Origin of the sequence: Winogradskyella endarachnes (assembly GCF_009741275.1) — a bacterium.
GTDB lineage: Bacteria > Bacteroidota > Bacteroidia > Flavobacteriales > Flavobacteriaceae > Winogradskyella > Winogradskyella endarachnes.
Genome location: NZ_WOWS01000003.1, coordinates 403,699 through 519,041 on the forward strand (window position 1 = coordinate 403,699; position 115,343 = coordinate 519,041).

At 32.8% G+C, this 115,343-nt stretch carries 90 protein-coding genes, 2 tRNA genes and 1 riboswitch (2 of these 93 only partly in view); of the genes, 45 read left to right on the forward strand and 47 right to left on the reverse strand.

Annotated features, from left to right (window positions below; genetic code table 11):
* From GN138_RS10085 to GN138_RS10135, 11 genes are all read right to left on the reverse strand, one after another.
* Positions 1–665, reverse strand: the 5' portion of a protein-coding gene (locus GN138_RS10085) for a TIGR04282 family arsenosugar biosynthesis glycosyltransferase (protein WP_157363698.1). The gene continues 16 nt to the left of window position 1, outside the view; the window shows 665 of its 681 coding nt (coding positions 1–665); it begins with the start codon at positions 663–665; the stop codon falls past the left edge of the window.
* A gap of 35 nt (positions 666–700) precedes the next feature.
* Positions 701–1,762 (reverse strand): arsenosugar biosynthesis radical SAM (seleno)protein ArsS, encoded by a 1,062-nt coding sequence (arsS, locus tag GN138_RS10090; protein ID WP_157363700.1) that lies wholly within the window; start codon positions 1,760–1,762, stop codon positions 701–703.
* Positions 1,763–1,842: 80 nt separating this feature from the next.
* Positions 1,843–2,178, reverse strand: coding sequence for an arsenosugar biosynthesis-associated peroxidase-like protein (locus GN138_RS10095; RefSeq protein WP_092445017.1), 336 nt, complete (start codon positions 2,176–2,178; stop codon positions 1,843–1,845).
* Positions 2,179–2,263: 85 nt separating this feature from the next.
* A complete protein-coding gene (locus GN138_RS10100) occupies positions 2,264–3,160 on the reverse strand; it encodes an alpha/beta hydrolase (RefSeq protein ID WP_157363702.1) in 897 nt (298 codons plus the stop codon).
* A 104-nt stretch (positions 3,161–3,264) separates the two neighbouring features.
* Complete coding sequence (locus GN138_RS10105; protein WP_157363705.1) at positions 3,265–3,477, reverse strand: hypothetical protein; 213 nt, start codon at positions 3,475–3,477, stop codon at positions 3,265–3,267.
* 43 nt (positions 3,478–3,520) lie between these two features.
* On the reverse strand, positions 3,521–3,994 hold the full coding sequence (locus tag GN138_RS10110; RefSeq protein ID WP_157363706.1) for a nucleoside deaminase: 474 nt from the start codon (positions 3,992–3,994) through the stop codon (positions 3,521–3,523).
* A gap of 80 nt (positions 3,995–4,074) precedes the next feature.
* The gene (gene tamL / locus GN138_RS10115; protein ID WP_157363708.1) at positions 4,075–6,360 is read right to left on the reverse strand and encodes a translocation and assembly module lipoprotein TamL; all 2,286 of its coding nucleotides are present in this window, start codon (positions 6,358–6,360) and stop codon (positions 4,075–4,077) included.
* 2 nt (positions 6,361–6,362) lie between these two features.
* Positions 6,363–11,450, reverse strand: coding sequence for a translocation/assembly module TamB domain-containing protein (locus GN138_RS10120; protein ID WP_231743061.1), 5,088 nt, complete (start codon positions 11,448–11,450; stop codon positions 6,363–6,365).
* Positions 11,451–11,613: 163 nt separating this feature from the next.
* On the reverse strand, positions 11,614–12,621 hold the full coding sequence (locus GN138_RS10125) for an alpha/beta fold hydrolase (RefSeq protein WP_157363710.1): 1,008 nt from the start codon (positions 12,619–12,621) through the stop codon (positions 11,614–11,616).
* A gap of 102 nt (positions 12,622–12,723) precedes the next feature.
* A complete protein-coding gene (locus GN138_RS10130; RefSeq protein WP_157363712.1) occupies positions 12,724–14,022 on the reverse strand; it encodes an O-acetylhomoserine aminocarboxypropyltransferase/cysteine synthase family protein in 1,299 nt (432 codons plus the stop codon).
* A 121-nt stretch (positions 14,023–14,143) separates the two neighbouring features.
* Positions 14,144–14,267, reverse strand: a riboswitch (SAM riboswitch).
* Between the two features lie 103 nt (positions 14,268–14,370).
* On the reverse strand, positions 14,371–15,918 hold the full coding sequence (locus GN138_RS10135; RefSeq protein WP_317162739.1) for a hypothetical protein: 1,548 nt from the start codon (positions 15,916–15,918) through the stop codon (positions 14,371–14,373).
* A gap of 148 nt (positions 15,919–16,066) precedes the next feature.
* Here GN138_RS10135 and GN138_RS10140 point away from each other — a divergent pair, with 148 nt between their 5' ends.
* From GN138_RS10140 to GN138_RS10160, 5 genes are all read left to right on the forward strand, one after another.
* A complete protein-coding gene (locus GN138_RS10140) occupies positions 16,067–17,242 on the forward strand; it encodes a 2-isopropylmalate synthase (RefSeq protein ID WP_157363716.1) in 1,176 nt (391 codons plus the stop codon).
* Between the two features lies 1 nt (position 17,243).
* Positions 17,244–18,629 carry a 3-isopropylmalate dehydratase large subunit gene (leuC, locus tag GN138_RS10145; protein WP_157363718.1) on the forward strand — a complete coding sequence of 462 codons (1,386 nt, stop codon included), beginning with the start codon at positions 17,244–17,246 and terminating at the stop codon, positions 18,627–18,629.
* On the forward strand, positions 18,629–19,216 hold the full coding sequence (gene leuD / locus GN138_RS10150; RefSeq protein WP_157363720.1) for a 3-isopropylmalate dehydratase small subunit: 588 nt from the start codon (positions 18,629–18,631) through the stop codon (positions 19,214–19,216). The genes leuC and leuD overlap by 1 nt, the downstream gene beginning before the upstream one ends.
* A gap of 75 nt (positions 19,217–19,291) precedes the next feature.
* A complete protein-coding gene (leuB, locus tag GN138_RS10155) occupies positions 19,292–20,410 on the forward strand; it encodes a 3-isopropylmalate dehydrogenase (RefSeq protein WP_157363722.1) in 1,119 nt (372 codons plus the stop codon).
* 15 nt (positions 20,411–20,425) lie between these two features.
* Positions 20,426–23,005, forward strand: a complete 2,580-nt coding sequence (locus GN138_RS10160; protein ID WP_157363724.1) for a phosphoenolpyruvate carboxylase — start codon at positions 20,426–20,428, stop codon at positions 23,003–23,005.
* Positions 23,006–23,198: 193 nt separating this feature from the next.
* On the opposite strand, the gene GN138_RS10165 is transcribed toward GN138_RS10160, so the two are convergent.
* Both GN138_RS10165 and GN138_RS10170 read right to left on the reverse strand, forming a co-directional pair.
* Positions 23,199–24,500, reverse strand: a complete 1,302-nt coding sequence (locus GN138_RS10165; RefSeq protein ID WP_157363726.1) for an ammonium transporter — start codon at positions 24,498–24,500, stop codon at positions 23,199–23,201.
* A 27-nt stretch (positions 24,501–24,527) separates the two neighbouring features.
* Complete coding sequence (locus GN138_RS10170; protein WP_157363728.1) at positions 24,528–25,553, reverse strand: outer membrane beta-barrel protein; 1,026 nt, start codon at positions 25,551–25,553, stop codon at positions 24,528–24,530.
* A gap of 440 nt (positions 25,554–25,993) precedes the next feature.
* Here GN138_RS10170 and gltB point away from each other — a divergent pair, with 440 nt between their 5' ends.
* Positions 25,994–30,508 (forward strand): glutamate synthase large subunit, encoded by a 4,515-nt coding sequence (gltB, locus tag GN138_RS10175; RefSeq protein ID WP_157363729.1) that lies wholly within the window; start codon positions 25,994–25,996, stop codon positions 30,506–30,508.
* Positions 30,509–30,512: 4 nt separating this feature from the next.
* A complete protein-coding gene (locus tag GN138_RS10180) occupies positions 30,513–31,976 on the forward strand; it encodes a glutamate synthase subunit beta (protein ID WP_157363731.1) in 1,464 nt (487 codons plus the stop codon).
* A gap of 228 nt (positions 31,977–32,204) precedes the next feature.
* Here GN138_RS10180 and GN138_RS10185 read toward each other — a convergent pair whose 3' ends face one another.
* The 17 genes from GN138_RS10185 to GN138_RS10265 all read right to left on the reverse strand — a co-directional run bounded on the left by GN138_RS10185 (position 32,205) and on the right by GN138_RS10265 (position 51,887).
* Complete coding sequence (locus GN138_RS10185) at positions 32,205–32,843, reverse strand: peroxiredoxin (RefSeq protein WP_157363733.1); 639 nt, start codon at positions 32,841–32,843, stop codon at positions 32,205–32,207.
* A 70-nt stretch (positions 32,844–32,913) separates the two neighbouring features.
* Positions 32,914–34,188, reverse strand: coding sequence for an argininosuccinate lyase (argH, locus tag GN138_RS10190; RefSeq protein WP_157363735.1), 1,275 nt, complete (start codon positions 34,186–34,188; stop codon positions 32,914–32,916).
* A 188-nt stretch (positions 34,189–34,376) separates the two neighbouring features.
* A complete protein-coding gene (locus GN138_RS10195; protein WP_157363736.1) occupies positions 34,377–35,438 on the reverse strand; it encodes a M20 family metallo-hydrolase in 1,062 nt (353 codons plus the stop codon).
* Positions 35,435–36,211 carry an acetylglutamate kinase gene (argB, locus tag GN138_RS10200; protein WP_157363738.1) on the reverse strand — a complete coding sequence of 259 codons (777 nt, stop codon included), beginning with the start codon at positions 36,209–36,211 and terminating at the stop codon, positions 35,435–35,437. Before argB ends, GN138_RS10195 begins: the two co-directional genes overlap by 4 nt.
* 91 nt (positions 36,212–36,302) lie before the next feature.
* The gene (locus tag GN138_RS10205; protein WP_157363740.1) at positions 36,303–37,238 is read right to left on the reverse strand and encodes a Rossmann-fold NAD(P)-binding domain-containing protein; all 936 of its coding nucleotides are present in this window, start codon (positions 37,236–37,238) and stop codon (positions 36,303–36,305) included.
* Between the two features lie 32 nt (positions 37,239–37,270).
* Positions 37,271–38,398 (reverse strand): aspartate aminotransferase family protein, encoded by a 1,128-nt coding sequence (locus GN138_RS10210; RefSeq protein WP_157363742.1) that lies wholly within the window; start codon positions 38,396–38,398, stop codon positions 37,271–37,273.
* Positions 38,395–39,195 (reverse strand): pyrroline-5-carboxylate reductase, encoded by an 801-nt coding sequence (gene proC / locus GN138_RS10215; protein ID WP_157363745.1) that lies wholly within the window; start codon positions 39,193–39,195, stop codon positions 38,395–38,397. The genes GN138_RS10210 and proC overlap by 4 nt, the downstream gene beginning before the upstream one ends.
* A 117-nt stretch (positions 39,196–39,312) precedes the next feature.
* Entirely contained in the window at positions 39,313–40,296 is a 984-nt protein-coding gene (gene argC, locus GN138_RS10220; RefSeq protein ID WP_157363747.1) for an N-acetyl-gamma-glutamyl-phosphate reductase, read from the reverse strand.
* Positions 40,297–40,383: 87 nt separating this feature from the next.
* The gene (locus GN138_RS10225) at positions 40,384–41,565 is read right to left on the reverse strand and encodes an argininosuccinate synthase (protein ID WP_157363749.1); all 1,182 of its coding nucleotides are present in this window, start codon (positions 41,563–41,565) and stop codon (positions 40,384–40,386) included.
* Positions 41,558–42,187 carry a GNAT family N-acetyltransferase gene (locus GN138_RS10230; protein ID WP_157363751.1) on the reverse strand — a complete coding sequence of 210 codons (630 nt, stop codon included), beginning with the start codon at positions 42,185–42,187 and terminating at the stop codon, positions 41,558–41,560. Before GN138_RS10230 ends, GN138_RS10225 begins: the two co-directional genes overlap by 8 nt.
* Positions 42,188–42,608: 421 nt before the next feature.
* On the reverse strand, positions 42,609–44,207 hold the full coding sequence (locus tag GN138_RS10235; RefSeq protein ID WP_157363753.1) for an NADP-dependent glyceraldehyde-3-phosphate dehydrogenase: 1,599 nt from the start codon (positions 44,205–44,207) through the stop codon (positions 42,609–42,611).
* A gap of 67 nt (positions 44,208–44,274) precedes the next feature.
* Positions 44,275–45,543 (reverse strand): threonine ammonia-lyase IlvA, encoded by a 1,269-nt coding sequence (ilvA, locus tag GN138_RS10240; RefSeq protein WP_157363755.1) that lies wholly within the window; start codon positions 45,541–45,543, stop codon positions 44,275–44,277.
* An 80-nt stretch (positions 45,544–45,623) separates the two neighbouring features.
* Positions 45,624–47,126 (reverse strand): ketol-acid reductoisomerase, encoded by a 1,503-nt coding sequence (gene ilvC / locus GN138_RS10245; protein WP_157363757.1) that lies wholly within the window; start codon positions 47,124–47,126, stop codon positions 45,624–45,626.
* A gap of 144 nt (positions 47,127–47,270) precedes the next feature.
* Entirely contained in the window at positions 47,271–47,801 is a 531-nt protein-coding gene (gene ilvN / locus GN138_RS10250) for an acetolactate synthase small subunit (protein ID WP_157363759.1), read from the reverse strand.
* Positions 47,802–47,903: 102 nt separating this feature from the next.
* Positions 47,904–49,640, reverse strand: coding sequence for a biosynthetic-type acetolactate synthase large subunit (ilvB, locus tag GN138_RS10255; RefSeq protein WP_157363761.1), 1,737 nt, complete (start codon positions 49,638–49,640; stop codon positions 47,904–47,906).
* Positions 49,641–49,725: 85 nt separating this feature from the next.
* Entirely contained in the window at positions 49,726–51,405 is a 1,680-nt protein-coding gene (ilvD, locus tag GN138_RS10260) for a dihydroxy-acid dehydratase (RefSeq protein ID WP_157363762.1), read from the reverse strand.
* Positions 51,406–51,811: 406 nt separating this feature from the next.
* Positions 51,812–51,887: transfer RNA gene (locus tag GN138_RS10265), tRNA-Phe, on the reverse strand.
* A 103-nt stretch (positions 51,888–51,990) separates the two neighbouring features.
* Between GN138_RS10265 and GN138_RS10270 the strand changes: the two genes are divergently transcribed.
* From GN138_RS10270 to GN138_RS10300, 7 genes are all read left to right on the forward strand, one after another.
* Positions 51,991–52,719 (forward strand): type III pantothenate kinase, encoded by a 729-nt coding sequence (locus GN138_RS10270; RefSeq protein WP_157363765.1) that lies wholly within the window; start codon positions 51,991–51,993, stop codon positions 52,717–52,719.
* Positions 52,719–54,038, forward strand: a complete 1,320-nt coding sequence (locus tag GN138_RS10275) for a hypothetical protein (protein WP_157363767.1) — start codon at positions 52,719–52,721, stop codon at positions 54,036–54,038. Before GN138_RS10270 ends, GN138_RS10275 begins: the two co-directional genes overlap by 1 nt.
* Before the next feature lie 15 nt (positions 54,039–54,053).
* Entirely contained in the window at positions 54,054–55,424 is a 1,371-nt protein-coding gene (locus tag GN138_RS10280) for a tetratricopeptide repeat protein (RefSeq protein ID WP_157363769.1), read from the forward strand.
* Complete coding sequence (lptC, locus tag GN138_RS10285; RefSeq protein ID WP_157363771.1) at positions 55,424–55,990, forward strand: LPS export ABC transporter periplasmic protein LptC; 567 nt, start codon at positions 55,424–55,426, stop codon at positions 55,988–55,990. Before GN138_RS10280 ends, lptC begins: the two co-directional genes overlap by 1 nt.
* 32 nt (positions 55,991–56,022) lie before the next feature.
* Positions 56,023–56,214, forward strand: coding sequence for a hypothetical protein (locus GN138_RS10290; protein WP_157363773.1), 192 nt, complete (start codon positions 56,023–56,025; stop codon positions 56,212–56,214).
* 3 nt (positions 56,215–56,217) lie between these two features.
* Positions 56,218–57,507, forward strand: a complete 1,290-nt coding sequence (locus GN138_RS10295; protein ID WP_157363776.1) for a hemolysin family protein — start codon at positions 56,218–56,220, stop codon at positions 57,505–57,507.
* Between the two features lie 107 nt (positions 57,508–57,614).
* On the forward strand, positions 57,615–59,762 hold the full coding sequence (locus tag GN138_RS10300; RefSeq protein WP_157363778.1) for a peptidylprolyl isomerase: 2,148 nt from the start codon (positions 57,615–57,617) through the stop codon (positions 59,760–59,762).
* Positions 59,763–59,865: 103 nt separating this feature from the next.
* Here the strand turns inward: GN138_RS10300 and GN138_RS10305 are convergent, their stop codons facing one another.
* Together GN138_RS10305 and GN138_RS10310 are read right to left on the reverse strand one after the other, a co-directional pair.
* Positions 59,866–60,798 (reverse strand): GYDIA family GHMP kinase, encoded by a 933-nt coding sequence (locus tag GN138_RS10305; protein ID WP_157363779.1) that lies wholly within the window; start codon positions 60,796–60,798, stop codon positions 59,866–59,868.
* 8 nt (positions 60,799–60,806) lie between these two features.
* A complete protein-coding gene (locus GN138_RS10310; RefSeq protein WP_157363781.1) occupies positions 60,807–62,123 on the reverse strand; it encodes a hydroxymethylglutaryl-CoA reductase, degradative in 1,317 nt (438 codons plus the stop codon).
* Positions 62,124–62,364: 241 nt separating this feature from the next.
* Here GN138_RS10310 and GN138_RS10315 point away from each other — a divergent pair, with 241 nt between their 5' ends.
* From GN138_RS10315 to GN138_RS10330, 4 genes are all read left to right on the forward strand, one after another.
* Complete coding sequence (locus GN138_RS10315; protein WP_157363783.1) at positions 62,365–64,566, forward strand: S9 family peptidase; 2,202 nt, start codon at positions 62,365–62,367, stop codon at positions 64,564–64,566.
* 48 nt (positions 64,567–64,614) lie between these two features.
* Positions 64,615–66,174, forward strand: a complete 1,560-nt coding sequence (locus GN138_RS10320; RefSeq protein WP_157363784.1) for a peptide MFS transporter — start codon at positions 64,615–64,617, stop codon at positions 66,172–66,174.
* 45 nt (positions 66,175–66,219) lie between these two features.
* A complete protein-coding gene (locus GN138_RS10325; protein ID WP_157363786.1) occupies positions 66,220–68,340 on the forward strand; it encodes a peptide MFS transporter in 2,121 nt (706 codons plus the stop codon).
* An 84-nt stretch (positions 68,341–68,424) separates the two neighbouring features.
* Complete coding sequence (locus GN138_RS10330; protein WP_157363985.1) at positions 68,425–68,973, forward strand: thioredoxin family protein; 549 nt, start codon at positions 68,425–68,427, stop codon at positions 68,971–68,973.
* An 8-nt stretch (positions 68,974–68,981) separates the two neighbouring features.
* Here GN138_RS10330 and GN138_RS10335 read toward each other — a convergent pair whose 3' ends face one another.
* The 4 genes from GN138_RS10335 to surE form a co-directional block, all read right to left on the reverse strand.
* Positions 68,982–70,922 (reverse strand): ComEC/Rec2 family competence protein, encoded by a 1,941-nt coding sequence (locus GN138_RS10335; RefSeq protein WP_317162734.1) that lies wholly within the window; start codon positions 70,920–70,922, stop codon positions 68,982–68,984.
* Positions 70,923–71,046: 124 nt separating this feature from the next.
* Positions 71,047–71,556: a C40 family peptidase gene (locus GN138_RS10340; RefSeq protein ID WP_157363790.1), complete on the reverse strand. Its 510-nt coding sequence runs from the start codon at positions 71,554–71,556 to the stop codon at positions 71,047–71,049.
* Between the two features lie 11 nt (positions 71,557–71,567).
* Positions 71,568–72,689 carry a lipid-A-disaccharide synthase gene (gene lpxB, locus GN138_RS10345; protein WP_157363792.1) on the reverse strand — a complete coding sequence of 374 codons (1,122 nt, stop codon included), beginning with the start codon at positions 72,687–72,689 and terminating at the stop codon, positions 71,568–71,570.
* Positions 72,690–72,705: 16 nt separating this feature from the next.
* Entirely contained in the window at positions 72,706–73,479 is a 774-nt protein-coding gene (gene surE / locus GN138_RS10350) for a 5'/3'-nucleotidase SurE (RefSeq protein ID WP_157363794.1), read from the reverse strand.
* A gap of 251 nt (positions 73,480–73,730) precedes the next feature.
* Between surE and GN138_RS10355 the strand changes: the two genes are divergently transcribed.
* Complete coding sequence (locus GN138_RS10355) at positions 73,731–75,860, forward strand: carboxy terminal-processing peptidase (protein ID WP_157363796.1); 2,130 nt, start codon at positions 73,731–73,733, stop codon at positions 75,858–75,860.
* A 6-nt stretch (positions 75,861–75,866) separates the two neighbouring features.
* A complete protein-coding gene (locus GN138_RS10360; protein WP_157363798.1) occupies positions 75,867–76,961 on the forward strand; it encodes an ABC transporter permease in 1,095 nt (364 codons plus the stop codon).
* Here the strand turns inward: GN138_RS10360 and yihA are convergent.
* Both yihA and GN138_RS10370 read right to left on the reverse strand, forming a co-directional pair.
* A complete protein-coding gene (yihA, locus tag GN138_RS10365; protein WP_157363801.1) occupies positions 76,958–77,572 on the reverse strand; it encodes a ribosome biogenesis GTP-binding protein YihA/YsxC in 615 nt (204 codons plus the stop codon). The genes GN138_RS10360 and yihA overlap by 4 nt on opposite strands.
* 144 nt (positions 77,573–77,716) lie before the next feature.
* Positions 77,717–78,481 carry an alpha/beta fold hydrolase gene (locus GN138_RS10370; RefSeq protein ID WP_157363803.1) on the reverse strand — a complete coding sequence of 255 codons (765 nt, stop codon included), beginning with the start codon at positions 78,479–78,481 and terminating at the stop codon, positions 77,717–77,719.
* 284 nt (positions 78,482–78,765) lie between these two features.
* On the opposite strand from GN138_RS10370, the gene mraZ reads away from it, so the two are divergent.
* The 16 genes from mraZ to GN138_RS10450 all read left to right on the forward strand — a co-directional run bounded on the left by mraZ (position 78,766) and on the right by GN138_RS10450 (position 96,218).
* Positions 78,766–79,236 carry a division/cell wall cluster transcriptional repressor MraZ gene (gene mraZ / locus GN138_RS10375; protein ID WP_157363805.1) on the forward strand — a complete coding sequence of 157 codons (471 nt, stop codon included), beginning with the start codon at positions 78,766–78,768 and terminating at the stop codon, positions 79,234–79,236.
* A complete protein-coding gene (gene rsmH, locus GN138_RS10380; RefSeq protein WP_157363807.1) occupies positions 79,223–80,119 on the forward strand; it encodes a 16S rRNA (cytosine(1402)-N(4))-methyltransferase RsmH in 897 nt (298 codons plus the stop codon). The genes mraZ and rsmH overlap by 14 nt, the downstream gene beginning before the upstream one ends.
* Positions 80,120–80,296: 177 nt before the next feature.
* Entirely contained in the window at positions 80,297–80,623 is a 327-nt protein-coding gene (locus tag GN138_RS10385; protein WP_157363809.1) for an FtsL-like putative cell division protein, read from the forward strand.
* 7 nt (positions 80,624–80,630) lie between these two features.
* The gene (locus tag GN138_RS10390; protein WP_197429340.1) at positions 80,631–82,643 is read left to right on the forward strand and encodes a penicillin-binding protein; all 2,013 of its coding nucleotides are present in this window, start codon (positions 80,631–80,633) and stop codon (positions 82,641–82,643) included.
* A complete protein-coding gene (locus GN138_RS10395; RefSeq protein ID WP_157363811.1) occupies positions 82,640–84,103 on the forward strand; it encodes a UDP-N-acetylmuramoyl-L-alanyl-D-glutamate--2,6-diaminopimelate ligase in 1,464 nt (487 codons plus the stop codon). Before GN138_RS10390 ends, GN138_RS10395 begins: the two co-directional genes overlap by 4 nt.
* Positions 84,104–84,144: 41 nt before the next feature.
* The gene (locus GN138_RS10400; protein ID WP_157363813.1) at positions 84,145–84,504 is read left to right on the forward strand and encodes a four helix bundle protein; all 360 of its coding nucleotides are present in this window, start codon (positions 84,145–84,147) and stop codon (positions 84,502–84,504) included.
* Between the two features lie 23 nt (positions 84,505–84,527).
* Positions 84,528–85,769, forward strand: coding sequence for a phospho-N-acetylmuramoyl-pentapeptide-transferase (gene mraY, locus GN138_RS10405; protein ID WP_157363815.1), 1,242 nt, complete (start codon positions 84,528–84,530; stop codon positions 85,767–85,769).
* Between the two features lie 47 nt (positions 85,770–85,816).
* Positions 85,817–87,214, forward strand: a complete 1,398-nt coding sequence (gene murD / locus GN138_RS10410) for a UDP-N-acetylmuramoyl-L-alanine--D-glutamate ligase (protein ID WP_157363817.1) — start codon at positions 85,817–85,819, stop codon at positions 87,212–87,214.
* A gap of 169 nt (positions 87,215–87,383) precedes the next feature.
* The gene (locus tag GN138_RS10415) at positions 87,384–88,571 is read left to right on the forward strand and encodes an FtsW/RodA/SpoVE family cell cycle protein (protein WP_157363819.1); all 1,188 of its coding nucleotides are present in this window, start codon (positions 87,384–87,386) and stop codon (positions 88,569–88,571) included.
* 231 nt (positions 88,572–88,802) lie between these two features.
* Positions 88,803–89,903: an undecaprenyldiphospho-muramoylpentapeptide beta-N-acetylglucosaminyltransferase gene (murG, locus tag GN138_RS10420; RefSeq protein ID WP_157363821.1), complete on the forward strand. Its 1,101-nt coding sequence runs from the start codon at positions 88,803–88,805 to the stop codon at positions 89,901–89,903.
* Positions 89,904–90,035: 132 nt separating this feature from the next.
* Positions 90,036–91,382, forward strand: a complete 1,347-nt coding sequence (murC, locus tag GN138_RS10425) for a UDP-N-acetylmuramate--L-alanine ligase (protein WP_157363989.1) — start codon at positions 90,036–90,038, stop codon at positions 91,380–91,382.
* Complete coding sequence (locus GN138_RS10430; protein WP_157363823.1) at positions 91,369–92,091, forward strand: cell division protein FtsQ/DivIB; 723 nt, start codon at positions 91,369–91,371, stop codon at positions 92,089–92,091. The genes murC and GN138_RS10430 overlap by 14 nt, the downstream gene beginning before the upstream one ends.
* A 3-nt stretch (positions 92,092–92,094) precedes the next feature.
* A complete protein-coding gene (ftsA, locus tag GN138_RS10435; RefSeq protein ID WP_157363825.1) occupies positions 92,095–93,429 on the forward strand; it encodes a cell division protein FtsA in 1,335 nt (444 codons plus the stop codon).
* A 113-nt stretch (positions 93,430–93,542) separates the two neighbouring features.
* Positions 93,543–95,474: a cell division protein FtsZ gene (ftsZ, locus tag GN138_RS10440; RefSeq protein ID WP_157363827.1), complete on the forward strand. Its 1,932-nt coding sequence runs from the start codon at positions 93,543–93,545 to the stop codon at positions 95,472–95,474.
* Between the two features lie 163 nt (positions 95,475–95,637).
* Positions 95,638–96,087, forward strand: a complete 450-nt coding sequence (locus GN138_RS10445) for a GatB/YqeY domain-containing protein (RefSeq protein WP_157363829.1) — start codon at positions 95,638–95,640, stop codon at positions 96,085–96,087.
* A gap of 57 nt (positions 96,088–96,144) precedes the next feature.
* Positions 96,145–96,218 (forward strand) — tRNA-Arg (locus GN138_RS10450).
* Between the two features lie 107 nt (positions 96,219–96,325).
* On the opposite strand, the gene GN138_RS10455 is transcribed toward GN138_RS10450, so the two are convergent.
* Positions 96,326–97,210, reverse strand: a complete 885-nt coding sequence (locus tag GN138_RS10455) for an SdiA-regulated domain-containing protein (RefSeq protein ID WP_157363831.1) — start codon at positions 97,208–97,210, stop codon at positions 96,326–96,328.
* Between the two features lie 5 nt (positions 97,211–97,215).
* Complete coding sequence (locus tag GN138_RS16310; protein ID WP_317162740.1) at positions 97,216–99,327, reverse strand: FUSC family protein; 2,112 nt, start codon at positions 99,325–99,327, stop codon at positions 97,216–97,218.
* Here GN138_RS16310 and GN138_RS16190 point away from each other — a divergent pair.
* Entirely contained in the window at positions 99,224–99,445 is a 222-nt protein-coding gene (locus tag GN138_RS16190; protein ID WP_231743062.1) for a hypothetical protein, read from the forward strand. The two genes, GN138_RS16310 and GN138_RS16190, sit on opposite strands and share 104 nt — an antisense overlap.
* A gap of 111 nt (positions 99,446–99,556) precedes the next feature.
* Here GN138_RS16190 and GN138_RS10465 read toward each other — a convergent pair whose 3' ends face one another.
* Positions 99,557–101,146, reverse strand: a complete 1,590-nt coding sequence (locus GN138_RS10465) for an FMN-binding glutamate synthase family protein (RefSeq protein ID WP_157363835.1) — start codon at positions 101,144–101,146, stop codon at positions 99,557–99,559.
* A 262-nt stretch (positions 101,147–101,408) separates the two neighbouring features.
* On the opposite strand from GN138_RS10465, the gene GN138_RS10470 reads away from it, so the two are divergent.
* Positions 101,409–102,266 carry a zinc-dependent peptidase gene (locus tag GN138_RS10470; protein ID WP_157363837.1) on the forward strand — a complete coding sequence of 286 codons (858 nt, stop codon included), beginning with the start codon at positions 101,409–101,411 and terminating at the stop codon, positions 102,264–102,266.
* 71 nt (positions 102,267–102,337) lie between these two features.
* Here the strand turns inward: GN138_RS10470 and GN138_RS10475 are convergent, their stop codons facing one another.
* Positions 102,338–103,645 carry a T9SS type A sorting domain-containing protein gene (locus GN138_RS10475; RefSeq protein WP_157363839.1) on the reverse strand — a complete coding sequence of 436 codons (1,308 nt, stop codon included), beginning with the start codon at positions 103,643–103,645 and terminating at the stop codon, positions 102,338–102,340.
* Between the two features lie 138 nt (positions 103,646–103,783).
* On the opposite strand from GN138_RS10475, the gene GN138_RS10480 reads away from it, so the two are divergent.
* From GN138_RS10480 to GN138_RS10495, 4 genes are all read left to right on the forward strand, one after another.
* The gene (locus tag GN138_RS10480) at positions 103,784–104,761 is read left to right on the forward strand and encodes a polyprenyl synthetase family protein (RefSeq protein WP_157363841.1); all 978 of its coding nucleotides are present in this window, start codon (positions 103,784–103,786) and stop codon (positions 104,759–104,761) included.
* A 481-nt stretch (positions 104,762–105,242) separates the two neighbouring features.
* On the forward strand, positions 105,243–105,806 hold the full coding sequence (locus tag GN138_RS10485; protein WP_157363843.1) for an RNA polymerase sigma factor: 564 nt from the start codon (positions 105,243–105,245) through the stop codon (positions 105,804–105,806).
* Positions 105,793–106,578, forward strand: a complete 786-nt coding sequence (locus GN138_RS10490; RefSeq protein ID WP_157363846.1) for a hypothetical protein — start codon at positions 105,793–105,795, stop codon at positions 106,576–106,578. Before GN138_RS10485 ends, GN138_RS10490 begins: the two co-directional genes overlap by 14 nt.
* 64 nt (positions 106,579–106,642) lie before the next feature.
* On the forward strand, positions 106,643–107,743 hold the full coding sequence (locus GN138_RS10495; protein ID WP_157363847.1) for a coiled-coil domain-containing protein: 1,101 nt from the start codon (positions 106,643–106,645) through the stop codon (positions 107,741–107,743).
* A gap of 97 nt (positions 107,744–107,840) precedes the next feature.
* On the opposite strand, the gene GN138_RS10500 is transcribed toward GN138_RS10495, so the two are convergent.
* A complete protein-coding gene (locus tag GN138_RS10500) occupies positions 107,841–108,962 on the reverse strand; it encodes a DUF748 domain-containing protein (RefSeq protein WP_157363849.1) in 1,122 nt (373 codons plus the stop codon).
* Positions 108,963–109,088: 126 nt separating this feature from the next.
* Between GN138_RS10500 and dnaG the strand changes: the two genes are divergently transcribed.
* Positions 109,089–111,053: a DNA primase gene (dnaG, locus tag GN138_RS10505; protein ID WP_157363851.1), complete on the forward strand. Its 1,965-nt coding sequence runs from the start codon at positions 109,089–109,091 to the stop codon at positions 111,051–111,053.
* Positions 111,054–111,125: 72 nt separating this feature from the next.
* On the opposite strand, the gene GN138_RS10510 is transcribed toward dnaG, so the two are convergent.
* Complete coding sequence (locus GN138_RS10510; protein ID WP_157363853.1) at positions 111,126–111,755, reverse strand: response regulator; 630 nt, start codon at positions 111,753–111,755, stop codon at positions 111,126–111,128.
* Between the two features lie 135 nt (positions 111,756–111,890).
* Positions 111,891–112,679 carry an NAD(+) synthase gene (nadE, locus tag GN138_RS10515; protein WP_157363855.1) on the reverse strand — a complete coding sequence of 263 codons (789 nt, stop codon included), beginning with the start codon at positions 112,677–112,679 and terminating at the stop codon, positions 111,891–111,893.
* An 85-nt stretch (positions 112,680–112,764) separates the two neighbouring features.
* Here nadE and gldB point away from each other — a divergent pair, with 85 nt between their 5' ends.
* Together gldB and gldC are read left to right on the forward strand one after the other, a co-directional pair.
* Positions 112,765–113,721, forward strand: a complete 957-nt coding sequence (gldB, locus tag GN138_RS10520) for a gliding motility lipoprotein GldB (protein ID WP_157363857.1) — start codon at positions 112,765–112,767, stop codon at positions 113,719–113,721.
* Positions 113,721–114,059, forward strand: a complete 339-nt coding sequence (gldC, locus tag GN138_RS10525) for a gliding motility protein GldC (RefSeq protein WP_157363859.1) — start codon at positions 113,721–113,723, stop codon at positions 114,057–114,059. Before gldB ends, gldC begins: the two co-directional genes overlap by 1 nt.
* Position 114,060: 1 nt before the next feature.
* On the opposite strand, the gene GN138_RS10530 is transcribed toward gldC, so the two are convergent.
* Both GN138_RS10530 and GN138_RS10535 read right to left on the reverse strand, forming a co-directional pair.
* Positions 114,061–115,023, reverse strand: coding sequence for a hypothetical protein (locus GN138_RS10530; RefSeq protein WP_157363861.1), 963 nt, complete (start codon positions 115,021–115,023; stop codon positions 114,061–114,063).
* Positions 115,024–115,340: 317 nt separating this feature from the next.
* Positions 115,341–115,343, reverse strand: partial view of a hypothetical protein gene (locus GN138_RS10535; protein ID WP_157363863.1) — the final stretch only. The gene runs 750 nt beyond the window's last position; only the last 3 of its 753 coding nucleotides appear in the window; its start codon lies beyond the right edge, outside the window — the gene reads right to left on this strand; its stop codon occupies positions 115,341–115,343.

Sequence of the window (115,343 nt, forward strand, 5' to 3'; positions counted from 1 at the left end):
ATTGGCGAGCCTTTATTATGGTGCTTTTTGAAAATGGTTTTATCATGAAAAACAGCCCTAAAACTTGACCAAATTTGAATGGTATAGCGAAGTTTTAAGAGAAGCTTTTTAATCTTAATAGCTAAAGGTTTGAAAAGTTCTAAGATGATTTCAAAATCGGAAGCATCATCGATATCAGATAAGGTTTCAAGATAACTTGTTTTTATCTGTTGCTGTTGTAATTCAGTATTTAAACAATGACGAAGCTGTTTGGTTTGCCAAGGTAAATTCTGAATTTTAGTGGTATTAAAATGCGTTTTCTTGAAACCCATTAAATAAAAACCGCCATCCGTAGAAGGTCCTAAAACGACATCGGAATGATTGAGTTGGTCCTTTGCCTTTAATATATGATTGGCTGTAAGATGAGGAATATCATTACCAAGCATAATAACTTGGTTGAAACCTTTGTTGAAAATGGTAGTGATAGCATTTGTAAAACGCTCGCCAAAGGTGTTTCCGGTTTGTTCTTTTTCAGAATAATGAAAAAAAGGTAAACCTGTTTTTTTTACCGTTTTAACCGTTTCCGTATTAAGCAATTCAAAAAAATCAGCAGAAGCAACTGACGAAGACATCAATTCTTTTTCTGCAGAATTTGCAAAGATTAATATGGCGGTTTTTTTATTCATATGTCATTCCTGCGAAGGCAGGAATCTATATTTGTTTAAGCAACAACACCTTGGCAGCTGCTTCCTGCGCCAGCTGTACAACCGTAACAGTGTTGTGAAATGACGATGTTACGTCCTTCTAATAACTCTTCATTAAATTCTGAAATATGTTTAGACTTACTATTTACAGGCAATTCTAACATTTGGTTAAAATCGCAATCAAACAAATAACCATCCCAACTGATAGAAATGGTATTGGTACACATTACATTCGCTACAGCAGCAGGATTATAGGCTTCTACCAGTGAATACATATAGTCTTCGTAGTTTTCTGAAGCAATTAGGAAATCTAAAAATCGAGCAATTGGTAAATTAGTAATGGCAAATAAATTGTGAAATTCAATACCAAAATCTTCCATCAAAGCTTTTTTGAAATCTTTTTCCATAGCCGATTGGTCTCCTGGTAAAAATGCACCAGAAGGGTTGTATACTAAGTCGAGACGTAAATCACTGCCTGGCATGCCGTAACCAACCGCATTTAATTCTTGTAAGGCTTTAATGGATTTGTCAAAAACACCATCACCTCGTTGTTTGTCCGTTTTTCCACGCGTCCAGTGTGGCATAGAACTTACCACATGTACATTGTGTTTTTTGAAGAACTCCGGTAAATCGTAATATTTTTTATTGGCTCTAATGATGGTAAGATTAGAGCGTACAATGAAATCTTTAATGCCGGCTTTGGCAGCTTCCTCAACAAACCATCTAAAATCTGGATTCATTTCTGGTGCGCCACCTGTTAAGTCTAGTGTGTGTGCTCCTGTATTTTTTATCACCTCAAGACATTGCTTCATGGTCTCTCTGGTCATAATTTCTTTCCGGTCTGGCCCAGCATCTACGTGGCAATGGTCGCAAACTTGGTTGCACATGTAGCCAACATTGATTTGTAGAATCTCTAGCTTTTTGGCTTTTAAGGGAAATTGATTTGTTTCAGAAATCTTAGCTTTAAACGTTGGTAATTCTCCATTCTTAAAAATACCGTTTGATAAAATTTCTAACTGTTTATTACTTTGTGCTAAATCGCTTCCTTGCTTTTTTAGGGATTTTGTTGCTGTCGCCATTAATCTGTTTCGGGTTTTGTATGCTTGCTAATTAATCGAGTACTGGATTTTCCCTTTTTGGGAAATTAAAAGGGGCTTTTTTATCCGTCTAATTTATTTACTTTATTCATCATTTGTACACCATGGACTAAGGTTGCTCCACTTTTAATAGCAGCACCAACATGTATGGCTTCCATCATTTCTTCTTTTGTTACACCTCTTTGAAGCGAATCTTTTGTGTACGCATCAATGCAATAAGGACATTGTTCTGTATGTGCTACAGCTAAAGCAATCAATGATTTTTCGCGAGCAGTAAGTGCGCCTTCTTCAAAAACTTTTCCGTAATAGTCAAAGAATTTGTTTCCTAGTTCTTCACTCCATTCTGTGATTTTTCCAAATTTGCGTAAATCCGCAGCGTCGTAATATGGTTTAGACATAATATGTTTTTTAAGATTTGAATCAAAAATTGTTTTGTCGAAATGATTTCAAAGACATAACAAAATTTGAAATTAATTTTATCGATTAGTATTTTATTAGTTGTGGTAAGGAATATTCAGTGATTTGAATCACATCATTTTTTCTGACCGTTTTATCTAAAAAGTAAAAAATGTCATCTAAATCATTAATGTTTACTGAGGCGACCTCATGAGCGCCTCCTTTTACAATATTGAAATAATATGGTGTTTCTAAGTCTTCTAGTTTTTTTACGATGGTATTTGGACCATCTAACATCATATAACCAGCTTTGTTGGGTTGGCAATTGTGATGTGATGCTGTGCCAAATGGTACAGTAGTATCGTTTGTACCATGAAAAAGTACAGTAGGTATAGCATTAGAAGTTGTAATGTTTTCAGTATTTAAAATGGCGCCAGAAAAAGAAATCGCTGCAGCATATTTAATGGAATCGTATTCCGTATCCTTAGACAAGAAAAATCGTTTCATAAAAACAGTATGTAGAATAATTTCTGCACCTGCACTGCTTCCTGCTGCAACTATTTTGCTAGTATCTACGTGTAGTGTTTTACTATTATCATATATAAATTGGGTGGCATCTAAAAAATCGAGAACACCTTGGTTAAAGGTAAAGAGTTTATCTTCTTTAGGGCATTTACAGCCAAAACCAGTTTTAGTGCCTTTTCTTAATAACCGATAAGAAATAGAAATGCCAATGTAGTTTTTTGAAGTGGCAAAATTAGCAATGTTTTTCTCGTCTGTACCAGCACGACTTCCACCAGAAAATCCGCCACCATGCATCCAAACTATAACAGGTAAACTGTCTGTGTCTTTTATGTTGTCTGGTGTATAGACATCCATTTTAAGGGTGTCTATTCCTTTAACGGCATACGTGTAGGTTTTTATGTTTTGAGCAGAACTGAAGAAAAAGGATAAAATAAAAATGACTATGAATAGGTGTTTCATAAAATCAAATTTAAGCTAAAAAAACCTAAAATCTTGAACAATTTATTATGTACTTAATAGAAAGGTTAAACTGAACAATTGATTAGGGAATAAGATCTATCAGTTTAATTATCTAAGATAAATTCATCAAACAAGAGTTGCTCTCGTTGCTTATCTTTTGGCATTTCTATTAATTGTAAATCGCTCATACCACGCGGAGAATAGAAATAAGTTTTATAAATGGGTTTGTGTTTTATAAAGATATAAAGTTCTCCAAACTCGTCATCAGAATATATACCGACCCAAAATTTAAAAAGGATTAGAATTGAACTTATCATCAATACTAATCCTAATTTTTTATTCAATTTAGATGTCTTCAAATTAATATTCGGTTTTATCTATTTTTTTTGTCCATTCATTAAATGGTTCTAATGCAATATCTCTAGCTAATTGCACAAATGGAATGCTTCTTTTTTCGTAAGGTAATGGAATTTCTTTATAAATAAATTCATCATCAAAGCCAATATTTGCAGCATCTACTTGGTTGCTTCCATAATATACTTTGTCTGGTCTCGCCCAATAAATAGCACCTAAACACATTGGGCAAGGTTCGCAAGAGGTGTAAATTTCGCAGCCCTCTAATTGAAAAGAATCTAGATTTTTACAAGCATCTCTAATGGCTGTAACCTCAGCATGTGCTGTTGGATCGTTAGTAGAAGTTACTTTATTATTTCCGCGTCCTACAATTTTTCCATCTTTAACAACAACGCAACCAAATGGTCCACCTTCATTGTTATTCATTCCTTTTAAAGCCGCATCTACAGCTTCTTTCATAAATTGTTCGTTCTCTGTCATAAATACTTTTGTATTAAATATATGTAGAGGGCAAAGATAGTAAGGTATTTATTAAAGTAGGATTTTTGAAGGTAATAGCGTTAAAACGGATAGCCTATAGCGAAGTTAAGGACGGAATCATCAACTCTAAAATCCCATCGTTCTCCTTCTTCTAAAGACGGATCGTGGAAAGGCGCAGCTAAGTCAAATCTTATAACAAAGCCTTGCACGTCAACCCTTAGTCCAAAACCTGCTCCCATTCCTAATTCATTTATAAAATTAGAAGAGAATTTATCTTCACCATTATACGATGTATTTGCTTTTGAGTTCCATACATTTCCGGCATCAGCAAAAATAGCACCTTTAAAAAAAGAAAATATAGGGAACCGGTATTCTACATTAGCTTCTAATCTAATATTTCCTGTTTGGTCAAAGTAAGAACCATCGCTATCTGGATAGTCGTCTTCATTGTAGGCTCCTGGTCCTAGAGATCTACTTTTAAAAGCACGAACGCTGTATGGTCCACCAGCAAAATATTGTTTAACAAATGGTATAACTTCAGAATTACCGTAAGCCAATCCGTAACCTGCAAACAAACGCGTTGCAATAGTTTGTTCTCTATTTTTACCAAAATTAAGATGAAATCTAGCATCTACATCGGCTTTAGCGTACTGCGCATATTCTAAACCCAAAAATGTTTTTGAGTCTTCTGTAGAAGATTCTTTTCCGAATAGACTTACAGAGTTTCCGGCAATATCAATATTAGTGTTTAGGTAAAATTGATTAGGGTCATTTTTATCCACCATTTCGTTGTATGTGAATGAAAACGTTAAGCCTGAGATAAATTGTTGGTCAAAACTGAGTTCTAAATATGGGTTTTCGTCTAATATATCTTGAAATTCTTCTGTAGTATTAGAGAGACTTGTATAGTTGATGGAAATAGGATTAACAGAATAGGTAATATAACGATTGGCATCCCAAACATAACCAAAAGTAGCACTACCAGAAAGTAAAGTATAAAGTTCACTTCTGTTGAGGTAACTGGCACTTAAGCTTGTTTTTGTTTTAGGAATTGAATATTCAAAAAAGTCATCATTAATATTAAAAGGAGCGATAACTCTTGGGAAGATAAGTTCTGTTTTTAGTCCTAATTCTAAACTGCTTAAACCTGCGTCGTCACCACTGCCAAATTGGGTTTCGTAGCCAAGGGTTAGGCTTGTGTTAAGTGTTTCTCCTCCTTTAAATAGATTTCTATTACTATGGGTTAATGCTAAGTTTGGACCAGTTAAATTGTTAGATTTTGTTACCGCTTGTAACTCTGCTCTAATGGAGCGTTTATTTAAAGGCGATAGGTAGATGTTTGCTTGTAAGGCTCCTGTGCTATCCGTAAACATGGAGTCTATTTCTTTATATTGAATGTTTACATATTTATACGCACCTATGGTGGAGAGACGTCTGGCTGTATTTTTTGACGTTTTTGGATTGTATAAATCGCCTTCCTGTAACGTAATGAATTTATCTAAGTGTTTTAATTTAAAAAAAACAGAATCTTGAATATAGTTTTTATTGTTGTAACGCTCATAATTTGTTGTTAAAGAGTCTTTTAATTCGTAATCTGGAAATACGTTTACTTGCTTTATTAGGTAAGGAACTGTTGCTTTTTTAGGTACCTCATTTTTAATTTTTAAAAATAAATCGAAACGTTTATTGTTGTATTGATTGGTGTCTGCTTCAAAAATGAAAAATTCTGGATTAAGATTATAATAACCTTTGTTTTTTAATTCAGTATCAATTCGCTGACGTTCTAATTTTAAGTGACTTAAATTAAAACGCATGTCTTTTTTTAACGGTGTTTTATAAGTGACCTTTTTTACAGCTTCATAAATTGGCGATGGCATAGAATCTATCTGTAGCTTTTCCATTCTGTAAGGTTCTGGCACGTTAAGAACGTATTTTACTGAGGCTTCAATTTCGGTTTCTTCAAACGATGAAGATGTACTACTATAGAAAAAACCATTATTTTCTAATCTATTACGGAGAATATCTTCAATTTCAAAAGTTGTAACGTCAGATTGATAAACAGGTTTTTCTCCTAATTGTCTATAAAGCCAACGGTTTAAAAAGCCAGGTTTTTCTTTTTGATTTTTGTAATAGAAATATAATCCTGGTCGCATCCCTAAAAATTTAGAATTAGGTTCTGGTCGTAATACGGTTTTTAATTCTGTTTTAAGTTCTTCAACTTTTTTAACTGTTGAATCTGCTTCAATTTTTACAGTTGCGCCTGTATATAATCTTTCACCTTCTGGAATATATTTTTTTATACTACATGAGTATACAAATATCCCAAAGCTTATAGCGATTAAAATAGATTTAAGTTTTAAGTTCAATTTTAGTTCTTTTTCTTGTCAATGCTTTTGTCTGTGCTTTCTTCTTTATTTTCTAGTTCTTGTTTTGCTGCTTTTTTTTCAGCTTCATGTTTTTTGTTTTTTTTAGATTGGGAGCGTAATATGGCATCCCAAAGTTCACTAAATTGGTTAAATTCTTGTGTAAATATTAATGCAATGCCGCTGGTAATGGTTTGTCCGTCAATAATATTTTCAAATTCATTTCGTCTAAAGCCTTTAAGTCTATAGCGTCCATCTTCAGATAAAATATATTCTAAGCTAACATTGCCAATAATTGGTGTTTCTTCTCCAGTTGTACTACTACCTTCAATATCTACCTCACTACCTACACTTGCTATTAAGCGGTCATTAAATAATTTCTTTTTTGCAGCAATATCTAGTTGTGTGCGTTCTGTTGGTGAATCTCCTTGATAATCTGTGTAGCTGTCTAATCCAAAATTAAGTTCAATACCTGTTTTACCTAGTACTTTGTCTGAAAATGTGTTGAGTTGGTCAGAAACAGCATCATTTAAATTATCTCTAGCAATAGTTGCAAAACCACCAGAACTACCATCACTGCCAGAGTCTGGATAAAATCTATTTAGTACTAATAGAGAAAATACTTGTCGGTTAAGCTCGCCTTCTTGTGAATTAACGGCTTGTACACGTGTATAAACCTGTCCGCTAATAGCACCTTGGTCTTCTTCTGGCATATCTAATTGAAATGAAATTTCGGGCTTAAGTAATTCGCCATCAATATTAAGATAGACATAAAACGGAAGTACTTGACGATACTTAGTTTTTACCGAAGAATCTGACCCTGAAATTTGAGAAGCCATTAAAGAATAGGCAGAGGTTTCTATATTATAAATAGCACTTACATCTAATTTGGCATCAAAAGGGTCGCCAGACCAAATGACTTGGCTACCAGGTGCAATTAAGAATTTTCTATTCACTAAATTGTATAAGTTTAACTCGTAGTGACCATCTGAAATTTCATAAACTCCTGACAGATTTATACGACCATTTGGAGACATGGTAAAATCTAAATCACCTTCACCAACCACTTTAAAATTATCTCCTGTTTCTTCATCTATAACAATTGTGGCACTTGCTGATTTTCCGATTTTTATAAAGGTTTTTATATCAAAACCTTTAATTGTAACCGTTTGTTCTTCGGTTTGAGTTATAATAGCATCTGGATTTTCTCGATTTACAAAAGTTACCACACCATCGCGTTCTTCAACATTAGCATAAGTTGCAGGCATAACATACGTGACGTCTGTATCTGAGCCAACTGTTAATTTAGCATCTAATTTAGGTATTTGTAAATCTCCAGTTAATTTAGCATTAGCATTAAAAGTAGCTTTACCATAGAATGATGAGTTATCTTCTTTGGTTGCATTTATCACTTGAAAATTTTCTGCTTTTACTGTAAGATTAAATGTAGGATTAATAAGGTTTTCTGTGCCAACTTTTCCTGAGAGAACTAAAGCATTACTATTTTGGTCACGTACAGTAAAATTCTCCATTGAGAGGCCATCGTTGTTAATATTTAGCTTTTCATTTTTTAAAGTAAATTTAGTATTCAGCTTTGTAACGTTAACTGTTGCATTTTTAAAATTTAAAGCACCATTATACTGAGGGTTCGCTGTATCACCAGAGATTTTAAAAGCACCAGAGAAACTGCCTTCAGAATCTTTAACTTCTCCTAAAGTTAAGGTGTTAAGCGCTTTCATTTTAAATGCATTAATATCTAAATTAAGATTTAAGATGGCGCTATCATTTATTGTGGTGTAATCGCCAACCAAATCAAAATCAATATCACCACCTTTTAAGCCAACGTTAATAGCATAGTTGTTTAATCCTAGTGAGTTGCCGTTAATACTTAAGGTGCCAAAATCTGTTTTTAAAACATTAAGTTGAGCAATACTTAAATCTGCAACAATACCTGTATTACCAAAAGGGTCTTCTAAAACAAAGTCTCCATTTAAATCACCTGTGGCTAGTTTTGCTTCGGGATTTAAATAGTTAAATATTTCACTGATTTTAAAATTTCTGAAATCGATGGCAATGTGAGATTTAGAAATATTAGGTAATTTATCTGTAAGTTCTATAGACTGATTGTTTTTAGTGATTTTAAAATCTGCAAAGGCTAAGTTTTTATTGGTTAGGATAACTTGGTTAGTTGCTGGTATTATCCATTTTTTCTTGTTGAGAATTAAACTGTCTGGATTTACTGTAAATTTTAAACGCTCTCTGTTGCCTGTGATTTTTGTGTTTACATTTAAGAGTTTTTCATTATCGTTATAACCTAAGAGATTTAAAAACAGTTCGTTATTAGTTTGGTTTCCGGTAATAAGGGTTTTAGGAACATCTAGAGGTCCTGCCGTTATATTTTTAAAGCCTAGATTAAATTTAAAATTGTCCTTGTCGGTATGCATTGAAAAGGCTAAACTATCTAATTGATTGTTGCTATAATTAAGTTGAGGTACTGCTATGTTTGCATTTAGTTTTCTGGCTTTCTCATTAAAATCTACAGAAATATCAATAGTGTCTATATCTTTTACATTCACAAAAAATACATCTTTTAGCATAGGCGATTGTGAAATTTTGCCTTCTAATTTTAGATTCACATAGTTGCTAATGGTATCTGACACTTTTACGTCTCTGTAAAAATAGCTAGATATATGGCGTTGCAAAGCGGTACTAAATGTTTGCGGATTGCTATTAGATTTTAAATCTAAATCTACCATTTTGTTGTGTATAGTAACTGAAGTTGTGTCTGCAGTAACATGAGCTTTAGTCTTTAATTGTCCCATTAAGTAGGTTCTGTTATCATATACAACTACAGCATCATCTACAGTGGCATTTAGGTTGTATGCAGTTTCATTTCCTTTAAAGTCTGCATTTATAGTCATCGCAGTTTTAACGTCGCGTTGCATTAAACCAAGTGCTTGTAGATTAGCTCCAATCAGATTAAGTTTAACAGTTGCTGCGGTAGCTATAGAATCTAAATCTATATATGCATTTAACTCTGTATTTAAGTTGTTGTCCTTATAAGTAGAGTTTATAGTTCCAGCACCATTAACCAAAGTTCCATTAAGATCAAAGTCTTTAATATTGTAATTATTAAATTGAAATTTTGAAATTGTAGCCTCTAAAGTAGCATCTAATGTACTTAATGTTTTACCATGTCCTTTAGAGTTAATTTTTAAACTAAGTGCTCCAAATTGCGGATTATTCATTAGTTCGTTGACTTTAAAATCTTCAACCATTATGGACGTATTGTAAGCAATAGTAGTTGTGTTTTTAAAAGAACCATCTATAGTTGCAATACCTTGCGTTGTTGTAAGTTTTGCATTTGCAGAAATATCTTTGGTGTTTCCATTAATGGCTGCAAGAAGTTCTACATCTTTTGGTAGGTTAATACCCAAATCTTTTTCGCTTAGAAACAGAATTAAATCAGAACGTGTGGATACGGCTGAAAATTGAGGAATGCTGAATTGAATAGCATCAGGATTAGAAATGTTTTCAACGATTCCGTTGACGTTTATTTTTGTTGAATTTCCCCAATTTACTTCAGCATTTTTTAAATTTATTGAAGCTAAAGTTCCTGAGGAATTAATATGTCCTGTAAATTCTTTTGTACCTAATATTTCTAAGTACGGATTACTTTTTAAACGGGGTTGAAATCTTAATAGTTCGGATAATGAAAAATGGAAAGAAGGTACATTTAAGGCAACTTTAGTTGTTTCCGGTGTGTCCATTAAATCTGCAAGTGACTTGTAGTCTAAATGTGCATAACCAGTAATAGAATTGTTATTCAGTTGAAAATTTAAGTCATTAAGACGTGTGTTTTGCTCAGTAATCTTTAAGTTAACGGCTAGTTGATTTAGATTTAATCCAGAAATTTCATTAAAATTAAATTGTTCTAAGTTGAGTTTAACCTCTTTATTTTGTAGCGAGATATCTTTTGCTTTTAGCGACACGTTAGATAATGCAATAGCATTAGGGTTAAACACACCAGTCTTTGGTTTATTATTACCAACGATATAATCTATTTTATTATTTTCAAGATGTATTTCGGCTACTTTTAATTTTATTTCGGGCCAAATAAATGTATTGCTGTTAACACTAGTTGAATCGTTTTTTGTGTTTGCTGCTTTTTTTGAAACATCCTTAGTTGTTATACTAATTTTAGATTTTTTTAAAGAAATAGTTTTAAGGTTGAAATCATTTGTCTCTAGATTTAACGACGGAATTTCAGTTGAAAATTCTGAAATATCCACGTCTGCAATAACGCCATCGGGTTGAGATTCGTAATAAGCATTAACATTATTAAACTCTATATTTTTAAAAGCTAATTTTGGTAAAGGAGATTCTGAAGCAGAGTTGTGAGTTGCTACATGATTTTGAATAAACTGAATATTGGCATTTGCGAGTTCTATATTTGAAGCATCAAAAACCATGTTTTCAACATTTGTGGTTTCCATATTAACATTGAGCCGTCCTATTTTAAACTTTGAATCTATACCTGTAACAGCATCATTATAAGTAACATTAAAATTGCTAAAGTTTAAATTACCAATAATTAGATTTATTGGAGAAGAAGTACTATCTGTTGCAACAGCTGTTGTGTCTGATGATTCAAAAGCATCTATAAGAAATTGAAAATTATAGCCTTCAATAGTATCTTTTCTAATAATATTAGCGCGTAGACCGTCCCAATTGAGGGCGTCCACACCTACACTTTTGCCATTAATTATAGCCCAAAGCGGAATGTTTGCTTCAACTGATTTAGAGTAAACTAAAGTGTCTCCTTTTTTATCTTCGAGATATAAACCATCTAGCTGTAGGTCACCATCAAACGTGATAAATAATTTTTCTATGGCAACCTTTGTGTGTGTTTTGTCAGAGATGTATTTAACCGCTTTGGTAACAATAATGTTTTGTCCCCATGGACTTCTTACAAAAAGAATAAACAAAAATAAAAACACTATTAAACCTAATAGTACTCTTAAAAATCTGCGTAGCCAACGTGATTTTTGTTTTTTCGTCGTATTTGGTTCTATATTGTTGTTATTATCCAAGTTACAAAATTAAGTAAGTAAATTTAGGGTATTTACTCTTATCAATATAGATGTTAATCCGTTTGCCTTTTAATTACGCGTTGTGTTTTAAATTAATAAACCTGAAAGGTCATTGTTTTATAAACTTTTCAGGTTTTAATTCAATTATTTATGTTTTGAGCGCTTATGCTACAACTTTTTCTTTTAGTAAGTGAGTTTTTGATTCTGTTTTAAATATTGGTTTTAAAAATCGTTCTAATTGGTCAAATTCAATTAGAAAAGCATCGTGTCCATGAATGGATTTAATTTCATGAATATTAACATTGTCTTTAATGCTTTTTAAATCTACATACGCATTCCAGTTTTCTTCCGCTTTAAAGAACAAATCGGAATTGATAGTTATGATATGTATATCTGAAGAAATAGTAGCTGCGGTTTCTATAAAATCTTTTTTGCCACCAGAGATGTCAATTGTTTTTAATATCTGATTCATCATTTTATATGCAGATAAATTAAAACGTTTGTTTAAATTATCACCATGATAGTTAAGCCAAGATTCTACATTGTAAAGTGAGTCACTTCTTTTTGTTCTTGCAAATTTTTGAGCGAGAGATTCTGGCGTACGATACAAAGTCATGGCATGCATTCTAGAATCGGCTAGAGGTGCTTTAGAGTTGTTAAGAATAGAATCTTGTATGTGACAGTTAGCAATAATCCAATCGGTAGATTTAAAATCAGTAGCAATTGGGATTAAGTGCTTAATAAGATTAGGTTTGAGCACTGCTAACTCCCAAGCTAATCCACCGCCAACTGAGCCGCCTACAACAGCAAATAGTTGTTTTATTTTTAATTGTTCTAAAGCTAATGTAAATAATCTAGCCACATCATTTGCGGTGAAGTCTTTGTAAGCTTCTATTAAGTTTTTAAGATTATTATCATAGCCATTTCCAGGAATGTTGAAAGCTAAAATGGTATAAGTTTTTGTGTCTATACATTTGTTTTCTCCTATTAAATCATTCCACCAACCTTCTTTTCCTATTACATTAGAATTTCCGGTTAAAGCATGGTTTACTAATACAATTGGTGCACTATGTAATGTTTTACCAAATGTTTGATAAGACAAATTTATGGCGTGAGTCTTACCAGAATTGGTAATAAAATTTTGAATCTTTATGTATTGTAGGTTTTTCATCTATCTATCTGCAAAAGCAGAAACATTTTTTAAATATAAATTATTAAAACAGATGTCATCATGGCAACGACATCTGTTTTTAAAACAACTTAAAATACAATTTTAGTTTTGCACTGTTTTATGTTTTGCTACAATGGTAAAAGCTTCTTTTAAATCCGCTTTTAGATCTTCAATATTTTCAATACCTACAGATAAACGTATTAAATCTTTTGTTACACCAGTAGCTTCTTGTGCTTCATCAGATAGTTGTTGGTGCGTAGTACTTGCAGGATGGATAATTAAAGATTTTGTATCACCAATATTAGCTAATAAAGAAAAGATTTTAGTTTTGTCGGCTATTGTTTTTGCTGCCTCGTAGCCACCATCAGCACCAAAGGTTACTATGCCACTTTGCCCTTTAGGTAAGTATTTGTTAGCTAATTTTTTGTATTTACTAGATTCTAAACCAGGATAATTAACCCATTTAACTTCTGGCTGTTCTTGTAGCCATTTTGCTAATGCTAATGCATTTTCACTGTGCTTTTTAATTCTAAGTTCTAGAGTCTCTAAACCTTGTATAATTTGAAAAGCATTAAACGGGCTCAATGCACCACCATAATCCCGTAAACCTTCAATTCTAATTTTAGCAATAAAGGCTGCTGCACCAATAACTTCGCTATAAACTAAACCGTGATAGCCAGCAGATGGTTCTGTAAATTCTGGGAATTTGCCGTTGGTCCATTCAAAAGTACCAGCATCAATAATTACTCCTCCAAGCGATGTTCCGTTACCATTAATATATTTTGTTAACGAGTGGATTACAATGTTTGCGCCAAATTCTATTGGGTTTAATAGTGATGGTGTTGCTACTGTATTATCTACAATTAAAGGTACTTTAAATTCTTGTGCAGCCTTAGAAATGCCTTCAATATCTAAAACATCTAGTTTAGGATTTCCTAAAGATTCAATAAAAAATGCTCTTGTATTTTCTTTAGCTGCTTTTGCAAAATTTTCTGGGTCAGAAGGATCTACAAAAGTTGTTGTAATACCATGTCTAGGTAAAGTTACACTTAGTAAATTATAAGTGCCACCATACAAACTACTAGATGCAACAATGTGGTCTCCAGCGCGTAAAAGTGTAAGTAGTGTTGTAGAAATAGCTGCCGTCCCAGATGCAGTGGCAACGGCTGCAATTCCGCCTTCTAAGGCTGCTAGTCGTTGTTCTAAAATATCAGTTGTAGGGTTGTTTAATCTTGTGTAAATAAATCCTGGAACTGATAAATTAAATTTTCCGGCTGCATCATCTGAATCATTAAATACATAAGAAGAAGTTTGATAAATAGGAACCGCTCTTGTTCCGCCTGTTTGGTTAGTGTCGTGTCCTGCGTGTAACGCTTGTGTTGCAAATTTTTGTGTACTCATTTTTCTAAATTTTTTGAATTAAAATAAATTAAACCAAAAGCCAAATAAACTTCATTTTGAAGCGTACTTAATAGAAAAATGTTATAAAGAAAATGCTAATTACAAATGAGTAATTAGGCTTTAGTTATCTATCCGGATTTGCAAAAAATGACTTGCAAATTCAAGTAGAATTTAGCACCTTCTTAGTAAGTCTAAGGGTTGCTAAGGCTTCATTGGGTCTTTCCCTCCACCTTTCTTGATAACATTTCAGTAAGTGTATTGAACTTTGTGAGTACAAATATTGCAACACAAAAGTTACAATTCCAAATTATTTGGTGTTTTTATTTGTTTTTTATGATTTTCTAAACATTAGGGAGCATATTTTGTTAAATATTTTGTCTTTATTATCTCACTAACAGGTTTGTTTTCAATTTTACTTTCTAACCAAGAAATAATATCTAAATATAAAAAGGCTCTACGCTCAAAAGGGTGGTCTTCAAATGCCACTAAAGTTTTATGTAATTCTTTAAAGGCATTTTTTAAATCGTGAGGATAAATATCTTGTAAGCCTCTAATAAATTTTATCATTTCCTTTTGCACCTCATGCAGTTCGTTCATTTTTATTAAGAACTTGTAGGTGCTTCTTAGAAGGGTTTCTAAGTGATAATCTAAACCAGCTTCGTAATGTGCTACTAAATTTAACACTCTAGAGAAGCATAATAAATCTTCTCTCATAGATAAGGTTTTATTAGAGATAATTTTATCTAAATGCTTTATACTGGCTTTATTGTTTCCTGCACCAAACTCTAAACTTGCAAATTTATAATAGAATACCAGTTTATGGTGAGGGTCTATTTTATCTTCAAAATGAACAAGTTCTTTTTCAATAACAGGAATTAAATCTAAACCTTCTTCAAAACTGCCATCTATAAAGTATTGATTGATGTTGTGAAAATTAGAATACAAAAAAATTAAAGTTGAAACATTTTCATCTTTTGCAAATTTGGGACTGTTAACTGTGGCTTTAAAATGTTCTAATTTTTTAATAAATTTTGGTTTATTTCGAACGAAAAAAATAGATTCTAGTAAGTAATTGTTGCCTTTTAAAAAAAATACAGGATTAAGATTAATCATGCTTGGGTTTTGGTAAAATAAATCCACCCATTTTGAAGCGTACTTGTAACAATTTAAAAAATCTTGCATTAAAAAACTGTACCATAAATGGGCTTTGTAGAGCCAAAGTTTTTCTCTAAAACCTAGGTTTTTATTTTTAATAACAGGTAATCGTTTGTTAAAATAATTTATTAAAACTGTAGCTTCTTTTTCATTTCTTACATAGCCTGTTTTAAGAATTATACTATAAAGTTGAAGTGATAAATTAGAAAGTTTACTCGCAATAACATTGAGGGCACTGAGCTCTTTAGCTTGTATAGCTAGTTCATCTGCTCTTGTACTTATACTTCTTGTTATGTATTGTGATTCTATAACTTTTTCTAGTTCAACAATCTCAAAAGCTGAGTTTTTTTCTTCGTTTACTATAGCCAATTCCTTGGCTTTATCTAAAATTTTTAAACTCTGTTTGTATAAACCTTTGTGGTATAATATTGAAGCAAAATCTAACTGTTCTCTAATTTGTAAACGTATATTTTGATGTGAAGGATTTAGCTTAAGACTAATTAAAATTTGTTTATATAAATGGGCTTTAACATTAGCTAATTGCGCTTTTTTTACAATGCCACTTTTTAAAATTGATGCTTCGTTATAAGCTTTAGATTTATCTAAAAGATTAAATAGTTTTAAAAATTTTGAGTCAGAATTTACACCTAGTCGTCCTACATAAAGCTTAAACTGTCTTTTTTCAGACTTTGTTAAAGATTTTACAAGTGAGAATAGATTATCTTTTTGGTCTTTAGTTATCAATAGATTATTGGCTTATAATTCTGTTATTCAGTAACTTAATGATGTAATTTAATTTTGAACATCGTAAAATTAACGTTTCAATCTTCAATTTAATAAAATTCAAAATATAAATTCGTAAGACAATACTATAAATATATTTTGATATATGTCAAATAACAATATACAAATCTTTGATACAACACTTAGAGATGGAGAACAGGTTCCTGGTTGTAAACTCAATACTGAACAAAAGGTCATTATTGCAGAGCAATTGGATCAACTAGGTGTAGATGTCATTGAAGCAGGTTTTCCCGTCTCGAGTCCTGGAGATTTTAAATCGGTTGAAGAAATTTCTAAAATTGTAAAAAACGCAACCGTTTGTGGACTAACACGATCCGTACAAAACGACATTAAAGTTGCGGCTGAAGCATTAAAATATGCTAAAAAGCCAAGGATTCACACCGGAATCGGAACTTCAGATTCTCATATCATTCATAAATTTAAAACAACACAAGAAGATATTTTAGAGCGTGCTTTTGCTGCTGTAAAATATGCAAAGTCTTTTGTTGAAGATGTTGAATTTTATGCTGAAGATGCTGGTAGAACTGATAATGAGTATTTAGCAAGAGTTTGTGAAGCCGCTATTAAAGCTGGTGCAACTGTGTTAAATATTCCAGATACTACAGGGTATTGTTTGCCAAGCGAATATGGTGCTAAAATAAAGTACCTTAAAGAAAATGTAAAAGGTATAGAAAAAGCTATTCTATCTTGTCATTGTCATAACGATTTAGGTTTAGCAACAGCTAATTCTATTGAAGGTGTTATTAATGGTGCTAGGCAAATTGAATGTACAATTAATGGAATAGGTGAGCGAGCAGGTAATACTGCTTTAGAAGAGGTGGTAATGGTGCTAAAACAGCACCCATACCTTAAATTAGATACAAATATTAATACCTCTATGCTTTACGGAATGAGCCAATTGGTTAGTGATAGTATGGGTATATATACACAACCTAATAAGGCAATTGTGGGTTCTAATGCATTTGCTCATAGTTCTGGAATTCATCAAGATGGAGTAATTAAAAATAGAGAAACCTACGAAATAATTGATCCTAAGGATGTTGGTGTTACAGAATCTGCAATTGTATTAACAGCAAGAAGTGGAAGAGCCGCCTTAGCCTACAGAGCTAAAAATGTTGGTTATGAATTAACGAAACTGCAGCTAGATGAAGTTTATGCAGATTTTTTAAATTATGCAGATAAGAAAAAGGAAGTCAATGATGGTGATATTCATCAAATTATTGAAAAAAGTAAAGTGTATCAACAAATAATTTCAGCTTAGAATGTCAAAGAAAACACTTTTCGATAAAGTTTGGGATGCACATGTCGTCAGTACAATAGAAAATGGTCCTCAAATACTATATATAGATAAGCATTTAATACACGAAGTAACAAGTCCACAAGCTTTCAATGAATTGGAAAATCGTGGAATTCCTGTATTTAGGCCTAATCAAATTGTTGCAACAGCGGATCATAACACACCAACTTTAAATCAAGATCAACCAGTTAGAGATGCTCTTTCTAGACAACAATTAGAGCAGCTTTCAGTTAACTGTAAAAAAAACAATATTACATTATACGAGTTAGGACATAAGTATAATGGAATTGTCCATGTTATGGCTCCGGAGTTAGGAGTGACGCAACCAGGCATGACCATGGTCTGTGGAGATAGTCACACATCAACACATGGTGCCTTTGGTACTATTGCTTTTGGAATTGGGACAAGCCAAGTCGCACAAGTCTTTGCGAGTCAATGCTTGTTGCTTACCAAGCCAAAAAGCTTAAGGGTTACCGTAAATGGCAAATTAAAGAATGGCGTCTTACCAAAAGATGTCATTCTTTATATTATTTCAAAATTAGGAACCAATTCTGGAACAGGTTATTTCTGTGAATATGCCGGAAATGTGTTTGAAGAAATGAGTATGGAAGGTCGTATGACCGTATGTAACATGAGTATTGAAATGGGAGCACGAGGAGGTATGATTGCACCAGATGAAACTACGTTTCAGTACGTAAAAGGGCGTAAATTTGCACCAAAAGGTGAAGATTTTGAAAAGAAAGTTGCTTACTGGAAAACCTTACCTACAGATGAAGGTGCTACTTTTGATATGGAATATAATTTTGATGCAGAAGATATTGAGCCAATGATAACTTATGGAACAAATCCAGGAATGGGCATTAAGATTTCTGAAAATATTCCCGTAGATGAAAATGCATCATTTAAAAAGTCTTTATCTTACATGGACTTTGAAGCTGGTGAAAGTCTTATTAATAAACCAATTAATTATGTGTTTATTGGTAGTTGTACAAATTCTAGAATAGAAGATTTTAGAGTGGCAGCACAATATATTAAAGGAAAGAAAAAAGCAGATAATGTAACGGCTTGGTTAGTGCCAGGAAGTAAACAGGTAGAAGCTCAGATTATAGAAGAAGGTTTAAAAACAGTATTTGAAGATGCTGGTTTTGAGTTGCGACAACCCGGTTGTTCGGCTTGTTTAGCTATGAATGATGATAAAATTCCTCAAGGAGAATATTGTGTATCTACCTCAAATAGAAATTTTGAAGGAAGACAAGGGCAAGGTTCTAGAACCATTTTAGCAAGCCCTTTAGTAGCAGCAGCAACTGCCGTAGAAGGTAAAATTATTGATATTTCAAAACAATTAAATTAATGGAAAAGTTTACAACATTGCAGTCTAAAGCCATTCCATTAAATATAGAGAATGTAGATACGGATCAAATAATTCCAGCACGTTTTTTAAAGGCCACAGACAGAAAAGGATTTGGAGATAACGTTTTTAGAGATTGGAGATATCATAAAGACGGAACTGTTAATGAAGATTTTATTTTAAATGATTCAAAATATTCTGGTAGTATTTTAGTAGCTGGCGATAACTTTGGTTGTGGTTCTAGTAGAGAACATGCTGCTTGGGCCATTACGGATTATGGATTTAAAGTTGTGGTTTCAAGTTTTTTTGCAGATATTTTTAAAGGAAATGCCTTAAATAATGGTCTATTACCAGTGCAAGTATCAGAACAGTTTTTAAGTGACTTATTTCAACAAATTGAGTCCAATCCAGAGACGGAATTAACTGTAGATTTGGAAGCTCAAACTATTTCAATTAAGGCTTCAGGTTTATCTGAAGCTTTTAAAATTGATGCCTATAAAAAAACATGCTTAATTAATGGATATGATGATATTGATTATTTATTAAGTAAAAAAGCAGAAATAGAAGCTTTTGAAAAACAAAGTATGTAAATTAGTATCTCATAACATATAGTAAGGAAAATGATTAAGATTTCCGATATTTCGGATTTTAAAATATAAGTTTTAATGAATTTAAATATAGCAGTATTACCAGGAGATGGTATTGGTCCAGAGGTAACAAAACAAGCCGTTAAGGCATTGACAGCGATTGCCTCCGAGTATAATCACAATTTTAAATTTACAGTTGCAGATGTTGGTGCAATAGCCATAGATAAACATGGTGATGCTTTACCAGATGAAACCTTAGAATTATGTAAAAATACAGATGCTATTTTATTTGGTGCTATCGGAGACCCTAAGTACGATAATGACCCTTCTGCTAAAGTTAGGCCAGAACAAGGCTTGCTTAAGCTTAGAAAAGAAATGGGATTGTTTGCTAATATTAGACCAGTAAAGGCATACCAAACTTTATTAGATAAATCACCGTTAAAAAAACATATCATTGAAGGTACAGATATTAGTATCTATAGAGAATTAACTGGAGGTATTTATTTTGGCGAAAAACAATTGTCAGAAGATGGTAATACTGCCTCGGATTTATGTACTTATTCACGCGAAGAAATTGAACGTATTGCGCGCTTAGCCTTTGTTGCAGCTCAGAATAGAGACCATAGATTAACCTTAGTGGATAAAGCTAATGTTTTAGAGTCGTCAAGACTTTGGAGAAAAGTTGTAAAAGAACTGGCAGAGGAATATCCAGATGTAAAATTAGATTTTCTATTTGTAGATAATGCAGCTATGCAAATGATATTAAACCCAAAACAGTTTGATGTTATATTAACAGAGAATATGTTTGGCGATATAATTAGTGATGAAGCTAGTGTTATTGGCGGTTCAATAGGTTTGTTAGCGTCAGCATCAGTTGGTGATAAATATGCTATGTTTGAGCCAATTCATGGTTCTTATCCGCAAGCAGCAAATAAAGGTATTGCAAATCCAATAGCTTCCATATTGTCTGCAGCAATGTTACTTAGTCATTTTGGTTTACATAATGAAGCCGAATTAATTAGATTAGCTGTAGAAAAATCATTAAAATTAAATATTACAACACCAGATATCAATGCCGAAAATGATACAGTAACCACAACTAATGTTGGAGATTTTATTGAAGACTTTATCTTTAATCCAAAAGATACCAATCTAAATTTTAAAAATATCCACCTTGGTCAATCTACAATAATATAAACAATATAAATATACATGTCTACACCACCCAAGTTAACAAGATTTAATCAAAATGTGTTGTCTAAATATCAAATATACAATAGTATATTTATGACCTTACCTTTTGATACCATTACAAAAACAGGAGCGCTTTTACCGCTGTTTCATGAAACTTGTAGAAAAGGATTTGCTGCCAAGGAAGATCCAACAACAATTGTAGATACCTTTTTTAAGAAATATCAAGCTCGTCGCTCATCTGAAAGTCAGATAAACCTGCTTTTTCGTTTTATTCAATATATTGAAAGACAAGTTGTATTGTTTGATGCTATTGAAGATGCTGCTTTTCCGGTTGTTAATAATATGGATGGTATTGGTACATTAAGAAGTTTGAAAGAAACCGTAACTGCTGACAATAAAATAGAAACACTTCGTAAATATCTAGAAGAGTTTAAAGTGCGAATTGTGTTAACAGCACATCCTACGCAATTTTACCCAGGTTCAGTTTTAGGGATTATTACAGATTTAACAGAAGCTATCCGAGAAAATGATTTATTAAGAATTAATGATTTACTAGCTCAATTAGGAAAAACTCCTTTTTATAAACACGCAAAACCATCGCCATTTGATGAAGCTGTAAGTTTAATTTGGTATTTAGAAAATGTATTTTATAAATCCTTTGGAAGTATTTACGATTATATTCAGCAAAATATCTTTGATGGAAAAGATATAGATAATGATATTATAAATATTGGATTTTGGCCAGGAGGAGATAGAGATGGGAATCCATTTGTAACGCCAGAAATAACATTAAAAGTGGCAGATAGGTTAAGACTTTCAATTATTAAAAATTATTACAGAAATGTAAGACAATTAAAACGAAAGTTAACATTTGAAGGTGTTGAAGATAGAATGATTAAGTTAGAGTATGAGCTATATAATATCATAACCAATGAGCCTTCAAGTCTAACTTTAGATTATTTTATTTCAGAATTAAAAGCTGTAAAGCAAACTATTATTGATAAGCATCAATCTTTATATGTTGATGAAATTAATAGTCTTATTAATAAGACCCATCTATTCGGATTTCATTTTGCTAACTTAGATATAAGACAAGATAGTAGAAAGCACGCCAAGTTTTTTAATGATATGGTAGATGCTTTAATAGATAGTGGAAGCGATATTTTTCCAGAAAATTATCATGATTTACCTGAAAACAAACAAATAGAAATTTTGTCTAAAGTAGAAGGGCGTGTCGATTTATCGTTAATTAAAGATGAAGAAACTTTGAAGGCTTTAAACACTATGAAAGTGATTAAGACCATTCAAGAAAATAGTGGTGAAAAAGCAGCAAATCGATATATAATTAGTAATAACCAAACGACTTTAAATGTAATGCAATTGTTTGCAATGTTAAAGTTAGTGGCTTTTCATGATAAATTAACCGTTGATATTGGTCCTTTATTTGAAACTATTACAGATTTAGAAAATGCGCCAAAGGTGATGGAAGAGTTGTATACTAATCCAGAATATGCAGCCCATTTAAAAGCTAGAGGTAACAAGCAAACTATAATGTTAGGTTTTAGTGATGGCACCAAAGATGGTGGTTATCTAATGGCCAATTGGGCTATATATAAAGCAAAAGAAAACCTTACTAGAGTATCTAGAGAGTATGGAATTAAAGTAATTTTCTTTGATGGTCGTGGAGGGCCACCAGCTAGAGGTGGTGGTAAAACGCATAATTTTTATGCATCTTTAGGACCAACCATTGAAGATAAAGAAGTGCAGTTAACGATACAGGGACAAACTATTAGTTCAAATTTTGGAACGTTAGAATCTTCTCAATATAATTTAGAGCAATTAATAAGTTCTGGTATAGGAAATAGTTTAAGCGATACTGATTTAAGTATGCAGCAAAATGATAGAGATGTAATGACGGATTTAGCTAATCGTAGTTATGAAGCGTATTCTAATTTTAAAGCCCATCCTAAATTTATTTCGTATTTAGAACATATGAGTACTTTAAAATACTATGCTAAGACTAATATTGGTAGTCGTCCATCTAAGCGTGGTAAATCTGACGGTTTGGTGTTTGCAGATTTAAGAGCAATTCCTTTTGTTGGTTCATGGAGTCAATTAAAACAAAATGTACCAGGATTTTTTGGGGTAGGTACAGCCTTAAAACATTATGAAGATAATAATGCTTTTGAAAAAGTTCAAGATTTATACACAAGTTCTAGCTTTTTCAAGACATTAATAGAAAATAGTATGATGTCTCTATCAAAATCATTTTTTGATTTAACTAGGTATATGGCCGAAGATAAAGAGTATGGCGAGTTTTGGAATCTAATTTATGAAGAGTATGAAACTACTAAGCGTCTTATATTAAAACTTACTGGTTATACCGAGTTAATGCAAGAGGAGCCTTCAGGAAAGGCATCAATTGCTGTGCGAGAATCTATAGTGTTACCATTATTAACAATTCAACAATACGCTTTAAAGAAAATACAAGAATTGGAAAAAGCTGATGTTAAAGATGAGGAGCAAATAAAAATATTTGAAAAAATGGTGACACGTTCTTTGTTTGGAAATATTAATGCTAGTAGAAATTCGGCTTAGAAAATTTCTAATTAACCTATAACCTATAAGAGAAGCTTGTAATTTTTATTTACAAGCTTTTTTTATAAAGGTTAATAGTTACTTTCAAGCCTATTAAATTTAAAGAAAAAACCTTCAAAAGATAACTTTTGAAGGTTTTTTTATTAAGCGTTTATTAATCTAATCGCTTATATAAATAGGTAAAAACGGGTATTTATCTTGCTCTTTTTCCTGGGTATGCAATTTCACCGTGCTCAGAAAGGTCAAGACCAACAGTTTCTTCTTCTTTTGTAACTCGAAGTCCCATTGTAGATTTTAAAATTTTAAGAATAATAAAAGATAAAACTACAGACCAAACAGCGTATGCTAACACTCCAGTTGCTTGCGCTCCTAGTTGTGTAAATCCACCTCCATTAAATAATCCAATACCTTCATCTCCATTGATTCCCCAAAGACCAATTACTAAAGTTCCCCATGCACCAGCAACACCGTGCACAGATGCAGCTCCAATAGCATCGTCAATTTTTAATTTCTTTTCAATGAATTCTATAGAGAAAACAACAATGATACCGCCTATTAGTCCTGCGAAGACTGCTCCAATTGCAGACATGTTTCCACACCCAGCTGTTATACTTACTAAACCTGCAAGTGCACCATTTAATGTTTGTGGTAAATTAGGTTTTCCGTACCAAATCCATGTGGTTACTAGTGCTCCTAATCCACCAGCTGCTGCTGCTAAATTTGTAACTAAAACAACATTTGATGCTCCAATAGCGTCAGCACCACCCCAAGCTAATTGAGATCCACCGTTAAATCCAAACCATCCTAACCAAAGGATAAATACACCTAAAGTTGCAAGTATTTGGTTGTGTCCTGGTATTGGCATTACTTTTCCATCTACATATTTTCCAATTCTTGGTCCTACCATAAAAGCAGCAACTAAAGCAGCCCATCCACCTACAGAGTGTACAATTGAAGAACCAGCAAAATCAATAAACCCTAGGTTTGTTAACCAACCAGACCCTTGCCATTGCCATCCACCTGCTATTGGGTAAATAAGAGCAGTCATTACAATAGAAAATATTGCATATGTAGAGTATTTTGTACGTCCGGCAATTGCTCCAGATACAATTGTAGCAGCAGTAGCGGCAAACATTGTTTGGAATAATAAATCAGCACCTTCTCCTTGCATTATTCCACTCCAGAAAAACCATCCGTTAGAAGTGTCACCATACATTAAAGAATAACCAATAAACCAATAGGTTAATGATCCCACACAAATATCTAGTAAATTTTTCATTGCAATATTTGCTGCGTTTTTAGATCGTGTCATTCCTGTTTCAACAAGCGTAAAACCAGCTTGCATAAAGAAAACTAAGATGGCTGAAAGTAGCATCCATAGCATTCCCATATCGCCATTTATTGCAGCTACTGCAGCTTCCACTTCGGTAGGTTCAGGAGCAGCATCTTGTACTGCGATTAGACTTGGGATAATTGTTAATAAATTATTTATCATAATAATTGGTGTTAGTTAGTTTAATTTTTAAAATGAATAGATCGCTGCTACTGTAAATGCACTTAAGCTACTAGCTGCTGCGCCATCATTATCTATTACATTACCATAAATTCCTCCATCTGCATCAGTAAGAGAATCTAATCTAAATTCTGGTTTAATAATTAAGTTGCTGTCTACAGAGTAGCTACCTGTTAGAGTTAAACCTAAAACACTTTCGTCATTGTTGGCGTCACCATGCAATGCAAAATATTCACCTCTTAAGCCAATACTAAATTCATCAGATGTTGCAAGTTGAGGGTAAAGAGCAGCGCCGTAAAAACCGCTTCCATCGTTATCATTGTATGCAGCGTTGATACCTAAGAAAAATGAGTCAGATAAATCAAAACCACCAGTGTAGTCAATTTCAAAACCTAATCCTCCATTATTTCCACTGTCATAATATAGGTTTAAGTACTGTCCTGAGTAACCTAATTGAGCGCCAAAAGAATATTCACCTGTGAATGAAGTGTCATTAGTATCCCATGGATTCATAACTGCTAACATTAAGCTAAAATCCTCAGATAATGCAAAATCTGCTTTTAATCCAACATGAGAAAATGGCCCGCTAGAAAATAAGTAAGATGTGCTATAGTTAAAGTTTGCTGCAGGAGCAATCACTTCATATCCTAAAAACGTATTAAAACGTCCCATAGTCAAAGTTGTATTTTCTGATATGTTGTAGTAAACATATGCTTGGTTAACTATACCATCTACAATATCGTTACTAAAAGTTGCTCCAGCACCACGTGGTCCCGTAACTAAATCTAAAACGGCACCTACTTTTCCATTCTCATAACTTGCAATTATGTTTCCCATACCTATGGCAAAACCAGTTTGGTTAGCAAAGGCAGTACCAAAAGATGCGCCAGCATCATCTGGAGCAGATAAGTAAGTTTGGTAATACGCATCAACGCTTCCACTTAGTGAAAATGACTTCTCTTCAGTCTCTTCAGTTTCTTGCGCTGTTAAAACTACTGACATTAACAGTAGAGTAAGAGAAAAAATTTTTTTCATAATAATATATTTATAATAGTTAGTTCGTGTCAAATCTATGTAAACTTTAATTACACCCTATGAATTTAAGGGTATAAATAATTATTTTTATGAATATTGAATTTTAGACCCCAATTTTTTTGGGGTAAAAATTAAAAAGGCTCTTTTTTTTGAAATATCAATAATTGCCAATTTGAGAATTTGAATAAAAAAAATTAAAATTTATAATAATCATTTATAATTTTAAGTGTTATGAAATCGTTTTCGCAACTTTTGAGTCTTTTTTTTGAGTATTTGATATTAGCCGATTCTTAGTATTTTTTAAATTTATTGAAAGATTTTCATTCAAAAAGAAGTTTACTATTGATATGCCAAAACTCATTCAACTATTTTTTTAATAATTTTTTTGCTTTTATCTTGGGCTTAAATAAAGGATAGAACCTTTAAAAAATTAGTGAAATATGTTTAAAAAACAAGGACTCTATTTACCGGAATATGAGCATGAAAATTGTGGCGCAGGATTTATATGTAATCTCAAAGGAGAAAAGACAAATCAAATTATACATGATGCCTTAGAAATACTAGTAAAACTAGAGCATAGAGGTGGTGTAAGTGCAGATGGAAAAACAGGTGATGGTGCAGGCCTTTTAATCGATATTCCTCATGCGTATTTTAAGCGTGTATGTGGGTTTAAAGTACCTGTAAGAGGTAAGTATGCTGTAGGTATGGTTTTCTTACCAAAAAATAGAAATCAGTATAAGTTTTGTAAGGATACATTTGAGAAAGAAATTATAGCACAAGGACTCACGGTTATTGGTTGGCGAGAGGTGCCAGTAGATTCTACACAATTGGGTGAAATTGCATTGGCTTCTGAGCCTAATATAGAACAGCTTTTTGTTGGGAAATCTAACGAAGTTTCGGAGGCAGATTTTAAGGCTAAACTTTATGCTGCGCGTAAGGTAACTGAACATGTGGTGAGAAAATCTAAGATGTCGCAAAGCTCTTATTTTTATGTGTCGAGTTTGTCTATGAATACGCTTATATATAAAGGTATAATTATGCCAGAAGATATTGGGCTATATTATAAAGATTTACAAGAGGACGATTTGGTAACACGTTTGGCACTGGTTCATCAACGCTTTTCCACTAATACAATGCCTACATGGGAATTAGCCCAGCCATTTAGATTTATGTGTCAAAATGGAGAAATAAACACACTTCGCGGAAATGTTAGTAGAATGCGTGTACGAGAAGAAATAATGAAAAGTGATGTTTTTGGTCCTCAAATAGAAAAATTATTTCCAATAATACTTCCTGGTAAATCAGATTCTGCATCAATGGATATGGTTGTGGAATTGTTAACTCATACAGGTAGGTCTCTACCAGAAGTAATGATGATGATGATACCAGAAGCTTGGGAAAAGCACGCTACTATGTCTCCAGAGAAAAAAGCATTTTATGATTATAATGCCTGTATAATGGAACCTTGGGATGGGCCAGCTTCTGTACCGTTTACAGATGGTAATTATATAGGTGCGCTTTTAGATAGAAATGGTTTAAGACCATCGAGATATACCGTTACAAAAAGTGGTAAATTAATAATGTCATCAGAAATTGGTGTGGTAGATATAGAACCAGATGATATAGAAAGTCATGGTCGTTTAGAGCCAGGAAAAATGTTTCTAGTGGATATGAATCAAGGCCGAATTATTAATGACGAAGAAATAAAAAGTAAGATTGTTAAGGAAAGACCATACCAAGAATGGCTAGATAAAACTAGACTACATTTAAAAGATATTCCATATACAGGAGAAACTTGTCCTATTGAAACGTTAGATATAAAGACGAGGCAACGCTTATTTAATTACACCTACGAAGATATTCAAGAGGTGATTACTCCAATGGCTCAGAAAGGAAAAGAAGCCTTAGGGTCTATGGGGATTGATACGCCTTTAGCAGTTCTATCTAATCAACCACAACTTATTTCAAACTATTTCAAACAACTTTTTGCTCAAGTTACCAATCCACCATTAGATGGAATGAGAGAAGAAATTGTCACTGATATTAGTCTTAATTTAGGAAAAGATAGAAATATATTTAGTATCACCGAAAGGCAATGTAGAAAGTTGAAAATACAAAATCCAGTAATTTCAAATGATGATTTAGCTAAAATTAGAAACATACAAGTAGAAGGTTTTAAGGCAGAAACCATTGAAATGTTATATCAAAAAGATAGAGGTCTTAATGGTTTAGAAGACGCTTTAGACGGTATAATTATTCAAATTGAAAAAGCGTTAATACGAAAAACAAATATCATCATATTATCAGATAGAGGAGTTAGTAGAGAAATGGCTCCAATACCGCCATTGTTGGCCTGCTCTTATGTAAGTCATCAAATGAATCGCTTACGTAAACGGTCTTATTTTGATATAATTATTGAGTCTGCAGAACCACGAGAGCCGCATCATTTTGCAACTTTATTTGGTTATGGTGCAAGTGCAGTTAACCCTTATATGGTAAATGAAATTATTAGAATGCAAGTTACTGATGGTTTTATTACAGATATGGATGAGCAAAAAGCCGTAGATAATTTTAATAAAGGTATAGGAAAAGGCCTATTAAAGGTAATGAATAAAATAGGTATTTCAACTTTACGTTCTTACAGAGGTTCTCAAATTTTTGAAATTGTTGGTTTTAATTCTCAATTTGTAGAAAAATATTTTCCATATACAGCTTCAAGAATTGAAGGGATTGGCTTATATGAAATTGAAAAAGAAATCGATAAACGTCACCAACATGCTTTTCCTGGTAATATACTAGACAAACGTTTAGGTTTAAATATTGGTGGTGATTATAGATGGAGACGAAATGGAGAAAAGCATCTATTTAATCCAACAACAGTTGCAAAATTACAGCAAGCCGTGCGCTTAAGTGATCAAGCCAGTTATGATGTTTATGCAAAAACAATTAATGAGCAATCTAAAAATTTAATGACCATTCGTGGATTGTTTGAATTTAATAATATAGATCCAATTCCTATAGAAGAGGTAGAACCTTGGACGGAAATCGTAAAACGTTTTAAAACAGGAGCGATGTCTTATGGTTCAATTTCTAGAGAAGCTCACGAAAATTTAGCAATTGCCATGAACCGAATTGGAGGTAAATCTAATTCTGGAGAAGGCGGAGAAGACAGAAGACGTTTTCAGCCAGATGTTAATGGAGATAGCAGAAATTCAGCTATTAAGCAAGTGGCTTCAGGTCGTTTTGGAGTAACGTCTCATTACTTAACCAACGCAAAAGAAATTCAAATAAAAATGGCTCAAGGTGCAAAACCTGGAGAAGGTGGGCAATTGCCAGGTGAGAAAGTATTACCGTGGATTGCAGCAGCTAGAAATTCAACACCTTTTGTAGGCTTAATTTCACCACCTCCGCATCATGATATTTATTCTATTGAAGATTTAGCACAATTAATATACGACTTAAAAAATGCTAATAGAGATGCAAGAATCAATGTAAAACTAGTATCAGAAGTTGGTGTTGGTACAATTGCAGCTGGAGTTGCCAAAGCCAAAGCCGATGTAGTCCTTATTTCGGGTTACGATGGTGGTACAGGTGCTTCGCCTCTAACATCTTTAAAACATGCTGGTTTACCTTGGGAACTAGGTTTAGCAGAAGCGCAACAAACTTTGGTGCTTAATAATTTAAGAAGTAGAATTGTAGTAGAGTGCGACGGACAATTAAAAACAGGAAGAGATGTTGCAATAGCAGCATTATTAGGTGCCGAAGAGTTTGGTTTTGCAACTGCTCCACTTGTGGCATCAGGTTGTATAATGATGCGTAAATGTCATTTAAATACATGTCCGGTTGGTATTGCTACACAAGATAAAGAGTTGCGTAAAAACTTTAAAGGTACACCAGAACACGTTATTAATTTCTTCTATTATATCGCAGAAGAATTAAGAGGTATAATGTCGGAGTTAGGATTTAGATCTATGGCAGAAATGATTGGTCAAACTCATAAAATAAATGCTAATAAAGCTATTCAACATTACAAAGCCAAAGGATTAGATTTATCTTCTATTTTACATAGGCCAGAAATTTATAATAAGTTGACGGTAAAGAATACAGAAAGGCAAGAACATAATTTAGATAATGTTCTAGATTTTAAAATCTTGAAAGATTCGCATCGTGCATTATATAGAAAAGAACAGATGACCTTATCTTATCCTATAAAGAATACCAACAGAACTGTTGGAGCAATTGTTAGCAATGAGATTTCAAAAATATATGGTCACTTAGGATTGCCAGAAGATACTTTAAATATCAATTTTACAGGGTCAGCCGGACAAAGTTTTGGTGCATTTGGTGCGCATGGTCTTACGTTCAACCTTCAAGGAAATACAAATGATTATTTGGGTAAAGGATTATCTGGAGCTAAATTAATAGTAAAGAAACCTGAAAAGGCGGATTTTAAAGCAGAAGAAAATATCATAATTGGTAACGTGTGTTTATTTGGTGCTGTTGAAGGTCAGGCTTATATCAACGGAATTGCAGGAGAGCGTTTTGCAGTGAGAAACTCGGGTGCAATTGCAGTTGTAGAAGGAGTTGGTGATCACTGTTGTGAATATATGACTGGAGGAAAAGTGGTCGTTCTTGGTAAAACCGGTAGAAACTTTGCAGCTGGTATGAGTGGAGGAATTGCATATGTATATGACCCAGAAAACAAATTTAAAAATGGCTTGTGTAATATGGAAACTATAGAATTTGAGAAGATTCTAAAGAAAGATGCAAGCGATTTAAAATCTATGATAGAAGCACACGTAGCATACACAAACAGTGATTTAGGTAAATCTTTATTAAAAGATTGGGAGACAAGTTTAAATCATTTTGTGCGCGTTATGCCTACGGAATACAAACGTGCTTTAAAACGTTTAGAGACAGAAGAACAAATGGTAGAAGAATTAGAAACAGTATAGGATAATGGGAAAAGTAACAGGTTTTAAAGAATTCGAAAGAAAAGATGAGTCATACAAACCCGTAAAGGACCGTGTAAAACATTACAATGAGTTTACAGTGCCTTTAAAGGATAAAGACATAATTGAGCAAGGGTCACGTTGTATGGATTGTGGAATTCCATTTTGTCATAGTGGTTGTCCGCTTGGTAATTTAATTCCAGATTTTAATCATATGGTTCACCAAGGAGAATGGCAAAAGGCTTCTTGGATTTTGCACTCAACAAATAATTTCCCGGAGTTTACAGGGCGTTTATGTCCTGCACCATGTGAAAAAGCTTGTGTTTTAGGGATTATTGAAGATCCAGTTTCTATCGAGAATATAGAAAAAAGTATTGTAGAACGAGCCTTTAAAGAAGGTTGGATTAAACCACAGCCACCAAAAGTTAGAACAGAAAAAACAATAGCGATTGTTGGTTCTGGTCCTGCAGGTTTGGCTGCTGCTCAACAATTAAATAGAGCTGGTCATACAGTAACTGTTTTTGAGCGTGATGATGCTATTGGTGGATTGTTGCGATACGGAATCCCGAATTTTAAAATGGAAAAAGGCATCATTGATCGACGTTTAGCTATTCTTAAAGCGGAAGGTATTGTATTTAAAACCAATGTTAATGTTGGTGTAAACTATGATGTTGAAGAATTGAAAAAATTTGATGCAGTTGTGCTTTGTGGTGGTGCAACAGAAAGAAGAAGTTTGCCAACTCCTGGAATTGATGCAGATGGCGTAGTACAAGCTATGGATTTTTTAACACAACAGACTAAAGTGGTATTTGGGCAAAAAATAAAAGATCAAGTTTTAGCAACTGGTAAAAATGTGATTGTTATTGGAGGTGGAGATACAGGAAGTGATTGTATAGGAACCTCTAATCGTCAAGGTGCAAAATCAGTTGTAAATTTTGAAATAATGCCAAAACCGCCAGGTCATCGCTCGCCAACGACTCCATGGCCATATTGGCCACTGCAGTTAAAGACTTCAACATCTCACAAAGAAGGTGTAGAACGTAACTGGTTAATCAATACAAAAGAGTTTGTAACCAATGCAAAAGGAAAATTAACAGCTCTAAAAACGGTTAATGTAGAATGGGAAATGATTCCTGGAGAACGACCTAAATTAATAGAAGTTCCTGGTACAGAAAAAACTTGGAAATGCGATTTAGCCTTATTGGCACTTGGATTTACTGGGCCAGAATCAACACTTGCTGAGAAACTTGGTATAAAACGAGATGCGCGCTCTAACTATAAAGCTGAATACGGAAAATATCAAACTAATATTCCAAATATTTTTACAGCAGGAGATATGCGAAGAGGGCAATCTCTAATTGTTTGGGCAATTTCTGAAGGTAGGGAAGCTGCTAGACAAGTTGATATTTACCTAATGGGAAAATCAGATTTGGCTACTAAAAATGAAGAAGGTGATTTGGTAGGACTATAATTAAAAACTTAATAAATAAACTTCTACTACTATACAATTTTAAGGGTCAGTCTATTATTAGGGTAGAAAGTAAAAGCATCTGGAAACAGATGCTTTTTTTATTTTGTAACTAATACCAGTTGCACAATAATGTTTACTTTTAATATAAGTAGTTTATTAATTACGTTTTCAAATTGTAATAGAATAAAAAGAGGACATCAATTTGATGTCCTTTTTTAGATGCGTTAACTATAAGTTTGGTTGAGGGGTTAACCTTAAATATGGCTTAACTTCTTTGTGTCCCTTCGGAAATAATTCTGGAATTTGTTCATTGGTCACAGCAGGTGAGATTACGCAGTCTTCTCCGTTTTTCCAGTTTGCAGGAGTCGCAACCTTATGGTAAGCTGTTAATTGTAAAGAATCTACTACTCTTAATAATTCTTCAAAATTTCTACCAGTTGAAGCAGGATACACAATGATTAATTTTACTTTCTTATCAGGATCTATAACAAATACAGATCTAACGGTTAAATTATTGTCTGCATTTGGATGAATCATATCATACAAATTTGAAACTTTTTTATCTTCATCTGCTATAATAGGAAAATCTACAGACGTGCTCTGTGTTTCATTAATATCTTTAATCCAGCTTTTGTGAGAGGAAAGACCATCTACACTTAAAGCTATGGTTTTTACATTTCTTTTTTCAAATTCACTTTTGTATTTCGCAACAGTCCCTAATTCTGTTGTGCAAACAGGTGTGTAATCCGCTGGATGAGAAAATAATATTCCCCAACTATCGCCTAACCAATCATGAAAGTTGATTTCTCCTTCTGAAGTTTGTGCTGTAAAGTTTGGTGCTTCATCACCTAATCTAATTACGCTCATATTATTTAATTTTTAAAGATTAATATTTTTTAAAACTCTTAACGTTTAAATTATTTGTTGCTTTAGTCTCTTATTTTGGATATTTCTTATTGATTTTATCCAAACATAAATTATGAATACTTCCAATATGCGAATGTTCTTTTCCTAAATCGGGTTGATACGTTCCGTCTTGTACTTGGCTACCAATTTTTTGATAGGCTTCTCTAAAACTCATACCATCAACTACCAAATTATTGATGCTATCTACCGTAAATAAGTATTGGTATTTCTCATCGTTAAGGTCAATATCTTTTACAATGATTTGCTGAATGGCATACGTAAAAATGTCTAAAATGTCTTTTACATCTTCAAAAGCATTGATAATGTTTTCTTTTAATAATTGAAAATCTCTATGGTAGCCACTTGGTAGATTATTCGTGATGAGTAGCATTTCAGAATGTAAAGCTTGAATTTTATTGCACTTACCTCTAATTAATTCAAACACATCAGGATTCTTTTTGTGTGGCATAATGCTACTTCCTGTGGTTAATTCATCTGGAAATGTAATAAATCCAAAATTCTGACTCATATACAGACAAATATCCATTGCAAATCGTGCCATGGTATTACACAAACCACCTAAGGCACTCGCAATAGCACGTTCGCTTTTTCCTCGGCTCAATTGTGCTGCAACTACATTATATTTTAAAGTTGAAAACCCTAATTCTTTTGTTGTAATTTCTCTATCTATAGGAAATGAACTTCCGTAACCAGCGGCCGAACCTAAAACATTTTGATCGGTAATTTTTGATACAGCATTTAAAACGTAAACATCATCAATTAATAATTCCCCATAGGCCGAAAACCACAATCCGAAAGAGGATGGCATGGCAACCTGTAAATGTGTATAACCAGGTAAAAGTTTTGTTTTATGTGTTTCAGCAAGGTCTAAAAGTGTATCGAAAAACGTCTTCGTTTTATCATTTATGATTTGTAAGTTTTCTTTGTAGTATAACTGAAGTGCGACTAAAACTTGGTCGTTTCTAGAACGTGCGGTGTGTATTTTTTTTCCGACATCGCCTAAGGTTTTTGTAAGCTCGTGTTCAATTTTAGAATGTACATCTTCAAAGGTGTCTTCAATAGTAAATGTGCCAGCTTCAATAGATTCTGCTAAAACCTTTAATCCTGATTTTAATTGTTCTAATTCATCCGAACTAATAATTCCGATAGTTTCTAACATAATGGCATGCGCTAAAGAGGCTTGCACATCGTATTTTGCAATATGCATGTCAATTTCTCGGTCGTTACCAACGGTGAATAATTCTATTTTTTTATCTATTGAAAAGCCTTTGTCCCAAAGTTTCATAATATATTCCTTCGAAGGCAGTCCCGAAACCATCGGGATGCCTTCATTTTTTAATTATACTTAATTCTTTATTCTTAGCTTAGACCTGCTAGGTCTATCGTCTTTTTTGTCATTCCTGCGAAGGCAGGAATCTATTTTTAAATTTCAGTTTGTGTTTGGATTCCTGCCTTCGCAGGAATGACAGCATCTTACAATACCTTCTCCAACAACTTAATATACAAATCAACACCTTCTTCAATCTCAGCCAAATAAATAAACTCATCTGCGGTATGCGAACGCGTGCTGTCTCCTGGTCCTAATTTTAAGGACTGACAAGTTAAAACAGATTGGTCAGAAAGCGTTGGCGAACCGTAAGTTTCTCTTCCTAATGCAATGCCTGCTTTTACTAGTTCATGATGACTAGAAATTGAGGATGAATTTAATCGTAAACTTCTAGCAGTAATACTAGAACATGGCGATTTTTGAGTTAAAATATCTGCAATTTCTTGATTGGTGTATTTGTCATTTACACGTACATCAATAACTAAATCCACTTCTGCTGGTACAGCATTGTGTTGTTTGCCTGCGTTAATTTGTGTAACGGTCATTTTTACATCGCCTAAAACTGGTGATTTTCTTTCAAATTTATACTCTTTAAACCATTTTAAAACATTAATAGTATTGTAAATGGAATTATCATTATTTGGGTGAGCAGCATGGCTAGCGGTTCCTTTTACTTTAGCATCAAAAACCACCAAGCCTTTTTCGGCGATGGCTAAATTCATTAAAGTGGGTTCGCCAACAATGGCCACATCGATTTTTGGGATGATACTTAACATACTATTTAGTCCGTTTGGACCACTGCTTTCTTCTTCAGCAGATGCCACAATAACTAAGTTGTAGTTGAGGTCTTTTTTATCGTAAAAATATGTGAACGTTGCAATTAAAGATACCAAACATCCACCTGCATCATTACTGCCCAAACCGTAAAGTTTCCCGTCTTCTACAATGGCTTTAAATGGGTCTTTAGTGTAACCGTTGTTAGGTTTTACCGTATCGTGATGCGAGTTTAATAATAAGGTTGGCTTGCTGTCATCAAAATATTTGTTGGTAGACCAAACATTATGATTATTCCTTTTAAAAGGGATATGGTGTGTTGTAAACCAATTTTCAATGAGCAATGCCGTGTTATCTTCTTCAGAAGAAAATGACTGTGTTTCTATGAGTTGCTTTAATAAAGCAATGGCTTCAGTTGTTAGTTTTTCAATCATTTTGTGATGGTTGTATGTTTGTTGTTGGTATGGAAAAGCATCTCTGATTTTCCGATACAAACTTTTTGAACGTTTTTATTTATAGCGTGAAAACAGTTATCTAATTTAGGTAGCATGCCTTCGAAAATGATATTGTTTTCTTTTAATGTTTTGTAGCTTTCTATGTTGATGTTTTCGATAACGGAATCCTCATTTTCTACATCTTCAAGCACACCATTTTTCTCAAAACAATAGTATAATTCAGTGTTGAAAACGGTAGATAAGCCAATCGCTAATTCCGAAGCAATCGTATCGGCATTGGTATTTAGTAATTGGCCGTTTTCGTCATGAGAAATTGCACAAAATACAGGCGTAATGTTATTGTTTAGTAATACTTCTAAAGCGTCAGTGTTTACTTTTTTTACATCGCCAACAAAACCGTAATCTATGGTTTTAATAGGTCGTTTTTCTGAAACAATAGTGTTGCCATCTGCACCAGAAAACCCAATAGCATTGCAATGATGCGCCTGTAATTGCGCTACAATGTTTTTGTTGATTTTACCTGCGTAAACCATGGTAATAATATCTAAAGTCGCTGCGTCAGTAATACGTCTACCTTCATGCATTTTTACTGGAATATTCATTTGTTCGGCTAATTTAGTGGCTATTTTTCCACCACCATGCACCAAAACTTTAGGGCCAGATATGGTTGCGAAATCTTTGATGAATTCAGCTAAGGCTTCTTCGTTATCGATGATGTTTCCACCTATTTTTATGACTTTTATTGTTTTCATATTATTAATTTTTTGTCATTCCCGTGAAAACGGGAATCCACAAATGTTAATTTTAGATTCCTGCCTGCGCAGGAATGACAATGGATTATCATCATAGTTTTTCTAAAATCTGCTTCAACACTATTTGCGCAGCATAAGTTCTATTGTTTGCTTGTTTAATAACTACAGATTGTTCGCTGTCTAAAACCGCATCTTCTACAATTACATTTCGTCTTACAGGTAAGCAATGCATAAATTTTGCATGTCCTAATTTAGCTTTAGTGAGCATCCAATTGTTATCTTGATTTAATACTTTTCCATAATCGTTATAACTGCTCCAGTTTTTTACGTACACAAAATCGGCATCTTTTAAAGCGTCTTCTTGGTTGTAATTTATGGGTGTGTCTTTAGTGATTTCTTCGCTTAATTCGTAACCTTCAGGATGTGTAATAGTTAAATCTACTTCTAACTCTTGCATCATTTCTACAAACGAATTGGCAACCGCTTGCGGTAAAGCCTTTGGGTGAGGTGCCCAAGACAGTACTACTTTTGGTTTTGCTTTCTCTGTAAGTTCAGTTATGGTTATAGCATCAGCCAAAGCTTGTAATGGATGGGCCGTTGCACTTTCCATGTTTACAATTGGCACTGTTGCATATTTTTTAAAATTATTAAGAATGTATTCCGATTCGTCTTTTGCTTTATCTTGAAGTGTTGGAAAAGCCCTCACAGCAATGACATCTGCGTATTGCGAAATGACCTGAGCTGCCTCCTTGATGTGTTCAGATTTATCCATATTCATTATGGTGCTATCTTCAAATTCTAAATTCCAAGCATCGTTGATGTTTAAAATCATCACTTCCATACCTAAGTTTTTTGCAGCTTTTTCGGTACTTAATCGTGTTCTTAAACTCGAATTAAAAAAGAGCATTACTAAGGTTTTGTGTTTTCCTAAATCTTGAAATTCAAATGGGTTCATCTTTAATAAAATGGCATCCTTAATAGTTTCAGAAAGGTTGGAAATATCTTTTATTTTGGTGTAGTTTTTCATCTTTGTGCCCACGAAAGTGGGTAACTGTTTAATTAAACTAATTCTTTTTCTAAAGCTTCAAAAAATACGTCAATATGCTTTTTCTGAATGGTTAAAGGTGGAAGAATCCTTAATAAGTTAGGATTTTTAGCACTTCCTGTAAAAATATGGTGGTCAAAAATTAACTTCTTCCGTAAGTCTGAAATTGGAAAATCAAATTCTAAACCTAACATTAATCCGCGTCCTTTAATCGATTTTAAATGTGGTAAAGACTTTGCTTTTTCTTGAAAATAGTCTGAAATTATTTTAGCATTTTCCATTAACTTTTCTTCTTCCAAAACTTCTAAAACAGAACGTGTAGCTGCACATGCCAAATGATTACCGCCAAAGGTTGTACCTAATAAGCCAAAAGATGCTTTAATATTTGGATGAATTAAAATGCCGCCAACCGGAAATCCATTGCCCATGCCTTTGGCTATAGAAATAATATCTGGTGATATGTTGTGTTTTTGAAAAGCAAAAAAGTCGCCAGTTCTTCCAAATCCAGATTGTACTTCATCAGCAATTAAAGCGGTATTATATTGTTTACAAAGTTTGTCTAAACCTTGGTAGAATTCCGTTGTACTTTGGTCTAAACCACCAACACCTTGGATAAATTCAACGATAACAGCACAAGTTTGGTTTTGTTTTAAGATAGTTTCAACAGCTTCTAAATCGCCTAATTCTACGAAATCAACTTCTTGTTGTGCGTTTATAGGTGCCACAATTTTAGGATTGTCGGTTGCAGCAACAGCAGCGGACGTTCTACCATGAAACGAATTTTTAAAGGCCAACACTTTGCTTTTACCATTATGAAACGATGCTAGTTTTAAAGCATTCTCGTTGGCTTCTGCACCAGAATTACATAAAAATAACTGGTAATCTTTACAGCCAGATAAGGCTTCAAGCTTATCCGCTAATTCAACTTGCATTGGGTTTTGAATAGCATTACTATAAAAACCAAGTTTGCTGACTTGATTAGAAATAGCAGCAACATATTTTGGATGTGAATGTCCGATTGAAATCACAGCATGTCCTCCGTAAAGGTCTAAATATTCAACATTTTTATCATCGTAAACGTAAATGTCTTTTGCGCTTACTGGTGTAATGTCGAAAAGTGGGTAAACATTAAATAAACTCATATCTGCTCTTTTTTAATGTTATTAATCTTATTAAATGAAGCTACCATACCTTGTATAAGAGAAGAGCTCAGTCCTTTGTGTTCCATTTCGTTGAGTCCTTCAATAGTACAACCTTTTGGTGTGGTTACTCTATCAATTTCTTCCTCTGGATGATTACCATTTGTAATTAATAAACTTGCTGCACCTTCACTGGTGTACATGGCTAGTTCTTGGGCTTCTTTAGCATCAAAACCTAACTGAATGGCAGCTTGTGTTGTTGCTCTGATGAGTCGCATCCAAAATGCAATTCCGCTAGCGCAAACCACAGTTGCCGCTTGCATTTGTGATTCAGGAATAGCTAATGTATGTCCTAATCTGTCAAAAATCGCTTCGGCAATTTTAAGGCGTTTTGTACCTTTTTCATTGCTACACATGCAAGTCATAGATTTACCAACCGCAATGGCTGTATTTGGCATAGCTCTAATGATGAATTGGTCTGTACCAACAATAGCTTCAATTTTAGGAATAAGGAATCCGGTTATGGTCGAAATTAAAACGTGTTTTTCTGTTAAATACGGTTTAATATCGTTTAAAATGGTTTCAAAATGTCTGGGTTGTATAGCGAATATTAGAATATCGGATTGTTTTACGGCTTCAATATTATCTGTGGTTAAATGCACGTTTTTATACCCTTCTAAATCTTGAATATCGTCCAAGTTACGTTTGGTTAAATACAATGTGGTTATGGCGTTGTTAGTGATGAGCCCTTTTGCAATGGACTTTCCTAAGTTTCCTGTTCCTATGATTGCTATTTTCATCTTTTTAGTAATTAGTGTATGGTTGATAGTGTTTTGTATGCACTTAAACTCAATAATGATGCTTGGTTTATGTTTCTACTTTTTAGTTATTACTGCTTTCGCAAGAATGACAGAAGTTTAAAAATAATTTGCTTTTAATTGTAAACCTTCGGTTTCTATAAAACCATGCATTAAATTCATGTTTTGTATGGCTTGTCCTGAGGCACCTTTCAGTAAATTATCAATGATGCTTGTTACTAGTAATTTGTCTTCATGTTTGTGTAAATGAAGGATACATTTATTAGTATTCACAGCTTGTTTTAAATGAATGTCTTCATCCGAAATAATTGTGAAAATGGCATCTTTATAATAAGCCTTATATAATTGTTTGGCGTCTTCTAATGTGCCTTCAAATTTAGTGTAAAGCGTAGCAAAAATGCCTCTTGAGAAATTACCACGATTTGGCATAAAGTTGATATCAGAATTAAAACCAGATTGCAATTGGTTAACCGTTTGATTAATTTCTCCTAAATGCTGATGTGTAAATGCTTTGTAATGCGAAAAATTATTATCTCTCCACGTAAAATGAGTGGTTTTAGATAGCGATGTTCCTGCACCTGTGGCACCAGTAACAGCATTGATATGTATATCGTTTTGTAAAACTTCAGCTTTTGCTAATGGTAATAACGCTAGTTGAATGGCTGTAGCAAAACAACCAGGATTGGCAATATAATTCGCCTGTTTTATAGCATCTTTATTCAATTCTGGTAAGCCGTAAACGAATTCTTTTCCTTCAAAATTTTTATCAGCTACTAATCTGAAATCATTACTTAAATCGATGATTTTAGTGTGGTCTGAAAATGAGTTTTTTTCAAGAAAAGCCGTAGAATTTCCATGACCTAAACACAAGAATAAGACATCGACTTCTGAATTGATGCTGCTCGTAAATTCTAAGTCCGTAGAACCAATTAAATCTTGATGGATTTTATGAATTTTGTTTCCTGCATTAGAGGTACTGTAAATGAAATTGAGGTTCGTTTTAGGATGGTTAATTAATAATCTAATTAACTCACCTGCTGTGTATCCTGCGCCTCCAATAATTCCTATTTCTAATTTTTTCATCTTAATGACCGTGAAAACGGTTATCTTTTTTGATTATAATTTGTTTAGACCTGCTAGGTTTTAAAAACCTGCAAGGTCACGAAATGACTAATTATTCACCTGCTGATAAATCTTATTTTGGTTACCAACTATTTTAATGAAGCCTTTAGCTTCATCTGCTGTCCAGCCTTTATTTTCTTCACCGTAACTTCCGAATTTAGCACTCATTAAATCGTGTTTAGAAGAAATGCCATCTAAATCAAAATGATAAGGCTTCAAGTTTACAAAAACATCGCCTGTTACTTTGTCTTGACTACTTTGTAAAAAAGCTTCCATATCGCGCATTACTGGGTCTAAATATTGACCTTCATGCAGATGCATTCCGTAGAAATTGGACATGTAATCTTTGTGTTGTAATTGCCATTTGGTTAGTGTGTGCTTTTCTAATAGATGATGTGCTTTTATTATAATTAAAGCAGCAGCAGCTTCAAAACCAACGCGTCCTTTGATACCAACAATAGTATCTCCAACATGAATATCTCTTCCAATGGCATAAGCTGAAGCGAGCGTGTTTAGCACTTCAATATTAATTTCAGGACTATTTTCTTCTCCATTTATTGCTACTAATTCCCCTTTAGAAAAGGAAAGCACTACTTTTTCTGGTTCGGTATGTTTTAATTGCGAAGGAAATGCAGATTCTGGCAAAGGTTTTTCAGAAGTCAAGGTTTCAGAACCACCAACACTAGTTCCCCAAAGTCCTTTGTTTACCGAATATTTAGCTTTTTCCCAAGACATGTCGATGCCGTTGTCTTTTAGGTAATCAATTTCTTCTTGTCGGCTTAAACTTCCATCTCTAATAGGCGTAATAATCTTAATGTTTGGTGCTAAGGTTTGAAAAATCATATCAAAACGCACTTGGTCGTTTCCTGCACCTGTACTTCCGTGTGCAATGTATTCAGCATTAATACTTTTTGCATATTCAATAATTTCAATGGCCTGAATAATACGTTCTGCACTCACTGAAAGGGGATAGGTATTATTCTTCAATACATTTCCAAAGATTAAATATTTAATTACTTTATCATAATACGAAGCAATGGCATCAATATTCTTATAAGTAGACACTCCCATTTTATATGCGTTTTGCTCAATAGTGGCAATTTCTTCCTGAGAAAATCCTCCAGTATTGACACTTACAGCATGCACGTCGTAACCTGCTTTACTTAAACTTACTGCGCAATAGGATGTATCTAATCCACCACTGTATGCTATAACTAATTTCTTACTCATTTGTTTTATCTTTTTTTAAGAACATAGATTGTTTTAAATTTTTCAACCTTGTCCAAGCTTTTTTATCGTAATTGTGTTCTTTTGGTTTTGATTCTTCTGTTTTTTTAGGGTCGTAGAGCATACCTGTACATAGGCACATTTTTTGTTCTGTTCTTGTTAAAACATCGAAGTTTTTACAGGTTTGGCAACCTTTCCAGAAGGATTGGTCATCAGTTAATTCTGAAAACGTCACAGGTTTATAGCCGAGTTCGCTATTCATTTTCATAACCGCTAAACCTGTGGTGATACTAAAAACTTTAGCGTCTGGGAATTTAGTTCTAGAATGTTCAAAAATGACTTTCTTAATCTTTTTGGCAAGACCGAGATTTCTAAAATCTGGGTGAACAATTAAGCCCGAATTGGCCACAAATTTACCATGGCTCCATGCTTCTATATAGCAGAATCCAGCGAATTTATCACCATCTAAAGCAATAACAGCATTGCCGTTTTCCATTTTGGTAATGATGTATTCTGGTTTACGCTTAGCGATACCAGTACCTCTTACTTGCGCGGCATCTGCAATAGTGTTGCATATCGTTTCTGCGTATATGCTATGTGATTTATCAGCAATGACAATTTTCATTGTAATTGAGTTTTAAATTATAAAATTTTATGTTTTGCGGTTTGAAATCGGAACTGGACTCACCTTTAGTTCCATGAGAAATAGAATACCCTTACGGGCGACGCAGAAATTCACGGCGTACCAATACATTGTTATTTGGTGAAATAACTACGGGATTAAAAAACGATATCTGTAAAGGTGTATTCAATGTGGTTAAATAAAAATAGGTTACTAATTGGCTTGGTTTTGAGCATTAGCGACGTCGCTCAGAAAGTATTGAGCGTGTGGGTGAAATTACCCTATTTTTATTTATTGTTAAAATCATACTACAAAACTATAAATTAATTGGTTACTAAGACTCGTTTTGTTTCATTTTTAATGAAATTTTACGAATTCGATATTTTAATGGCTTGAAATTCAATTATAATTCAAGATTCTTGGGTTATAAGATGTAGTCTGTGTTAACAAAGTTTGATGCCTTTGAATCTAATAAGTTATTTAGAATAGCATTATTATAGTCATTGTCTTTGGAAGCTACAAAAGTTCTAATTGAAAATGAGCGTAATGCATCGTGTACACTTAAAGTTCCTACGGCCGAATCTTTACGGCCTGTAAATGGATATACATCAGGTCCACGTTGACAAGAACTGTTTAAGTTTACTCTGCATACTAAATTTACTAAAGTGTCGATTAAAGGTGCTAATGTTTTTACATCTCTTCCAAATAAACTGACCTGCTGTCCGTAATTAGATTCTGCCATATCATCTAAAGGTTCTTCTATGTCTGAGAATGGTACTATAGGAATTATTGGTCCAAACTGCTCTTCTTGAAAGACTTTCATTTCCTTTGTCACCGGAAACATAACGGCAGGAAAAATATAGTTTTCTGTTGTTTCTCCACCTTTAGTATTGATTATTGAAGCGCCTTTCTCAATAGCATCATCAATTAAACCTTGAATGTACAGTGGCTTGTCTGGTTCTGGCAATGGTGTAAGTTTTACGCCTTCTTCCCAAGGATTTCCAAATTTAAGCGCATCTACTTTAGCCGAAAAACGTTTATTGAATTCTTCTACAATTGCTTCATGTACGTACAAAACCTTTAAGGCTGTACAACGTTGGCCGTTAAATGAAGTAGTGCCGGCAATACATTCGTCTATGGCCAAATCTAAATCTGCATCTGGTAAGACTATGGCAGGATTCTTAGCTTCTAATCCTAAAACCAGACGTAGTCTGTTGCTTTTAGGATGTTGCGTTTGTAAAGCGTTGGCAGACTTACTGTTTCCTATTAATGCTAAAACATCTATTTTACCAGTTTGCATTATTGGTGCAGCAACTGTTCTGCCACGTCCATAAATAATATTTACCACACCTTTTGGAAAGCTATCTCTGAATGCTTCTAGCAATGGCGAAATTAGGAGAACACCATGTTTTGCGGGTTTAAAAATAGCGGTGTTTCCCATGATTAATGCCGGAATGAGCAGTGCAAATGTTTCATTTAAAGGATAATTGTAAGGCCCTAAGCAGAGTACAACACCTAAAGGGCCTCTTCTAATGTGTGCATGTACGCCATCGTGTTTTTCGAATTTGGCGCTGTTTCGGTCCATTTGTTTATAATCTTCAATGGTATCGTAAATATATTCAACGGTTCTGTCAAATTCCTTTTGAGAATCAGGAAGCGTTTTGCCAATTTCCCACATTAATAATTTTACAACTTCAGAGCGCTTGGTTTTCATTTGTTCTACAAACTTTTCCATGCAAGCAATTCGGTCTACAACTTTCATTGTGGGCCATAACCCTTGTCCTTTATTGTATGCTGATACCGCTGAATCTAGAGCTCTTATGGCTTCTTTTTTTCCAAGTGTAGGGATTGTACCTAATAAGGTTTTCTGGTAATCTGGTCTTGGTACAGATGATATCGTTGAATATACATTTGAAGTTTCGCCTCGCCAAGGTATTAATGCACCTTCTACTAGGTAGGTGTTTTGTTCAACTAAATTATTAATTTGATATTTTTCTGGAATGGCATTAAATGTAGAGGACATAATGACTTATTTAAGTTTCTTAAAAATACAAAAAATACCGCATTACTTCGGTTAAATCAATGTTAAGCTATACTAGAAACTGAAATAAATCTGGCTTATCATTTAAGTAATCACCAAAAAAATTATGTTGTTTCATTTTAGTAATCAATGGTTCAAGGTCTGAGGGTGATTTAAGTTCTAACCCAACAACGGCGACATCATTTTCTCTATTTACTTTTTTGGTGTATTCAAAATGTGTAATATCATCAGTTGGTCCCAAAATATCTACTACAAATTCTCGTAATGCACCGGCACGTTGTGGAAATTTTATAATAAAATAATGTTTTAGATTAGCGTATAATAGAGCACGTTCTTTAATTTCTGGTGTTCTTGTAATATCATTATTGCTTCCGCTTATAACGCATACTACATTTTTGCCCTTTATTTCTTCAGAAAATTGTTCTAGTGCAGAAACGCTTAAGGCACCAGCTGGTTCTACAACAATGGCGTCTTTATTGTATAATTCTAAGATGGTTTGGCAAATTTTACCTTCATCCACAAGTACTACATCGTGTAAATTTTCTTTACAAATAGCAAAATTTAAATCACCAACACGCTTAACGGCTGCGCCGTCTACAAAATTTTCAATTGCAGTTAATTCAGTATTTTTATTATTTTTTATTGAAGTGAGCATGGAAGGTGCGCCCTTGGGTTCTACTCCAATAATTTTTGTTTGAGGTGATAAAATTTTAAAAACTGAGGATAAACCTGCTGATAGTCCACCACCTCCAATTGGTACAAAGATGTAGTGGATTGGGTGTACTTTAGTTTGGTCTATAATTTCTAGACCAACTGTTGCTTGTCCTTCAATAACTTTTTCGTCGTTAAATGGATGAATGAATGTTTTGTTTAAACGGTTACATTCTTCTATAGCAGCGTGATAAGCATCGTCAAAGGTGTCACCAACTAAAACAACATCTATATAAGCTTCACCAAACATTTTTACTTGTTCTATTTTTTGGTTTGGCGTTGGTGAAGGCATAAAAATGGTGCCTTTTATTTTTAATAATTTACATGAAATTGCTACACCTTGTGCATGGTTCCCAGCACTTGCACAAACGATTTCGTTTGCTTTTTGAGGTTCTGTTAAAGAAGATATTTTGTTGTATGCTCCACGGATTTTATAAGAACGGACTTCTTGTAAATCTTCTCTTTTAAAAAATACATTTGCACCAAATTGCCTAGAATATTGCGTGTTTTTAATTAATGGTGTTACAGAGGCAATTCCATTAAGTCTTTTAGCCGCAGCTTCAATGTTTTTTAGTGATGGTTTATATATGGTTGTGGCTTCTTTCATTTAATGTAGCAACGTTGCACTATTTTAACTACCAAGATTTAAGATTAAATACATAACTCATAAATCTTGGTAGTATTTATTTAAGCTAATATTTTTTCTTCTGTTTTTATATCAGACTTTATAACTTTCATTGCAGTCATTGCAGCACGTAGTTTTTGACCAACAGCCTCAATTGGGTGATTTCGTATAGCGTCATTCACTGCAATTAACTCTACATTATCAACGCTATTTGTAGTTGAATACGGTTTACCGATAATTGTGGTGTCTACGGTTTTCATAAAATCTGTTAGCAACGGTTTGCATGCATGGTCAAATAAATAGCAACCATATTCTGCTGTATCTGAAATAACTCTGTTCATTTCAAATAACTTCTTTCTTGCTATTGTATTAGCTATTAATGGTAGTTCATGTAAAGATTCGTAGTATGCAGAATCTTCAATAATACCTGCGGCAACCATGGTTTCAAAAGCTAATTCTACACCAGATTTAACAAAGGCTACTAATAAAACACCATTATCAAAATATTCTTGTTCTGAGATATGGTCTGTAGTTAAAGCTGTTTTTTCAAAAGCAGTTTCTCCTGTTGCAGCTCTCCAGGTTAATAAATTAACATCATCATTAGCCCAGTCTTCCATCATTGTTTTAGAAAAATGACCAGAAATAATATCGTCCATATGCTTTTCAAATAAAGGGCGCATAATGTCTTTTAATTCCTCTGATAATTGGTACGCTTTAATTTTAGCAGGATTAGATAAACGATCCATCATATTAGTAATGCCACCATGCTTTAAAGCTTCTGTAATGGTTTCCCAACCAAACTGAATTAATTTTCCAGCATAACCTGGCTCAATACCTTCTTCAACCATTTTATCAAAAGATAAAATTGCACCTGTTTGTAAAAGTCCACAAAGAATGGTTTGCTCACCCATTAAATCAGATTTAACTTCAGCCACAAAGGATGATTCTAAGACACCAGCTCTGTGTCCACCTGTAGCTACAGCATAGGCTTTAGCTTGAGCCCAACCTTTTCCTTCTGGGTCATTTTCTGGGTGTACGGCCGTAAGTGTTGGTACACCAAATCCACGTTTGTACTCTTCTCGAACTTCGCTACCTGGACATTTTGGCGCTACCATAATTACGGTTAAATCCTCTCGGATTTGTGTACCTTCTTCAACAATATTGAAACCATGAGAATAGCTTAAAGTAGCACCTTTTTTCATTAAAGGCATTACTGTATTTACCACGTTGGTGTGCTGCTTGTCTGGTGTTAAGTTTAACACTAAATCTGCAGTTGGTATTAACTCTTCGTAGGTACCAACTGTAAATCCGTTAGATGTTGCGTTTTTGTAAGATTCTCGTTGTTGGTCAATTGCGGCCTGACGTAGTGCATAAGAAATATCTAAGCCAGAATCTCTCATATTTAAACCCTGGTTTAGACCTTGGGCGCCACAACCTACGATTACGATTTTCTTTCCTTTTAAAGCGTCTACACCATCTTCAAATTCTGAAGCGTCCATAAAACGACACTTTCCTAATTGCTCTAATTGTTCTCTTAATGGTAATGTGTTAAAATAATTTGACATTGTTTTTTTGTTTAGAAAATAGAAGTTAGAAATAAGAGAATAGACTGCTTATTAACAGCAAAAATCTCAATATTTCATTTTATCTATTCCATTTAATTATTGTTTAGTCTAGAGTCTAACCTCTATATTATTGTTTCTAAAATCTTATTCTTGAAATGCTTTTAGTAATGTTGAAATTTTCATTTCGTCTTTAGTTACAGCTACTCGTCCAGAACGTGTAAATTGCATTATTCCAAAAACATTTAATTCTCTGTAGAGTAAATCTATTTCTTCTTTTCGTCCTGATTTTTCAAGAACAAAGAATTGTTTGTTTACTGTGACAATTCTGGCATTACTATCTTTAATTATATTTTGAATTTGACGTTCATCAAATAATAATTCTGATTTTATTTTAAATAAACACGATTCTTGATAAATGATTTCATCTTCGGTGTGATAAAAAGCTTTTATGACTTCAACCTGCTTTTCAATTTGACCAATAATTTTTTTCATTTGAGATTCTGTAATATTTACTACAATAGTAAATCTAGAGACACTCTCTATTTCAGATGGTGATGTGTTTAGACTCTCAATATTAATATGTCTTCTTTGAAATATTGCTGAGATTCTGTTTAATAATCCTATGTTGTTTTCCGTATATACTGAAACGGTAAATTGTTTGTTCTCTGTACTCATTCTTTTAAAAGATAATAGAAAAAAGATAATAGAAAATAGGCTTTTACAGTCATTAAGAATTTTGAAATCTTTGTTTTCTATTCTAGTTTCTTTGTTCTTATTTTATTCTAATCTTATATCAGATACGCTAGCTCCTGTAGGTATCATTGGAAAAACGTTGTCTTCCTTTTCTACTCTTACTTCTAAGAAATAAGGACCTTCACATTCTATCATTTCTTTAATAGCTACTTTTAAATTTTGTCTATTTGATACTTTTTTAGCATCAATATGATACCCTTTTGCAATGGTTACAAAGTCTGGATTAACCATTTCTGTTGAGGCGTAACGTTTATCAAAAAACAATTGTTGCCACTGACGTACCATGCCGAGGAATTCATTGTTTAAGACTACAATTTTTACGGGTACTTTTTGTTGAAAAATGGTTGCTAATTCTTGTATGTTCATTTGATAGCCACCATCACCAGCAATCATAATAACTTCGCGGTCTGGTGCTGCCATTTTTGCCCCAATTGCAGCAGGTAATGCAAAGCCCATGGTTCCTAAGCCACCAGAGGTGATGTTGCTTTTAGAAATATTGAATTCTGCGTAACGGCATGCTATCATTTGGTGCTGACCAACATCGCTAACTATAGCGGCTTTTCCTTCTGTTTGAATGTTGATTTCTTTTAACACTTCGCCCATAGTTAAGCCATCCTTTGTGGGATGTAAGTCATTTTTTATAACTTTATTGTATTCTATTTGGTATAAATCTTTAAATTTTTGATGCCAATCTGCATGAGAATTTGATTTAAGTAAAGGCAACAATTTTTTTAAACTGTCTTTAGAGTCGCCAAGAACAGCAATATGCGTTTTTACATTTTTATCAATTTCAGCAGGATCAATTTCAAAATGAATAATTTTAGCCTGCTTTGCATAAGTTTCTAAGTTACCTGTTACCCGATCATCGAATCGCATACCTATAGCAATTAAAACATCACATTGATTCGTTAAAATATTTGGAGCATAGTTTCCATGCATACCAACCATTCCTACATTAAGCGGATGTGAAGTTGGTATTGCGGAAGCACCTAATATGGTCCAGGCAGAAGGAATTCCTGTTTTTTCAATAACCGCTTTAAATTCTTCTTCAGCTTTACCTAAAATGACACCTTGTCCCCAAACTATTAATGGTTTTTTTGCGCTATTAATTAGTTCTGCTGCAGCTTTTAGTGCAGTTTCATCAGTTTTTGGTACCGGTTTGTAACTTCTAACCCCTTTACATTTTTCGTATTTAAAATCGAATTCTTCAAATTGAGCATTTTTAGTAATGTCAATTAAAACAGGTCCTGGTCTTCCACTTCTTGCAATGTAAAATGCTTTAGCAATAGCACCAGGAATCTGAGATGCTTCTGTAATTTGGCAATTCCATTTAGTGACAGGTGTAGAAATACCTACAATATCCGTTTCTTGAAAAGCATCACTACCTAATAAATGAGATCCTACTTGACCAGTAATGCAGACTAAAGGCGTAGAGTCAATTTGAGCATCTGCAATACCAGTTATTAAATTAGTAGCGCCTGGTCCTGATGTTGCCATGGCAACACCAACTTTTCCGGAAATTCTTGCATAACCTTGGGCTGCGTGGGCAGCACCTTGTTCATGACGCGTTAATACATGATGAATTTTATCTTGATATTTGTATAATTCATCATATACAGGCATTATTGCGCCTCCTGGATATCCATAGAGGGTTGAAACGCCTTCAGCTAATAAGCACTTAATAACTGCCTCACTACCAGAAATTCGTTCTGTAGTTTCAGTGCTTTTAGAATTGTTGTTTATAGTTTGAGTTTCTTTCATCTCATTTGTTTTTGAGATCCTATTAATTTATTACAGAATTTATACTGTTTTTTAAGGATAGTTTATTGTAATAATTCTAACGTATTTAGAATTCATCAGTTACACATCCTTTAGATGCTGATGATACTGTTTTTGCATATTTGTATAAGACACCACGTTCAAACTTTAATTCTGGTGCTTTCCATTTTAGACGTCTTTTTTGTAATTCTGTTTCAGAAACTTCAAGAGAAATGGAATTGGTTTCTGCATCAATGGTAATAATATCACCATCTTTAACTACGGCTATTGTTCCACCTTCTTGAGCTTCAGGTGTAATGTGGCCTACAACAAAACCGTGAGTTCCACCAGAGAATCTTCCATCTGTAATTAAAGCAACGTCTTTACCTAAACCGGCTCCCATAATTGCGGCGGTTGGTTTTAACATTTCTGGCATTCCAGGGCCGCCTTTTGGGCCTTCATACCTAATGACAACAACGTCTCCTTTTTCTACTAAACCATCTCTAATACCATCGTTAGCTGCGTATTCTCCTTCGAAAACTTTAGCTTTTCCTCTAAAACTTAAGCCTTCTTTACCGGTTATTTTTGCAACACTTCCTTCTGAAGCTAAATTGCCATAAAGCATTCTTAAGTGTCCTGAAATTTTAATAGGTTTTTCAATAGGTTTTATTACATCTTGACCTTTGGTTAAATCTGGTACATCTAATAAATTTTCTGCAATAGTTTTTCCTGTAACGGTTAAACAATCACCATGAATTAAGCCTTTTTTCAAAAGATATTTTAGTACTGCAGGTATGCCTCCAACAGCATGTACATCTTCCATTAAATATTTACCGCTTGGTTTTAAATCGGCTAAAAATGGCGTATTGTCACTTATATCTTGAAAATCTTTCAGTGTAAAATCTATTTGAGCAGCTCTTGCAATAGCTAAAAAATGTAATACAGCGTTTGTAGAACCTCCTAGGATAGTAACTAATCTTACGGCATTTTCAAGAGATTTTCTTGTAATTATATCTGAAGGTTTAATGTCTTTTTCTAATAAAGTTCGTAGTGCTTCACCAGCTTTAACAGATTCTTCTTTTTTTGCATCACTTAATGCAGGATTAGAAGAGTTGAAAGGCAATGTCATCCCAAGAGCTTCAATCGCAGATGCCATTGTGTTTGCAGTATACATTCCACCGCAAGCACCAGCACCAGGACATGCTTTTTCAACTATATTTTGGTATTCGCCTTCGTCCATAGTTCCAGCAACTTTACTTCCCCAAGCTTCAAAGGCAGATACAACGTCTAACTTTTTTCCGTTATGACAACCAGAATCTATAGTGCCGCCATAAACTAAAATTGAAGGTCTGTTTAAACGAATCATTGCCATTAAAGCGCCAGGCATATTTTTGTCGCATCCAACAACCGTAACTAGCCCATCGTAGCTCATCGCTTGCACTACAGTTTCCATAGAATCTGCAATAATATCTCGTGAAGGTAAGGAGTAACGCATTCCTGGTGTTCCCATAGAAATACCATCACTAACACCGATGGTGTTAAAAATTAAACCGACTACGTCTTCGTTTTTTGTGCCTTCTTTAACCAATTTGGCTAAATCATTAAGGTGCATGTTACAAGGGTTGCCTTCGTAACCTGTACTTGCAATACCAACAATTGGTTTAAAGAAATCTTCTTTTGTTAATCCAATGGCATGCAACATAGCTTGTGCTGCTGGTTGAGTAGGATCTTGGGTTACTGTTTTACTGTATTTATTTAGTTGACTCATAGTTTTATTTAGGCAAATTTTATTTGCAAAATCTAAATTAATTGATATGTTATAATTATAGATAAGATTATTATTTTTTAATCTAAATTCAAGATTGTTAAGTGTAGCTTATTTTATTGTAATTCAATAAGTTAGATTGATTTAAATATGACGTTCAAAAGTGTTAATTTTTTGCATAAAAAAAGCCTTCCGTTTTGGAAGACTTGGAATAAATATATGTTTTAAGTTGTTATAACATTCCTTGCCTTCGTAAAATTTTTACGACGCGAACAATAGAAATGATATAAATAAAATGTCTGTTCATTGTACAAACAAAAATGAGATTTTAATAAATAGTAAACAATATTTTTTGTAAAATAAATGGTAGTAAACCAAAAATCCCAATTCATATGAATTGGGATTTTAGTGGTGGTGCCTCCAGGAATCGAACCAGGGACACAAGGATTTTCAGTCCTTTGCTCTACCAACTGAGCTAAGGCACCAATTGCTTAATTAAGCGGGTGCAAATATAAATGCATTTTTTATATACACAAAAAGAATTTGATAAAATTTGATTTTATAAATTTGCAGCTTTAGTTAAAAGATATGAATCTTATTGTAGATGTGGGTAATACGTATGTAAAATTTGCTGTGTTTAAAAACAGAAATTTATTACATAAGTTAAGTTTTAAGCTAACTGAGTTTAAAAATCAATACAACAACCTTAAAAAAGAGTACCCAAAAATAGAAAAAGCGATTATTTCTTCAGTTGGTCTTTTGTCTAAACAAGAGGTTGAGTTAATTCGTTTAGATTTTCCGGTTGTAGAGCTTAGCTCTGAAACAAATTTGCCTTTTGAGAATTTGTATGCCACTCCAAAAACTCTAGGTGTAGACAGAATAGCTTTAGTAAGTGCATCTGTTGATCAGTTTTCTGATAGAAATGTATTAATTATAGATGCTGGCACTTGTATCACTTATGATTTTATAAACAAGAAAAACCAATATTTAGGAGGTGCAATCTCTCCAGGTCTGAGATTACGATATAAAACTTTAAATAATTTAACGGCTAATCTTCCGTTGTTAGAAACACAAATGCCTGAAAGTTTGATAGGCAATTCAACAGATACTTCAATTCACTCTGGTGTGGTAAATGGCGTGGTAAAGGAATTAGACGGTATAATTGATGAATATTTAATGAATTATTCGGATTTAACAATTATTTTAACAGGAGGTGATACTAAATTTTTGTTAAACCAATTAAAAAATACCATATTTGCGAATTCAGATTTTCTTTTAGAGGGTTTGAATTTTATTCTAGAATATAATTCAAAATAATGATAAAAAGATTCATTGTAATTTGTATTACAATTATTAGTTCTTCGGTATTTGCACAACAAGGAACAGGTTCGCCGTATTCGTTTTATGGAATAGGTAGTCTTAAGTTTAAAGGAACGGTAGAAAACCGTAGTATGGGAGGAATGAGTGTGTATTTAGATAGTATTCATTTAAATTTAAGTAATCCAGCTTCTTATGCTGGTAAAAATTTAGAATCTTCAAATTATAGAGGTGAAAGTAGACCTATAAAATTTTCTGTAGCAGGTACTACATCTACAAGTACGCTAAAGAGCGCTTCAGAAAAAGGGAATGCAAGCAGTACGATATTTGATTATATTGCATTGTCAGTGCCAGTGGGTAAATTTGGCTTTGGCTTTGGTTTAATGCCATATACAGCGGTTGGTTATAAATTAGATGATATAAATAATGAAGCTTTATTAGTGAATCGTTTTAATGGTGAAGGTGGTATAAATAGAGTGTTTACTGGTATTGGTTATCAAATTAATGACAAATTAAGTGTAGGTCTAGATGTTAATTACAATTTTGGAAATATTCAAAACACAGCCATTGAAGTAGCTTATACAGATGAAGGAGATATAGTGCAATACCAAACAAGGCAGTTTAATAGATCAGATTTAAATGGTTTAAACTTTAATTTTGGTGTGGCATACAAAACTATGATCACTAATAAATTAGAATTGTCTGCAACAGCAACATTTACTCCAGAAAGTAGATTAAATTCTGATAATGTTAGAAGTTTCTCAACAGTGACTTTAGATACTGATTATGAAGTTATCGGTGTGTCTAATACTATTGATTCTGATTTAGAAGCACAAGGTCGCGATAAAACAAAATTAACGCTGCCATCTAAATTTACTTTTGGCGTAGGTATTGGTCAACCAAAATCTTGGTTTGTGGGTACAGAATACACGTTTCAGAGTACAAGTGATTTCTCAAATCCTATTTTTCCAGTGAATTCAGCAACTTATGAAAACTCGTCTGAAATTTCGCTTGGAGGATTCTATATTCCTAAGTATAATGCCTTTTCTGGTTATTTTAATCGCGTAGTTTATAGAGCAGGTTTAAAATACGAAAATACAGGTATGGTAATAAAAAGAGAGCCAATAAATGAGTTTGGCATATCTTTTGGACTAGGATTACCAGTTGGGTCTCGTAATTTATTTTCTAACGCTAATTTTGGCTTTGAAATTGGACGACGAGGAACAAGAGAGAAAAATTTAATTCTAGAGAATTTTGTAAACTTTAATGTAAGTTTATCTTTGAACTCTAGATGGTTTGAACAAAAAAAATATTACTAATAAAATTAACAAAAGATGAAGACGAGAATTACAATACTATTTTTTGCTCTATTAATGAGTGTTAACTTAGGTTTTGCTCAAGATGAAACTCAAGAAGAGTGTATGAATAATTTATCACTTTTTGATGGTTATGCAAAAAGTAAAAAGTATGATGAAGCATATGAACCATGGAAAATAGTTAGAGAAAAGTGCCCTAAATTTAATAGAGCTATTTATGTACGTGGAGAAAAAATCTTATTACATAAAATTGAAAATTCTACAGGAGAAGAGCAATTAGCACATATCAAAGACTTAATGTTATTGCACGATCAGAGTAGAGAGCATTTTGCGTCTAAATATGATTTTGCAGATGTAACTGTTGATAAAGCAAACTTAGCTAATAAGTATAAAACAGAACTTGGTATGAGTGATGAGCAAGTTTATAAGATGTTTGATGAAGCTTATACAAAAGATGCTAAAAACTTTACTGATCCAAAAGGGTTATATTCTTATTTTTCATTAGCAGTAGATTTATATGATGCTGGGAAGTTATCAGCACAACAAATGTTTGATAAATATGATGATGTTAACGAAATTATAGAACGTATTATTGATAGTAATACAGTGAAGCTTAACAAATATGCTGAAAAAGAAGAAGCAGGTACAGAGTTAACAAAAAAGGAGTCTAAGTATAAAGCTAGTTATGAATCATATATAAACGTATTTGAAGGTAAAATTTTACCAAGTATGGATCAAAAACTTGGAAAAAGAGCAACTTGCGATATCTTAGTGCCTTTATATGAAAAAGATTTTGAAGAAAACAAAAATAATGGTGTTTGGTTGCAACGTGCAATGAATAGAATGTATGCTAAGGATTGTAAGGAAGATCCATTATTCTTAAAATTAGTTCAACAAAAAAACACAATAGAGCCAAGTGCAGATACATCATACTATTTATATTTACTTACAGGTGAGCAAAAGTATTTAGATCAAACTATTTCTTTATCTACGGATCCTTTAAAAAAGGCGAAATTATACAAAGGTTTGGCTAATGAGTTGAAGTCTAAAGGTAGCTATGGTAAAGCTAGACAGTATTATAATGAAGCATTAAAATTAAATCCTTCAGATGGTTCTCCGTACCTACAAATTGCAGCAATGTATGCTAAAAGTGCTAATAGCTGTGGAGATACAAACTTTAATAAAAGAGCTGTATTTTGGTTAGCTGCTAATGAAGCTGAAAAAGCAGGTAGAGTAGATGGTAGATTAAGATCTACAGCTGCAAAGACAGCTGCTAGTTACAGAGCTAGTGCTCCTTCTAAATCAGATATATTTTCTTGTAGCTGTTCTGGAACAGTAATTAAAATAGGCTGTTGGATAGGACGTTCAGTAACCGTTCCTAGTATTTAATGATACAAAGAAACTTACATATAATAAGAAACTTAGTCACAGCAATTGTTGTGACTTTGTTTTTTTCATGTACCAACGATTTTAATGAGGTGCAAAAGGTAGGTGTGTTGCAAAATAAGCCTATAAGTGAGGCCGAAAATATAGACTTAAAGTACACCGAATTTAAAGATGATACGGTAAGGTTGTTAGCAAACTTACTAAGTCCTAAAATGTTAGACTACTCTAATAGAAATTTCCCGTTTTCAGAATTTCCTAAAGGTATTAAACTAATAACTTACGACGAGGATAAAAATAAAACAACAATAACCTCAGATTACGCTATTGTGTATAACGATACTGATATTATTGATTTACAAGGTGATGTTAAGATTGTTACACAGCAAAGCGATACGCTATTTACAGAACAATTATTTTACAACCAAAAGTTAGAATGGTTGTTTACTAATGAACCATGGTTGTTTAAGCGAGCTATAGCACCACTGCATGGAATTAGTTTTGATTCGGATAAAAATTTTAAAAATTTTCAAATGCTTGAAATGGGTGGCGAGTTTGAGCTCGATAAATAGTTACCTTTACATAATAATCAGTTTATTTAATTATGAAAATACAGAAGATTTTTCATTACGCATATCTTGTTTTTGCAGTACTTTTTCTCTATGATGCTATTACTAAATGGTCAGACAATAGAAACGGTGCATATATGTCATTAGTTTTTGTAGCATTAGCTACGTTTATGTTTTTCTTCAGAAAACGTTTCAGTAAAAAGTTTGAAGATCGTAACAAACAGTAATCTATGACTGTTGATGTAGTTATAATAATAAGTACACTTATACTTTCAGCCTTTTTTTCGGGTATGGAAATTGCTTTTGTATCTGCTAATAAAATTCATATAGAGTTAGAGAAGAAACAAGGTGATTTTTTAGGTAAAATATTAGGAAAACTCACAGCAAGACCTTCTAAATACATTGCCACTATGCTTATTGGCAATAACATTGCTTTAGTTATCTATGGTTTTAAAATGGGAGATCTTTTGGTGAGCTGGTTTCAATCTATGTTGCCATTAGATAGCTCTACATTAACATACCTGTTTACAGATTTACAATTATTAACGCAGACTATAATTTCTACCTTAGTTATTTTAATTACAGCTGAGTTTTTGCCTAAAGTGTTCTTTCAAATTTATTCAAATTCTCTTTTAAAGGTTTTAGCATTTCCAACATATATATTTTATGTGCTTTTTTCATGGATTTCAGATTTTGTAATTTGGATTTCAGATGCGGTTTTAAAATATGTTTTTAAAGCAGGAGGTGAAGATGTTGCCTTGGCAATGACCAAAGTAGAGTTAGGAAACTATATTAGTGAACAAATGGAGTCTGTTGAGGATCACGATGAAGTAGATAGTGAAATTCAGATTTTTCAAAATGCACTAGAATTCTCAGATGTAAAAGCACGTGAAGTGATGGTGCCACGTACAGAAATTACTGCTGTTGATATTTCTGAATCTATAGAAAACCTCACTCAACTTTTTATTGAATCTGGCCGAACCAAGATTATTGTTTATAAAGATAGTATCGATGATATTTTAGGTTACGTGCATTCTTTTGAATTGTTTAAAAAACCAAAATCTATAAAATCTATAATTATACCTGTAGGCTTTGTACCAGAAACAATTTTTATAAAAGATGTTTTAAATATTCTTACAAAAAAACGTAAAAGTATAGCAGTTGTTATTGATGAGTATGGTGGAACTTCTGGTATTATGACTGTTGAGGATATTATAGAGGAATTATTTGGGGAAATTGAGGATGAGCATGATACTATTGAAATGGTAGAAGAACAACTAGATGACAATACATATAAATTTTCTGCTAGGTTAGAGGTAGATTATATTAATGAAACTTATAAATTAAATCTTCCTGAAAGTGAAAATTATGAAACCTTAGGTGGATTAATTGTAAATACAACAGAGGAAATTCCACAAGAAAACGAGGACGTTCTTATCGATAATTTTAAGTTTACTATTACGGAAGTTTCCTCTACCAAAATAAATGAAGTTCTTTTAAAAATACGCGAAGTAGATTAATACAACTACTTCATTTATAAAAACTGCGTTACTCCTTTTATTATTTACTAGAAAATAGTATTTTCGCGGACTTATTTACACCAAAATAAACAATACATACAAAGACTATGGCAGTTTTAAATAAAATTAGACAACGATCTCTAGTGTTAATTTTTGTAATAGCAATGGCATTATTTGCATTTGTTATTGGAGATTTATTTAAAAATTCTTCTGTATTTTCAGGAGGTTCTCAAGATGTTGTTGCTACAATTAACGGTAAAGATATCAATCGTGTTGAGTTTCAGCAAAAAGTAAAAAACTACCAAGACGGTTCTGGTGGAAGACAAACCTCTACACAAGCTATGAATACAATTTACAACCAAGAGCTTCGTAAAATTGTATTACAATCTGAATTTGATAAATTAGGGTTATCGGTTGAAAAAGATGAAATGAGAGATTTGTTAAAAACGAGCTTTTCTTCTTATCCAGAATTTCAAGATGAAAATGGAAATTTTGATGTAAATCGTTTAAATGGATTCATTTCTAACCTAAAAGATTTAAATGGCGCTACTGCACCTCTTGGAAACTTTTTAGTTAATTACGATAGTTGGACAAACAATGAGCAATCTATTGCTGCAAATGCTGTTCAGCAAACGTATTATAATATGATTAAAGCTGGTATTAGTACCACAATTTCAGAAGCTGAAGCTGATTATTATGGAGATGCTAAAACTAGAGATGTACGTTATGTACAAATTCCTTATACATCAATCGCAGATAGCTTAGTAACGGTTTCTAAAAGTGATATTCAATCTTATATAAATGACCATAAAGATGAATATGAAGCTGAAGCCAGTAGAGAGGTGGTTTATGTAGAATTTAAAGAAGTAGCTTCTAAAGAAGATGAAGCGCAAATAAAAGCTGATTTATTGGCTTTAAAAGCGGATAGAAATGAATATAACGAAAGTAGTAAGAATACTGAAACAATCCCTGGATTTGATTCTGCAAAAGACATAGAAGAGTTTGTTAACACGTACTCAGATATAAAATACAATGACTCTTTTTTAAGAGCAGCAGAATTACCAGCTGTAGCTAAAGACACATTATTCAAATTAAATGTTGGTGATTATTACGGTCCTTACAAAGATGGTGAATATTATAAGCTATCTAAAGTTATTGCTACTAAGCAATTGCCAGATTCTGTAAAAGTTCGTCATATATTAATACCTAATATTGGTGGGCAGAGAGCAGATGCATCTGTAACTAAAACACCAGAAGAAGCAAAGAAAACTGCAGATAGTATCTTAGCTAAAATTAAAAATGGTACTAAGTTTATGGATTTATTAGAATTATCTTCTGATAAAGTAAGTAACGAAAAAGATGGAGAGATTGAATTTGACTATAAAGCAGGAATGGCTCCAGAATTTAAAGCTTATGCTTTTGATAATAAAGTAGGTGATGTTGATGTTGTACAAACGTCATTTGGTTACCACGTCATTGAAATATTAGACCAAAAGAGTTTTAATAATACAGTTAAAGTTGCAACTATAGCAGATAAGATAGAACCTTCAGATGCTACGTTACAAGAGGTGTTTAATAAAATGTCTAAGTTCGAAATAGCTGCAAAAGATGGTGATTTTAATGCATTAGCAAAAGAGCGTGATTTAACAGTTAAGCCAATTTCTTTTAAAGCCTTAGATGAAAATATTCCTGGCTTAGGTAGTCAGAGAGAAGTTGTACGTTGGTCTTTTGATGAAGATACTGAAACTGGAGATTTTAAAAACTTTTCAATTTCTAACTTTGGTTACATAGTGGCTAAAGTGGTTGAGAAAAAGGAGAAAGGATTAATGAGTACAGAAGATGCTTCAATTACAGCTTTACCAATTATTAGAAATGAAAAGAAAGCAAAATTGATCCGCGAAAAAATAAAAAGTACTACAGTTGCAGATATTGCTACTAACCAAGGCGTGAGTCCAAGATCAGCAGCAGCAATTACTTTAAAAAACACAACGCTTTCTGGAGCAGGTGTTGAGCCTAAAGTAGTAGGTGCAGCATTTGGTTTAGCAGAAGGTGGAACATCGCAACCAATTGATGGTGAAAAAGGTGTCTATATTATAGAAGTAACCAAAATTAATGAAGCTACCAAATTAGATAATTACACGTCTATAATGAATAGATTAAACAATGAGCGTAGAGCAGCAGCACAGACTGCAGTGTATAATGCATTAGAAAAAGCGGCTGATATTGAAGATAATAGAGCAAAAACAGTTTACTAAATAGATTGTTTTAAGAGATATAAAAAAGGCTTTACACATTGTAAAGCCTTTTTTTATCGATAAAGGTAAGATCAAATCTAAAATTGATTTTAACTAAATTGCCTTATAAAATCATATCATTATAAGATATCACAGTATCTAGTTCTTTTGCTTTAAAATAATCAGTTGGATTACGGTTAGAGGTTACCAATACAAAATCACCTCCCCAAGCACCTAAGCTTTTTACAGCACCTTTAAAATCTGAAAACAAACGTTTTTTAATAGGTTCTTGTTGTATAAGATTACCAATTAGAGTTTCATGGGTATTTATTAAGTCTTCAAATTCTAGAAGAGACTTACATGTGCTCATGGCTTCTGTAACGTTATTAATAGTACTTATAATTTCACTATTAATTCTATTTAGTTTTTTATAAGCCGAAATACCATCTCTACTATTTTGCTTCTGATTAAGGTACACAAAATACAAATTGTTTTTAAATTTAGGTTTAAAATCAACAGGAGTAACTAATGGTTGTTTATCATTTTGAAGTTGAAAATTTATAGGAGTATCATTTTGTGCACATGCAATATCATAACCGCTACCACCAAAAGTTTTTTCTAATAACTGAAAAGCATTGACATTAGCCCAATCAGCAATATTATTTATTAACGTAGAAGACGTACCTAAACCCCAAAGTCTATTAAAATCTTGATGCGTTGTTATATCAAAACCTGGATGTTTAGATAAAAATTCAGGATTCAAATTTTGAGTTGCTTTTAGTATGTCTATAAGTCTCTTAGAAATGTCATTATTTAAAGCTGATGTTACATTGAGCCCATAAGATGTGTTTTTAATAGAAAAGACATCTTCAAACCAAATATCTTCTAGTTCATTAAAACTTTTCCAATTAATAGTGTTAGAATCATTTTGAGTAACCTTTAAACTTTGACCATATTTTGTTGGTATAGCTAAAGCCTTTGCGCCATCTAAAACAGCATATTCTGCGGTGAGTAATAATTTTCCGTTACTTCTATATGATTGTGTTGAATTGCTCAATACTCTGTTTACTTTCTTAAATTTTTAATAGCCTCTTCTACCAAACTGTGAGAAACTACATTTGTTTTAAAATGTTCAATAAGTTGTGATTTTTCAAGGTCAGTCGCTTCAAATTGATTTAATATATTCATTAAATGCATTTTCATATGGCCTTCTTGTATACCTGTTGTCGTTAAAGATTTTACAGCTCCAAAATTTTGAGCTAAACCAGCAACAGCTACAATTTTCATTAAATCTTTAGCTGTTGGTTTTTGTAGTAGCTCTAAGGCGAATTTAACCAGAGGATGAATGCTTGTTAATCCGCCAACAGTGCCAAGCGCTAATGGAATTTCTATCCAAAATTTAAATATACCATCATTTACACTACAGTGCGTTAGGCTAGTGTAACTTCCATCTTTAGCGGCATAAGCGTGTACGCCTGCTTCTACGGCTCTAAAATCATTACCAGTTGCTAAAACAACGGCATCTATACCATTCATAATACCTTTGTTGTGCGTTACAGCTCTGTAAGGTTCAATTTTTGCTATATCTACGGCTTGCTTAAATTTTAGGGCAAACTCTTCAGGATTTGGAATGTCTTTACTTTTTAAATCTTCCACCTTACATGAAACCTCTGCACGCACCACACATTCTGGTACGTAATTCGATAGAATACTCATTACAATACTGAGGTGCTTTTCTTGTTCATTAAAGGCATCAAAAAGAAGCGCTTCAGATTTAAAAGTTGAGGCAAATTGCTCTAAACACGTGTTAATGAAATTTGCACCCATAGCATCCATAGTTTCAAAAGTAGCATGGAGCTGGTAATAGTTTGGTAAATCTTCTGCTTTATTACGTAATTCAATGTCTAAAATACCTCCACCTCTGCGTTCCATACTTTTAGTTATGGCGGCTGTATCACTTATTAGTTTTGGCTTAATATGAGCAAAAAATGCTTCTAATTTTTTAGAATCACCGTTATATATAAAATGAACTTGACCAATTTTTTCGGTAGAAATTACTTGAGCTTTAAAACCACCACGTTCTAGCCAAAACTTAGCAGCCTTGCTTGCGGCAGCAACCACAGAACTTTCTTCAATTGCCATAGGAATGGCATAAAAGGTTTCGTTTATTAAAAAGTTTGGAGCAATGCCTAAAGGTAAATAGTAATTGGTGATGGTGTTTTCAATAAATTCATCATGCAATTTTTGAAGTTTTTCATTAGTATTCCAATAACATTCTACAAGTGCTTTTGCATTATCTTTTTCCGTAAAATACGTGTCTAAAAGCCACTCAATCTTTTGAGATTTAGAAAGCTTTGAAAAGCCAGAAATGGTCTTTTGCATATAGGTTTTATTTTTATAAAAAACAAAGATACTAGGATTGGTATAAAAATGGTTGTAATTAATATTCTAAATGCCGATTTACTGTTAATATTAGCGATTTTTTGCATAATTTTTAGTAAACTTGGCATTGGTCTAATAAAATAAGAATTTTATAAATAGCATCTGCTTAAATTGCGCAATTTGTCTGAGTTAAAATTAAAAGACAAGTAGCATTTGTTGTTTAAAGCATTAATATAAATACATGAAATTAAGACACTTTATTGCAATTATTGGTTTTACAATAACCACATTAGTTTTTTCACAACAAAAACAAATTACGCTACAAGACATTTGGACTGGAGAATTTAGAACAGAAGGCATGCAGGCTTTGCATTCTATGGCAAACGGAAATCAGTATTCGGTTTTAAATTTTAATAGGCAAGACAGAACCTCAACAATAGATATTTACGATTATAAAACGTTAGAAAAAGTGAAAACCTTAATCTCATCAGCAGATATAGCTGAGATTCAAGGTTTTTTTGATTATTCGTTTAATGAAAATGAAACAAAAATAATCTTAACCACTAAGTCTAGACCTGTATTTAGACGTTCTACGTTAGGTGAATATTATATTTATGACATCGCTTCTAAAAAGGTTGTAAAAGTATCTGACGATTTAGTGCAAGAACCAACTTTATCACCAGATGGTACTAAAGTAGCATATGGCTTTGAAAATAACTTGTACGTTAAGGATTTAAAATCTGGTAAGGTGTCGCAAATTACAACTGATGGTGAAAAGAATAAAATTATAAATGGCATTACGGATTGGGTGTATGAAGAAGAATTTAGTTTTGTAAGAGCTTTCGATTGGAATGCAGACAGTAACCAAATAGCATTTATTAGATTTGATGAAACAAATGTGCCAGAATTTTCAATGGATGTTTATGGTTCTGATTTGTACCAAACACAGCACGTGTTTAAATATCCAAAAGCAGGTGAGGAAAACTCTAAAGTGTCTTTGCATTTATACAATTTAAACTCTAAAAAAGTTGAAGAATTAAAAGTAGATAAAACTTACCAAGATTTTTATATTCCGAGATTAGAATGGACCAACGAAGCTAATGTGTTAAGTGTTCAATTTATGAATCGTCATCAAAACGAGTTAGACCTTTGGATGATTGATACAAAGACGATGACTTCACAAAAGGTGTTAGGCGAAAAGGACAAGGCGTACATTGATGTTACTTTTAATTTAACTTTTTTAGAAGATAATAGCTTTATCTGGACGAGTGAATTAGATGGTTTCAATCATATCTATCACTATGCTAAAAACGGAAAGTTAATTAACCAAGTAACCAAAGGGAATTGGGAAGTAACTAATTATTATGGTTTTAATGAAAAAGCAAACACTATATATTTTCAATCTACAGAAAATGGTTCTATAAATAGAGATGTGTATTCAATAAAACTAAATGGAAAGAGTAAAAAGCGTTTAACTCAAAAAGACGGAACTAACAGTGCAGCGTTTAGTGCAGATTTTACTTATTTTATAAATACCTTTTCTAGTGCAACAACACCTTATGAATATACTTTAGTAGATGCCAAAAAGGGTGAAATAGTTAAGAATATAAAGGATAATAAAAGGTTAGTAGAACAGTTAAAAGGTTATGTATTATCTAAAAAAGAATTTAGTACTATTTCTATAAATGGTAATAATTTAAATATGTGGACTATTAAACCCGCAAATTTCGATGCTAATAAAACCTATCCATTATTTATGTATCAATATTCAGGTCCAGGTTCTCAGCAAGTCGCTAACCGTTGGAATGGTGCAAATGATTACTGGTATCAAATGTTAGCTCAACAAGGTTATATCGTTGTTTGTATTGATGGAAGAGGAACAGGTTTTAAAGGTGCTGACTTTAAAAAAGTAACCCAAAACGAATTGGGTAAATACGAAGTAGAAGACCAAATTGAAGCGGCAAAACAACTCGGTAAACTAGATTATATTGATGCAGAAAGAATTGGTATTTGGGGTTGGAGTTATGGTGGCTTTATGAGTAGTAATGCTTTATTTAAAGGAAACGATGTCTTTAAAATGGCTATTGCTGTAGCACCTGTAACAAGCTGGAGATTTTACGATACCATTTATACAGAGCGCTACATGACAACACCACAAGAAAATCCAACTGGTTATGATGAAAATTCTCCGATAAATCATGTAGATAAACTTAAGGGTGATTTTCTTTTAATTCATGGTTCTGGTGATGATAATGTACATGTACAAAATACCATGCGTATGGTTGAAGCCTTAATTCAAGCCGATAAGCAATTTGAATGGATGATTTATCCAGATAAAAATCATGGAATTTATGGAGGAAATACAAGACTTCACCTATATAAAAAGATGACGAATTTTATCCATGAAACATTAGGAGATAAAATTGAAGCTAATAGAGAGTAAAATCTATGTTAGATTAAAAAAATACTAACTAACACTAACTAACAAATTATGTCAAACGCAATTAAACAAGCGCATCAAAAGGAGCTATTTGGGCATCCAATAGGTTTATACGTATTATTTTTCACAGAAATGTGGGAACGTTTTTCTTATTATGGTATGCGAGCCTTATTAACACTTTATCTAGTTGAAAAGACAACTGCAGATAATCCTGGTTTAGGTTGGTTAGATTCCGAGTCAATTATGCTGTACGGATGGTACACAATGTTGGTTTATGTAATGTCAATTCCTGGCGGAATGATTGCAGATAAGATATTGGGGCAAAAGAAAGCTGTTCTCTATGGTGCATTAATATTGGTTGCAGGTCATGGTATTTTAGCCTTTGACCAAATGTGGGCTTTTTATTCTGGTCTAGCTCTAATTATTTTAGGTGTTGGTTTATTAAAACCAAATATTTCTACCATGGTAGGTGGTTTATACAAACCTGGAGATATTAGAAGAGATAAAGGGTTTAGTATTTTCTACATAGGAATTAATTTAGGGTCGTTACTAGCAACATTTATTGTTGGTTATGTTGGAGAACAAATTGGTTGGCATTATGGTTTTGGATTAGCCGGAATTGCGATGCTCTTAGGTTTAGTCGTCTACTTATACGGACAAAAATACCTTGTAACTGTTGGTAATAAACCAACAGAAGAAGATAAAACTACTGATGTTTCAATTGGTAAATTATTAAGTGATTTATTTAAATCACCTGTTAATCTTGGTATTGTGGCCTTAATTATGGCTTATGCTGTTTACGCTGGTTTTACGTATAGTGGCGTAGATAGTTGGGGTTATACAGCATTATATATTTTTATAGCTGTGGTAGCAGGTATTATGATGATGATTTATAAAAACTTAGAAACTCAAATTTCAAAAGATAGATACTTAGTACTTTTATTATCCTTTTTAATTGTAATTGTTTTTTGGGGCGCTTTTGAGCAAGCAGGTGGTTTAATGAGTATTTATACAAAAACTAATACAGACCGTGTATTGTTTGGATGGGAAATACCTGCAACTTGGTTTCAAGGGCTAAACGCAGGTTTCATTATTATTTTTGCTACAGTAGTTGCGGGTTATTGGGCCAAGCGAAAATTGAAAGGCAAAGAAGCCTCTTCTTTGTTTAAAATGGCAGTTGGTACAATGATAATGGGACTCGGTTTTGTATTTATGATATTTGCAGCGGCAGAATTTAATGCTAAAGGTAGCTCCGCAATGTATTGGTTAGTATTAGCCTATTTGTTCCATACTATTGGAGAATTATGTTCGTCTCCTGTAGCCTTATCATTTATTACAAAATTAGCACCAGTAAAATATGCGTCATTAATGATGGGCGTTTATTTTGCAGCAACCGGACTAGGTAATAAAGTCGCTGGTGTTATTGGCGAATCTGCTTCAGAATTTGGTGAGTATGCTATCTTTTCGGGTATAACAATTTTCACCGTTGTCTTTGGAATATTAGTAATTTTATTACTTAAACCTTTGAAACGTTTAACACATGGTGCTGAAGATAATGAAGTAGAAATGCATGATGACGAAGCTGAAGGTTTCGAACTAGCTGATAATTAAAATAACTAACTCTAAAATAAATCCTCCTAACTAATTAATTTTTATATGAATACAGATATTGAAAATCTATTTAAAGATAAAGTTTTAGGGCATCCTGCCGGACTTTTTGTATTATTCTTTACCGAAATGTGGGAACGTTTCTCCTTCTACGGTATGCGTGTATTACTGGTAAATTTCCTTACTATGGCTGCCATTGGCTATAATCCGGGTTGGGAGTGGACCGTAGAAAATGCAGGTGCACTTTTTGGTACATATGCAATGCTACTTTACATTACTCCAATTATTGGTGGTTGGCTAGCAGATAAATATACTGGTTATAGAGCTGCTGTTATTATCGGCTCGCTTATAATGACAGCTGGTCACGCCTCTATGGCTTTAGAAACTGAATTTTCTTTATACTTTGGTTTGTTTTTATTAGTTGTTGGTACAGGTTTCTTTAAACCAACCATGACGTCCATTATTTCTGATATGTATAAAACGCATCCAGAAAAGAAAGATGGTGCTTACACTATTTATTATATGGGTGTAAATGCAGGTGCGTTTTTCGGAATGATGTTATGTGGTTACTTAGCTGAAAAAGTAGGTTGGGCATACGGATTTGGACTAGCAGGGATTTTTATGCTATTAGGAACCATTCAATTTTGGTTAGCAGGTCCTTTATTTGGTAAAATTGGAGCAAAACCCTCTAAAGTACACGAAGTAGAATTGCCTCAGAATATCAATGAAGAAAGTGTTGAAATCTCAACAGAAGAGAAAGAAGAACCTTTAAACCCGTTTACAACTTTAGACAAGGTTTTAATAGTTATTGCTTCTATAATTGGTTTAGGTTATGCAATTAATGATCCAATGTCTAAAATTGCAGGTATTGATATGTTTTCATTTTTACAAATTGGTGATTTAGAAGGACAGTATACTGCAGTATTATTTGCATTAGGATTATTCCTGGTTTTAGTAGTTGGTAGAATTTTAAGATATACAGCTGTTGTTAGAGATAGAATGATAGCATTTATCATTTTTGCTTTCTTTACCGTTTTCTTCTGGATGTCTTTTGAACAAGGTGCGTCATCATTAGTGATTTTTGCAAGAGATAATGTAGATCGTTTGTTAAGTGGAAGTTCTGCAACAATCTTTAATATTGTAAATACATTACTTACGGTTGTTCCTTTAATAATTATATCATATGTACTATTTATTTTATGGAAGAAAACTTTCAAAAAAATCCCAGGTTCAAATGTGGTTTTAGTCGTTTGCTTTGTGTTAATGTGGGGAATTGTAGGGTGGATGTTAAATAGAGATTTCAATACTACAGCTTACGATGTAAGTTATAGTGCAATTGAACAACCAGAGTTAGATGATAAAGGACAACATGTTAAAAATGATAAAGGTGAATTGCAATTTAAATACATTCCTGTAACACAAAACACGGTTACAAATGCTTCGCAAAAAATTGTAACTAAAACCATTACTGTAGGAGAACCTTATGCAGATTATAAAGTAGGTGAAAGTAAAATTCTTATTAATAAGGATAAAGATTTAACCGAATTTTCATTTGTATCTTCAAAAGAAAAAGAAGAAGAATTAATTGCGCATGCCGCAACACTAGGAAAAGATACTGGTTTTATTAATGCTACCGTAACTAAGGTTAGAGATAATGAGGTAGAAATCACTGTATCGTGGTTTAGTATTCTTAATTCCTTCTTTATTATTGTATTTGCATCTTTCTTTTCTAAATGGTGGGAAAGTAAATACAATCCAAGTGCTGCAACAAAATATGCACTTGGTTTATCTATAATGGGACTTGGGTTTGGTCTGCTAGCTTTCGGTGCTTTTGGTCTTGTAGATGGTGTTAAAGTAAGTATGATCTGGCTGATATTAGCTTATCTATTCCATACACTCGGAGAACTATGTTTATCTCCTGTAGGCTTGTCTTATGTTAGTAAATTAGTGCCAGGTAGAATGATTGCACTAATGTTTGGAATGTGGTATTTAGCCATTGCTATTGGTAATAAAATGGCAGCTGTAGTTGGTGGACAAATTGAGAATATTACAAAAGAATATAGTTTATCTACATTCTTCTTAATATTTACTATTGTGCCTATAGCAGCGGGTCTGTTAATATTTGTTTTAAACCCTGTATTGAAAAAATTAATGCATGGTGTTAGATAACTTACCGTTAAAAATTTGTAAAATGCTCCTATTTAGGAGCATTTTTTGTAAGTTAGGCTCATTATTTGCAACAAATCTACTATGATGAAAAAAATAACTTTAGGACTAATGGCAATTTTTGCGTTTTCATTGGCAGCAATAGCGCAAGATATTAATTGGTTAACAATGGAAGAGGCTTTAGAGCTTCAAAAGAAAGAACCAAAAAAGATTTTTATGGATGTGTATACCAATTGGTGTGGTCCATGTAAAATGTTAGATAAAAATACGTTTCAAACGGAAGATGTGGCAGCTTATATTAATGAGCATTATTATGCCGTTAAATTTAATGCAGAGGGTAATGATGAAATTACTTATAAAGATAAAACATTTTCTAACCCTAACTATGATGCCTCTAAAGAGTATAGACGAAACAGTGTACATGAGTTTTCAAGGTTTTTACAGATAAAAGCGTATCCTACAATGGTGTTTTTTGATGAAGAAGGGAATGTAATTGCACCAATCCAAGGCTATTTAAAACCACAACAATTAGAGTTGTATTTAAAAGTTTTTGAATCTGATAAATATAAAGAAATGACTACGCAAGAAGAATTTAGCGAATATGTAAAAGCGTTTGAACCTGAATTTGCAGAATAATTATATATTTAATTTATTATAAAAGCGCCCTTTTCATTTGTTTGATGGAAAGGGATTTTTTTATACTCGCAAGTAGCTTTCCAACGTTTTAAATACGATTTGTAATTACTTGCATCTGCAATAATTTGTTGCGGTTTTAAACTATCTATTAGTCTATTTAAATTCAGTTTTGGAGAATTTCGTAATAAGATATAGTTGGGCTTAAATGTAATTCCCTTATAAATGCCTAAACTATCAATGGTTAAAATAGTTTTATCTTTATATTGATAAACTGATTGTAAGCTATCGCTAATTAAAAAGTCTATGGATTTACCAACTATATAATTTTTTATAGCATGATTTGATTTGAATTGAATAGAATCTAAATTGTGAAACACCCTTAATTCTTCATTCTCTTTTATGCCAATCATTGAATAACGATTCTTATTGAAAACAATGAATTCGTCATTTTGAGTTTGATATTTATTATAAAAGTAAACCCCTTGAAGTGTAAGTATTGCAATTAGACTCATCGTTGTCCATTTAAAATTACGCATTTTATAAACCTGTATCAAAGTAATAATTAAAATATAAGCGACTATTACTTGAAGTAGTGTAAACGGAATATCTCTAAACAAAAAGTCTTCAAATTGAGCAACCCAAGCTATAAAACTGTTTAAACTTTCAATGATAAAACTATAAATAGAAACAAGTAGTTTAGGTAAAAATCCAATTAAAGCCAATGCAATAACAAGCAACCCAAAACCAAGAATTAAACCAAGAAAAGGAATAACAACAATATTAGAAATAAAAAATAAGCCAGGAAACTGATGAAAATAAAATAAACTAATAGGTACAACACCTATTTGTGCAGCCAAAGTAACGGTGAAAATCTGCCATAATTTATCTAGAATTATAAATTTAGGTTTCCACAATTTGTAAATAATAGGTTGAACGCTAACAATACCTATAATAGCTAAATAACTCATCTGGAAGCCTACAGAAAATAAAAAAACAGGATTCAATAAAAGAATTACAAATGCAGAAATTACAAGGGTATTGTAAATATTAGTAGGTCGTTTTAGGTGCATGGCAATACTAATAATACTAAACATAGTAACAGCTCTAGTTACTGAAGGAGAGAGGCCAGCGATTACGGCAAAACTCCAAAGTATAATTACCAAAATAAAAGGCCTAATAAAATGACCATGTTTTAAATAGAGTAGTGGTTTAAATAGAAAATTTAGAATCCACAATATAATACCAACATGTAGCCCAGAAACGGCTAGAATATGGATGGTCCCAGAATTTACATAATTATTATAAACTGACTTATCTATGGTTTGTCGTTGGCCAAGTAAAAGTGCATTAATAATACTCAGCTCTTCGTTTTTAAAACCAGCTTCAATAAGTTTTGAGTTTATTTTGGTCCGTAGTTGGTCTGCATAACCATAAATTGTAGATTTAGAATCCGAGAGTTGTAAAATATTGGTCCGATCTAGATACAACTGATGATAAACCTGTTTTAGTTTGAGATAAGCACTATAATCAAATTGAAAGGGATTTAATGGCTTTTGAATTACTTTAAATTCTGTTGATGTAAAAATTACATCGTCAATATTTAATGTTTTCGAAAGACTATCACGTTTAATATTAATCAATAAATGACCAATAGCTTCTTCGTTATTAAATGATTTTATAGAAGCAATATATTTATCGTTATAAATATCAGATTTTAAGCGCTCTTTAATTTGAAAAACAATTTCATTATAAGTTTTAGAAGTATTTAAATTAGAATAATGATGTTGTCGTTGTGTTTCATCTTGAAGCTGGTACGCAATTATTCCTATACCAATCATACTAGTAAATGTCATAGTACCAAAAAGAGGAGAACGATTTATTTTAGATTTTAGCAAAAACCAATAAACACCAATACCTATAACTAGTAAAACGGTAGAATATAAAACCACGTAAAAATTTAGCTTTAAATAGTGGGCTAAAATTATCCCAATGACTAAACAAAGAGTCAGTTTTATAAAAGTAAAATTTAGTAACTTCATGATAATGAGTTACTAATATAATGAAAAAAAGAATTTACAGCACGCGTCTAGCTTGTACAAATGAAAAGTACCAGTATTTTTCGGCTATAGAAGAAATCATAACACCTCTGCTGCTAGAAGCATGTATAAATTCCACATTACCAGTTCTTACACTTGTGACTATACCAACGTGATTTACTTTTCGGCTATTTTTACTCGTAGCAAAAAATACGAGGTCACCAACTCTTACTTCTTTTAAGTCTACCCAATCTCCTGTGCTTTTTAATCCAGAGGTTGTTCTTGGTAAATTAATGTTGTGCTTGCTAAAACTGGTGTAAATTAAGCCAGAGCAATCCATGCCTTTTTTAGTGGTACCACCATATTTGTAGCGCGTGCCATCAAAGGTTTTAGCATATTCTACAATAGATGCGGCATCTTTAGATACATTTTCTGTACGTTTAGCTTTTACAGTATGGGTTTGTTTTTTCTTAGTAACAACCGTTTTTTTAGATTTGCAACTAGTAACAATTAAAAGTAGTAGGATAAGCGGAATTAGCTTTTTCATTTAGGACGATTTTAGTCTTCTTTAGTTCTTATAGAATCATAAATTAACTTCGCAGTTTTTGCACTAGCACCTTGTCCACCAAGTTTCTTTTCTAATTCATAATAATCTAAGAAAAGTTCTTCACGTCTATTGGTATCTAAAATAGCGGTTAATTCTTTTTTTAGTTGTTCTTTATTTAAATCGCCTTGTATTAATTCTGTTACCACTTCGCGATCCATTATTAAATTCACTAAGGAAATGTATTTTAATGTTATAATGCGTTTTGCAATTTGATAAGAAATAGCATTTGCTTTATAACAAACCACTTGAGGAACTTTAAATAAAGCTGTTTCTAAAGTAGCAGTACCAGAAGTAACCAATGCTGCGGTAGAAATACTTAATAAATCATAGGTTTTATTAGATATAAATTTTATGTTTTTCTTTTTGATAAAAGGTTTATAAAACTCAAAATCTTGACTTGGTGCACCTGCAATGACGAACTGATAATCTTTAAAATCGTCTACCAAGCTTAACATAACACCAAGCATTTTAGTGATTTCTTGTTTCCTACTGCCAGGCAATAGTGCAATTATAGATTCATTACTTAAGTTGTGCTCTTTTCTAAAAGATTGCTCATCTACAGGTGGTCGTTCTGCAATAGCATCAATTAATGGATGGCCAACAAAATGAACATCGTAATCATACTTTTGGTAAAATTCCTTTTCAAAAGGAAGAATACAATACATGGCATCTACATGTTGTTTAATTTTTTCTACTCTACTTGCTCTAGAAGCCCAAACTTGTGGCGAAATATAATAGTGCGTTTTAAAGTTTTGTGCTTTTGCCCATTTGGCTATTCTTAGATTAAACCCTGAATTATCAATAAAAATAATGACATCTGGTTGAAATTTTTCAATATCAGTTTTACAGAATTTAATATGACCTAAAACTTTTCTAAGGTTTAAAATCACTTCAGCAAAACCCATAAACTGACGTTCCTTGTAATGCATTACCATTTCGCCACCAACATGCTGCATAAGGTCGCCTCCCCAAAATCTAATGTTTGCTTGTTGATCTTGTTTAAACAAAGCCTTCATAAGATTAGAACCATGTAAATCACCAGAGGCTTCTCCAGAAATGATGTAATATTTCATGTCTAATAATTCTGTTTTACGGATTCAATTTCCAAGTGTTTAATTTCTGAATGGTATGGTGTGCCGTTAAATCAAAATGAACAGGGACTACAGAAACATAACCATGTTCTAGAGCCCACTCGTCAGTATCTTCACCTTGGTCCATGTTTACAAATTTTCCGGTTAACCAATAATAATCGCGACCCATTGGGTTAGTTCGTTTATCAAATTCTTCTTTCCAATTGGCTCTTGCTTGGCGACAAATTTTAATACCTTTTATAGCTTTTTCTTCCAAATTAGGAAGATTTACATTTAAAACAACACCATCTGGTAAACCGTTTTCTAAAACTTGCCTAGTTATAGTTTCAACAAAACGCCTACAATGATCAAAATTTGCATTCCAGTTAAAATCTAGTAGCGAAAAACCGATAGCAGGAATACCTTCTATGCCAGCTTCTAATGCAGCACTCATTGTGCCAGAGTAAATTACATTAATAGAAGAATTTGATCCATGGTTAATACCAGAAACGCAAATGTCTGGACGTCTCTCTAGAATTTCATTTACAGCCATTTTTACACAATCTGCAGGTGTGCCAGAGCAACTATATTCTGGTTGCTTTCCATCAATAGTTATCTTCTCTAAGTGCAAAGTAGAATTAATGGTTATAGCATGCCCCATAGCACTTTGAGGACTGTCTGGAGCGACTACTACGACGTCTCCAATAGTATTCATTACAGAAATTAAGGTTCTTATTCCTGGCGCTGTAATACCATCATCGTTAGTAACTAAAATTAAAGGCCGTTGAGACATTTGGTTTAAATGATTTATATGAAATGTAAAAGTAATAAAAAAGGGTTTGTTCTGTTTGTAATTGTTGCTTTAACAAAAAATTAGTGTCATGTTTTTTTATGGCACGGTTTTTTCTTCTATTTTAGTGAAATATTCAGTGCCTACTTAAAAAGAGTTTTAAGAAAAGTGAATTTTGCTATAAGAGAGGAGTGTTCTATTGAAGCAATAAGGTGTATGGCAAAAACATTTTACCAAATTAAAAATAAAAAAGAATGAAAGGGAATTATAAATTTTTACTACTTGCATTGTTAATCGCATTTGCCTCATGTAGTTTTACCAGTAAAAAGTTTGATGATCCAGATAAGGACAAATTATTAATACAATTAATTACCTATCTTTTAGACCAAGGTCATTTTGATCCAAAAGATATTAATGATGATTTTTCATCCAACGTTTTTGATGCTTATTTAGATAACTTAGACCCATTTAAACGTTATTTCTATGCTTCAGATATTAAAGAATTTGAGGCGTATAAAAATAGTATAGATGATGAAATTAAGGCTTACGATTTGTCATTCTTTAATCTTACACACGATCGTTTGCTACAACGTATTGCAGAATCTAAAGAAGTCTACAATAAGATATTAAGCAAGCCTTTTGATTTTTCAATCAATGAAGAATACTCAGCAGATTATGATGATTTAGCATATGTGAATAATAAGAAAGAAATGAATGAGCGTTGGAGATTGCAATTAAAGTTTTCTACAATTGCTAATTACGACGATGCTCTTTCACAACAAGATTCTGAAAATAGAGAGATAAAAACCAATAAGTCTAAAAAAGAGATAGAGGCAGAAGCTAGAGAAGTAACTAAAAAATCTCTAGATGAGCTTTACGATTACATTGAAGATAGAAGAAGAGAAGATTGGTTCTCAGTATACATTAACGCTATTGTAGAAGAGTTTGATCCACATACATTTTATTTTGCGCCAGAAGATAAAGAGCGTTTTGATAGAGATATCTCTGGAAAATTTGAAGGCATTGGAGCTAGACTTCAGAAAAAGGTCGATGGCATTATGGTAAACGAAATTATAAGTGGAGGACCAGCATGGAGAGCAAACGAGTTAGAAGTTGGTGATCAAATTCTAAAAGTAAAACAAGAAGACGAAGAAGAAGCATTAAACGTGGTTGGTATGCGTTTAGATGATGCTATTAAGTTTATTAAAGGACCAAAAGGCACTGTAGTAACCTTAACATTAAAGAAAGTAGATGGTACCATTAAAGATATTTCAATTAAAAGAGATATCGTTGAGCTAGAAGAAACTTATGCTAAATCTTCTATTGTTGAAAAGGAAGGAAAGAAATTTGGCCTTATCAACCTACCAAAGTTTTATATCAATTTTGAAGACTATAACAAACGAAATGCAGCTTCAGATATTAAGCAAGAAATTATAAGATTAAAAAAAGAAGGCGTAGAAGGGCTTGTAATGGATTTACGTAATAATGGTGGCGGTTCTTTACAAACTGTAGTTGATATTGCAGGTTTGTTTATTGAAGAAGGACCAGTTGTGCAAGTAAGAGAAACAGGTAGTCCTAAAGAGGTATTGAGTGATAAAGATAAATCTATAGTTTGGGATGGTCCATTAGTAATTTTAGTAAATGAATTGTCTGCCTCGGCTTCAGAAATATTGGCTGCAGCTATGCAAGATTATAAAAGAGCAATTGTGATAGGAAGTAAGCAGACTTACGGAAAAGGAACTGTGCAAACCGTTTTTGATCTCAATCGTATGGTAAGAAATAACACCAATGGAGATATGGGAGCATTAAAGTTTACCACTCAAAAATTTTATAGAATTAATGGAGGGTCTACACAATTAGAAGGCGTGAAGAGTGATGTTGTTGTTCCGGATCGTTATAGTTATATAGATATAGGGGAAAAGGATCAAAACAACCCATTACCTTGGGATAAAATAGATGCAGCTGATTATGAAGAATGGCAAAATTATTTTGATTATGAAGCAACAATAAATAAAAGTAAAGCTCGTATGGCGGCAAATGAGCAGCTAAAATTAATTGATGCTAATGCACAATGGGTTAAGAAAATTAGAGATCGTGAAACGTATTCTTTAAACTATGAAGATTACAAAAAAGAAATGGAAATAAATGAAGAAGAAGCCAAACGTTTCTCTAAGCTTTCTGAGTATAAAACAAACTTAACTTTTAATTCTTTACCCTACGAATTAAAATTAATGGATAAAGACACTATTTTAAAAGAAAAACGTAACCGTTGGCATTTAAGTTTAGCAAAAGATGTATATGTAGAAGAAGCTGTAAATGTGTTACACGACTTAAATATTGCCCATGGCATTAAACGTACAATGGTTAATTCTGTTAAGAATTAATAGTTTATGAGTAAGCAGAAAAATGCTTTGTCAAAATTGGCGCTTCAAAAGTTTAAAAAGAACTTTTGGGGCGTTTTTAGTTTAGGAATTATTTTTTGTATTGGTTTAATTTCAATTTTCGCCTATTTGTTTGCACCTGATGCCTCCAAGAATGCAAATCAGATGCATTTATCTATTCATTCTAAAGCACCAGGATTTAAAGTGGAAATATTAAAGATGCCTTCAGATATTCCATCAAATCAAAACTTTTTATCAAAATTATTCTTCGGAAAAAATAATACAGACACTGAAATTCCTATACAATCCTATGAGGTAAATGAGAATATACTAACTTATGTAGAATATGCATCAGATGGATTAAAAGGGTTACATAAACAAATTAAAATATCCAAGTTTCCTAATTCTAATTATAAAGAATTTATAGACACAAGAACCTTTGTTTTTGGTACCGACAAATATGGAAGAGATTATTTAAGTCGTGTTTTAATTGGTTCTAGAATTTCATTCTTTATAGGTTTTATAGCTGTGTTAATTTCATTAATTGTTGGCCTTTTATTTGGTAGTTTAGCCGGATATTATGGTGGAAAAATAGATGCTGTTATCATGTGGATAATTAATATAACTTGGTCTATTCCTACATTATTGTTAGTTATAGCTATCACAATAGCCCTAGGAAAAGGCTTTTGGCAAGTTTTTATAGCAGTAGGCTTAACCATGTGGGTAGAAGTGGCTAGAGTTGTGCGAGGACAAATTATTAGTGCTAAGCAGATGCAATATGTAACAGCAGCAAAAGCCTTAGGTTACAATGATTACAGAATCATTACAAAACACATTTTACCTAATATATTTGGCCCATTAATTGTAATTTCTGCAGCTAATTTTGCAGCAGCCATTTTAATAGAAAGCGGTTTAAGTTTTTTAGGTATTGGTGCGCAACCACCAATGGCTAGTTGGGGCGCAATGATAAAAGACCATTACAACTATATTATCTTGGGTAAGCCTTACTTAGCTTTAATTCCAGGTCTTTGTATTATGTTATTGGTAATGGCTTTTATGTTGGTTGGTAATGCCCTTAGAGATGCTTTGGATGTAAAAACTTAATGAGATTTAAGTTGCTCAATCTCGTTATTAGTTGCTTCAATGAACCCTAAAACCTCTTCTTGTCCAATAGTTTTTGAAGATGATGTTATAAAATAAGGCGGTAGTTCTTCCCAGAATTTAAGTAGTTCTTGGCAGTACTCCGCTACGTGGCGCTCAATAGCCTGAGGTTTTAGTTTATCTGCTTTAGTAAAAATGATACCAAATGGAATCTCATTTTCGCCTAAATACTGCATAAATTCTAAATCTATAGGTTGAGGTTTGTGTCTAATATCAACTAAAACAAAAGCAGAAACGAGTTGCTTTCTTTGTTCAAAATAATTAGTAATAAATTTCTGAAATTTCTTTTTTGAAGATTTAGAAACACGTGCATAACCGTAACCAGGTAAATCTACCAAATACCAATTTTTATTGATTAAAAAGTGGTTAATAAGTTGCGTTTTTCCTGGTCGTCCCGAGGTTTTAGCTAAACTCTTTCGGTCAGTAAGCATGTTAATCAGTGAAGATTTTCCAACATTACTTCTGCCAATAAAGGCATATTCTGGTAGTAGGTTTTTAGGACACTTTTCTACCTCAGAATTACTTACTACAAATTCAGCTGATTTTACTCTCATCTCAAACTTCCCACGAAAGTAGGCGTCTCTTTATATTATACTTTAAGGTAATTCTGTTTTACGCAATAAAGTGCAAATTTATTTTAATAGGCTTTTATTTCTACAACAGTATTTCCTTTCTCTTGGCAAGGATTAATGCTAAGATTAAAATCCACGTTTTTCTAACCATCCATTCAAAATAGTATTAAATTTTTCGGGATGTTCCATCATTGCAGCGTGGCCACATTTATCAATCCAGAATAATTCAGAATCTGGCAATAATTCATCAAACTCCACTGCAACTTCAGGTGGTGTAACACTATCATTTTTACCCCAAATGATACAAACAGGAATGTTCATATTAGGTAAATCTTTTGCCATGTTGTGTCTAATTGCACTTTTAGCAATGGCTAAAGTTTTAATAAGTTTGTTGCGGTCATTTACTGTTTCGTAGACTTCATCAACAATTTCTTTTGTGGCTACAGCTGGGTCATAAAAAACGTCTTGTGCTTTCTTTTTTATAACTTCGTAATCACTTCTTTTAGTGTAACCACCGCCCATTGCGCTCTCGTATAATCCAGAACTTCCGGTAATAATAAGAGCTTTAACTTTTTCAGGGTTTAGTTTTGTATAGTATAGTCCAATATGTCCGCCAAGTGAATTTCCGAGTAAAATAACTTTGTCTAATCCTTTATATTCAATAAATGATTTTAGGTAATTAGCGAAGCTTTTTACGTTGGTTTTTAGTAAAGACATCGTGTAAATGGGTAACTCTGGTATAATTACTTTATAGCCTTGTGAGCTAAAGTGCTTAGTAACAGCGTCAAAGTTACTGAGTCCTCCCATAAGTCCGTGTAACACTATAATTGGTGTACCTTCTCCTACTTCAATATATCTATAATCCTTTTCTTTTTTTAAAAGGTGTGCCATGTATAAGTTAGCCTTGTGTATTTAAAACAAATATAACTAAATCCTTTAGAATATAAATAATATACGAAAATTATAAGTCATTTTTTTAAATGGAAAACATCAAATCAGTTGTTAATAATTACCACTTTTTAAATGCTGCTTTAATATAGGATTTTATTGGTGTTGAAACGAAAAAATACTGGTTTTATGTAAAACTTATCAACAAATGTGGTAGAATGTGGTAAAATGTGGTGAATTTTTCAATATCTTTGATTCTTAATCGTTAAAGTGGTAAACGAAACCTTTTGAATTCATTTATAGGAACATACGAATGTAAAGCTGATGCCAAAGGAAGGCTAATGATTCCTGCTGTGCTCAAAAAGCAGTTGTCGTCGGCTTTGCAAGATGGTTTTGTTCTAAAGCGTGCGGTTTTTCAGCCATGTTTAGAATTGTATCCAATGTCTGAATGGAATAAAATGATGGAGAAGATTAACAAACTAAACCGCTTTAAGAAAAAGAACAATGATTTTATTAGGCGGTTTACTGCTGGAGTTAAAATTGTTGAGGTAGATAGTACAGGGCGATTATTAATTCCGAAAGATTTAATCAGTTTTTCCGGAATTAGCAAACAAGTCGTTTTGGCTTCTGCTGTTAATATTTTAGAGATTTGGGATAAAGATAAATACGAACAAGCTATTGATGATGCGGCTTCAGATTTTGCTGATTTAGCCGAAGAGGTAATGGGACAAGACGATGAAGAAAATGGAGTATCATAATGCAGTTTTACTTAAAGAAACCGTAGATGGTTTAGCAATTAAGCCAGATGGCGTTTATGTCGATGTTACGTTTGGTGGTGGAGGACATAGTCGTGAAATTTTATCGCGTTTAGGGCCAAACGGAAAATTATACGCTTTTGACCAAGATAAAGATGCTCTTGAGAACAAGATTGATGATGAAAGGTTTGTATTAATCAATGAGAATTTTAGATACATCAAACGATTTTTAAGATTTTATGGTGTAAAAGAGGTTGATGGTGTTTTAGCTGATTTTGGGGTGTCATCGCATCAATTTGATGTCGCAGAGCGTGGCTTTTCTACAAGATTCGAGGCAGATTTAGATATGCGAATGAATCAAGATAATCAGCTTTCGGCTTTTGAGGTTATTAATGATTATGACGAAGAGCAAATAAAAGCAGTGCTTTTGCAATATGGTGAATTAAGACAGGCACCTGCTATGGCAAGAGTAATTGTTGAGGCGAGAAAACAAGGGGTAATTAAAACCAGTGAACAGTTAAAAACGGTTTTAAAGAAATTTCTAAATCATCAAAAAGAGAATAAAGTCTTGGCGCAGATTTATCAAGCAATAAGGATTGAAGTAAATCAAGAAATTGAGGTGCTAAAAGAATTGTTGCTTCAAATGCCAGAAATATTAAAGCCAGAGGGTCGCTTAAGTTTTATATCCTACCATTCTTTAGAAGATAGGTTGGTGAAACGATTCATTAGAAACGGTCTTTTTGAAGGCGAACCAGAGCGTGATGTGTTTGGGAATTTTGAAGTGCCTCTTGAAAGGGTTGGTAAATTAATTACACCTTCAAAAGAAGAAATAAAAATAAATAATAGAGCAAGAAGTGCCAAGCTTCGTGTAGCTAAAAAGCTATAAAAGTTTCGGCTAGTTTAAATGGTATTATTGAGGGGACTGTTGATTGAAATAAATCCTGCTAAGTTGAAAAAGCTTAGCAGGAATTTCAGAGAATTAACAAAATAAGAATACCTCTAAAAATAATATAGGCATATTAAAGTATAATAAAATGAGATTACTGCTTTTGGGAGCGCTGAAATGAGAAAAAATATATACCACATACTCAGAGGGAAATTTCTAATCAGTGATGATTCGTTTAAAAATTGGCGTATCATCATTTTAATTTCTGTCTTAGCTATAATAATGATTGCTAGTTCTCATAAGGCCGACCAGAAGGTTTATGAGATTGCAAAATTAACCAATGAGGTAAAAGAATTACGCTCTGCATTTGTAGATAAAAGAGGAAAGCTAATGCAGCTTAAAAAAGAATCTTTTGTAGAAGTTGAAATGAAAAAAAAAGGAATTGGGATATCCTTAAACCCACCAACAAAAATAATAGTTAAGTCGCAACAAGAAAAAGAATAAACAAGCTTTGGCAATAACAGAGAAAAACATATTACACAGATTGTATTTCGTGGCAGGCTGCTTGCTTGTGTTTGCGATTGCTGTGGTGTTTAAACTTGTGAATATCCAATTTGTTCAGGGTGATAAATATAGGGCACTTGCAGAAAAAAGAACGCTAGAGGATTTTGATATTCCTGCAAATCGTGGCAATGTGTATTCTGCTGATGGTAGTTTGTTGGCGACTTCTATTCCTAAATATGATATTAGAATAGATGCTATCCAAGCAAAATCAGCCACTTTTGAAAAGTATATTGGTGCTTTAGCAGATTCGCTTCATGCGTATAAGGGTAAGCCAGCCTCTTATTACAAGAATATCATCAGAAAAGCACGAAAAAATAAAAATAGATATTTTCTTTTAGCTCGAAATATTAGCTATTCAGATTATATAAGAATGCGAAATTTTCCGCTTTTAAATCTTGGTGCCATTAAAGGTGGTTTAATTGTAGAGCAAACTACTAGGAGAGAGCATCCAATGGGCGGAGTGGCATCACGAACTATAGGTTACGAGCGATTTGATGAAGATGGAAATGTAAGTAGGCCAGGTATCGACGGTGCTTTTGGTGTAAAATATTTAAGAGGAACAAACGGTAAACGTCGTAAACAAAAAATAGGTAATGGCCAATGGAAACCAATTGCAGATTTCGACCAAGTGGAGCCAAAAGATGGTTATGATGTGTACACTACTATAGATGTTAATATTCAAGATATAGCGCATCATTCGTTATTAAAACAATTAGAATTATATGAAGCTGAACATGGTTGCGTAGTTGTAATGGATGTTAAAACTGGCGAAGTTAAAGCCATTGCTAATTTGGCTAAAACCTCAAAAGGTACGTATTACGAAAAACGAAATTATGCTGTTTATGAAGCACACGAGCCAGGTTCTACATTTAAAGTTATGGCTCTAATGGCTGCTTTAGAGGATAAAGTGATTGATACGTCAACAGTTGTAGATACTAAAAATGGTAGAAAGAAATTTTACGGTCGTTATATTACGGATTCTGGCATTGGATTTGGTGAAATTTCTGCGGCTCGTGCATTGGAGGTGTCTTCTAATATTGGTTTGGCAACAATTATAGATGACAATTATGCGAAGCAGCCACAAAAATTTATAGATCATTTAAAAGGTTGGAAACTTAATGATTCTCTCGATATTTCAATAATCGGCGAAGGTATTCCGGATATTCCAGAACCAGGAGCGGCTAACTGGAGTAGAAATGCATTGCCTTCTATTGCTTATGGTTATAACCTTACAATTACACCATTACAAACATTAACGTTTTATAACGCAATTGCAAATGATGGCGAAATGATAAAGCCGCGTTTTATTAAATCGGTTAAGTCATTTGATAAGGATATTGAGGTGTTTGAAAAAGAAGTTATCATAGATAAAATATGTTCAGATAAAACCTTATCTGAGGTTCAAGATATATTGAAAAACGTGGTCATTCGTGGTACAGGTCAGCGTATGTACTCTAAAACATTTTCTATGGCAGGCAAAACCGGAACCGCAAGAACGGATTACGCTGACTTAGAAAAATGGTACAAAGACAAAAAATATGTGTCGTCTTTTGCGGGCTATTTTCCTGCAGATAACCCAAAGTATTCTTGTATTGTAGTGATACACAAACCAAGTACAAAAGTGGGTTATTATGGAGCAGATGTTTCAGGACCTGTTTTTAAAAGAATTGCTCAAAAGATTTATACAGATACACCAATTATAGACGAGGTTGAAGCACTCGATTTCAAAAATAAGTTGGTTGAAAACGATTTTGAAAATTATTTTGATAAGGCTCAAAAATATAGAGAATTAATGCCTAATGTTATTGGTATGCCAGCAATGGATGCAATTGCGTTATTAGAAAACTTACCTGTAGATATTAGAGTGAAATTAACAGGAAGTGGCATCGTAAAGAAGCAATCTGTAGAGAAACATCAAAAATTAAAGTCTAACCAAACTGTCATTTTAGAAGCATCATGATGGTATTAAAAGACATATTATACAAGGTTACCATAAACGCAGTGGTTGGTAGTACAAGCATTACGGTTAGTAAAATAGAATTCGATTCGCGTCAAATAAAAACTAACGATGTTTTTGTAGCTATTTCTGGGACTATTACAGACGGTCATAATTACATAGAGAAAGCGATTAAAGATGGTGCAACAGCTATTATTTGTGAAGCGTTACCAGAACATCTTCAAGATGATATAACATATATAGAAGTAGAAAACTCTAATCAGGCGTTGGCTTTTATGGCTAACAATTATTATGGTCAACCATCCGAAAATTTAAAACTAGTTGGTGTTACAGGAACCAATGGTAAGACAACCGTATCTAGTTTATTGTATCAGCTATTAAAAAAAGCAGGTTATAAAGTTGGGTTATTATCTACGGTAAAAATTATGGTAGATAATACCATGTATAAGGCAACGCATACCACACCAGATTCTTTAACTATCAACAAGTATTTGAAGATGATGAATGATGAAGGTGTAGAGTTTTGCTTCATGGAAGTGAGTTCACACGGTATTCATCAAAGCAGAACTGAAGGTTTAAAGTTTGAAGGTGGCATTTTCACAAACCTCTCTCATGACCATTTAGATTATCACGAAACGTTTGCGGAATACAGAGATGTTAAGAAAAAATTCTTTGACCAATTACCAAAAGAGGCATTTGCTTTGTCAAATATTGATGATAAGAATGGTTTGGTAATGTTTCAAAATACACAAGCTAAAAAATACACCTACGCTTTAAAAAACTATGCCGATTACAGAGCTCAGATATTAGAAAATGAATTCAGTGGTCTGTTATTAAAGTTAAATGATAGCGAATTATGGACACGTTTAATAGGAAGTTTTAATGCGTATAATATTCTGGCGATTTACGGAACTGCTGAACTATTAGGCTTAGAAAAAGATGAAATTTTAAGATTGATTAGTGAGCTTGAAAACGTAGCAGGACGCTTTCAATATTTTATTTCAGACGAAAAAATTACCGCCATTGTAGATTACGCACACACACCAGACGCTTTAATAAACGTATTGCAAACCATAAACGATATCAGAACTAAAAACGAAGAACTGATTACGGTTGTTGGCTGTGGAGGCGATAGAGATAAAACCAAACGTCCAAAAATGGCGCATATCGCTTCAGCGTTGAGTACAAAAGCCATTTTTACTAGCGATAATCCACGTGGCGAAGTACCAGAAACCATTATAGAAGATATGGAAAAAGGGGTTGAGCCTCAAAATTTCAAAAAGACATTGTCTATAACTGATAGAAAACAAGCCATTAAAACAGCTTGCCAAATGGCAGGACCAAAAGATATTATTCTAATTGCCGGAAAAGGCCATGAGAATTACCAAGAAATTAAAGGTGAACGTTTTGATTTTGATGATTATAAAATCGTTCAAGAGTATTTAAAACAATTACAGAAATAATAGAAAAGTCAGAATTTCGATATAAGAATTACGAATTAAAATTGAAACAAACATTAAAAAATAGAACTCAAAAGTATGCTGCAGATTGCTGGCATCTATGCACTAAGTTTCCTGTGTCTAGAGAGTATAATGCGTACTGTAATCAGTTAATTAGATGTTCAAGTTCTGTTGGTGCAAATTATAGAGCTGCGTGTAGAGCGAAGTCTGATGCTGATTTCATTAATAAGTTGAAAATAGTTGAAGAAGAGGCTGATGAGAGTATGTATTTTTTAGAATTGCTGCTTCAAGTTACTGATAAAGAGCATGACGAAATGAAACGCTTGCATAAAGAAGGGAATGAGTTATTGGTAATAGTTGTAGCATCAATAAAAACCATGAGAGCCAAGAAACGTAATTCGTAAATCATAAATCATAAATTAAAATAATGCTGTATTACTTATTTGAATATTTAGAACAACAATTCCAGTTTCCTGGAGCGTCACTTTTTGGGTTTATAACCTTTAGAGCTGCTGTGGCAATTATATTGTCGTTGTTGATTTCTACAATTTTTGGTAAGCGAATTATTCGTTTTTTACAAAGACAGCAGGTTGGCGAAACTATAAGAGATTTAGGATTAGAAGGGCAAGTTGAAAAAGCAGGTACTCCAACAATGGGTGGAATCATCATAATCCTAGCTACTTTAATTCCTGTGTTGCTATTAGCAAAGCTTGAAAATATTTATATCATCCTATTGATTGTAACCACACTTTGGATGGGAACCATCGGTTTTATTGATGATTATATCAAGAAATTCAAAAACGATAAAGAAGGACTAAAAGGAAAGTTTAAGGTTTTAGGTCAAGTTGGATTAGGAATCATTGTTGGTGCTACCCTGTTTTTTCATCAAGATGTAACATTAAAGGAGAAGTTGCCAATTGCTCAGCAAAATGAGATTCGTGCAGAAAATCCAGATGTGCAAGCCACTAAATTATTTAAAGCCGAGGAGAAGTCTACAAAAACAACGATTCCGTTTTTAAAAGATAATGAATTTGATTACTCAGATTTAATCACATGGATTAGTCCTAGTTTAGAAAAATACACATGGATTGTATTTATAATAGTCAGCATATTCATAATAACAGCAGTTTCAAATGGCGCGAATTTAACCGACGGCATTGATGGACTAGCAGCAGGAACTTCAGCCATAATTGTGCTGACTTTAGGGATTTTTGCTTGGGTATCTAGTAACATCGTTTTTTCGGGTTACTTAGATATAATGTACATCCCAAGAGCTGAAGAAATCACAATATACATTGCTGCGTTTGTTGGTGCATTAGTTGGTTTTTTATGGTACAACACCTATCCAGCACAAGTGTTTATGGGAGATACGGGTAGTTTAACTATTGGTGGAATCATCGCTGTAATTGCTATTGCTGTACGTAAGGAATGGTTAATACCTATTCTATGCGGCATATTCTTGGCTGAAAATTTATCAGTGGTTATGCAGGTGAGCTATTTTAAATACACAAGAAAGAAATTTGGAGAAGGACGACGCATTTTTAAAATGTCGCCTTTGCATCATCACTATCAGAAATCAGGTTATCACGAGAGTAAGATAGTGACACGTTTTTGGATTGTAGGAATCTTGTTAGCGATTATAACGATAGTAACATTGAAAATTAGATAGATGAGTTTGTTATTCCTGCCTATGCAGGAATGACAAAAAAGAAAGTAATGAACGAAGCAACAAATAACCAGCAGAGTAAGAAGTCCTTCCCTTCTGGGGAAGGATTTAGGAAGGGGCTTCGATTAGTTATTCTTGGTGGAGGAGAAAGTGGCGTAGGAACAGCGCTTTTAGGAAAAGCAAAAGGATACGAGGTTTTTGTATCAGATAAAGGGAAAATTAAAGACAAGTATAAAGACGTTCTTTTAAATAATGAGATTGAATTTGAAGATGAACAGCATACGGAATCAAAAATTCTAAGTGCAGACATCGTCATGAAGAGTCCTGGGATTCCAGATAAAGTGGCTTTGATAAAAAAAATTCGTGAAGCGGGAATTACAGTGGTTTCAGAAATTGAATTTGCTTCAAAATTTACAGAAGCGACTTTGGTTGCAATAACGGGAAGTAATGGTAAAACCACAACGGCAACGTTAACACATCATTTGTTACAACAGGATTTAGATGTTGGTTTAGCTGGAAATATTGGCGACAGTTTCGCGAAGCAAATTTTAGAAAAAAATCATAATAACTACGTGTTGGAAATTAGCAGTTTTCAACTAGATGATATTATAGACTTTAAACCAAAAATTGCGATTCTAACCAATATCACACCAGACCATTTAGATAGATACGATTATAAGTTTGAAAACTATATCGCTTCAAAATTTAGAGTGGTAGAGAATCAAACCGAAGATGATTATTTCATTTACGATGCAGATGATGAAGTCATTTTAGAGTACATGAAAACACATCAAATTCAATCAAAAAAACTGCCTTTTTCATTAACGCGAGTTATGGAGCAAGGCGCATATTTAGACAATAACAATATAATAATAACAATAGATAATAATAAAATCACTATGCCAACAGAAAATTTAGCACTAGAAGGAAAACACAACGTGAAGAATGCCATGGCAGCTTCTACTGTGGCACATTTACTTAAAATAAGAAAGCAAACTATACGCGAGAGTTTAGAAAACTTTCAAGGAGTAGAGCATCGATTAGAGCATGTCTTAAAAATTAATAAGGTGCAATATATTAACGATTCTAAGGCAACAAACGTTAACGCTACATATTTCGCCTTAGAAAGTATGGAAGCTCCAACGGTTTGGATTGTTGGAGGCGTAGATAAAGGTAACGACTATAAAGAGTTGTTTCCGTTTGTAAATGAAAAAGTAAAGGCTATTATCTGTTTGGGTAAGGATAATGCAAAACTTATGGACACATTTGGAAAAATGGTTGATGTTATTATTGAAACAGAATACATGAATGAAGCTGTGAAAATAGCTTACAAATTGGCTGACGCTGGAGATAATGTATTGTTATCGCCTGCTTGTGCAAGTTTCGATTTATTCGAAAATTATGAAGACAGAGGACGTCAATTTAAGAATGCGGTTAGGAATTTATAAAAAGCCCATCTTGCTCTTCCCGAAGGGAAGAAACTGTTGAGGCGTACTGTAACTAAATGAGCAATACGTAGTGTATCGCAAAAAAAATGAATGAGTAAATAAAAGAATCTAATAACTAATTAAATTTTCCCCTAATGGGGAAATGTCTGGAAGACAAAGGGGCTGTTATATGCAAAACATATTTAAACAAATAAAAGGAGATAAGGCCATTTGGGCTATAGTCGCGTTGTTGGCTATATTCTCATTTATGCCTGTTTATAGTGCTGCAAGTAACTTAGCTAATGCTGGGCACACCAATACGTTTTCCCTGTTGGTTAAACATTTTATGCACTTGTTATTGGGCTTTGTTATTATGTTTGGGGTACATAAAGTGCCTTACAAATATTTCCGTGGCTTGTCTATGGTAATGATTCCTATTGTGTTTGTTTTGTTACTGATAACAATGCTTCAGGGTACTACAATCGATGGAGCAAATGCAAGTCGTTGGATTCAGATTCCTATTGTAAATATGTCTTTTCAAACATCAACATTAGCTTCAGTAGTATTGATGGTGTATGTGGCAAGATATTTATCTAAAATTAGAGATAAAGAAGTTAAGTTTAAGGAGACAATTTTACCACTTTGGACACCCATTTTTCTGATGCTAATTTTAATTCTTCCTGCCAATTTTTCTACAACAGCCATCATATTTACAATGATTATGATGTTGGCATTTATTGGAGGTTATCCATTAAAATATCTGGCGTTAATGATAGTGTCTGGTATTGCTGCTTTGGCTATTTTTATATTGGTAGCAAAAGCGTTTCCAGAAGCTATGCCAAATAGGGTAGATACTTGGATGAGTAGAATTGAAAATTTTACAAACGGAGAAGATACAGAAGCGGATTACCAGATTGAAAAAGCTAAAATTGCAATAGCAACAGGAATTACGCCTTTAGGACCAGGGAAAAGCATACAGAAGAACTTTTTACCACAATCGTCTTCAGATTTTATTTTTGCTATAATTATTGAAGAATACGGTTTGTTTGGTGGCATATTTATTCTGTTTTTATACATGTGGTTGTTATTTAGAATTGTGGTGGTTAGCCATAAATCAGATTCAATATTTGGTAAATTATTAGTGTTAGGTGTTGGGTTGCCAATTGTATTTCAGGCCTTAATTAATATGGCGGTTGCTGTGGAGTTGTTCCCAGTTACTGGTCAGACCTTACCATTAATTAGTAGTGGCGGAACATCAATTTGGATGACCTGCATGGCAATTGGGATTATTCTTAGTGTAAGCGCTAAACGCGAAGAATTAAAGCAGCAAGAAGAAGCAGAAGATAACCCATTAGCAATTTTAAGTGAAGCGATTTAGACAGAGGCAAAAGAGAAAAGAGATTAGAATATAGAAACAAGAACAGAGATAAAAAGGATAGAAAGAAGATATAAGTTAAAACTGATTTTGAAGAGAGTGATTGTCCCCTTGAGGATTAGTGAAAAATAAAATATTTTTTGTTTTGAAACTACAGAGTGAAGCTCATTAGGGGTGTTTTAATAATTAAACATTTTTATAGAAAAACGATTAAAAATAAACAGAAATTAAAATTTGAAGCCATATAAATTCATATTATCAGGAGGAGGAACAGGAGGACATATTTATCCTGCGGTTGCCATTGCAGACGAATTAAAGTCGCGCTATCCAGATGCTGAGTTCCTTTTTGTTGGTGCATCAGATAGAATGGAAATGGATAAAGTACCACAAGCAGGTTATAAAATTGAAGGTCTATGGATTTCGGGTATTCAGCGAAAATTAACGTTGAAGAATTTAGCCTTTCCGTTTAAATTGATTTCAAGTCTTTTAAAATCACGAAAAATCATAAACGCATTTAAGCCAGATGCAGTTATCGGAACTGGTGGTTTTGCAAGTGGTCCATTATTACAAGTGGCTTCTTCAAAAGGGATTCCGTGTTTAATTCAAGAGCAGAATTCATTTCCTGGTATCACCAATAAATTACTAGGAAAAAAAGTGAATTCCATTTGTGTGGCTTATGATGGTTTAGAACGATTTTTTCCGAAGGAGAAAGTAAAACTCACAGGAAACCCGATTCGAAAGGATTTATTAGAAGTAAAAAATAAACAGCTAGAAGGTAAAGATGCCTTTGCACTAAAGCATAATAAGAAAACACTTTTAGTATTAGGTGGAAGTTTAGGTGCAAGACGTATCAATCAATTGATTGAAGCTAATATTGAGTATTTTGAAACTCAAGATGTCCAAATGATATGGCAATGCGGAAAATTATATTACGACCAGTATAAACAATACAATGATTTAAACAAAGTGCAAGTGCATGCGTTTTTAAATAACATGGATTTGGCTTATGCAGCTGCGGATGTTATTATTTCTAGAGCAGGAGCAATTTCGGTTTCAGAATTATGTATTGTTGGTAAGCCTGTAATTTTTATTCCGTCGCCAAATGTGGCAGAAGACCATCAAACTAAAAATGCAAAATCAGTTGCAGATAAAAACGCAGCGATTTTAATACGAGAAAAAGATTTGGATGCTGATTTTCAGAATGAATTTTCAACATTGATTTTAAACGAAGACAAACAAAAAGAATTAAGTAAAAATATAAAAGCCTTAGCATTAGTTAATGCCACAAATGATATTGTGGATGAGGTTGAGAAGCTTTTAAAAAGCCTATCTTAATCTTCCAAAACTTAGACTGCGTTCAGCACGATAAGAAGGGAAGAAACCGAGAAAAAAAGAGACGAAATAATAGTGAATATTAATAATGAACATATCAGCAACAGTGAGAAGGCTCTTCCTAACGGGAAGGGTTTGGGATGGGCTACTTCTGTTTATTTCATCGGCATAGGAGGTATCGGAATGAGTGCTATTGCACGTTATTTTGTAGCCAACGGTAAGCAAGTCGCTGGTTATGATAAAACACCCACTGAAATCACTAAAGCGCTTGAGGCTTTGGGTATTCAAATTCATTTTGAAGATAATATAGAACACATCAATTCAGAATTTTTAAATCCTGAAAACACATTGGTGGTTTATACACCTGCTATTCCTAAAAATCATTCAGAGTTTAATTATTTTAAAGATAATGGTTTCAACGTTTTAAAACGTTCCGCAGTTTTAGGAGAAATTACGAAGCAAACTGTTTGTTTGGCAGTTGCTGGTACACATGGAAAAACCACAACGACTAGTATTTTAGGACATTTGTTAAATACATGTAACGTGCCTGTTACGGCATTTTTAGGCGGAATAAGTGAAAATTATAATTCTAATTTAATTCTTAACGGAACAGAAGTGACGGTTGTTGAGGCAGATGAATTTGACCGTTCGTTTTTAACCTTGTCGCCAGATTTGGCTTGCATTACGTCCATGGATGCCGACCATTTAGATATATACGGAAATGCAGAAGAGTTAGTAAAAACGTTTAAAGATTTTACAGCGTGTATAAAGCCTAACGGAAAACTATTTGTAAAAAATGGATTGCCGTTACAAGGTATCACCTATGGTATTGAAGATGATTCTGATTACAGTGCGCAGAATATTTCAATAGAAAATGGTAGCTATATTTTTGATGTAAAAACACCAAAAGGCATCCAGAAAGGGTTTAAATTTAGTTTACCCGGACGCCATAATTTATCTAACGCACTAGCGGCATTAGCAATGGCAATAGAATATGGGTGTACTTTTAATGATTTAGCTGTTGGATTAGAAACCTATAAAGGTGTGCAGCGCAGATTTACATATCAAATAAAAACCAATGATTTTGTTTTTATAGATGATTACGCACATCATCCAGAAGAGATTAAAGCCGTTCATCAAGCTGTGAGAGAAATGTATCCAGGAAAAAAAGTATTGGCTGTTTTTCAACCCCATTTATTTAGTAGAACACAAGATTTTGTAGATGGCTTTGCAGAAAGTCTTTCAAAATTCGATGAATTATTGTTGTTAGATATTTATCCTGCAAGAGAATTGCCAATAGACGGTGTAACCTCAAAATGGCTTTTAGAAAAGATTAAAAACCCTAATAAAAAGCTGATTCAGAAATCAGAAATAATTAATGAAATTAATAAATCTGATGCTAAAATAGTGTTGACTATTGGAGCAGGAGATATAGGAGCTGAAGTTAAACATATAAAAGAAGCCTTCTATGTTAAGAATTAATTATAACTACATAAAAATCATTGCATTGGTTGGTTTAGTGTGCTTTTTGTTTGCGTTTTCAAACCACAGAAATAAAGACAGAATTGTAGGTGAGCCAAACATAGAGTTCTTGGGAGAAAACAATTTGTTTATAACAGATGAAAATGTTAGTAAATTGTTAATACAAAACCTAGAACCTGTTTCAAAGCAACCTAAAGAAATTATAGATTTGAATAAATTAGAATCTGCCCTAAATTCTAATCCAATGATTAAGCAAGCGGAAGTGTTTATGTCAGTAAACGGTGAACTTTCAGCCGAAGTTGAGCAGAAGCGACCAATTGCAAGAGTGAACACAAAAGCATCATATTATATAGATGATGAAGGTGGATTTATGCCGTTGTCCCATAATTATGCAGCAAGAGTGCCACTTATTACTGGAAATATAGATAAAAATAAGCTTCAAAACGTCTTTCAATTCGCAAAAGCTGTTGATGAAGATGATTTTTTAAAGAAATATGTCATTGAGATTCGTCAAAACAACGATAACACAATAGATTTTAAAATTCGAAAAAGTGATTTTACGGTTCATTTAGGAACTTTAAAGCAACTCGATAAAAAGATAAATAATTTTAAAGCATTTTACCAAAAGGCTTTTAAAGACCAGATTTTAGAGCGCTATGCATTAGTGAATTTAAAATTTGATAAACAAGTTATTTGCACCAAAAAGTAGATTATGGACAAGCAAAATATTTCGGTAGGTCTAGATATAGGAACCACAAAAATTGTGGCCATGATTGGTCGCAAAAACGAGTATGATAAAGTTGAGATTTTAGGTTTAGGAAAGGCTAAAAGTATGGGTGTGCATCGTGGTGTGGTAAATAATATTACTCAAACCATTCAGTCTATACAACAAGCGGTTCAAGAAGCTGAAGCTGCAGCTGCAGAAAAAATTGAAGAGGTAACGGTTGGTATTGCTGGGCAGCATATACGTAGTTTACAACATAGTGATTACATTACACGTCCAAATTCTGATATTGTTATTAATGAAGATGATATTGATCGTTTAATCAATCAGGTACACAAATTGGTAATGCTTCCTGGTGAAGAAATTATCCATGTATTACCACAAGAATTTAAGATTGATGGTCAAGCCGAGATTACAGAACCAATTGGTATGTACGGTGGACGATTAGAGGCTAATTTTCATGTGGTAGTTGGCCAAGTATCGTCTATTAGAAACATTGGTAGATGCGTAAAAAGCTCTGGTTTAGCATTAGAAGGTATAACTTTAGAACCTTTAGCGTCTGCAAATGCAGTATTAAGTAGGGAAGAAAAAGAAGCTGGTGTGGCTTTGATTGATATAGGTGGCGGAACAACGGATTTGGCTGTTTTTAAAGACGGAATTATTCGGCATACAGCAGTGATTCCTTTTGGAGGCAACGTAATTACTGAAGATATTAAAGAAGGGTGTTCTATAATTGAAAAACAAGCCGAACTTTTAAAAGTAAAGTTTGGGTCTGCATGGCCAGGAGAAAACAAGGATAATGAGATTGTGTCTATTCCAGGATTAAGAGGAAGAGAGCCAAAGGAAATAACATTAAAGAATTTATCTAAAATTATCCATGCCAGAGTGGTAGAAATTATAGAACAAGTTTTTGTTGAAATAAAGAACTACGGCCACGAGGAGCAAAAGAAAAAACTTATTGGTGGAATTGTTTTAACAGGTGGAGGAAGCCAGTTGAAGCACTTAAAGCAATTAGTAGAATATATTACAGGTATGGATACCAGAATTGGCTATCCAAATGAGCATTTAGCTGGTGATAGTGATGAAGATATAGCTAGTCCACTTTTTGCAACAGCTGTTGGTTTGGTAATGGATGGTTTAAAGCGTCAAGAACGAAAAAAAGCAGAGCAAATAGAAGAAGAAATGGTTGTAGAAAATGATGCTGAAGATGTTGAAGAAATAGAAGAACCAGAAACTAAACCAGAAGAGCCAATTAAAGAGAGACGTTCGTTTTTAGATAAATTAACAGACCGTGTAAAGGATTTTTTGGATAATGCTGAGTAGCAGTATCACAATTCAAAATATCTAGAATAGAATTAATTAAAATATAAGTATAGAGTAGTAGTAAGCTAAACCTGTACTAACAAAAAATAAAATAATAGTTAATCCATAATATAATGAGTAACAGCAACGAATTTGGAAATATTTCTTTTGATTTACCCAAGAATCAATCTAACGTTATCAAGGTAATTGGTGTCGGTGGAGGTGGTAGTAATGCCATTAATCACATGTTTCAGCAAGGGATCAAAGGCGTTGATTTTGTTATCTGTAATACAGATTCTCAGGCACTTCAAAATAGTGGAGTACCAAACAAAATTCAATTAGGTGTAAATCTAACAGAAGGTTTGGGCGCAGGCGCAAATCCAGATATAGGTGAAGAAGCAGCAGTAGAAAGTTTAGAAGACATCCGCAGAATGTTAGATACCAATACAAAAATGGTATTTATTACAGCCGGCATGGGTGGCGGAACTGGTACTGGAGCAGCACCTGTTATTGCCAAAATGGCAAAAGAATTAGATATCTTAACAGTGGGTATTGTTACTATGCCTTTTCAATTTGAAGGTAAAATGCGTAATGCTCAAGCCCAACGTGGTATAGAAAAATTACGTGCTCATGTAGATTCTTTAATAGTTATTAATAACAATAAACTTCGTGAAGTGTATGGAAATCTTGGTTTTAAAGCAGGTTTCTCTAAAGCAGATGAAGTATTATCAACGGCATCTCGCGGAATAGCAGAGGTAATTACACATCATTACACACAGAATATTGATTTACGAGACGCTAAAACCGTATTAAGTAATAGTGGGACAGCTATTATGGGTTCTGCAACAGCATCTGGTCAAACAAGAGCGCAAGAAGCTATTATGAGCGCTTTAGATTCGCCATTACTTAACGATAATAAAATTACAGGAGCTAAAAACGTATTGTTGCTAATCGTCTCTGGTTCTCAAGAAATTACTATTGATGAGATCGGTGAAATCAATGATCATATTCAAAATGAAGCAGGTCATGGAGCCAATATTATTATGGGTGTTGGTGAAGATGAAGCTTTACAAGAATCTATTTCCGTAACAATAATTGCAACCGGATTTGATATAGATCAGCAAAACGAAATTTCTAATACTGAAACAAAAAAAGTAATCCATGCTTTAGAAGAAGTTGCAGACGCAGAGCCTGAAGTAAAAGAGCCAGCTATAATTACACCAGATATAGTTTTAGAGGTTGAAAAGAAAGATCCAATTGTTCGTCATACATTAATTGAGGAAGATGAGATTGAAGAGATTAAACCAGAAGTAAAAAACGAAACAGATTTAATACCAACTACGGATTTTTTAAAGAATATTAATGTAGTTTATGATGAAGTTTTAGATTCAACTCCAGAACCTGAAGTAGAACCCGAAGATTTTGTTATTACACCAATAGTTAACAAGACAGAAACTATAGAACAGGCTCCAGAAGAGCAAATAACCTTTTCTTTTGATCTTCCTATAGCAAATAAAAAGACTGAACCAGAAGTAGAAGAGCCAAAGGCTCAAGAAGAAAAACTGTTCTTTAGCTTAGAGGAGGATGTAAAGGAAATAAAGGTTAATGAACCGGTTGAAATTATATCTGTAACAGAGGTTAATGACCAAGGCGAGAAACGTTATGTTTTAGATGATTTTGAAACGTTTGATTCTGCAATTAATACAAAAAAAGAAAAAACGGAAATTAAGGAAGAGATTGTTTTTGAAAAGAAAACAATACCTACTGATGATTCGCTTCAAATTCCTGAAGAAGAAATTGACCCAATGAATAGCCCGATTTCAGACTTATTAATAGCTCGAGCAGATGAACGTAGAAGAAAAATGAAAGATTTCAACTATAAGTTTAATACAGCTAAAATAGATGAAATTGAAAAAGAACCTGCTTACAAAAGACAAGGTGTTAATTTAGAAGATGCTCAGCATTCTTCAGAAACTAAAGCATCAAGAATGTCTGTTGGTACTGATGATAACGACGACATTCAGTTAAGAAGTAATAATTCATTTTTACATGATAATGTAGACTAGTAAAACGTCTAATATTACATTGTAAATTCTATTAGTTTAAGCAAAAAAGGCTCATATTTATTTATGGGCTTTTTTGATGTTTTACAGTACTAGAAATGACTATTAGAATTAAAATTCAACACAAAGTTTTAGTATCTTTGATGCCTTAATAAAAGGATAAAATATGAGTTTACAAGTAGATGTAATGACTGCTATGAAGGCTGCAATGAAAGCAAAAGACCAAATTGCTTTAGCTGCTTTAAGAGCTGTAAAGTCAGAAATATTATTAGCGCAAACAGCTTCAGGATCTAAAGAAGACATTTCTGAAGAGCAAGAAATAAAAATCTTATCTAAAATGGTAAAACAGCGTAAGGATAGTGCTGCTATATTTTTAGACCAAGACCGTAATGATTTAGCTGAACCAGAATTGGCTCAAGCAGAAATTATTAGCCAGTTTTTGCCAACACAGCTTTCTGAAGAGGAGATTACAGTTGAGGTAGAGAAAACAATTGCAGCTATTGGTGCAGAAGGCATGAAAGATATGGGTAAGGTAATGGGAATGGTAAGTAAAACGTTGGCAGGTAAAGCTGATGGTAAAACTATTTCTAGTATTGTTAAAGCTAAATTAGCTTAGATAGTTATATTATAGTAATGATACTTTTAACATAGTTTAAAGGTATTAATGCAATATGGCCTCGTAGTTCAACTGGATAGAATATCAGATTTCGGCTCTGAGGGTTGGGGGTTCGAATCCCTTCGAGGTCACAATTAAATAAAAAGTTGCTCTTCAAAATCAAGCTGGCTTGAATTTATAAGTGCAACTTTTTCATTTTTAAACGGAGCATGATAGAATGCCCAACAATTCTGTAAAGCTATTTCAATTCTACTTCCAGAATATTAGCTCTCTTTTTATCAGCCTCATTAGAAATAAATAAACGACCGTCCTCACTAAAGGTAATACCTTCTGGTTGTGCAAATTTATGTTTGTTTAGTTTAAAAACATCTTTTATTTTTCCTGCTTTATTCAAAATTAGAAGTTTTGGGTTTCTTCCATCTAAAACATAGATATCTTTAGATATTGGGTGGATTGCAATGTCAGAAGGGCACAATGTTTCATGAATCTTTTTTTTCTTAAAGTCTTTTAGAATGTCTGCTTTTAAATCTATACTAACTATTGGGTTGTTATCTATTTCTTGTGTAGAAAGTGGAATTTTATAAATGTTTTTAATGTATTTTTTTTCTAAATCATAATCTTTAGGAGAGATAAGTAATTGATTGTTATTTTTATCTAAAGTTAAACTTTCCATGTTGTTATAACTTTTAAAAGGTGTTTCAATCTTTTCGATTTCTAAATAATCAGTATCGTAATTTTTTACTTTATAAATTAAGCCATCGCTTCTTAAAATATAGGCGTCGTTGTTGTTTATTGCAATAGCTTCATAATCTCCTTTTCCTGCAAATTTTATTTTTTTTGTAATAGTATGTTCTTCTGTATTGTAGATAAATATGGTTCCAGATTCATCTTGTATACAGGCAAACGTATTGTAATTAAGCCATACAATACCACTAATCTCGTTTAAGATTTTTGGTAAATTATACGTGTTAATTATGGTGCATTTATTAGAGTAGTTATTTTCTGTATTAATCATAGCCTTTTTAGAGCCAGTTGTTAATTGGTCTTTAAAGCTGTTGAAAGCAAAGAATGAAACTGTAATGACTATTATTGTAATAAGAAGTGCATGTTTCAAATTTTTCATAATATTTAATGTGAAAATTTAGATGTTAATTTCAGCATTTTTTCACTCAGTGAATTTAACCAATACAACTGTTCCCAAACCAAGTGAGCTTCTTTATGTGTACGCTCGTTGTTTGTTTGTAAAATGCTATCGCTAGTAATTAAATTTTTTGGAAATTCATAAGCTTCAAGTTTAAAGATAGGCTTGTTAATTTCAGAATCTTTAAAATTAATAGCTTTTAACATGGTGTAAGTTTGGTCTAAATTCTCAATAATTCGCTCAGAAATTGAGATAAAATCTTCAGATGCTTTAGACGTTTGGTTGTTTTGAACATAAGTACTCAACGAGGCTAAAGACGTTAAACAACTGTGATTGATGACTACTAATTCATATATATCGTCTAAATGATTTTGTTTAGATTCGGGTTCTTGCGCCATACGTTGAAAAGCAGAACTTAAATTAGACATCTGCAAATAGGCTTCTTTTCTGTTCACTTTTAAGCTGGTAGGAACTGGCCCTTTGTTTTGATAGAAATTACGAATAGATTTAAAAAACGCAGTATTAGCTTCTAAGCTGTTTTTTATGTTTTCACTAATTTCTGTTATGGACCAAGCTGGCCACAACCAGCGCATAGTTGAGTAAGAAATTATGGCACCTATTAATGTGTCTAAGACTCTAAATTGAATAACCTTAAAAATATTAGGTTCTAAAATAGCATAGATTAAAATAATACTTAGGGTAATAAATGTTGCTGATGCCTTGTAGTTTTTTTGAACCATAGAAAAGGCAACAACTAAAGAAATTATGCCAAATGCACCAAAAATATATGGATTGTTAATTACAAATACTAAACCTGTTGCTAAGACTGCGCCTATCAATGTACCAATCATTCGGTCTTTTGATCTTGTTTTGGTTAGTCCGTAACTAGGTCGCATTATTATAATTATAGTAAGGATTATCCAATATGGATTTTGAAAATCGAAAAGTAAACCAATAGCATAACCAAACATTACGGCCACAGATAATCTTAAGGCATGTTTAAATATGGTAGATCTAAAACTGAAATTTCTTATAATTAATTTAGGATTGTAGTCTCGTATTTCTATAAATCTTTTAAGCTTATTGTTATCTTGATAATCTTCTGAACTTAATTCGGGATTTCCTAAAAGCCATTTTATTTTTTTTAGCTTTTCAAATTGTTTCTTTTGATAATCTAAGAAATTTTGAAGCATTAAATAACGTTCGTAGTCTTTAAAACTAGATTCATTTTTAAAACGAAGAATTTCATTTTGAAGACCATTAAAAGCTTTAGATAAAAGTTTATTAGAAGAAAATTTATGAGTGTGTTTTAGGTTTTTGGCAATTGTTCTTAATTGCAAAGAGAGTTCTGAAATGAGATTCTGAAATTTCGTTTTAATTTTAGGATGTGTTTCAAAAAACTCATCCATTTTATCATAGTTTACTGGGTTAGCGTTTGCCGTTTCTAGGATTTCAACTAATTGGCTAAAAACCATTAACCTTCTATTTTTGTAATTAGATTTACCAGAACTTCTTCTAGATAGTAAAAGTATTTCTCTTAAGGTAACGTGCTGCTCTGCTAGTTCACTTTGTAAATTAATTAAAGACGATTGTAAACGCCCTCTATTGAGTTTATCTCCAATAATTTGTTTTCTAGTATCTATAAAATCAGCGGTTTGTAAAATAGTTTTTATTATGGCTTCTTCTGTTTGTGCTTTTGGGTTTATATAAAACCATAAGGTAGATAGACATAAATACCATATGCCACCTAGCCCAATTAATAGAGCATGTTCAAGGTTGGTTAACGTTTGTGTAGTATGTGCAAAACTGAGTACTAACGCTAGTAAACCAGAAAAACTAATTAAAGACGCTCTAAAACCATATACTGATATAAAGGAAATGCTAAAGGTTAAAAGTCCTAAAATAGGAAATAAAAAGAAACCTAAATTTTTGAGATAGCCTCCTATAAAACTAACAATAACAACGAGTAATGAAGCATATAAAATACCAACTTGTTTGTGTTTAAGTCTTCCGCTTACATCACTTGGTGAACACCAAATAGCGCCAAAACAAAGCGCAAGACCAATTTCTAAATGGTCAGTAATAATGCCAATTATAATTGGAGTTGTTACAGCAAAACTAACCAGTATGGCTTTAGAAAAGCTTGTGCTTTTGAAGAATTCTAATAATTCTTTAATATGCTTTGTTGCAAATTTTAAAATGCGTGTTAAGATTTAAAAGTTCAACACAAAGATACAACTAGAAAAATGAGACTGAGCGATATAGCTCTTTTAAATTTAGTATTTGGCTTTTAGAAATTATTAGAAAAGAAACGTAAATTAATTTTAACTATGTCATCATCCTAGTGAGTTGAAAAAACTTTTGATAATTTTCAGGAATAGAATTAATGTCTAATAAACAGCCTTCCTCTATTGGAGGGTAAATATCATGATACGTCTGTACATCATAAAGGCCAACCCTTTTACTTATATGGTCTCTTGTTAATTCACTAGGGCTATTAAGACCGGCTGCAGCAACAAGTTCTAAAAAGCTTTGTATTGTAGCTTCATGATATCGTTTTGCTCTTGGTGCTTTGTCTTCTACAACTAAACCTTTAACTAATGATGCGTTTTGAGTTGCCACACCAACAGGGCAAGTATTGGTATTACATTGTAGGGCTTGTATACAACCAATAGACAGCATCATGGCGCGTGCGCTGTTACAGCCATCTGCACCTAAAGCTATGGCTCTTGCCATATGAAAACCAGTAATTATTTTACCAGCAACAATAACTTTTATGTCTTTTCTTAAATTAAAACCAACTAGTGTGTCGTGTACAAAAATTAAGCCTTCGCGTAATGGCATTCCCATGGAGTTTGAAAACTCAACAGGTGCAGCACCTGTACCACCTTCTCCACCATCTACGGTAATAAAATCTGGAAGTATACCTGTTGCTAGCATAGCTTCACAGAAATCCATAAACTCTTGCTTTCTGCCTAAGCACAGTTTAAACCCAATTGGCTTACCATCTGAAAGGTCTCTAAGTTTTTTAATAAAGTGCATAAATTCTATAGGATTAGAAAATGCCGAATGAGAAGGAGGAGAATGCACAGCAATGCCAGGTTTTACATGCCTTATTTTTGCAATTTCTTCAGTGTTTTTAGATGCTGGTAAAATTCCTCCATGACCAGGTTTTGCTCCTTGAGATAATTTTATTTCAATCATCTTAACTTCTGGTCTTAACGCATTTTCTCTAAAAGTAACATCGTTAAATGTACCATCTTCTTTTCTGCAACCAAAATAACCAGTACCAACTTGCCATATTAAATCACCACCATGCTCTAGGTGATAATGACTAATACCTCCTTCACCTGTATTGTGCGCAAAATTACCGTCTTTAGCACCTTTGTTTAACGCTAATACTGCATTTTTACTTAGCGATCCAAAACTCATAGCTGAAATATTTAATAAGCTAGAAGAATAGGGCTGTTTACAGTCTTTACCACCTATTATTAAACGCGGAAATTCACCTATGTCTTTAGGATTGTTTTTTGCATACATTGAATGTTCTAACCATTCGTAGCCAGAATGATAAAGGTCCATTTGTGTACCAAAGGGTTCAGTATCGTTTTCGCCTTTAGCTCTTCTGTAAATTAAAGATCTTAAAATTCTATTTAAAGGTCTTCCTTGAGTGTCAGTTTCAACGAAGTATTGCATTATTTCTGGTCGTACGGATTCTAGCATGTATCTAAATCGTCCTAATAGTGGGTAGTTACGTCTTATGGTATGCGATTTTTGAAAAATATCAAAAAGGCCCATGATTACTAACGGACCAACTAATAAAAAAGCCCATAATATAGGTTGCCAAAAAACAGAAATACCAATAATTGCCAAAACAATGATTATAGATATTATTATAAACTGTTCACGTACTTTCATAATAACTAAAGATTTAATTCTGGGGTAAAAGTAATCAATATGATTTAATGAATCTAAAAATTGTTGTTATGAGGATTGGTTAATGAAATAGGTTGAAAACAAAATGGAATCTATTGAGTGACGGCACAATACATAATTTGTTTAGGCTTAAAATAATTTGAAGATTAAATGTAGGGTGATTCATATTTTAAATATATTTCAAAACGTTTCTAATTTATGCAGTACATACTGTGTATGGCAAATCTTAAAAGGTAATTATAGTATGATATTAAAAACAGAGGAAGAAGTTAGAGAATTTGAAGTACTAACCTATTTTATTGTTCCGAGTATAGTTGTTTTAATACTGCTATTTATTTTTTATAGATTATTTAAACTGGTTCAAATAAAATATGCAGATAAGTATAGTAAGCCAATATTTAATCATGTTTATTTATTAAAAAAAGAATTGGCTCCAAATCATCGTTTAATTTTACAACAGGAACATTCATTTTATAATAAATTATCTAAAAAGAATCAGGTTTATTTTGAACATAGAGTAAATGTATTTATTAATAATAAGGAGTTTATTGGTAAACAAGAATTGATAGTAACCGAGTATATGAAAGTTTTAATTGCAGCTACCGCTACAATGCTGACTTTTGGATTTAAAAAATACACGCTAGATTTAATTAATAAAGTTATAATTTATCCTGAATCTTATTACTCTCAAATAAACGATACTTATCATAAAGGTGAAACAAATCCAAAATTAAAGACTATTGTTTTTTCTTGGAAAGACTTTTTACATGGCTATAAAATAGGAAATGATAATCTTAATCTTGGGATTCATGAGTTTGGCCATGCCATACACTTAAATGCAACTTCAAGTAATGATATTAGTAGTTATATTTTTAACAGAGGTTTTAAAAATTTAATATCGTATTTGCAAAATAATGAAGAAGTAAGAAAAGAGTTAATCGCATCAAAATATTTTAGAGCGTACGCTTTTACTAATCATTTTGAATTCTTCGCGGTTCTACTAGAGAATTTTGTTGAGACACCAGAAAACTTCAAATTTCAGTTTCCGCAATTATATAAGTATATGCAAGATATGCTTAATTTTAAGTTTGCTGGTTATTAATTTTTGATTTCAATTTTAGACAAAAAAAAGCGGCAATTGCCGCTTTTTAATTTAATTGTATTGCTAAGAAATTATTCTTTTGTAACTCTTAAGGTTTGAGTTTTATCTCCAGAAGTTACTTTAACTAAATAAAGTCCTTTTGATAACCCAGACATATCAATTGTTGAATTTGATATTTCGTTCTTAGTAAAGCTAGCTACATTTTGACCTAATAAATTAAATACAGTAACGTTATCTAATTCTTGAGAAGAATTGATGTTTAAAATTCCAGATGTTGGGTTAGGGTATGCGCTAAAAGTCTCAATAGAATCTAAGTTGTCGTCAAGACCTAATGTAGAATCTGTTGTAAAACTCCATACCGTTGTACCAGTAGTTGTTCCGAAACAATTTATTACATCAATGCTCCAGTAATAAGTTGTGCTAACTGCAAGACCAGTAATAAATACACCTGGCTCAACACCAGTTAATGCTTGTGTTGGAGGATTAGCAGTTCCAATATTTAATGTGTAACTATCATCAGGATTGGTGCTACCTGTCCAATTAAAAGTTACACCACCATCTGGAGCTTGAACAGCAACAGCAGTTGCCGCATCAGCAGGTGTAGGTGAGGATGCTTGTATACCAGGAGCAGCCGTTTCTGTACAAGCACCTGTCGTAAAGCTCCAAACAGGACTTTGCGTAGTTCCGTAGCAATTTACAGATTCAACATACCAGTAGTACGTAGTGTTTTCTGCCCAAGAATAAATAATACCATTCCCATTAGTAGCACCAGTCACTGTCCCAATATCGTTACCAGCTGTTGTTACGCCTAAAGATAAATTGGTGCTTTCTATAGATCCACCTAATGTGCCATCAGTCCACGAGAATGGTGAGATTAATAAATTATCTGGATCAGAATAATCAATTGCTATATCTGTGGCCCCATTTATAGGCTCAACATTACTTGCAGCACTAGGTGCGGCAGTTTCGTTACAAGAACACGTGGTGCACTGAATAGTGGTTAAGGTGGCACCAGAATTTTGAGTTGCACAAGTTGCATCTAGGTGCCAATAAATAGTTAATCCAGTTACACCTGCTGGTGCAGTAAAAGAAACTGTTGTGTCTCCATGTACTATAATAGAACCATCTGCAGTATTGGTTACAGTTATATAAATGGTTTGAGACCCTGTTACGGTATAACTAGAACCTGGTAACACACCTTCTATAAGAGAATATTCGGCATTAGGCCAGTTATTACTAGCGATTGTTTCTGCTCCACCAGAATTTGTTAAAGTAATAGTACTAGATGGCCATTGTCCACCTGTCGCTGTAGTACACTGACCAAAAGAATACGTGGCAAATGCTATACAGAAAATAAATAGTAAAGTAATTTTTTTCATGTGTTATGTTTTAGGATTATCGCCTAAAGTTACAAATATTTTTCAGCCAAAAATGTTAAAGTTACATTATTCAATTTTTCGTAATAAAGAACAGTCATTATTTGTAGTTTTGTGAATTAAGTCATCATTTATAGATAAATGAAAATTACCGAACAAATAAAACAACCTATCGCTTATGAGATGGAGCTCTTTGAACAAAAGTTTCAGCTCTCTATGGCTAGTAAGGTTGCACTACTTAATAGAATTACCCATTATATTGTAAACAGAAAAGGAAAACAAATGCGACCTATGTTTGTGTTTCTTGTCGCAAAAATGATGAATAATGGTGAGGTAAGTGAACGTACTTATAGAGGTGCTTCGGTTATAGAGTTAATACATACAGCAACACTAGTACATGATGATGTTGTAGATGATAGTAACCGCAGACGAGGTTTCTTCTCTATTAATGCTCTTTGGAAAAATAAAATTGCGGTTTTAATAGGTGATTTTTTATTATCAAAAGGATTATTACTCTCTATAGATAATAATGATTTCGATTTGCTTAAAATTATTTCAGTTGCGGTAAGAGAAATGAGTGAGGGCGAATTACTTCAAATTGAAAAAGCCAGACAACTAGATATTACAGAAGATGTGTATTACGAAATTATAAGGCAAAAAACAGCAACACTTATTGCTGCTTGTTGCAGTTTGGGCGCAGCCTCTGTAAAACCAAATTCACCAGCAGTAGAAGAAATGCGCAAGTTTGGTGAGCTTATTGGTATGGCTTTTCAAATAAAGGACGATTTATTTGATTATGGCCAAGAGGCTATTGGTAAACCTACAGGTATTGATATTAAGGAGCAGAAAATGACACTGCCATTAATCTATGCTTTAAATAACTGCTCTAAGAAAGAAAAGTCTTGGCTTATAAATTCGGTAAAGAATCATAATAAAGATAAAAAACGAGTAAAAGAGGTGATTACCTTTGTGAAAGACAAAGGCGGACTAGATTATGCCGTGTCTAAGATGAAAATATTTCAAGAAGAAGCCTTAACGCTTTTGGCAACATACCCAGATTCGCCTTATAAAGCCTCTCTTAAATTAATGGTAGATTACGTTATAGATAGGAAGAAATAAAACATCTTATTTTTCAGTTGTAAAATACATAATCTTAAAAAATAATAATCAATACCATTAGATTTTAAATACACTGTAAAATTTTGCGCTGTATTTATGATAATGGTGTTTTTTGTTATAAAGCAACTAGGTAAATATGGTTGTGTGACATATAGTTATGCAGGTTTGTAGTGTCGTTTACTATAGGTATTTTAGGATATTTTAAAATAATGTTGGCTAAAGACACTTCAGAAAACGAAGCTGTTAGCACTAAGAAAAGGTTTAACTATAAGAACCGATTAAACAGAAAATGCTAAGAATTTTAATACTTAAATAAGATTGTTCTTAATTTATTTTAAAAATTATTAAATTTAAAATACTGAAAATCAATTGATTAAAATTTATTTTGATTATTTTTTAATTCCCAAGCAACCCTAACTTCTAAAATTACGTCTTTATAGATAGAAAGCCTTTTGAGCGTTATTAGATTTTAAGCCAAACCATGAAAGTTATACAACTTCATAAAAACGAAACAAAATTAATACAGAGAGCCGCGAAACAAAATCGTGAAGCACAACACGTGTTGTATGAGTTGCATGCACCAAAAATGTTAAGTGTTTGCAGATACTATATTAAGGATGTTCATCAGGCAGAAGAAGTAATGTTAAATGGTTTTTTTAAAGTTTTTAAATATTTAAAATCATTTAAACATGAAGGTAGTTTTGAAGGTTGGATAAGACGTATTATGGTAAGGGAAGCCATTTCTTATTTAAGGCAACAAAAGAAATTAGAGTTTGCTGTAGAAGATGATTATTTAGAACACGATTCTTCAAATAACATCAATTCTAATATAGAAGTGACAGAAATACAATTACTAATAGATAGTTTACCAGAAGGTTATAAAATGGTATTTGTAATGTACGCAATAGAAGGTTACAAGCACCAAGAGATTGCAGAATTATTAAAAATTTCTGAAGGCACATCAAAGTCGCAATTATTTAAAGCACGACAAATGCTTCAGAAAAAAATTAAAGAATTAAATAACAACAGTTATGGCTCCAATTAAATTTGAAGAAAATATAAAAGACAAGTTAGAAAAGCGAACCTTGTCACCGTCACCAGACACTTGGTCAAAATTATCAGACCGATTAGATGAGGACCAAAAAAAATCTAAAAAACCAATGTTTTGGTATTTAAGTATAGCAGCAGGTTTATTGTTAATGATGGCAATATCCATTCAGTTTTTTAACAAAAATAATTCTGAAGAAATACTACCTCAAATAGTTAATGAGGATATTATTAAAGAGGAATTAGATAAAGAAAAAATTAAAACTCAAGAAAAAGAACCTGTTAAGTTAGTAAACGAAGAAGTTCAGTTTAAAGAACAAGAAGAAATTTTACCAGTTATTAAAGAAACGAAAAACAAAAATTTAACAAAAGGCGTTGTTAAAACGGTTAAAACAAAAACACAACTTGCAGAGGTTAATACCACAAATAAGGCAGACAATTTAAACACTAAAAACGAAATGTCGCCTAATGAGTTACAACCAGAATTAGATAAGGATATGATTAAAACTGCAGTTGCAGATGCTATGAAATCTTTAAAATCTGAAAATATTTCTGTGTCAGATAGAGAAATAGATTCTTTATTAAAAGTAGCAAGTAAAGAACTGTTTAAAGACAAATTAAACCAAGAGTCTTCAACTATGGTAGATGCTGAACAGTTACTAGAAAGTGTTGAGGACGAAATGGGACAATCTTTTAGAACCAAAGTATTTGAAGCACTAAAAGGGAGTTATGAAACTGTAAAAACCGCTGTTGCACATCGAAATAATTAAATCAATACAACTAAAGAAGAATATCATCAAATCAAAATCATCAATAATCAAAAAACGAACAGTCATGAGTACAATTACAAAACTATTAGTGAGCTTTATTTTAGTTCTTACTATGTCTAATTTACAAGCACAAACGCAAAAAATAGATTCTATTCAGAAAGAAAAAATAGATTCTAAAATTAGTAAACTTCAAGAAGAAAAAGGAAAAATTGAAGAGAGTGAAAAGTCAATTTTAAAATTGAAAATTCAAAACATAAACGACAGGTTAGACGCTGATGAGATTACCGCTGCCGAAGCTGAAAATTTAAAGAAAGAAGCAGCAAAAATAGCTGCTTTAAATATAGAAAACAGAACACTTATTATAGATAAACAAATAGAATTAATACAGCGAAATGCCTATTCTTCTGATAATTATTTAAAAGATGAAGATACTAATTTTGTATTTAGAATTGGAGGAGATTCTGATGAGAGTGATAAGTTTATATACATCGGAGATTCTTCAAAAGATAAACCAAGAAAATATGATTTAAGAACTTCCTCTGATGTTGTATTTGCCTTTGGCTTTAACAATGCCTTAATTGATGGGCAAGACTTAGAAGATTCACCTTATAAATTAGGAGGTTCTGGATTTATAGAATTGGGTTACGCCTGGAAAACAAGAATCTTTGAAAACACTAACTTTTGGAGATTAAAATATGGATTTTCATTTCAATGGAATAAGTTAAAACTTAAAGATAATAATTACCTAGTTAATACAGATGGTGAAATATTATTAGAAGAATATCCTATAGATGCTAATAAAATTAAATTTAGAACAACCAATTTAGTTTTTCCGATGCATATAGAATTTGGGCCATCTAAAAAGATAGAAAAGGAAGAATACTTTAGATATTCTACAGTTAAAAAACTAAAAATAGGTTTAGGTGGTTACGCAGGATTAAATATTGGTAGTATGCAAAAAATTAAATATAAAGAAGATGGAGAGCGCGAAAAAGATAAACAACATAATCAATTTGAAGTTAGTGATTTTGTTTATGGTTTAAGTGGTTATGTGGCACTTGGTGAGGTTGCTTTATATGTAAAATATGATTTAAATCCTTTGTTTAAAAATCAAACAATAGAACAAAATAACATATCAGTAGGACTTAGATTTGATATGGACTAAGAGAAACTCATCAATCAATCAATCAATCAATCAATTTTAAAAGCCTAAATGCAATAATGTATTTAGGCTTTTATCTTTTTAATTATAATGAAGAAATTTAATTGTTCTCATTAAAAGCATCTTCGTATTCTATATCGTTGTCAACCGTACCTTTAAAGGCTTTAATCCAGGCATTTTCAAATATATTTATAATACTAGGAAAAACACCTGCTTCAACATTATTAAGGTCACCTTCAATAGGTACTTTTGTTGCTAAAGTATCCGTACGTTGATTTTTTAAAATAAATTTAAAGAAACCAACAAAACCTTCCCATAGTACACTTAAAAAACTATCTTCTTTGCTTATTAGTTTAGAGTCTGTAATTAATGGTTTCATATACCCTTTTATATAACCATCTGCAATGGCTATTTCACTGAATAATTCAAAAGTTCCAGATTCAAAATCAATACCAGCATAATGTTGTGTAAAAGGGTTTAGAGAGGTAACATCGGCTTTCTCAAGTCCAAATTCAATATTAAGATCAGGTATTGCTTTAATTAAGTTAATGTTGCCATTTAATGTCATGTTTCCATTTCCAATAGAGTTTGCGCTTGCGTGTATAGGAGAAGGCAATATTCTGTCGTTCGAAGATACGTTTCTTAGGTTTTTAGCAAATAACTCTAACTGGTTAAAGTGCAAATCAATGTTTGGGTTGGCTTGCAGTTCTACAAATGCAATTTTTCCGTTATGTATTTCAAAATTATTAATGTCTATTGGGACTAAATCGGTTAAAGCAGTGGTCCAATCATCAGTATCTGGATTTGCACCTTCCGTTTGTTGGTCTTCCATAACATAAATAATCTCAGGATCAGTCATAATAATTTCACTTACTATTTCGCCTTTTAAAATTGATTTCCATTCTATTGAAATATCAGTTTTAGGAAAATTTAAAAAAGGTACCTGCGTTTTGGCGTTTACTTTGTTTAAGTATAAATTGTTAATAACATAAGCGCCACGAAATAATGAAATGTCTATATCTTCAACATTTCCAAAATAACCAGGAAGATTAGCTAAGACTTTATTAACTTCAGATTTCACATAATAAGGTAAATATATTCTTAAGCTAATGAGAATTACAATAATAATTATTGGTATTGTGTACCGCTTTTTCTTGTATATTTTGCTCGTTTTAGGTTTGGCGGCTACATTACTTTTAGTATCTGTAAAATTATCGTCCATGTTGTAAATTTAACAAATCAGGTTTAATTAGATTAGTCAATTATTTATTGTTTAACATATGTAATGCTGATTTATTAATTACCGAAATATCTTCTTAAATTTACAGACTATTTAAATTTCAAAATATTGATTTCTCAAAGTTCCATAGCACAAGTATTTGAAACTGCTCGCGTAGAGGAGGTAATTGGTGATTTTGTTCAATTAAAAAAGTCAGGAAGTAGTTTTAAAGGTTTAAGCCCTTTTAGTGACGAGCGCTCGCCTAGTTTTATGGTTTCTCCTGTAAAACAAATATGGAAAGATTTTTCAAGTGGAAAAGGTGGCAATGCTGTGACTTTTTTAATGGAACATGAGCATTTTACGTATCCAGAAGCTATAAAGTATTTAGCAAAAAAATATAATATTGAAATAGAGGAGACTGAGAGAACAGATGAAGAAAAAGCAAAGCAAAATGTAAGAGAAAGTCTGTATTTAGTAAGTGAGTATGCTAATACTTATTTTCAAAATGTATTGCATAACACCGATCAAGGTAAAGCTATAGGTCTCAGTTACTTTAAAGAGCGCGGTTTCACAGAAGAAACTATTAAGAAATTTCAGTTAGGTTATTCTTTAGATGAGTGGCAAGCGTTTTCAGACGAGGCATTAAGTAAGGGTTATAAATTAGAGTTTTTAGCTGCTACAGGTCTTACTATTGTAAAAGGCGAGAAGCACTTTGATAGATTTAAAGGTAGAGTAATGTTTCCTATTCATAGCATGAGTGGGCGCATTCTAGGTTATGGCGGACGAATTTTAACAAATGATAAAAAAGCAGCTAAATATTTAAACTCACCAGAAAGTGAAATTTACCATAAGAGTAAAGTACTATATGGTTTATACCACGCTAAACAGAGTATTGCAAAAGAAGATAATTGTTATTTGGTAGAAGGATACACAGATGTCATTCAGTTTTATCAAACTGGAATTAAAAATGTGGTTTCATCTTCTGGTACAGCTTTGTCTGCAGATCAAATACGATTAATAAATAGACTTACAAATAATATTACGGTACTTTTTGATGGTGATGCAGCAGGTATAAGAGCCTCTATACGTGGTATCGATTTAATACTAGAACAAGGCGTAAATGTAAAGGTCTGTACGTTTCCAGATGGCGAAGATCCAGATAGTTTTTCAAAATCTAATACATTAGAAGAGTTAACCGAATATTTAAAAGAAAATGCAAAAGATTTTATTCAGTTTAAAGCATCTCTATTGGTTAAAGAAGCTAATAATGATCCTATAAAAAAAGCAGAGACCATTAGAGATATTGTAAATAGTATAGCAAAAATACCTGATCAAATAAAACGAGAAGTTTACATCCAAGAGTGTGCACGCATTATGGATATTAGCGAAAATGTTTTGTTTAGTACGCTCGCGCAGATTAATAAAAAAGAAAATGCAGAAGCTAATAAAACATATGAGCAAGACCAAAAGGCTTTTCAGGTTGTGAAAAATGAACCAAAAACTAATAGCAAAGTTGATGTTCAGTTTGAATTAGAACGAAAAATTATTGAGATTTTAATGCTTTATGGAGACAGAACGGAGCAGTTTGAAGATTTAATGTTAAAAGAAGATGAGGTTACTAAAGAGTTAGTGTTAGAACAAGTGCAACAAGAAGCTAGAGTTTTTGAAAAAATATATTTAGACCTACAAGAAGACGAAATGCAGTTTTCTAATCCGCAATTTAAAGCGCTCTATTATTCTTTAATTGATAAACTAAATCAAGATGAAAACTTTTCAACTAAAAATTTTGTTAATCAATTAGATCAAGATTCTGCAAATACAATAACTACTATCTTAATGGAGGATGAACGTTATAGTTTGCATGATTGGCAACGTAATATGATTGTACCTAAAGAAAAGAAAGATTCTGTAGCGCAATTAGTGAGTCAGACTATACTTAGTTTACGTTGTCATTTAATAGATTTAAAAGTAGCAGAATATAAAAATGAAACTTTAAATGAAAATGCAGATTTACGTACTATTATTTCAGATGTAAAAGATTATTTAGGTCTTAAGATGTTACTATCTAGAAAACTTGGAAAGGTGGTAGGTTAAACTTTAAATAGTTTTATAAAATAAAAAAGCCATATATTTTATATGGCTTTTTGTATAAAGAAAGAATTTATCTTATGCTAAATTATGATGTTTCGCTTGGTGAATTAAATCTACAATATTATTCACGCTTAGTTTTTTAAATAAGCGTGCTTTGTACGTGCTTACTGTTTTTTCATTTATATCTAATTCTTGTGCAATTTCTTTATTTTTTCTTCCAATGGAGAGTAGTTTAAGTACTTCAACTTCTCTAGTAGATAATTTTTTAAACATTCTACTTCTGCTTTTTCGTGTATCTTCATAGCGCAAATGTTTGTCCATTTTATCGCTTAAAGAAGTCTCACCAGCATGTATAAGTCTTACAGCTTTTTCTATTTCTTCAACACTAGCTGTTTTGTTTAAATAACCAGATGCACCAGCTTTTAATGTGCTAATAGCATAAATTTCTTCAGGCTGATGGCTAAACATTAAAACATTAACAGATTTGTATTCTTTTTTAATAGCTCTTAGTGCTGTAATACCATTTAATTCGGGAAGATCAATTTCAGATATTATAACATCGACATTATTACGTCTTACAAACTCAAATATTTCAATACCACTTTCTAAACTTCCTATAACTTTTAGGTCTGGTTTACTATTAAGAAACAGCTCTAGTCCCTTGCGTACTATGGGATGACTATCAACAAGTAAAATATGTATCATTACAATTGTATTTAATTTTTGTTAGGAATTTGTTTTGTCTTAATGAGCTATTATCAATACAATGTGTGGGGCTTGCTAGTCAAAAATAGTTAAAAAATGATAATTTTCACTATTTAATTACCTTAAACGCAATTTTTATTTTAAATTTTTAGGGATTTCGCAAACAGGAATGGCTATCATTTTATGTTTGTTTGAGGTATTATACCTTGTAAAAATTTTAAACACTTCATGTTGTCTTCCTTCAAAATCCTCAGCACTTTTGCCTTCATCTTTCATTTGCATTGCCCATTCTAATTCTGGGTAAGAAGCACCGATTTGGTCTTCGTCACTACGTGCGTCACCAAACAATCCATCACTTGGTGCAGCTTTCATAATTGAATCTGGTACTTTTAAATAATCTCCAATTTTGTAGACTTCAGACTTTAATAAATCTGCAATTGGACTTAAGTCTACGCCACCATCACCATACTTAGTGTAAAAACCAACACCAAAATCTTCCACTTTATTTCCTGTACCTGCAACTAAAAGCCCTAAAAGGCCAGCGTGGTAGTAAAGCGTAGTCATACGTAAACGAGCTCTTGTATTTGCTAATGCCATATTTACTGTAGTATCTTTACCCTCTAAACTTACTTCAGTTTTAAATTCTTCAAAAACAGGTGTTAAATCTACACGTGTATCTTTAACGTTTGCATAGCGCTGTTTTAATTGTGCAATATGTTCTTGGGCTCTGGTGACATGACTTGCGGCTTGATGAATTGGCATTTCAATACAAAGGACGTCTAAGCCTGTTTCTGCACATAGTGTTGAGGTTACGGCAGAATCTATTCCGCCAGATACACCAACAACAAATCCTTTAACGCCTGCTTTTGTAGCATAGTCCTTTAACCAATTTACAATATGATTTACAATATTTTCTGTTTGCATAATTTTTCAGTTTTTAATTCAAAGAAGTGTACCTTTGTACAACAAAAATAAAGCAAACGTGTTAGGATTAAAAATGTTTTGTAAAATGCAGATAAGATTTTATGTAATAATACTAGGATTGTTACTTTTTTCTTGTGAAAAGGAATCAAAGGTTGAAAAAGAAATCGCTCAAATAGAGGTTAATTTTGATGTAGAACGTTTTGATAAAGCGTTTGCAGAGGCAAAACCAGAAGATTTAGGTCAATTAAAAGGTGCTTATCCATTTTTCTTTTCAACAAATTCTGATACTTATTGGGTTGAAAAAATGAACGATAGTCTACAAAAAGTATTGCTGCATGAAGTTCAACTAGAGTTTACTGATTTTAAAGGTATAAAAGAGGAATTTAAAAGTTTATTTCAGCATCTTAAGTTTTATGATAAAGCATTCAAGATACCAAGAGTAATAACATTAACGAACGATGTTGATTATAGAAATAAAACATTTGTAAACGATTCTATAGTACTTGTGGCATTAGATAATTATTTAGGGGCTGATCATGAGTTTTATCAAAATATACCTATGTATATAGCTTCAAATATGGAGAAAAATCAAATTATTTCTGATGTTACTGGTAAATACGCGTCTAAATATATGTTTCAAACTAAACGAAGTACGTTCTTAGACGAAATGATTTATTTTGGAAAACTGCTTTATTTCAAAGATGTTATAATTCCTTTTAAAACTGACGCGGAAAAAATCGGATATTCTGATATGCAATTAAAATGGGCAGAAGTTAATGAAAGTCAGATATGGAGTCATTTTATAGAAAAAGAAATGTTATATAGTACTGATGCTAAATTGGCAAGTCGTTTTATTGCAGATGCCCCATTTAGTAAGTTTGGGTTAGAATTAGATAATGATTCGCCTGGACGTTTAGGGCAATATATAGGTTGGCAGATAGTTAAGGCATATGCAGAGAATACAGAAGCTAGTATTTTAAATATTATGCAAACCGAACCTGAAGAAATTTTTACCAAAGCAAAATTTAAACCCAAAAAGTAATGTCTAAAGTTATAAAATCTAAAATTGTATTAAACGTTGAACTTGATGAAAACCGTGTGCCAGAAAAATTAAATTGGTCGGCACAAGATGGAGGAGTAAGTAACGAAGAGGCTAAAGCCATTATGTTATCGGTTTGGGATAGTAAGGCTCAAGAAACTTTAAAAATAGATTTATGGACAAAAGATATGCCTGTAGACGAAATGAAATTATTTTTTCATCAAACATTAGTTACAATGAGTGATACCTTTTTAAGAGCAACGCAAGACGAAAAAATGACGGCTACTATGAAAGATTTCTGTGATTATTTTGCGGAGAAATTAGAGCTTAAAAAGACTTGATTTATATGTTGTTAGGATTATTAACCATAGCGTAATACGGTTCTATATTAAAACTCTCAGAAGGTATTGAGGTAAAATTATCCTTATTCATTTTTTTGTGCTTAACAAATTTAGTTGGGTCGTAAACGGTCCAAATAATAAGTTCGTTTAAGCGACCAGCTTTAGTCTTTTTGTCAATTTCTATTTTTCTAATCATGTAATCTACGGTGTCTTGATCACCTAGTTTTAGTACTTTTTGAGAATTTTGACCATTGTTAATTCTGTACTCTACCCAATATTTACTTACAATTCTGTTAGCTCTTGCGCCATCATCATCAGCTCTGGTTGATCTTCTACTAGGTTGTTCTTCAGCCTTAAATAAAGATAAACTGCTTTCTGCTGGTTTTTTTGGTTTAGTGTAGGTAACTTTTCTTGTAAGTCTTGGTTTTTTTTCAGCCTTTTTACCTGCATCGGCTAAGTCCGTGTTTTTAGTTACAATTTGAGTATTAGTTATTTCTTGTTCAGGCGCCTTAGTCTCTGCTATTATAATTTCTTCCTTAATTACAGGTGTTTCTGCCTTTGCAATAAGCTCTTGTTTGGATGTCGTTTTTGTTCCAAATAAATCAGAGGTATCTGTAACTATTGGTGCAACATCTGGTAGCTCAAATGGTTCGTTTCTTAAAAGTGTAATAACTATAAGTTTATCACTTAATAATGCTTCTACAATATATCTACCTACTGGTACGTCTGCAATAGGAATAGTTATTTCTTTGTTTCTTACTTTAACAACACGCTCAAAATCGTCATTAAAAACAACGACTTCATAGATAGTTCGTTCGCATTTCAAAATGAGACTATCTCCTGTTTTATTAAGATTGTGTTTAAGCTCTTTTGCTCTTACATTTACGTTTTGATACAACGTAGATTTCTGGCCATAAACTAAAGATGCCAAAAGTAAGAATACAAATGTGTATAGGGTTTTCATAATAAGTAGGTTTTGTTTTGGGGAAACAATGCTACAAATATGTACATTTCCTCGTTAAAATCAAAGGTATTTCCTTTATAATTAGCACTTTCTAAAAAAGGACGTGCTACATATTTAACAAGTTGATGTATATTCCGTAGCGTTTAATAGTATAAAATAAGACATTGAACAACGCTATTTAAGGTATATAATATTTAATTATTTGTTTTTATAATATTGTTATACAGTTGATTAGATGGTTTGTAAAAGTGTCCAATCTTGGGAGCGTAATAACAATTATTTAAATTTAATACTAATGGATATTAATATTTTACATTTTA

Bases quoted from the DNA above. Each gene is read 5' to 3' on its own strand.
- GN138_RS10295 (WP_157363776.1), top strand. From the start codon at position 56,218: ATGACTGTTGATGTAGTTATAATAATAAGTACACTTATACTTTCAGCC.
- GN138_RS10470 (WP_157363837.1), top strand. From the start codon at position 101,409: ATGATATTAAAAACAGAGGAAGAAGTTAGAGAATTTGAAGTACTAACC.
- GN138_RS10310 (WP_157363781.1), bottom strand. From the start codon at position 62,123: ATGCAAAAGACCATTTCTGGCTTTTCAAAGCTTTCTAAATCTCAAAAG.
- argC (WP_157363747.1), bottom strand. From the start codon at position 40,296: ATGAAAAAATTAGAAATAGGAATTATTGGAGGCGCAGGATACACAGCA.
- murD (WP_157363817.1), top strand. From the start codon at position 85,817: ATGAACGAAGCAACAAATAACCAGCAGAGTAAGAAGTCCTTCCCTTCT.
- GN138_RS10385 (WP_157363809.1), top strand. From the start codon at position 80,297: ATGAGAAAAAATATATACCACATACTCAGAGGGAAATTTCTAATCAGT.
- GN138_RS10140 (WP_157363716.1), top strand. From the start codon at position 16,067: ATGTCAAATAACAATATACAAATCTTTGATACAACACTTAGAGATGGA.
- ilvN (WP_157363759.1), bottom strand. From the start codon at position 47,801: ATGAGTACAGAGAACAAACAATTTACCGTTTCAGTATATACGGAAAAC.
- GN138_RS10480 (WP_157363841.1), top strand. From the start codon at position 103,784: ATGAAAATTACCGAACAAATAAAACAACCTATCGCTTATGAGATGGAG.
- GN138_RS10360 (WP_157363798.1), top strand. From the start codon at position 75,867: ATGAGTAAGCAGAAAAATGCTTTGTCAAAATTGGCGCTTCAAAAGTTT.
- GN138_RS10110 (WP_157363706.1), bottom strand. From the start codon at position 3,994: ATGACAGAGAACGAACAATTTATGAAAGAAGCTGTAGATGCGGCTTTA.
- GN138_RS10370 (WP_157363803.1), bottom strand. From the start codon at position 78,481: ATGGCACACCTTTTAAAAAAAGAAAAGGATTATAGATATATTGAAGTA.
- GN138_RS10315 (WP_157363783.1), top strand. From the start codon at position 62,365: ATGAAATTAAGACACTTTATTGCAATTATTGGTTTTACAATAACCACA.
- GN138_RS10415 (WP_157363819.1), top strand. From the start codon at position 87,384: ATGCAAAACATATTTAAACAAATAAAAGGAGATAAGGCCATTTGGGCT.
- GN138_RS10180 (WP_157363731.1), top strand. From the start codon at position 30,513: ATGGGAAAAGTAACAGGTTTTAAAGAATTCGAAAGAAAAGATGAGTCA.
- GN138_RS10125 (WP_157363710.1), bottom strand. From the start codon at position 12,621: ATGAAAAACCTACAATACATAAAGATTCAAAATTTTATTACCAATTCT.
- GN138_RS10490 (WP_157363846.1), top strand. From the start codon at position 105,793: ATGGCTCCAATTAAATTTGAAGAAAATATAAAAGACAAGTTAGAAAAG.
- GN138_RS10275 (WP_157363767.1), top strand. From the start codon at position 52,719: ATGATAAAAAGATTCATTGTAATTTGTATTACAATTATTAGTTCTTCG.
- GN138_RS10095 (WP_092445017.1), bottom strand. From the start codon at position 2,178: ATGTCTAAACCATATTACGACGCTGCGGATTTACGCAAATTTGGAAAA.
- GN138_RS10195 (WP_157363736.1), bottom strand. From the start codon at position 35,438: ATGATTGAAAAACTAACAACTGAAGCCATTGCTTTATTAAAGCAACTC.
- leuD (WP_157363720.1), top strand. From the start codon at position 18,629: ATGGAAAAGTTTACAACATTGCAGTCTAAAGCCATTCCATTAAATATA.
- GN138_RS10165 (WP_157363726.1), bottom strand. From the start codon at position 24,500: ATGATAAATAATTTATTAACAATTATCCCAAGTCTAATCGCAGTACAA.
- mraY (WP_157363815.1), top strand. From the start codon at position 84,528: ATGCTGTATTACTTATTTGAATATTTAGAACAACAATTCCAGTTTCCT.
- GN138_RS10210 (WP_157363742.1), bottom strand. From the start codon at position 38,398: ATGAGTTTATTTAATGTTTACCCACTTTTCGACATTACACCAGTAAGC.
- yihA (WP_157363801.1), bottom strand. From the start codon at position 77,572: ATGAGAGTAAAATCAGCTGAATTTGTAGTAAGTAATTCTGAGGTAGAA.
- GN138_RS10495 (WP_157363847.1), top strand. From the start codon at position 106,643: ATGAGTACAATTACAAAACTATTAGTGAGCTTTATTTTAGTTCTTACT.
- GN138_RS10230 (WP_157363751.1), bottom strand. From the start codon at position 42,187: ATGAAAATTGTCATTGCTGATAAATCACATAGCATATACGCAGAAACG.
- leuC (WP_157363718.1), top strand. From the start codon at position 17,244: ATGTCAAAGAAAACACTTTTCGATAAAGTTTGGGATGCACATGTCGTC.
- rsmH (WP_157363807.1), top strand. From the start codon at position 79,223: ATGGAGTATCATAATGCAGTTTTACTTAAAGAAACCGTAGATGGTTTA.
- arsS (WP_157363700.1), bottom strand. From the start codon at position 1,762: ATGGCGACAGCAACAAAATCCCTAAAAAAGCAAGGAAGCGATTTAGCA.
- argB (WP_157363738.1), bottom strand. From the start codon at position 36,211: ATGAAAACAATAAAAGTCATAAAAATAGGTGGAAACATCATCGATAAC.
- GN138_RS10455 (WP_157363831.1), bottom strand. From the start codon at position 97,210: ATGAAAAATTTGAAACATGCACTTCTTATTACAATAATAGTCATTACA.
- leuB (WP_157363722.1), top strand. From the start codon at position 19,292: ATGAATTTAAATATAGCAGTATTACCAGGAGATGGTATTGGTCCAGAG.
- ftsA (WP_157363825.1), top strand. From the start codon at position 92,095: ATGGACAAGCAAAATATTTCGGTAGGTCTAGATATAGGAACCACAAAA.
- GN138_RS10510 (WP_157363853.1), bottom strand. From the start codon at position 111,755: ATGATACATATTTTACTTGTTGATAGTCATCCCATAGTACGCAAGGGA.
- GN138_RS10445 (WP_157363829.1), top strand. From the start codon at position 95,638: ATGAGTTTACAAGTAGATGTAATGACTGCTATGAAGGCTGCAATGAAA.
- proC (WP_157363745.1), bottom strand. From the start codon at position 39,195: ATGAAAATAGCAATCATAGGAACAGGAAACTTAGGAAAGTCCATTGCA.
- GN138_RS10475 (WP_157363839.1), bottom strand. From the start codon at position 103,645: ATGAAAAAAATTACTTTACTATTTATTTTCTGTATAGCATTTGCCACG.
- ilvC (WP_157363757.1), bottom strand. From the start codon at position 47,126: ATGTCAAATTATTTTAACACATTACCATTAAGAGAACAATTAGAGCAA.
- GN138_RS10530 (WP_157363861.1), bottom strand. From the start codon at position 115,023: ATGAAAACCCTATACACATTTGTATTCTTACTTTTGGCATCTTTAGTT.
- GN138_RS10485 (WP_157363843.1), top strand. From the start codon at position 105,243: ATGAAAGTTATACAACTTCATAAAAACGAAACAAAATTAATACAGAGA.
- GN138_RS10325 (WP_157363786.1), top strand. From the start codon at position 66,220: ATGAATACAGATATTGAAAATCTATTTAAAGATAAAGTTTTAGGGCAT.
- ilvD (WP_157363762.1), bottom strand. From the start codon at position 51,405: ATGAGTCAACTAAATAAATACAGTAAAACAGTAACCCAAGATCCTACT.
- GN138_RS10290 (WP_157363773.1), top strand. From the start codon at position 56,023: ATGAAAATACAGAAGATTTTTCATTACGCATATCTTGTTTTTGCAGTA.
- GN138_RS10300 (WP_157363778.1), top strand. From the start codon at position 57,615: ATGGCAGTTTTAAATAAAATTAGACAACGATCTCTAGTGTTAATTTTT.
- GN138_RS10100 (WP_157363702.1), bottom strand. From the start codon at position 3,160: ATGAAACACCTATTCATAGTCATTTTTATTTTATCCTTTTTCTTCAGT.
- gldB (WP_157363857.1), top strand. From the start codon at position 112,765: ATGCAGATAAGATTTTATGTAATAATACTAGGATTGTTACTTTTTTCT.
- lpxB (WP_157363792.1), bottom strand. From the start codon at position 72,689: ATGAAATATTACATCATTTCTGGAGAAGCCTCTGGTGATTTACATGGT.
- GN138_RS10270 (WP_157363765.1), top strand. From the start codon at position 51,991: ATGAATCTTATTGTAGATGTGGGTAATACGTATGTAAAATTTGCTGTG.
- gltB (WP_157363729.1), top strand. From the start codon at position 25,994: ATGTTTAAAAAACAAGGACTCTATTTACCGGAATATGAGCATGAAAAT.
- argH (WP_157363735.1), bottom strand. From the start codon at position 34,188: ATGAAACTTTGGGACAAAGGCTTTTCAATAGATAAAAAAATAGAATTA.
- GN138_RS10170 (WP_157363728.1), bottom strand. From the start codon at position 25,553: ATGAAAAAAATTTTTTCTCTTACTCTACTGTTAATGTCAGTAGTTTTA.
- GN138_RS10340 (WP_157363790.1), bottom strand. From the start codon at position 71,556: ATGAAAAAGCTAATTCCGCTTATCCTACTACTTTTAATTGTTACTAGT.
- GN138_RS10395 (WP_157363811.1), top strand. From the start codon at position 82,640: ATGATGGTATTAAAAGACATATTATACAAGGTTACCATAAACGCAGTG.
- GN138_RS10355 (WP_157363796.1), top strand. From the start codon at position 73,731: ATGAAAGGGAATTATAAATTTTTACTACTTGCATTGTTAATCGCATTT.
- GN138_RS10330 (WP_157363985.1), top strand. From the start codon at position 68,425: ATGAAAAAAATAACTTTAGGACTAATGGCAATTTTTGCGTTTTCATTG.
- gldC (WP_157363859.1), top strand. From the start codon at position 113,721: ATGTCTAAAGTTATAAAATCTAAAATTGTATTAAACGTTGAACTTGAT.
- GN138_RS10130 (WP_157363712.1), bottom strand. From the start codon at position 14,022: ATGAGTACACAAAAATTTGCAACACAAGCGTTACACGCAGGACACGAC.
- GN138_RS10185 (WP_157363733.1), bottom strand. From the start codon at position 32,843: ATGAGCGTAATTAGATTAGGTGATGAAGCACCAAACTTTACAGCACAA.
- GN138_RS10225 (WP_157363749.1), bottom strand. From the start codon at position 41,565: ATGAGTAAGAAATTAGTTATAGCATACAGTGGTGGATTAGATACATCC.
- ilvB (WP_157363761.1), bottom strand. From the start codon at position 49,640: ATGAAAGAAACTCAAACTATAAACAACAATTCTAAAAGCACTGAAACT.
- ilvA (WP_157363755.1), bottom strand. From the start codon at position 45,543: ATGAAAGAAGCCACAACCATATATAAACCATCACTAAAAAACATTGAA.
- GN138_RS10105 (WP_157363705.1), bottom strand. From the start codon at position 3,477: ATGATAAGTTCAATTCTAATCCTTTTTAAATTTTGGGTCGGTATATAT.
- GN138_RS10280 (WP_157363769.1), top strand. From the start codon at position 54,054: ATGAAGACGAGAATTACAATACTATTTTTTGCTCTATTAATGAGTGTT.
- GN138_RS10465 (WP_157363835.1), bottom strand. From the start codon at position 101,146: ATGAAAGTACGTGAACAGTTTATAATAATATCTATAATCATTGTTTTG.
- GN138_RS10500 (WP_157363849.1), bottom strand. From the start codon at position 108,962: ATGGACGATAATTTTACAGATACTAAAAGTAATGTAGCCGCCAAACCT.
- nadE (WP_157363855.1), bottom strand. From the start codon at position 112,679: ATGCAAACAGAAAATATTGTAAATCATATTGTAAATTGGTTAAAGGAC.
- GN138_RS10320 (WP_157363784.1), top strand. From the start codon at position 64,615: ATGTCAAACGCAATTAAACAAGCGCATCAAAAGGAGCTATTTGGGCAT.
- GN138_RS10205 (WP_157363740.1), bottom strand. From the start codon at position 37,238: ATGAAAAACTACACCAAAATAAAAGATATTTCCAACCTTTCTGAAACT.
- GN138_RS10235 (WP_157363753.1), bottom strand. From the start codon at position 44,207: ATGTCCTCTACATTTAATGCCATTCCAGAAAAATATCAAATTAATAAT.
- GN138_RS10430 (WP_157363823.1), top strand. From the start codon at position 91,369: ATGTTAAGAATTAATTATAACTACATAAAAATCATTGCATTGGTTGGT.
- ftsZ (WP_157363827.1), top strand. From the start codon at position 93,543: ATGAGTAACAGCAACGAATTTGGAAATATTTCTTTTGATTTACCCAAG.
- surE (WP_157363794.1), bottom strand. From the start codon at position 73,479: ATGTCTCAACGGCCTTTAATTTTAGTTACTAACGATGATGGTATTACA.
- lptC (WP_157363771.1), top strand. From the start codon at position 55,424: ATGATACAAAGAAACTTACATATAATAAGAAACTTAGTCACAGCAATT.
- GN138_RS10160 (WP_157363724.1), top strand. From the start codon at position 20,426: ATGTCTACACCACCCAAGTTAACAAGATTTAATCAAAATGTGTTGTCT.